Origin of the sequence: Streptomyces marispadix, from assembly GCF_022524345.1 — a bacterium.
Taxonomy (GTDB): Bacteria; Actinomycetota; Actinomycetes; order Streptomycetales; family Streptomycetaceae; genus Streptomyces; species Streptomyces marispadix.
Window position 1 is genome coordinate 4,972,289 of record NZ_JAKWJU010000002.1, and the last position, 115,343, is coordinate 5,087,631.

Below are 115,343 nucleotides of genomic sequence, written 5' to 3' on the forward strand. Positions count from 1 at the left end.
CGGCTGGCTCGCCGAGCACGAGGGCGCCGACGTGGAGTGGCTGCCCGTGGACGGCTACGGGCGGGTGCATGCGGAGGCGCTGCGCGAAGCGATCGCACGAGACCCCGGCAGTGTCGCTCTGGCCACCGTCATGTGGGCGAACAACGAGATCGGCACCATGATGCCGGTGCCCGAACTGGCCGCTGCCGCCGCCGAGTTCGACGTCCCGCTGCATTCCGACGCGGTGCAGGCCGTGGGGCAGGCCGAGGTGGACTTCGCCGCGTCCGGGCTCGCCGCGCTGACACTGACCGGGCACAAGATCGGCGGCCCCTACGGGGTGGGCGCCCTGCTGCTGCGGCGCGAGCAGACGCCCGTACCGCTGCTGCACGGCGGAGGGCAGGAGCGCGACGTGCGTTCCGGGACGCTGGACGTGCCGGCCGTCGCCGCCTTCGCCACGGCCGCCGAGCTGGCGGCCGAGCGGCGCCCGGACTTCGAGCGTGAAGTGGGCGCGCTGCGGGACAAGTTGATCGAGCGGGTACGTACGGAGGTGCCGGACGCCGTGCTCAACGGCGACCCCGGCCCGCACGGACGGCTCCCCGGCAACGCGCACTTCTCATTCCCCGGCTGCGAGGGCGACTCGCTGCTCCTGCTGCTGGACGCGCAGGGCATCGAGTGCTCGACCGGCTCCGCCTGTACGGCCGGGATCGCCCAGCCCAGCCATGTGCTGCTCGCCGCCGGTGCCGATCCGGACCTCGCACGCGGCACGCTGCGCTTCTCACTCGGGCACACCTCCACCGAGGCGGACGTGGAGGCGCTGGCCACCGCGATCGGCCCGGCGGTGGAGCGGGCTCGTGGCGCGGGCCTGAGCTGAGGCGCTGGGCCGGGGTGCCAAGTCCCGGCTGTGCGCGGGGAGTTAGGGCGGACCGGCGGGGCCGAGCCGTTACGGGCCGTCGGCGTTTCCCGCTGCCGTTCCGCTGTTCCGCTGTTCCGCTGTTCCGCCGCGCCTGCGCGCCGTCGTGGCCCGCCCCGGCTTCCCGCGTCATCGATCCTCGATCACCGTCTGGACGCCCGCCCGGTTGTGCCGTTGACTGACGTCGCTCGTACTGCCCGTCCCGTGAACGGCGAGGGCCGAGGCCGCCGAACAGGCTGAAGGAGAGGCGCAGTGGGCGGTGAACCCCGAGACCATGCGCCCCCCGCCGAGCGGGGCGCCCGGCCGCCGCTGCCCGCCTCCGTACGAATCGGATACGGGCTGGGATCGCTCTGCACGGGCACCTTCGCGACCGTGCCCGGCCTGCTGCTGCTCTACTACCTCACCGATGTGATGGCCGTCCCCGCGGCCGCGGCCGGTGTGGCGCTGTTCCTGCCCAAGGCATGGGACGTGCTGATCAATCCGCTGGTCGGCGCCGCGTCCGATCGCAGCCGCCTGGGTGCCGGGCCCCGCCGCCCTTTCCTGCTGGCGGGCGCGTGCACGCTGCCGCCGCTGTTCGCCCTGATCTTCGCGGGGCCCCCGCTGCGGGGCACTGCTGCCGCCCTGTACGCCGCCGTGTTCTTCCTGCTGGCGGCGACCGCGTACGCCGTCTTCCAGGTCCCTTACGTGACGATGCCCGCGGAGATGACCGCCGACCCAGAGGAACGCGGCAGGGTGCTCGCCTGGCGCGTCGGCTTCCTCGGGGCGGCGATCCTGCTCTCCGGTGCCGTCGCCCCGGCCATCGCGCACTCGGGCGGCGACACCACCGGCAGCTACCGGCTGATGGGCATCGCCGTGGCGGTCCTGCTCGCGTGCGGGATGTTCGCGGCCTGGTGGGGTACGAGGCGGGCGCCCTCGGTGGTCCGTACGACGGCCGAGCCCTCGCTACGGGCCCAGCTCACGGCGGCACGCGGCAACAGGCCCTTTCTGCATCTGGCCGGTATGTGGACGGCGCAGGCGCTGGCCGTGGGCGTGATGCTCGCCGGCGTGCAGTACTTCGCGACGTATGCGCTGGGCTCGCCGGGCGCAGTGACGCCGCTCTTCGCCTGCATGATCGGCCCGTTGGCGCTGGTGATGCCGCTGTGGAACCGGCTCGCGCGTGCGAGGGGCGTCAAGTACGCCCAGTACTGCGCGACTTGGCTGTTCCTCTCGGCGGCGGTGGTGCTCGTGCTGACGCCGCGCGGCGGCGAGTCGCCCGCCTACGTGGCGGTCGCGGCAGTCGGAGTCGCCTACGGGGGCTTGCAGTTGCTGCCGCTGCGGATGCTCGCCGACAACCTCGCGGCCGACGCCGTACGCACGGGGCGTCAGCGTGCGGCGACCTTCACCGGGCTGTGGACCGCCGCCGAGACGCTTGCGTTCGCACTGGGCGCGGGGGCCTTCGCTGCCGTGCTCGCCGTGAGCGGCTTCCGGTCCTCCGACGCCGAACACACCGTCGTACAGCCGGAGTCGGCGCTGACCGGGATCACCCTGGGCATGAGCCTGCTGCCCGCCGCGCTGGCCGCCGTGAGCCTCTGGCTGCTGCGCGGGTACGACGAGGAGACGCCCGCTGGGGAGCGCTCCGGCGAACAGGGCGCCGGCGAAGGGGAATTCGGGGTGCCGCGCCCCGGAATGTCATCCGAGGAGGACGAGACCAGCCGTGACCACTGACCCTGCCGCCGGACCCGCCGGACCCGCCGGACCCGCCGGACCCGCCGGACCCGCCGGACCCGCCGGGGACTTCGGATATCCCGTGACCGCCGCCGCGCTGCCGCCCGGCCGCCCCGCCGACGACGTACTGGCCGAACTGCGCGCCCTGCGCCTCTCGGACGCGCCGACGCGCGGCGGCCGTACCTTCGCCTACGTCTACGACTCAGGCCTCGACGGGCTCGATGAGCTGGCGTCCGCGGCCTATTCGGCCTACGCCACCGTCAACGGCCTCGACATGACGGTCTTTCCGAGCGTCGCGCGCCTGGAGAACGACATCGTGCGCAGCGCAGCCGCTCTGCTGGGCGCGCCCGGAGTTCAGGGCACCTTCACCAGCGGAGGCACCGAGAGCATCCTGCTCGCGGTGAAGACGGCCCGCGACCACGCCCGTGCGGTGCGCGGGGTGCGTGAGCCGCGCATGGTGCTGCCGTCGACCGCGCACGCCGCGTTCCACAAGGCGGCCGCCTATCTGGGCGTCGAGCCGGTGGTCGTGCCCGTCGACCGGGAGACCTACCGGGCACCCGCCGCCGCCATGGCGGACGCCCTCGACGAGCACACGGCACTGGTGGTCGTCTCGGCGCCCTCCTATGCGCACGGCGTGATCGACCCCGTCGAGGAGGTCGCCGCCGCGGCGGCCGAGCGGGACGTGCTGTGCCATGTGGACGCCTGCATCGGCGGCTGGCTGCTGCCCTATCTGCGGCGGGCTGGGCGTGAGGTCCCGCCGTTCGAGATGACGTTGCCGGGCGTGACGTCGCTCTCCGTGGATCTGCACAAGTACGGATACGCGGACAAGGGCGCCTCCGTGGTGCTCTACCGGGACGGGGAGCTGCGCCGCCACCAGTACTTCGCTCATGCGCGCTGGCCCGGCTATCCCGTCGTCAACCCGACCGTTCAGGGCACCAAGTCGGCCGGGCTGCTGGCGCAGGCGTGGGCCGTGCTGCGGCACGTCGGCGACGACGGCTACACGGCGCTGGCCAGGCAGGTGTCCGTGGCATCGGACCGGCTGCTGGCGGGGCTTCGCGCGGTCGAGGGGCTGCGGATACTCGGGCGGCCGACGGGAGGGCTGGTGGCCTTCACCCTGGACGGCGAACGCGGCGCCGGGGACGGCGACTTGAGCCTTGTGCTGCATCTCGCCGACGAGATGCGGCTGCGCGGCTGGTATCTCCAGCCTCAGCTCGGCTTCGACGGCATGCCGCCCAATCTCCATCTGACGCTGACCCCCGCGACCGTCGGCCAGGTCGACGCGCTCCTCGCCGACCTCGGTGCGGCGCTGACCGCCGCACGCGCGCTCGCCCCCGTGGGCGTCGATCCCGAACTGGCGGCGCTCGCCGCGACTTTGGACCCCGACACGCTCGGACCGGACGAGGCCGCCTACGTACTGGCGTACGCGGGCCTCGACGGGAACGGAAACGGGAACGGGAACGGCGGCAGCGGCGAGGACGGCGACGGAAGCGGGGGAGGGGGCGGGGGCGCGGCGGTGAAGGAGAGGATGGCCCCCGTGCTCGCGATGCTGGACGCGCTTCCCGCGCCGCTGAAGGAACGGCTGCTGGCGGAGTTCGTCGGCTCGGTCTTCCGGATCTGACGAGCACGTCTCGTACTTGGCTGCGTCCGTTTCCTCACGACGTCGTGTGATTCACAACATCGCGTGTTTCACGACGTCGAGTCCCTCAGACGCCGACTCCCCGACCGCGGTTCGCAAGCGGGGTCGCCCATACGTGCGCCGCACCGCCGTAGACCCGGTAAGGCCCGTAAGGCCCGTAAGGCCCGAGGCCCGTCAGTCCGGCAGGGCCCGAGTTCACGCGTGACCCCGAGGCCCGAACTCACGTGCCACCCCGATCCCTTGGTCCCCGTCTGCAACCGGCGCGGCGTACGCAGTCGTCCGCTCAGTTGACCGAACGGGGGCGCGTACACGAGGAGTCGGCCGCCCCGCGCACGCCATGAACGCGGACGGGCTGCGGCCGAAGCGCTTGAACACGGGGCCGTGTACGCGAGGACCGGAACACAGAGGGGAAGCATGAAGCCGTTGCATCTCAAGGGTGCCGCCGCGCTGGCCGTGGCCGCCCTCGCGGGAGTCGGTTACCAGACCGCGATGGGCGGTGAGGCCACGCCGGAGCAGAAGCAGTCGGCGTCGGCGGCGCCGTCGATGGAGGTCTCGTACTACAGCAAGTCCCTGAGCGCCGAACTCACGGATGTGACCGCCGTGTCGGCCGACGAGGGCTGGGCCATCGGCACGTCCCAGAAGGACGACGGCACGGGGGACCAGAAGCAGGTGCTCGTGCACCGTTCGGGCAAGACGTGGAAGCAGAGTCCGCTCCCCGAGGGAGCGGAGAAGGCCGTACTCGGGCAGATCGAGGGGTCCGCCCCGGACAACGTCTGGCTCTTCGCCTCGGCTTCCGGCGGCGACGGCAAGGCTCTCGCCTTCCGCTGGGACGGCGAGCAGTGGAAGACGGCGCCCGCACCGCCGTCCGTCAACGCCTGGACCAAGCGCACCGTGACCGTCCTCGGCGAGGACGACGCTTGGGCGCTCGACGACGAGCGCCAGTCGGTCCACCACTGGAACGGCAGCGAGTGGACCGAGTCGAAGCTCCCCGCCGGCGCCAACGCCGACGCGATCGACGCGAGCGGTCCCGACGACGTATGGGCGGTGGGCTTCCGCGACACCGGCGACGACGGCGGCGGCCCGATGAGCCAGCCCTCGGCCGTGCACTGGGACGGCAAGGAGTGGAAGACCACGAAGACGCCGGAGTACCACTTCCCGGACCCCGCGCCGCCCGAGGAGAGCGCGAGCCTCGAATCCGTCGTAGCCGTCTCCGGGGACGAGGTGTGGGCGGTGGGCAGCCACACCTTCAACCACGGCGAGGGCGGCCCGGAGCCCGAGGAGGAGAACATCCTGCTGCGCTGGAAGGGAGGCAAGTGGCAGAAGGGCCCGGCGAAGGCCGCCGAGAAGGCGTCGATCGAGACGGCGTCGGACGGTGCGGGCGGCCTGGTGCTGGGCCGCTACTGGCACATGACCGCCGACGGCAAGCTCCATGAGATCGCCCGCCACAAGCCGGTTCCCGGCCGGTCGGGCAAGGTCGAGGAGATCGACAAGAAGCAGCGCTTCTGGCCAGACGAGATGGTCGACGTGCCTGGTACGAAGCAGGTTTGGAGCGTGGGTGTGATCGAGCTGGGCGCTCAGGGCGACGCCAACTTCCGCCGTGGCGCGGTGCTGAGCTACGACGCCGGATAGCTTCCGGAGCCCGGGAGAACGACCCAGGTGGAGGGCCGGATTGTCATTGGCATGAACACAACGGTCCGGCCCTCTACCCAGGGGTAGTAACGAGGGTTAACGTTCGTCGCACGCTGCCGCATCTCACCCCCCACAGGAGATTCCGGTGATCAACTCCCGTGCTTCGTACGGAACATGGCGCACCTCGAAGAAGCTGCGCCGCTCGGTGGTCGCCGTCGTGGCGGCCGCCCTCCTCGCCCCGCTCGTGGGCACCTCACCGGCCCAGGCCGCCCCCGCCGACCCCTGCCAGGGCCAGTGCCGCGACATCCTCCCCGCAGGCGAGAACGGCCACGCGACTCTCGCGGCCATCCTGCTGCACAAGGCCATCGGCACCCGCCCGAAGCACTCCGCCGACCAACTCGACCCGTACGCCAAGCTGTTGCACGAATACTCCGGCCTCAGCGACGACAAGCTGGGCGAGTACTTCAACGACGCCTCCTTCGGAGTGCCCGAGGACGAGGTCGAGTCCGTCAAGTCGCCGCGTTCCGACGTCACCATCACCCGCGACAAGGCCACCGGCACGCCGCACATCAAGGGCACGACCCGTGCGGGCACCGAGTTCGGCGCCGGATACGCCGCCGACCAGGACCGGTTGTGGCTGATCGACGTGCTGCGGCACGTCGGGCGCGGCGAGTTGTCGTCCTTCGCGGGCGGCGCCGAGGGCAACCGCGAGCTGGAACAGAGCCTTTGGGCCGTGGCCCCGTACACGGAGAAGGACCTGGAGCGTCAGGTCGAGCGGATACGGAAGTCGGGTGCGCGGGGTGCCCAGGCGTACGAGGACATCCAGAACTACGTCGGCGGTCTCAACGCCTATATCGACGACACCGTGGGCGCCCTGAACTACCCCGGCGAGTACGTACTGACCGGCCACGGCTCGAAGATCGACGACTTCAAGGTCACGGACGTCGTCGCGATCGCCTCCGTCATCGGCGCCATCTTCGGCAACGGAGGCGGCGGCGAGGTCGGCAACGCCCTTGCCAGGCTGGCGTTCCAGAAGCAGTACGGCAAGGCGGAGGGCGCGAAGGCGTACACGGCGTGGCGCGGCCAGAACGACGCGGGGGCCACAACCACCGTGCACGGCAAGGAGTTTCCGTACGCGCAGTCCCCGAAGGACCCGCGCGGAGTCGCCACTCCCGAGGGCGGATCGGTCGAAGCCTACGACCACTCGCAGAACGAAGAGGGCGGCGAGGGCGTCAAGGGAGCGGCCAAGGGCTCAGCCGAGGGGAAGACGAAGGGCGGCAGCAAGGGCGGGACCAACGGGGCGGGCGTGCTGCCCGGCGACCTCATCAGCGGCAAGAAGGGCATGTCCAACGCCCTGGTGGTCTCCGGCAAGCACACCGCGTCCGGCAACCCCGTGGCCGTCTTCGGACCGCAGACCGGCTACTACTCGCCCCAGATCATGATGGTGCAGGAGCTGGACGGCCCCGGACTGCGCTCACGCGGCGCCTCCTTCCCCGGACTCAGCTTCTACGTCGAACTCGGCCGCGGACTCGACTACTCCTGGAGCGCCACCTCGGCGGGCCAGGACATCACCGACACCTTCGCCGTCGAACTCTGCGAGCCGTCCGGCGCGAAGCCCACGACCGCGTCGCGGAGCTATCTGCTGCACGGCGAGTGCACCCCGTTCGACAGGCTCACCAGGCACAACGAGTGGAAGCCCACCCTCGCGGACGGCACCAAGGCCGGCTCGTACGACGTGGTGACGCTGCGCTCGGCCTACGGTCTGGTCAGCCACACCGGGAAGGTGGACGGCAAGCCGGTCGCCTTCACGGCGCTGCGCTCCACGTACCACCACGACGCCGACTCGGTGATCGGCTTCCAGAAGTTCAACGACCCGTCGGCCATCACGTCCGCGCGCAGCTTCCAGCGGGCGGCGAGGGACATCGGCTACACCTTCAACTGGTTCTACGCGGACGCCGAGGACACCGCGTACTTCAACTCCGGCACCAATCCGGTGCGTTCGAAGAACACCGACCCCGACCAGCCGATCAGGGCAGGCAAGTCCTACGAGTGGAAGGACTGGGACCCGCAGGCCAACACCTCGGCGGTCACGCCTCCTTCGCAGCATCCGCAGTCCGTCGGCCAGGGCTACTTCGTCAACTGGAACAACAAGCAGGCGAAGGGCTACACCTCGGCGGGCTGGGGCGAAGGGCCCGTGCACCGGGGCGACCTGCTCGACTCCAGAGTCGCCTCCCTGGTGGGGAAGGGCTCCGTGACCCGTACGAAGCTCGTGCAGGCCATGGAGGAGGCGGCGGGCGCCGACCTGCGCGCCGAGAAGGTGCTGCCCGAAGTCCTCGACGTCATCGGCTCGTCGGAGGTCACCGACCCCGAACTGGCCCGTACGGTCAAGGAGTTGCGCGCCTGGGTGGAGTCGGGCTCGCAGCGCCGCGAGGCCGCACAGGACGCCGGTACGTATGAACACGCCGAAGCCATAAGGGTGCTGGACGCCTGGTGGCCGCTGCTGGTGAAGGGCGAGTTCGAACCGGGACTCGGCGAGGGGCTGTACAAGTCGCTCACCTCGATCGCGCCGGTCAACGAGTCGCCGTCCGGCGGCCAGAACGGCGACGGCGACGGCGGCGGAGGAGTGGGCGCTACCAGCCGCACAAGGGCTCGGCGCTTCAGCACGGCTGGTGGTCGTTCGTGCAGAAGGATCTGCGAAGCGTGCAGGGCGAGGACGTCGCGTCGCCCCTCGACAGGCCCTACTGCGGCGGCGGTTCACTCGCCAAGTGCCGGAAGATGCTGCTGGCGACGCTCGCCGAGGCCGCCGCGACCCCGGCGGAGGAGATCTATCCCGGCGACAAGGAGTGCGACGCGGGCGACCAGGTGTGCGCCGACTCGATCGTGCACCGTGCGATGGGCGGCATCACGGTGCCCCGGATCGCCTGGCAGAACCGGCCCACCTATCAGCAGGTGGTGGAGTTCCCCTCCCGCCGCTGAGGAGGGCCGGCGAGCAGACGATCGGCGGGCGGACGCGCGGCGCCGGATCACGAGGTCCGGCGCCGCGTGCACCCGCGGCTGCGCCTTACGCCTTGCCGGAGCCCGCCCGCGCCTGACGCACGTATGCCATATAGCGCTTCCAGTCCCAGTGCGGCCCCGGGTCCGTGTGGTCCGCGCCGGGCACCTCGTTGTGCCCGACTATGTGCCCCCGGTCGACGGGGATGCCGTAGCGCTCGCATATCCGGGCCGTGAGGCGTGCGGACGAGCGGTACATCTCCTCCGTGAAGTTCCCGGGACGGTCCACGAACCCCTCGTGCTCGATGCCGATGCTGCGCTCGTTGTAGCCGCGGTTCCCCGCGTGGTAGGCGACGTCCAGCTCCCGCACCATCTGCACCGTCCGCCCGTCCTCGGCCCGTACCAGGTAGTGCGCCGCGGCCTCGTGCAGCGGGTCGCGGAAGACCTTCACGGCCGTACGGAAGTCGCTCTCGGTCACATGGATCACGACGCGGTCGATGACGTAGTCGGCGGGCCGGTCCGCGAAGCGGAGGTTCGCCTCCGAGGCGGCGATCCAGCGCACTCCCGGCTGGTCGACCTCCCCCTCCTTGCGCTGCTTGTCGACCCCCGGCACCCGCCACCACAGGCGCGACGCCGTGTCCCAGTTGAGGGCGGCGGCCGTGGCCAGCGCCACGCCGCTGCCGCCGCCGATGAGCAGAGCGCGCCGAGAGACCGGTTCCATGACTGTGCAAACGCGTGCGGGCGCCGTCCCGGTTCCGCTCGCTTACGGGGATGAGGCCCGCTGCGTCTACTCTGGACGGGTTATGACTGACGCTTCCAGCAGCCCACGCTCCGGCGCCGCCCCCAGGCTTCGCGTGCTCGCCGCCATGTCCGGCGGCGTGGACTCCGCGGTCGCCGCCGCCCGCGCCGCCGAGGCGGGCCACGACGTGACGGGGGTGCATCTGGCCCTCTCCGAGAACCCGAAGTCGTTCCGTACGGGCGCACGGGGCTGCTGCACGATCGAGGACTCCCGCGACGCGCGCCGCGCCGCCGACGTCATCGGCATCCCCTTCTACGTCTGGGACCTGGCCGAGCGCTTCCGCGAGGACGTCGTCGAGGACTTCGTCGCCGAGTACGAGGCGGGCCGCACGCCCAACCCGTGCCTGCGCTGCAACGAGAAGATCAAGTTCGCCGCGCTGCTGGACAAGGCGCTCGCCCTGGGCTTCGACGCGGTGTGCACGGGCCACTACGCGACGATCGTCACCCGCGACGACGGCACCCGCGAACTCCACCGCGCCAGCGACGTGGCCAAGGACCAGAGCTATGTGCTCGGAGTGCTGGACGAACGCCAGCTCGCGCACGCCATGTTCCCCCTCGGCGACACGCTCACCAGCAAGGACGAGATCCGCGAGGAGGCCGAGCGGCGCGGACTGGCGGTCGCGAAGAAGCCCGACAGCCACGACATCTGCTTCATCGCCGACGGCGACACCCAGGGCTTCCTCGCGGGCCGCCTCGGCACCTCCGAGGGCGACATCCTCGACGAGGACGGCCGGAAGCTCGGCACCCACGAGGGTGCCTACGGCTTCACCATCGGCCAGCGCAAGGGCTTGCGGATCGGCCACCCCGCGCCGGACGGCAAGCCGCGCTACGTACTGGACATCTCGCCGGCCGACAACACCGTCACCGTAGGCCCGGCCGCCTCCCTCGACGTGGAGGGCCTGACGGCCGTCAGGCCGCGCTGGTGCGGTGCTCCGCCGGACGGCCCCGGCAGATACACCGCCCAACTCCGCGCACACGGCGGCGAGACGGAGGTCACCGCCGAACCGTCCGCGGACGGCGACGAGTTGAGGGTCCGCTTCACCGAACCGGTGCGGGGCGTCGCCCCCGGCCAGGCGATCGTGCTCTACGACGGAGACCGCGTGATCGGCTCGGCGACGATCGCCACGACGGAACGGGCACGGGTGGGGGCGCACTCCGGGCCGGACGCTCTGGGGAAGGGCGGCGAACCGGCCTGAGCGGACGCGAGTTCACCACTGTGCGCAGAGCGGACGCGAGTTCACCACCGTGTGTCCCTACGGTCCCGCACGGCACCATCGGCCCGCACCGCACCGCACCGCAGTTGTGCGGGACCCCGTCGCGCCCCGCCAAGCCCCGCGCCGTCGCGCCCCGCCAAGCCCCGCACTGCCAAGCTCCCTTCGGCGGCAGTCGCCCCGCTCCCGTCCGCTGCGACGCATGAGCCGTAAGCGGTGACCGTAGAGCCGTACGAATGGGCGGGCATCCCGGGCAGAACGCGCTTGCCCCGCAAGTGAGTTGAGCGGCTCACGGTGACGGCGCCGGACGCGCCCACGGGCTACGCCCCGTGCACCGTACCGCTGAAGACCTTCTCCAGCTTGTCGAACTCCTCCAGGCAGCGCCCCGTGCCCACCGCCACGCAACTCAGCGGCTCCTCCGCGACGTACACCGGCATGCCCGACTCCTTCGCCAGCCGCTCGTCCAGGCCGTGCAGCAGTGCGCCGCCGCCGGTGAGGACGATGCCGCGCTCCATGATGTCGCCGTAGAGCTCGGGCGGGCAGGCGTCGAACGCGGTGCGCACCGCGTCGACGATCGCCGCGACCGGCTTCTCCGTCGCCTCGCGGATCGCCTCCTCGCTCAGCTCCACCGTCTTGGGCATGCCGGTCTCCTTGTCCCGGCCGCGTACCGGCGTCGGGACGCCGCTGCCGAGCGACATCTTGACGTCCTCGGCGGTGCGTTCACCGACCCCTATGGCGAAGTTCTGCTCGATGTACGAGGCGATCGCCGCGTCCAGGGCGTCGCCGGCGACGCGGGCGGAGTGCGTGACGACCGTGCCTCCCAGGGAGATGATCGCCACCTCCGTGCTGCCGCCGCCGATGTCGACGACCATCGAGCCGCGCGCCTCGTGCACCGGAAGTCCGGCGCCGATCGCGGCGGCCATCGGCTCCTCGATGAGGTGCACGGAACGCGCCCCGGCGCGCGCAGCGGTCTGAAGGACCGCCCGCCGCTCGACTCCCGTGACACCGCTCGGCACGCATACGACGACCCGCGGCCCTCTGCCGCGCCCCACTTTCGCCGCTCTGATGAAATGCCGCAGCATTCCCTCGGTCGCTTCGAAATCGGTGATGACCCCGCCCTTGAGGGGGCGTGTGGCGGTGATGGAGCCCGGAGTACGGCCCACTGCCTCTTTCGCTTCGGTGCCCACGGCGAGCACCTTTCCGGTCCGCGACTCGACCGCTACGACGGACGGTTCGTTGAGGATGATGCCGCGTCCGCGTGCGTACACCAGCGTGTTGGCGGTGCCAAGGTCTATGCCGATGTCACGCGTGCTGAACGAGGTGCTCTTTGCCATGTGTGCTCGCGGTGTTCGTTCTTGGGGGTTCGGTGCAGGGTGTGCCGAATTGTCGTGCTGGGCTTGCAGCATACCCAACTGTCCTGGTTTAGGGGCAAGTCGGCCTCCGGAAACCTGAGATCGCAAAGACGCTGGTGGGAGTGCGGTTCACGCTCGAACAAGGAGCCGACCGTTCGGTTCGGTGGCATAGACCCGGGCGAGGGTGGATAGCTATGCGCTGGAGTCCGAGCGCGCGGTGCCCGTGACTGAAGCCTTGGCGTCCCGGGTCGGCCGCGCCGTAGGCCACCCTCTCAGCAATCGGAGGTACCCCATTACCGCGCGACCGACGCAGGAATTCGGAGAGAACCCTGTCGACGTCCGGGACACCGGGCACTACACGGAGGAATACGTCCCGAGCTTCGTCGACAAATGGGACTCTCTCATTGACTGGGAAAAGCGCTCACAGAGTGAGGGCAATTTCTTCATAGACCTGCTGCGCAAGCGGGGCGTGAAGAGCGTGCTCGACGTCGCCACGGGAACCGGGTTCCACTCGGTGCGACTGCTCGAGGCAGGATTCGACGCCGTCAGTGCGGACGGCAGTGCCGACATGCTGTCGAAGGCATTCAAGAACGGAATGGAGAACGGAAGTCACATACTCCGCGTCGTCCAGGCGGACTGGCGATGGCTCAACAGGGACGTGCACGGCGAGTACGACGCCATCGTCTGTCTCGGCAACTCCTTCACGCACCTGTTCTCGGAGCGCGACCGCCGCAAGGCGCTGGCCGAGTTCTACGCGATGCTGAAGCACGACGGCGTGCTCATCCTGGACCAGCGCAACTACGACGCGATGCTGGACCGCGGATTCTCCAGCAAGCACACGTACTACTACTGCGGCGAGGACGTCGCGGTCGAACCGGAGTATCTGGACGAGGGGTTGTGCCGCATGCGGTACAACTTCCCCGACAACTCCGTGTACCACCTCAACATGTTCCCGCTGCGCAAGGATTACACGCGGCTCATGTCCGAGGTGGGATTCCAGCACATCGAGACCTACGGCGACTTCCAGCACACCTACCGTGAGGAACAGCCGGACTTCTTTGTGCATGTCGCGGAGAAGGAGTACCGCATGGACGAGGAGGGCGAGGGCGCCTACTCGGCCGCCGTGAGCACCGCCCGCACGTACTACAACTCGTCCGACGCGGACGAGTTCTACGCCTCCGTGTGGGGCGGCGAGGACATCCACATCGGCCTCTACGAGAGCGACGAGGAGCCCATCGCCGACGCCAGCCGCCGCACGGTGCAGCGCATGGCCGAAAAGCTCGACCTGAACGATTCTTCAGTCGTGCTGGACCTCGGCGCGGGCTTCGGCGGTTCCGCGCGCTACGTGGCCGAGACGTACGGGTGCCGCGTGATCGCGCTCAACCTCAGCGAGGTCGAGAACGAGCGCAACCGCGAACTCAACGCGCAGCGCGGGCTGACGGACAAGATCGAGGTGGTGGACGGCTCGTTCGAGACCATTCCCTACCCCGACGACAGTGTGGACGTCGTCTGGTCGCAGGACGCGTTCCTGCACAGCGGCAACCGCACACGGGTGCTTGAGGAGGTCGCACGGGTGCTGCGCCCGGGCGGTCAGCTCGTGTTCACCGACCCGATGGCCGCCGACGGCACTTCGACTGCCGTACTGAAGCCGATTCTGGAGCGCATCCATCTCGACACGATGGGCTCGCCCGGCTTCTACCGGCGTGAACTCGCCCGGCTCGGGTTCAGTGCGGCAAGCAGCGGAGGTTTCGAGGAGCACCGCGAACAGCTCGTCAATCACTACGGGCGTGTGCTTCAGGAGACCGAGCGGCAGGAAGCCGAAGGGGTCAACGGACTTGCGGGGAAGGTGAGTTCGGAATACCTCACGAACATGAAGAAGGGCCTCGGACACTGGGTCAACGGCGGCAAGGAACGTCAACTCACCTGGGGAATCTTCCACTTCAGGCTCTGATTCCAGGTCGAGAAACGATTTTGCTGCTTGTTCCCGCCCCTTGTACGGGGGCGGGACACGGTCCCCCTGGCACGTTCGGGGGGACCCCCCAAGGGGCCGGGCCAGTGCATAGGTACGCATCAGGTGCATAGGCGCGGGCTCGGTGACCCGGCGCGTACTCCGGGACCGGGCGCGTACCCGGGACCCGGCACGTGACTGAGGGCCCGGCGCATCAGGGCCTTGCGCGTCGACCGGCTGCGGCAGGCCGCCGTCGGCGTCAGGGGAAGCGCGGTTCGGGCAGGCGCAGCTCCCCGGTGCCCGGGATGCGCGGCCTGTCGCTCTCGGGACCGGCCGCGAGCAGCCTGCTGAGTCCGCGCCTGGTGGCGGCGACGACGACGCGGTCGCCTGCCTGGAGCACGTACCCGGGGTGCAGACGCCACTCCAACTCGCCCTCGCCCGTGGACGTCACGGACGACAGGTCATGCTGCCGTTCGCCCTCGGAGGCGGTGTCCAGGGCGACCACCCGCCATGCCTCGGTCTGGAAGGCACGCTCGACCGTACGGCCCTCCAGCAGAGGGTTGCCCCGTACTTCGACGGCGGCGAAGACCAGCACCCTGCGGCCCACCGAGATCGCGCCCAGCACCTGCCGTCCCATCATCGCCCCGGCGAACGCCGGAGCTGCGAGGGCGGAGACGCTTCGGCTGTGGGTCTGGGCGGCGGGGTAGGTGTCGCGGAGCGTGCGGTAGACCGTGGTGGCGAAGGCGTCGTCGAACAGCCGCATCACGACGCGCAGTTCGGGCTTGATCTGCCGCGCGTTGAGCGAGGCCTCCAGATTGATGCCGTCGTTGCTGGTGAGGGCGAGCAGCGCGCGGCTGCGCTTGATCTTGGCGTCCTCCAGCACACCGTCGTCCGTCACATCGGCGATCAAGGTGGGGACCCGCCGTCTGCGGGCGAGGGCGATGCCGCGTGCCTCGTCGTTCTGCTCGATGCACACGACGGGGATGTTCAGCTCCAGCAGCCGCTCCAGCACATGCTTGCCGACCTTGCCGAGGCCGACGAGCACCACATGGCCGCCGAGGCCGCGCGGGGAGTGGGCAGTGCCGCGGCCCTGCGGAACGAGCCGTAGCTCTCCAGGACGACCGCGAGCAGCAGCGGCAGGAGCATCATCCCCGCGAGCCCCGCGAGGAGTTGGAGGATCTGCTCGCCCGCGGGCTCGTGCAGATTGGGCTCGTTGATGGCGAAGATGTCCAGGAGCGTCACATAGGCCGCGTGGAGCGGGGAGTCCCGGCTGATCAGCCAGTTCACGGTGGCGAGGGCGAGCACCAGGCCCGTCATGGCCAGCAGCGAGTAGCGCAGCCTGCGCGAGAACAACCGCTTGACCGCGGTCATCCTCGGGAACCTCGGGGCACGGGCACCTGCGGCGCGGCTGGCTCTGCGGGTGATGGCCTCCAGCACGACCGCCTCGCGCTCGGGCGGCAGCCCCCTCAAGTCCTCCTCGTCCGGGAGCAGTACGGGGCCTCGGCTCGCGGGGACGCGGCGACGGGCGGTGCGGGCGTGAGCGGTGCGGGCATGGGCGGTGCCGGGGTGGGCGGAGGCGCGTGCGTCAGGGGCTGTCTCCGTGCGGCTTCCACCGGAACCGGCGCTCCCGTCGGCTTCGGCGCTCCCGTCGCCGCCGTGCCCTCCGTCGCCGCGCTCCGAGCGCTCCCCGCCGACTGCGCCCTCCCCGGCGTCTGTGCCCTCCCCGGCGTCTGCCGCGTCCCCTTCGCCGGTCCCCTCGTCGTCCTCGTTGTCGTCGGAGGCGCCCTCGCCGTGCTCGGTGTCCCCTGTCGCGGGCATCAAGGCGAGCGTGCACAGCGGGTTCCGGCGGTCGACGGTGCGCAGGGTGCGTTCCTTCGCACGCAGCAGCAGCCCGTCCGCGTAGAGCACCTTGGCGCTGCCGACCACGGCAGCCGCCACGATCGAGGGCGCGGCCGTGTCGGAGTCGGAGAGCACCGTCGTCGTGGCGTCCGTCGCGGCGTCGCCCGTGCCGCCGCCACCGGAACGCGGATTGTTCAAGCGGGCGGCCCTGTCCAGCAGGTCGGCGAGATACTGCCCCAGATTTCCGTTGAACATCCGGATGACCAGGCGCACTCGGGGATTGATCCTGCGGGCGCGCAGAGCGATGGAGATGTTGAGCTGGTCGTCGCCCGAGGTGAGCGCGAGCGCGCTGGCGCGCTCGATCCCGGCCCGTACGAGCGCGTCGTCGTCGGGCACCCGCGCCTCGACCGTCTCCACCGACAGCCCGCGCCTGTCCAGCAGTCCGGCGATCTGCGGGCCGTGGCTTCCGCCGCGCAGCGACGGCAGTACGACGGTGACGTGCTGCCCGTAGACCGTGGCCAGCTCTCTGGTGACCCGCTGAGCGAGAGCGTTGTCACCGCAGACCACCATGTGCCCGCGCAGGCCGCGGCCTAGGCTGCTGTCCATGGTCTCCAAGGACAGTTCCCCCTTGAACGTCTGCGTCTTCTGCTCGGCGGCCGAACTCGGCCCCGTATACACGGAGTCGGCCCGCGAGTTCGCCGAGCTTATCGGCCGCCGGGGACATTCCCTGGTGTGGGGCGGATCGGACGTCGGCCTCATGAAGGTGGTCGCCGACGGTGTACAGGGCGCCGGCGGACGGCTGGTGGGCGTCTCCGTGGAGTTCTTGCAGAGCAAGGCGCGTGCCGACGCGGACGAGATGCTCGTCACCGCGAATCTCGCCGAACGCAAGGCCCAACTCCTCGCCCGTGCCGATGCGTTCGTGATCATGGTGGGCGGCACCGGGACCCTCGACGAGGCCACCGAGATCCTGGAGCTGAAGAAGCACGGGCTGCACGCCAAGCCCGTCGTGCTGCTGAACACCGCCGGCTACTACGACGGTCTGCGCGAGCAGCTCCACCGCATGGAGGCCGAGGGTTTCCTGCCGTTGCCGCTGTCCGAACTGGTCGCCTTCGCCGACGACGGGGCGAGCGCGCTGCGGCTGCTGGAGAGTTGAGACCGGAGGGGCGAGACGGGAGGGCGGGGCCAGGGCCGGGTCTCGATCGCCCCGCCCGCCGCCTCGTTCATCTGCGGTTGTACAGCCGCATCGTGAGCGTCCCGAACACCGCGGCCAGCACGGCCGCCGCCGTCAGCGTCCAGCCGATCTCGGCACCGATCCAGCGTCCCTCCATCAACCCCCGTACGGCCGCGACGAGATGGGTCACCGGATTGACGTCGACGAACGCCTGCAACCACCCCGGCATCGTGCGGGGCTCGACGAGGATGTTGCTGAGGAAGGTCAGCGGGAAGAGCACCATCATGCTGACGCCCATCACCGACTTCTCCGTGCGCAGCAGCAGCCCGAACATCGTCCACAGCCAGGAGAAGGCGAAGGAGAACACCACCAGCAGCGCGATCCCGGCCAGCACCCCGGGCAGTCCGCCCGCCGGACGGAAGCCGAGCGCCAGGCCCACGCCCAGGATCACCGCGGAGGCCGTGGTGTAGCGGAAGGCGTCGCCGAGGAGATAGCCGACCATCGGCGCGGGACGCCAGATCGGCAGCGTACGGAAACGGTCGAACACCCCTTTGTCGATATCGGTGTTGACCGCGACGCCCGTGTACATGGTGGTCATCACGACGCTCATCACCATGATCCCCGGCAGTAGGTACTGGAGGTACTCGCCCGTCGAGCCCGCCAGCGCACCGCCGAAGAGATACGTGAACATCAGCGTCATCATGATCGGGAACGCCGTGACGTCGAAGAGCTGCTCCGGCACGTGCTTGATCTTCAGCATCGCCCGCCAACCGAACGTCACGCACACCGACAGCGCGCCCGGACGAGGCGGCCGGGTCCCGGCGAGCACCGCCGCGGGCAGTACGGGCGGGGGCGCGGCGGTGCGCCTGGCGCCAGCCGGCCGTGCGGGGAGCCGGAGTCCGGGGCCGGGCGGAGGCCGTGCGCACGCCGTCGCTCGTCGTGCCGTCGTTCATGCCGTCTCCTCCGCCGGGGCCGTGTGAGCGTCGGCGGGCGCCGAACTCGCAGCGTTCTCCGTGCCGTCGGGGCCGTCCGCCGTGCCGGGTACGTCCGCCGTGCCGGGTACGTCCGGCTCGGCGGCTTCGCCCGTGGCACGGTGATCGGTGAGGGCGAGGAAGACCTCGTCCAGGCTGGGCTGGCCCAGCGAGAAGTGGTCGACGGTGATCCCGGCACGCGCGAGTTCGGCCAGCGCCAGCGCGGCCTGACCGGTGGCACGGCCCTCGTCCCCGTCCCCGTCCCCGTTCCCCGGCACGCGGGCCGTCAGCGCCACCGGGTCGCTCTCCGGCTCGACCCGGGCGGCCAGCGCCCGCGAGAGCACCCTGCGCGCGTCGTCTCGCTGCCCGGCGTCCCGCAGCCGCATGTGCAGCGAGCCCGCACCGACGGACGACTTCAACTGCCCCGGTGTGCCTTCCGCGATGACCCTGCCGTGGTCGACGACGGCGATACGGTCTGCCAGCCGGTCGGCCTCGTCCAGGTACTGCGTGGTCAGCAGCACCGTCGTGCCCTGCGCGACGACCGCCCGCACGATGTCCCACACCTGGCTGCGGCTCCTGGGATCGAGGCCCGTCGTCGGCTCGTCGAGGAAGAGCAGATCGGGTGTGCCGAGGATGCTCGCCGCGATGTCGATTCGCCGCCGCATCCCGCCCGAGTAGTGCTTGACCTGCCGCTTCGCGGCCTCCGTGAGCCCGAACGCCTCCAGCAGCCGCGCTGCGCGCCCGCGTGCGTCGGCCTTGGAGTGGCCGAGCAGACGCCCCAGCAGTACGAGGTTCTCCGTACCGGTCAAGTCCTCGTCCACGGAGGCGTATTGACCGGTGAGGCTGACCCTTGCCCGTACGGCTGACGGCTCACGCAGCACGTCGTGCCCGAAGACCCGCGCCTGCCCGGCGTCCGGGCGCAGCAGCGTGGCCAGCATCCGCACGGTGGTCGTCTTGCCCGCGCCGTTGGGGCCGAGCACCCCGTAGACCGAACCGGCCGGGACGCACAGGTCGATGCCGTCCACCGCGCGGTTGCCGCCGAAGACCTTCACCAGACCGTGCGTCTCGACCGCGGGTGCGTCCGTACCGGGGCGGGCGCGTGGCGCACGGACCGCAGAGATGTCCGTCTCCGTGCCCCCGTCGCTCGCGTCGGTACCGGTCCCAGTGTCCGCGCCGTTGCCCGTGTCCGCGCCCGTGTCCGTCCTCGCCGGCATCGCTGCTCCCTCGTACGAACCTGTGCGGACGGCCCCACGCGGGCGCCGCCCGGCTCACAGCGGTCAGACCGGGGGCCGTGGGGAAACTCATCGGTCCGCCACCGGGGTCATGGCGCGTGCCGCGGCTGGGAGACGATGGGGGCATGGCAACGCATCTGATCACCGGCGCCGGTTCCGGCATCGGCGCCGCCGTCACCCGGCGGCTCCTCGAACGCGGCGACGAACTGTGGCTGCTGGCGCGCGACGCCGGCCGAGCGAAGGAGCTGCGGCAGCGCTTCGAGGGCGCCCGTACGGTCGTGGGCGACCTGGGAGTGCCGGAGCGGCTTTCCTGGGCACTGGGCCAGCAGGAGCTGCCCGGCGAGCTGGACTCCCTTCAGCACATCGCCGGCGTGGTCGAGTTGGGCGAAGTAGGGGAACTCAGCGCGAGGGTCTGGAACCAGACCCTCGCCGCGAACCTCGTCTCGCCCGTGGAGCTGACGCGGCTGCTGCTGCCGCAGCTGCGTCTGGCCCGCGGCCACGTCCTCTTCGTCAACTCCGGCGCGGGCCTGCGCGCCAACCCGCAGTGGTCGGCGTACGCGGCGAGCAAGCACGGCCTGAAGGCCCTGGCGGACTCGCTGCGCGCCGAGGAGAGCGGCAACGGCGTCAGGGTCACCTCCGTCTACCCCGGGCGTACCGCCACGCCCATGCAGGAGAAGGTGCATCGCCAGGAGGGCAAGGAGTACGACCCCGGGCGCTGGATGCCCGCCGAGGCCGTCGCCACGACGCTGCTCACCGCGCTGGACATGCCGCGCGGCGCGGAGGTCACCGATCTGACCGTGAAGCCGGGCGCATGAGCGCGGGGGAGGTCGAGGACACGGGGGGCGCCTCGGTGCGGGAAGATCGCCCCGTGTGGGGGACGGGCGCCGCCACCGGCGTCGGATCGATGCCGGGCGAGGACGCGCGGGAGGCGGCACGCACCGTCACCGGCACGCTGGAGGCGTTCCCGTTCCTCCCGGAGCTGCCCGCACGCGGGCCCGGCGCCGACATGACCGGACGCACCATCGGGCTGCTCGTAGAGCTGTACGCCCATCTCGAACCCAGCGGCTGGCGGATCAGCGACCGGCCCGGGCGCGACACCCGCCGTGCGCGGTCGTGGCTGGGCGAAGACCTCGACGCGCTGGAGGAGTTCACGCAGGGCGACACCTGGGGCGAGGACGCCGGACGGCGTGCGCTGAAGCTCTCCGCGGTCGGACCGTGGACGCTCGCCGCCAGCCTGGAGCGGCGCAACGGAGAGGCCGTACTCGGCGACTCGGGCGCCTGCCGTGACGTGACCGCGTCGCTCACCGAGGGCCTGCTGGCGCATATCGCGGACGTGCGGCGCAGGGTGCCCGGCGTGCGCCCGGTGCTCCAGCTCGACGAGCCGATGCTGACCGCGGTCCTGCTGGGCCGGGTGCCGACCGCGAGCGGCTACCGCAGCCATGGCGCCGTCGACCGCGCGGTGGCCGAGGGGGCCCTGCGGGAGGTCGTCGGCGCGTGCGCGGCGCAGCGGGTGCCCGTCGTCGTGCACTCCTGCGCGCCAGGACCGCCTTTCGCGCTGCTGCGCCGCGCGGGCGTCGCCGGTGTCTCCTTCGACGCGGCCCTGCTCACCGAGCGTGAGGACGAAGCGGTCGGCGAGGCCGTCGAGGGCGGGACTGTGCTCTTCGCGGGAGTGGTACCGGGGGACCGGCCGCCGTCGGCGGGATTGTCGGACCCTGCCGGTAGCGTCGGTGGTGTCAGGGCGCTGTGGCGCAGGCTCGGGCTGTCCCCGGCCCTCCTCACGGAGTCGGTCGTGGTCACCCCTGCCTGCGGTATGGCGGGAGCCTCGCCCGCGTATGCGCGAGCGGCACTCGACCACTGCGTCCGGGCGGCGAGATCCCTCGCCGACGACCCTGAGTGACGGGAGACGAGACGGTGGCCGGCAAAGAGCAGACGGCGAAGCCCGCGGCAGCGAACTCGACTGCGGCCTCGAAAGCAGCCTCGAAGGGGAAGTCCACAGCGCCCGCCGACGCACGCGAGCGGCATCGGCGTCTGTCGGAGCAGATCGAGGAGCACCGCTTCCGGTACTACGTGAGGGACGCCCCGGTCGTCAGCGACGCCGAGTTCGACCGGCTGCTGCGGGAGCTGGAGGCGCTGGAGGCCGAGCACCCGGATCTGGTCACCCCCGACTCGCCGACGCAGAAGGTCTCGGGGCGGTACGAGACGGAGTTCACGGAGGTCGCCCACCGCGAGCGCATGCTCTCGCTCGACAACGCCTTCGACGACGAGGAGCTGGCCGAGTGGGCCGAGCGGATCGCCCGCGAACTGGAGGGCGTGGAGCACCACTTCCTGTGCGAGCTGAAGATCGACGGCCTCGCGGTCAATCTGACGTACGAGCACGGCAGGCTGACCCGCGCTGCCACCCGCGGCGACGGGCGTACGGGCGAGGACATCACGCCCAACGTGCGGACCATCGACGACATCCCGGAGCGGCTCGGCGGCGAGCGCGTCCCGGAGCTGGTCGAGGTGCGCGGCGAGGTCTTCTTCCCGATGGAGCGCTTCGAGGAGCTGAACGCCCGTCTGGTGGAGGCAGGGGACAAGCCGTTCGCCAACCCCCGTAACGCGGCGGCCGGTTCGCTGCGCCAGAAGGACCCGAAGGTGACGGCCACGCGTCCGCTGCACATGGTGGTGCACGGCATCGGCGCCAGCGACGGCCTCGACGTCGGCAGGCTCAGCGAGGCGTACGGGCTGCTGCGCGAGTGGGGCCTGCCCACCTCGGACCATACGAAGGTGGTCGAAGGGCTCGCAGGCGTAAGGGAGTTCATCGCCCACTACGGCGAGCACCGCCACTCGGTGGCGCACGAGATCGACGGCGTCGTGGTGAAGCTGGACGAGGTGCGGCTCCAGGGCCGCCTGGGCTCCACGTCGCGTGCGCCGCGCTGGGCGATCGCGTGGAAGTACGCACCGGAGGAGGTCAACACCAAGCTGGTCGACATCCGCGTCGGCGTCGGCCGCACGGGGCGGGTCACTCCGTATGCGGTGGTCGAGCCGGTGACCGTCGCGGGCTCGGAGGTCGAGTTCGCCACGTTGCACAATCAGGAGGTCGTGCGCGCCAAGGGCGTCCTCATCGGGGACACGGTCGTGCTGCGCAAGGCGGGCGATGTGATCCCGGAGATCCTCGGGCCGGTCGCGGATCTGCGGGACGGCAGCGAGCGCGAGTTCGAGATGCCCGAGCACTGCCCCGACTGCGGCACGGCGCTGCGCCCCATGAAGGAGGGCGACATCGATCTGCGCTGCCCCAACGCCCGTTCCTGTCCTGCCCAGTTGAGGGAGCGGCTGTTCTATCTCGCCGGGCGCAAGAGCCTCGACATCGAGCACTTCGGCTATGTGGTGGCCACGGCGCTGACGCAGCCCCTGGAGCCTGCCGAACCCCCGCTGAAGGACGAGGGCGGCCTCTTCGACCTGAGAGTCGAGGATCTGCTCCCCATCAAGTCCTATGTCCTGGACCCGGACACCGGGCTGCCCAAGAGCGACCCGGAGACGGGCGAGGAGAAGGTGGTCACCCTCTTCGCCAACCAGAAGGGCGAGCCCCGCAAGAACACCCTGTCGATGCTGGAGAACATCGAGGCCGCCAAGGAGCGTCCCCTCGCCCGGATCATCACCGGCCTGTCGATCCGTCATGTGGGGCCGGTCGCCGCGGAGGCGCTGGCGCGGGGGTTCCGCTCCCTGGACCGGATCGCCGAGGCGGACGAGGAGGAGCTGGCGGCGACGGAGGGCGTGGGGCCGACGATCGCCGCCTCACTCAAGGCATGGTTCGCGGAGGACTGGCACCGCGAGATCGTCGAACGGTGGCGCGCGGCAGGCGTACGGATGGAGGAGGAGGGCTCGGCCGAGTCGGGTCCGCGCCCCCTGGAGGGGATCACCGTGGTGGTCACCGGGACGCTGGCGACGCTCACCCGGGACGCCGCGAAGGAGGCGCTCCAGGAGCGCGGTGCGAAAGTGACCGGATCCGTTTCGAAGAAGACCGGCTTCGTGGTGGTGGGGGAGAGTCCTGGGTCCAAATACGACAAGGCCGTCCAGTTGGAGGTGCCTATTTTGGACGATGACGGTCTCGCCGTTCTTCTGGAGCAAGGCCCGGACGCCGCACGCGAAGTGGCCGAAAAGCATCCCGAATAGGGCACTGAGGACTCGTCAAGTCATCGCAGTTTTCCCACTGTTGTGTGCCCGTCACAGGTGTCCCAGGCGTTTGCGCCCGGGTATGCACTCAGAAGCCGCACTGTCATCGGCAGTTGTGCGTGAACGGGGCCGGATCAGCCGGGTCGTACACAGCCAACCCGGGCCGATCGCTGCCCTGGAGGCGGTGTGCGGCCTACTGTTGATGTGTGTGCCTGGTTTGGGGAAGCAGGCACGGACGGTACGGCGGAGGGACGGGCATGCAGGAAATTCCTGGGGGCCACGGCCCCCCGCACTCCAGCCTGCCCGACGGCACGAGCGGGAGTACGGGGTCCACGGCCGGAGCGGAGGACGCGCCGTGGGTACAGCGCCTGGCGGCGCTGCGAGTGCCCGGACTTCCACTACTCGTCGTCGTCGGGGCGGGAATCGTTCTCGGCACATGCGTCTTCCGCGTGGTGACGGACGGCAGAGCGCTCTTCCCGGACGCGGTCACGGGCTGGTCGCTGGCGGTGCTGACCGGCGTGATCGTCGGTCATCTCGTCGCGCTCGGCCGTGACCGCTGGTGGAGCGGCACCGGCTCGGGCGCCGCGCTCACCCTGGCGATCCTCCTGCTCTACGGGTGGGCGCCCGCGGTGGTGGTGAGCCTCGCCGTCGTGGTGCTGGTGGGTGCGGTACGCCGTCACCGCTGGCGGCAGGCGGTCGTCCAGGGCGCCGTCGACATCCTCGGCATCGGGGCCGCGGCGCTGTCGCTGGCAGCCGTGGGCGTGCACCCGTCGGTCGCGCATCCCTGGCGGCCCGCCGACTGGGGCTACTTGGCGCTGCCCGAGGTCGTCATGGCGGCCTTCGCCTATCTGCTGGTCACCCGCCTCCTGCTGTGGTTCTCCCACGTTCCGCACAAGACCGGGCTGCCCACCGCGCTGCGCAGGGCCTTGCTGCGCCAGGGCCTCGTCGCCATCGCGTTGCTGGGCATATCACCGCTGATCACGGTGGTGGCCGCGTACCGGCCGATACTGCTCCCGCTGTTCGCGGTGCCGCTCATCGCTCTGGACTCCACGCTGTGGATCGCCCGCGTACGCGCCGAGGAGGCGCTGCGCGACCCGCTCACGGGACTTCCCAACAGGCAGTGGCTGCTGGAGCGCACCTGGACCGCGCTGGACGAGGCGGACCGTACCGAGGCCCGCTCCGCACTCGTCCTCATCGACCTCGACCGCTTCCGCTCCGTCAACGACACGCTCGGCCATCTCGCGGGCGACAGGCTGCTGTTGAAGATCGCGGAGCGGCTGCGCGCGGAGCTGCCGCGCGGAGCGGAGGCCGCCAGGCTCGGTGGCGACGAGTTCGCCGTGCTGCTGCCGCTGGCCGACTCCACCACCAGCGCGATGCGCGCCGCGCGCACCCTTGTGTCCGCGCTCGGTTCGCCGCTCGACCTGGACGGGCTGACCCTGGTGCTGGAGGCGAGCGCGGGCGTCGCGGTCTTCCCTGAGCACGCCCGCGAGGCCGAGGGCCTGCTGCGCCGGGCGGACGTGGCGATGTACGAGGCCAAGCGCGACCGTACGGGCGTGGAGGTCTACGAGGCCACGCGCGACGAGAACACCCCCGACCGGCTCGGCCTGCTGGCCGATCTGCGCCGCGCCCTCGACGCCGGCGAGGTCGAGCTGCACTACCAGCCGAAGGTCGGATTCGACGGCGTCGTGGCGGGACTTGAGGCGCTGGTGCGATGGGTGCACCCGGAGCGGGGACGTGTCCCTCCGGACGAGTTCATCGCGATCGCCGAGACGTCGGGGCTGATGCCACGGCTCACCGAGTACGTGCTGGAGACGGCCCTCGCGCAGGTCTCCCGCTGGCGCTCGGACGGGCTGACGGTGCCCGTCGCCGTGAACGTCTCGCCCCGCGACGTCCACGCGCCCGGCTTCGCGGGCGCCGTGGCGGGACGTCTCGCACGGCACGGAGTCCCCGCAGGCGCCCTCCAGTTGGAGATCACCGAGCACGTACTGCTGGAGGACCCGCACCGTGCGGCCGACACCCTGGCGGCGCTGGCAGGGCACGGCGTGAAGATGTCGCTCGACGACTTCGGCACCGGCTACTCCTCGCTCGTACATCTGCGGCGGCTGCCGGTGAGCGAGCTGAAGATCGACCGCTCCTTCGTGGCGCGGCTCGCGGTGGACGCGGAGGACGCGGAGATCGTGCGCTGCACCGTCGATCTGGCCCATTCCCTGGGCTTGTTGGTGGTGGCCGAGGGCGTGGAGGACGACGAGACCTGGGAGCGGCTGCGGGACCTGGGCTGCGACGCGGTCCAGGGATGGCTCGTGGCGGCCGCGATGCCGCCGGACGAGACGACGGCGTGGCTGCGGGCGCGCGACGGGGTTCCGCACTCCCTGGAGCGCGCCCGTCCGCGACCTCAACTGGAGTGCGGGCCTTCGGCGTCGACCGCCGGCTCGACCCGCTCGCACCCGGGCTCCACGGGCGGCTCCCAGCACTCCACGGGCGGGCCCTCCAAACCGACCCAGTCCCATGACGCGAACCGGCCGACGGGGTGGCAGCCGGTGCAGTAACGGCCTTGCGGCCGTGGTGCGACGTGGGGCGGGTGCGACGTGAAGCGGGCGGCGTCCGCCCCCGGTGCGTATGGCGCCGGGGGCGCTTATGGAGCGGTTCGGGTGCGCTTCGGGTGCGTGCGTGGTGCCGGGTGCGGGCCGCTACGGCGGCGGCACCGGGACGGCACGATTTTCGCCCGCGGCCCCACGGAGCCCGGAAGTGACCGCACGCTGCCGGGACGCAAATCGCGCTGAGTGTCCCGGAACCACCGCCTCCACGTCCCGCCCCCTCCTGCCCGCCGGCTGCTCTCCCCATCCGGCCCCACGGGCCGGTGTATCAGCGCCGCCGATGTCGGCCGGGTGCAACGCCCCCTCGCCGACGTGCAGTTGGTGCTGAGCGGGACGGCGTCGGGCACTGCGGGAAAGACGCGGGACGGCGGGAGGGGCGGGTCGTGTAGGCGTGCGTGTCCGGACACTCAAGCGTGATTTGCGGGCCACTCCCCGTGCGGTTCGAGGCCGGTATCCGTAAGTGTGGGCCGTAAATCATGCCGTCCGGACATGTGCGCCGGAACGGCCCGCCCCGCACCCGCCACGTACGGAACGCGCACACGTCGCCGTACCCCGGCGCCCATCGCGCCCACCGCCGAAAACCACCGGCGGCACGAGCCCGGTCGCGGGAGCCATAGGATTGGGGCGGAAAATCCAACACTCACCCAGAGGACCGCTGCATGCCTGGCATCTCGCGCGAGGAGGTCGCCCACCTCGCCCGGCTGGCGCGCCTGGAGCTGAAGGACGAAGAGCTGGATCACTTCGCCGGTCAGCTCGACGACATCATCGGTGCTGTCGCCACCGTCTCAGACGTCGCCAACGAGGACGTACCGCCGACCTCCCACCCGCTGCCGCTCACCAACGTCATGCGCCCGGACGTCGTCCGTCCCGGCCTGACGCCCGAGCAGGCGCTCTCGGGCGCCCCCGCGCAGGAACAGCAGCGATTCAAGGTGCCGCAGATCCTGGGGGAGGACTGAGCGATGGCCGATCTGACCAGACTGACCGCGGCCGAGACCGCGGAGAGGATCGCGAGCGGCGACGTCACCGCCGTTGAGGTCGCCGAGGCGCATCTCGCCCGTATCGACGCCGTCGACGAGAAGGTGCACGCCTTCCTGCACGTCGACCGCGAGGGCGCGCTCGCCAAGGCCCGCGAGGTCGACGAGAAGCGTGCACGCGGCGAGCGGCTCGGCCCGCTGGCCGGCGTGCCGGTCGCGGTGAAGGACCTGTTCACCACGGAGGGCGTGCCCACGACGGTGGGTTCGAAGATCCTGGAGGGCTGGATCCCGCCGTACGACGCGACGGTGGTGCGGAAGCTGAAGGAGGCGGACGTCGTCATCCTCGGCAAGACCAACATGGACGAGTTCGCCATGGGCTCCTCCACGGAGAACAGCGCGTACGGGCCGACCGGCAACCCCTGGGACCTCACCCGCATCCCGGGCGGCTCCGGAGGCGGCTCCTCCGCGGCGATCACCGCGTACGAGGCGCCGCTGGCGATCGGCACCGACACCGGTGGTTCCATCCGCCAGCCCGCCGCCGTCACCGGCACCGTGGGCGTGAAGCCGACCTACGGCGGTGTCTCCCGCTACGGCATGGTCGCCTTCTCCTCCTCCCTCGACCAGGCCGGGCCCTGTGCCCGCACGGTGCTCGACGCCGCGCTGCTGCACTCCGTCATCGGCGGCCACGACGAGCTGGACTCGACCTCCATCGACCAGCCCGTGCCGGACGTCGTCGCCGCCGCGCGCAACGGCGAGGTGTCGGGCCTGCGGGTCGGCGTCGTCAAGGAGTTCCGCGGCGAGGGCTACCAGGCGGGCGTGCTCCAGCGCGTCGACGAGACGGTGGAGCTGCTGCGGGAGCTGGGCGCCGAGGTCGTCGAGGTCTCCTGCCCGTCGTTCACCAAGGCGCTGGCCGCGTACTACCTGATCGCACCCTCGGAGTGCTCCTCCAACCTCGCCCGCTTCGACGCGATGCGCTACGGGCTGCGCGTGGGCGACGACGGCACGCACTCCGCGGAGGAGGTCACGGCGCTCACCCGTGAGGCCGGGTTCGGCGACGAGGTCAAGCGCCGCGTCATGCTCGGCACTTACGCACTCAGCTCCGGCTACTACGACGCGTACTACGGCTCGGCGCAGAAGGTGCGCACGCTCATCACCCGCGACTTCGAGCGCGCCTTCGCGGAGGTGGACGTCCTCGTCTCGCCCACGACGCCGACCACCGCGTTCCCCATCGGCGAGCGCGCCGACGACCCCATGGCCATGTATCTGGCCGACCTGTGCACCATCCCGTCCAACCTGGCCGGGAACGCCGCCATGTCCGTACCGTGCGGCCTGGCCGAGGAGGACGGCCTCCCGGTGGGGCTCCAGATCGTCGCTCCGGCCATGGCCGATGACCGTCTCTATCGTGTCGGTGCGGCCCTGGAAGCCGCCCACCAGGCACGTTGGGGACACCCGCTGCTCGAGGAGGCACCGTCGCTGTGAGTGGAAAGCTTCAGAAGGCCAAGGGGTTCAAGAAGTCCCGGACCGGGATGTACGTGTCCATCGCCGCCTCCCTCTTCGGGGCCGTAGGCACCATCAAGCGCGGCAGGGAGGCCCGTCGCGAGGGCGACACGCTCCAGTTGCTCGACGTCGCGGTGTCGGCGGCGGGCATCGTCACCGGTGTGGCGCTGCTCGTACGGGAGCTGCGGCGGCTCGACATCGACGATGTCCTCGCGGACGACTGAGAGGCGAAGTATCCGTGACCGTCACTGAACTGGTGCCGTACGAGGACGCGTTGGCCGCCTACGACCCCGTCATGGGGCTGGAGGTCCACGTCGAACTCGGCACCGCCACGAAGATGTTCTGCGGCTGCTCGACGACGCTCGGCGCGGACGCCAACAGCCAGACCTGCCCGACCTGTCTGGGTCTGCCCGGCGCGCTGCCGGTCGTCAACGCGACGGGCGTCGAGTCCGCCGTACGCATCGGTCTCGCGCTGAACTGCGAGATCGCGGAGTGGTGCCGCTTCGCGCGGAAGAACTACTTCTACCCGGACATGCCGAAGAACTTCCAGACCTCCCAGTACGACGAGCCGATCGCGTTCAACGGCTACCTCGACGTGCAGCTTGAGGACGGCGAGGTCTTCCGCGTGGAGATCGAGCGCGCCCACATGGAGGAGGACACCGGCAAGTCGACGCACATCGGCGGCGCCACGGGCCGCATCCACGGCGCCTCGCACTCGCTGCTCGACTACAACCGCGCCGGCATCCCGCTGATCGAGATCGTCACCAAGCCCATCGAGGGCGCGGGAGAGCGCGCACCCGAGGTCGCCAAGGCGTATGTGGCCGAACTGCGGGAGCTGATCAAGGCGTTGGGCGTCTCCGAGGCCCGCATGGAGATGGGCCAGATGCGCTGCGACGTCAACCTGTCGCTGCGCCCCAAGGGCGAGAGCGCCTTCGGCACACGCAGCGAGACGAAGAACGTCAACTCGCTGCGCAGCGTGGAGCGCGCGGCCCGGTTCGAGATCCAGCGGCACGCGGCGGTGCTGGACGCGGGCGAGAAGATCGTCCAGGAGACCCGGCACTTCCACGAGGACCAGGGCACGACGACCTCCGGCCGCGTCAAGGAGGAGGCGGAGGACTACCGCTACTTCCCCGAGCCGGACCTGGTGCCGGTCGCACCGTCCCGCGAGTGGGTCGAGGAGCTGCGGGCGGGGCTGCCCGAGCTGCCGCGGCTGCGCCGCAACCGGCTGCGGGAGGAGTGGGGCATCTCGCAGCACGAGATGCAGTCCGTGCTCAACGCCGGTGCCGTGGGGCTGATCGTCGCCACCGTCGACGCGGGCGCGCCCGCCGACCAGGCCCGTAAGTGGTGGATGGGCGAACTCGCCCGCCGCGCCAACGAGTCGGGCACCGATCTGGCGGATCTGCCCATCGGTCCCGAGGACGTCGCCCGGGTCTGTGAGCTGGTGCAGGAGGGCTCGCTCAACGACAAGCTCGCGCGGCAGACCATCGAGGGCGTGCTGGCGGGCGAGGGCACACCGGACGAGGTCGTGGAGAAGCGCGGACTGAAGGTCGTCTCCGACGAGGGCGCGCTCGGCGCGGCCGTGGACGAGGCGATCGCGGGCAACGCCGACATCGCGGAGAAGATCCGCGGTGGCAAGGTGCAGGCCGCGGGCGCGCTCGTGGGCGCGGTCATGAAGGCCACCCGGGGGCAGGCGGACGCCGCCCGTGTGCGTGAGCTGATCCTGGAGAAGCTCGGCGTCGAGGGCTGAGCGGCGGCTCCGCCCGGGGGCCCGGCGAAGAGTCGTCCAGGGCCCGGGGCGCGGGCGACGGCATCCGAAGGTGAGGGGCGGTCCACTGAGGGCCGCCCCTCACTCATGCTCGGGCGCCCCACCGCTTGTGTCCCGGGCGCTGCGCGGCCACGGTTCGGGCGCGCTGATTCGCGTTCGCACACGGTTCTGTGGATGTGCTGAGCGGGAGCACGTACGTGATGAGCTGCCGTGACGCCAAGCGCGGCGGCGCAATTGTGGTCATAGACACAAAGGTGGCAAAGGATCTTTCTCCGATGTCACGCTGCCAGAGCGGAACATCACAAGCGCATCACGATGTGCACGGTGCTCCGGATCGTCTGCCTCCCGCCCGCGCGTTCGGCACCGCGCGGATTCCGTTGCGGGATACCGCCCGCCCCCTCCCGAAAAGGTCGGACATCTATGACGGCTCTCGCCCGCTGGTGCCTGCGTCGCCGTCTGGCCGTGGTCCTGCTCTGGTGCGCCGTGCTGCTGGGCGTCGGCACCTCCTCGCTGCTGAGCGGAGCGTCCTTCTCCAACCAGTACGACGTGCCGGGCACCGAGTCCGGGCGTGCGAACACGCTGATCAGCGAGAGCTTCCCGGACCGCAAGGGCGACAGCGACACGATCGTGTGGCACACGGGCAAGGGCACCGACGCCTCGACCGACGACGTCCGCTCGCCGCAGGTCGAGAAGGCCATGGAGCGGACCCTCGACGACATCGCCGAACTGCCTGGAGTCGGCAAGGTCCAAAGCCCCTACGGCGCTGCGGCAGGCGACACCGGCGGCTCGGACGCCCGCGCCTCGGACGCCGGTGGCACGGACTCCGGCGGTGCGGACGGACGTAATGCCTCAGGCGACGCCGCATCCGCCGGGGGCGACCGCGGCGGGCAGTCGGAACGAATCAGCCGCGACGGCCGCACCGCCTACGCCACCGTGACCTTCGACGCGTCCGTCGAGAAGCTCGACAAGAAGGACGTACAGCGCGTCGTCGACACCGCACAGCGCGCCGGCGAGGACGTGCCGGGCATGGACGTAGAGGCGGGCGGCCCCGGCATCGCGCTGACCGAGAAGGAGGACAGCCACATCAGCGAGGCCGTCGGCATCGCCGTGGCGGCCGTCGTGCTGCTGGTCGCCTTCGGCTCGCTGGCGGCGATGTCGCTTCCGCTGGTGACGGCGCTGGTCAGCGTCGGCACGGCGACCCTCGGCATCGGGCTGCTCAGCCATGTGATGACCGTGGCCGACTTCGCGCCGATGCTGGGCACGCTCATCGGGCTCGGCGTCGGCATCGACTACGCGCTCTTCATCGTCACCAGACACCGGCGCGGCCTGAAGGAGGGCATGTCCGTCGAGGCGGCGGCCGAGCGTGCTGTCGCATCGGCGGGACGTGCCGTCGTGTTCGCCGGGGTGACGGTGTGCATCGCGCTGCTGGGCATGCTCGTGCTGCGGCTCAGCTTCCTCAACGGGGTGGCCGTGGCCGCGTCGCTCACCGTGGTGCTCGCCGTGCTGTCGTCGGTGACGCTCGTACCCGCACTGCTCGGAGTGATCGGCAAGCGTGCCCTCAGCGGCCGTGAACGGCGCAGGCTCGCGGAGCACGGGCCGGAGTTGCCCGCCGAACTGCACCGGGAGGGCGAGCACTCGGAGGACCCGGACGCAGAAGAGCCGCATGGACGCGGTACGGACGCGACGGGTACCGAGGCCACCGGTGCGCGGAAGCCCGGCGCCCGTGCGCGCGCCTCCGTCGCCGCCCGCTGGTCGTCCTTCGTGGCACGCCATCCGCGCCTGCTCGGCGGCATCGCCGCCCTGGTGATGGTGGTGCTGGCGGTGCCCGTCTCCGGGCTTCAGCTCGGCACGTCCGACCAGGGCAGCAATCCACGTACGACCACGACGCGGCAGGCGTACGACCTGCTCGCCGACGGATTCGGACCCGGCACCAACGGACCGCTCACGCTGGTCGGCGAGATCGACGACGCCAAGGCCAAGCTCGACTTCGAGCAGCTTCCCGAGAAGCTGCGGGACGTCGAGGGCGTCGCCCATGTCTCGGGCAGCGAACTGAACGGAAACGGCGGTACCGGAGTCATCACCGTCGTACCGGACAGCGCACCGCAGTCCGAGCGGACGTCGGAACTGGTCGAGGACCTCCGCAAGGACGTGCTCCCGGAGGCCACAGGCTCCAGCTCGCTCGACGTACAGGTCGGCGGTGTCACGGCCGCGCACGACGACTTCGCCTCCGTGATCCTCGGCAAGCTGCCGCTCTTCGTCGGCGTCGTGGTCTCGCTGGGCTGTGCGCTGCTGCTGGTCGCCTTCCGCAGCATCGGCATCCCGCTGAAGGCCGCGCTGATGAACGTGATGGCGGTGGCGGCCGCCTGTGGAGTGGTCGTCGCCGTCTTCCAATGGGGGTGGGGAAGCGGCCTGATGGGGCTGGGGGGCTCCGGGCCGATCGAACCGTTCCTGCCCGTGATCATGGTGTCCGTCCTCTTCGGGCTGTCGATGGACTACCAGGTCTTCCTCGTCAGCCGCATGTACGAGGAGTGGCGTCTGACCGGCGACAACCGCAGATCCGTGCGGGTCGGGCTGGCCGAGACGGGACGGGTGATCAACTCCGCCGCGGTCATCATGATCGCCGTCTTCGGTGCGTTCGTGCTGAGCGGCGACCGGATCATCGCGATGTTCGGCATCGGCCTCGCCGCGGCCGTCGCGCTGGACGCCTTCGTGCTGCGCACGCTGCTCGTCCCCGCCCTGATGCACATGCTGGGCAGCGCCAACTGGTGGCTGCCCCGGTGGATGGAGCGATGGCTTCCGCGCGTCAGCATCGAGCCGGAGGCCGTCCCCGAACCCGTGCCCGGTACGGAGCCGGAAACGGTGCACGGGACGGCGTCCGGAACGGTGCCGGACCCCGTCGGTGCCGGGCTTGGCGGAACGGTGCCCGCGCCCCGTGACGGGCTCTCATCGGACTCTCAGAAACGGCCCCTACGGTGACGCACCATGGCTACCGAGACGACCAAGACCGACAAGACCGAAGAGGCCGGCACCAAGCCGGAGACCGGCCTCGACAAGGACACGACGACCGCGACGGCCGGGAGGGACTCCGCCGTCGCCGCCGCCGCTGAGGAGCCCCGCGCCGAGGCCCTCACGGACGACGACCACGACGGCTACGCCGACGGCGGCTTCGCCGATGACGAGACCGGCACCGCCGTTCCCGTGCGCGGCGGACTGGGCGCGGGTGCCGCGGCCGTCGTCAGCGCCGGGCTGGGGCTCAGCTCCATCACCGGCACCTCGCTCAGCGAGATGCTGCGCGATCGCAAACAGCTCATCGGCCAGATCGAGAGCAGCGCCCAGGCCCCGCAGGGCGGCGGCGGTGGCGCCGACCAGATCAGCGCGCTCTACGGAGCCCCCTGGCACGCCACCGCGATCCTCAACGGGATCTTCGCGCTGCTCGCAGTCGTCGTCGGCGGTGTGCTGCTGGCGCTCGTCGCCAAGCGTGCCGAGACGCGTACCTGGGTCAAGGCCGTCGCGCTGGGCGGGCTGATCCTCGGTGCGATCGGGCTGCTCGTGGCGGGCGGCATGTATCTGGACCTCTTCGCGGCGCCGCCGAAGGTTCCCGGCCAGCCGTCCTGACGGGCCCCGGCTCTACGGCCCCCGGGACGTCGCATACGCACACGCACGTACGGACGCGCGCCCGTACACGTACAACCGAACACGGTCGAGCCGCCCGCGCCCCGCATCCACGGACCCGCGACGGGCGGCTCGGCCATGCCGGACTGCCCGGTTCCGAACGTGGCGCGCAGCGCCCGGGCGTACGACCCGAGGACGGGACGGAATGCGGGGGGACATGCGTAAGGACATGCGTAAGGACATGCGTGAGTCCTCGCGTAAGTGCCCGCCTAAGGACCCGGCGGGCGGTCCCTCCGGCGTGGGGCCGCCGGGGTAAGACCTCCCCATCGGCGGCTAAGGCCCCCTTGGGTCTGAAGACGGGGCGGTTGCCCGATGTGCACCACCCCCCTGGGAGACGAACGTGGATACGGCACGAAGCAGTCCGATCCATCGACACCAGGGGAGTGCGAGATGTACTACGGCCACGAGGCGGGGTTCCTCCGCATCGCCGAGCTGCGGCAGAAGGCCGCGGCCGAACGCCGGGCACGCGAGGCCGAGGAGAACGCCCACCAGCACGTTGAGGGGCCCCGTCGGCCGGGGCGCCGAGCGGGCCGCTACTGGTTCCGTACCGCATGAGCCGTACTCCCGCACGCGGCGAGGTGGTCGCGCTGCGGGACACCGACGGGCCGGACCGGCCGGAGCGGGCAGAACGACCGCAACGACCGGACCCGGCAGAGCGACCGGAGCAGCCGGAGCGGGCGTGGCGAAAAGCGGCTGACGCGATGTCCGAGGCTGGTGCGATGCTGGACGACGTGTCCAGTCACTCCACCGTCAGCCCCGTATTCGTCGGCCGCGGCGACGAGCTGACGCTGCTCGACGAAGCGCTCGCCCGTGCCGACGCGGGCGAGCCGCAGGCGCTGCTGCTCGGCGGCGAGGCCGGGGTAGGCAAGACCAGGCTGCTGGAGGAGTTCCTGTCCGCCGCGGCCACCGCCGGAGCGGTCACCGCCGTCGGCGGCTGTCTCGAACTGGGCGCGGACGGGCTGCCGTTCGCACCCTTCGCCACCGCCCTCCGCGGTCTGCACCGCGCCCTGGGCGAGGCGGAGCTGTCGTCCGCGGTGGCCGGCAGGGAGGCGGAGCTGGCGCGTCTGCTGCCGGATCTGGCGCCCCCGCCCGGCAGCCCCGCCGCGGCTCTGGCGGAGGCGTACGACGAGGAGGACGGCCGCGCCCGGCTCTTCGAGCTCACCGCACAGCTCCTGGAGCGGCTGGCCTCGGGCCGTACGGTCGTGATCGCCCTGGAGGACCTGCACTGGGCGGACCGCTCCACCCGTGAACTTCTCGGCTATCTCTACCGCTCGGTGCACACCTCCCGGCTGTTGCTCCTCGCGACATACCGTTCCGACGACATCCACCGGCGCCATCCGCTGCGGCCCTTCCTGGCCGAGCTGGACAGGCTGCGCACCGTCCGCCGGGTCGAACTGCCGCGGCTGAGCCGCGTGGAGGTGCAGGCACAGATAGCCGGAATCCAGGGCGTGCCGGAGCCCGACCCCGAGCAGGCCCGCGTCATCTTCGAACGCTCCGAGGGCAATCCGTTCTTCGTCGAGGAGCTGACCGCCAACTCCTCGGCCTGCGGCATCAGCGACTCCCTGCGGGATCTGCTGCTGGTGCGCGTCGAGGCCCTTCCCGAGCCGGTCCAGCAGGTGCTGAGGATCGCCGCCCAGGGCGGCTCCGCCGTGGAACACGCGCTGCTCGCCGCCGTCTGCCGACTGCCCGAGGCCGAACTGCTGGACGCGCTGCGGATCGCCGTCGGTGCGAACGTGCTGCTGCCCACCGACGACGGCGACGGCTACCGCTTCCGCCACGCCCTTCTCCGCGAGGCCGTCAGCGAGGATCTGCTGCCCGGCGAGGCCGCGGGTCTCAACCGCCGCTATGCGCAGGCCCTGGAGGCCGACCCCTCGCTCGTACGTTCCGAGCAGTGCACGACGCGCCTGGCGCACTACTGGTACCACGGCCGGGACGCGGCGAAGGCGCTGCCCGCCGTGCTCGGCGCCGCGGTGGAGGCACGCCGCAGACACGCCTTCGCCGAGCAGCACCAGCTACTGGAGCGGGCGATCGAGCTGTGGCACGAGGTCCCAGCGGAGATACGCGAACGGCTGCGGCCGATCGACGAGGCGGAGGTCTATCCGCGCCCCGGCGGCTGCCCCGGCGAACCGGCCGCGGAATCACTGTCGTTCATGGACCTGCTGGCCGAGGCCGTCGTCGCCGCACGCACGGGAGGCGACGTGGAACGTGCCCTCGCCCTCACGCGGCGCGCCCTCGACCTGCTGGACGAGGAGACCGACTCCCTGCGCGCGGCCTGGTTCTGGGTCAGCCGCTCCAAGAGCGTCGAGGCGCTGGGCCGCGGCGACGGCTGGGACGAGATCGCCCGCGCCCAGGAGCTGGTGCGCGGTCTGCCGCCGTCGGCCGTCCATGCGGACGTGCTGACCAGCGCCGCCGGCTGGGGCGTGATGCACCGGCCGGGGCCGGACGCCATGAGCACCGCCGTGAGAGCCGTCGAACTGGCCCGTGTCGTCGGCGCCACCACCATCGAGCTTCAGGCCCGTATCACCCTGGGCATCCTCATGGCCGAGTCCGGCGACCTGGACGCGGGCATCGCCGAGATGACGCAGGCACGCGAACAGGCGCTGCGAGCGGGTGCGTTCGGAGTCGTCGGCCGGGCAGACATCAACATCGCCACCGAGCTGGAGTCCATGGGCCGCTCCAGCGAAGCGGTGGCGGCGGCCGTACGAGCGGCGGAGGGCGCGGCCACGCACGGACGTCCCGACATGTGCGGCTTCGCGCTCGGCAATCAGGCCGAGTCGCTGTACGCCATGGGCGAGTGGGATCAGGCAGCCCGCATCACCGAGGAGGCCGCGACCGCCGCACGTTCGGCGGAGACCAGGGGCTTCGCCGCCTTGATGCGGGCTCATCTCCAGCTCGGCCGCGGCGACTTGGCGGCGCTGGAGACCACCGCGGCGGCGGCCCGCGAGGCGCTGGGCAGCCATGCCACGTCTGTGAACGCGGCCGTTCAGCTACGGCACTTCGCGCTCGAAGCCGCCGCCGGGCGCGGCGACTTCACGACCGTGAGGACCGAACTGCGGGCCGCGATCGAGGCGGGCTTCGCACCCGGTACGCACCGCTACGCCTGGCCCCTGCTGCACGCCGGTGCCGTGCACGAGGCGGGCCTGCGGGGCCTGCCCGCCGCCGAGGAAGGCCGAGCCGAAGTGCTCGCCGATCTGCGCACGGCCGTACGGCGGCTGCCGCATCCCGCGCCCGTGTGGACGGCGTACTCGGCGCTGGTGACCGCGGAGATCGGCCGGGCGGAAGGGAGTTCGGAGCCCGACGCCTGGGAGGCGGTGACGAGGGCGTTCGAGGAGCTGGAGCGTCCGTACCATCTTGCGCTGGCGCGTCAGCGCTGGGCGGAGGCGCTGCTGGAGGCGGGTGCGCAGAGCCGGGAGGCGCGCGAGTGCGCGCACGGTCTGCTGGCGTCGGCCCATCAGGTCGCGGCGCGGCTCGGCGCGCAGCCGCTGCGTACGGAGATCGAGCAGCTCTCGGTGCGGGCGCGGCTTCCGGTCGCCCAGGCGGTGCCGGCCGCGACGGGGGAGTCCCATGCGGCGCCCGCGAGGTCGGGGGAGCCCGCGGACGCCTTCGGGCTGACCCGGCGCGAGCGCGATGTGCTGCACCTGGTGGCGGCCGGGCGCAGCAACAGACAGATAGCGGAGCAGCTCTTCATCTCGCCCAAGACGGCGAGCGTGCACGTCTCCAACATCCTGGCGAAGCTGGGCGTGGACGGGCGGGGCGAGGCGGCGGCGATGGCCTACCGGCTGCGGCTGCTGACCGATGCGGACAGGCGGCCCGCGGCGGGCTGAGTACGAGCGGGGCCAGGGCGTTACAGGCTGCGCCGGAACGCCGGAACGCCGGAACGCCGGAACACCCGGACGCTGGATCGCTGGATCGCCGGGCGCCTCGCAGCCCAACGGCCAGGTGCACAGGGGCAGTTCACCGGTGCGCGCAGGGGCAGTCCGGTGCGGGGACCGGCTCAGAGCAGGTCGGGCGGGTCTCCGCCGTCGCCCGCGTCCTCCGCGTCGGGGTCCTCCTCTATCTTCGGCCGAGCCGGAAGGATCGCGTGCTGCTCCTGGAGCGCGATGACGATCTTGCCGGAGCCGAGGTCGACCGGCCCGCAGCCCCGGTGGTTGCTGCCGTCGGCAGCGCCCTCGACGACGTATGTGTGGTCGAGCCGCTGCTTCTCGTGCTGAGCGTGCTGTAGTCCCGGATGGAAGATGTCGCCCGTAATGTCCATCACCGGCTCCTGTCGCCGTCCTGATCGGTCCCGCCGGTCCCGCCGTTGTCGCCGCTCGCGCGCCCGGCCGTGCTTCCGGTCGTACGTCCGTCCTCGTACGGAACGGGGCCACGCTGCTCCGGCGGGCGGATCAGCACTTGCCCGGAGGTGAGGTCGACCGGGCCGTGCCCCGGATCGTTGCTGCCCTCTTCGACCCGGGTGTGCTCCAGCCGCCGCCGTTCGTCCTCGGTGTGCCGCCGGCCCGGGGAGAAGAGCTCCTCGATCAGATTGAACATCGGCCCTCCGCTCGGCGGTAGGCCGTGCACGCCACGTGCCCGGCCTAGCTCACCTTCAGCTTCAGGATACGGTCGTCGCCGCTTTCCGGACCTCCCCGTCCGTCCGTCTCGCTCGTCACCAGCCACAGGCCGCCGCTGCCGTCGGCCGCGACCGTGCGCAGGCGCCCGTACTCGCCCTCCAGGAACGCCTGCGGATCGGCGGCCTTGGTGGTGCCCTTCAGCGGGATGCGCCAGAGCCGTTCACCGCGCAGGCCCGCCATCCACACCGAGCCCTTGACGATCGCGATGCCGCTGGGGGAGGCGTCGGCCGTACGCCACTGCTCGACGGGGTCGGTGAAGCCGGACTCCCCGCCGCGCCCCTCGGCCTCGGGCCAGCCGTAGTTCTTGCCGGGGCGGATCAGGTTCAGCTCGTCCCAGGTGTTCTGCCCGAACTCGCTCGCCCACAGCCGCTTCTCGGAGTCCCAGGCGATGCCCTGCACATTGCGGTGGCCGTAGGTGTACCAGACGGAGCCGGACTCGGGGCTGCCCTGGCCGGGCGGTTCCCCCTCGGGCGTCATGCGGAGGATCTTGCCGCCCAGCGACTTCTTGTCCTGGGCGAGGCCGCCCTCCCCGGACTCTCCCGTACCGGCGTAGAGCATCTTGTCCGGGCCGAAGGCGATGCGCCCGCCGTTGTGGATCTCGCCCTTCGGGATGCCCTTGAGGATGGTGTCGGGGGCGCCGAGCTGTTCGCCGGAGGGCTTCTTGCGGTCGTAGATCATGCGGACGATGCGGTTGTCGGACGCCGTCGTCAGATACGCGTAGACCATCTTCGCGTTGTCGGGCGGTACGGCGATGCCGAGAAGACCGCCCTCGCCGCTGGCCTGCACTCCCGGCACGGTGCCGGCCACGGTCTTCTTGCCGCTTCGCTCGTCGACGTGGACGATCCTGCCGTCGTCGCGCTGGGAGACGAGCAGGCCGCCGCCGGGCAGCGGCGCCAGCCCCCACGGCGACTTCAGGCGTGTGGCCACGGTGCGTTCCACCTTCACGGAGCCCTTCGCGGGCGCTGCCGAGGCCGTCCCCTCCGGAGCGGACTCACCGCTCGGCGAGGCCGGTTCGGACTTCTTCCCGCCCGAGGGGCCCCCGGAGTCGTCGGAGCAGCCCGCGGTCAGCAGCGCCAGGGCGACGAGCCCCGCCGCGGCGGCTCGTACGGACGGCAGATAGCGGCTTCGCACGGTGGGCGCCTCCCGGTGTCGGTGTGCTGTGGCACAGCGTGAACGGTGGACTCAGCACACCACATCCGTAACGGCGCCGCCGGGCACAGCGGAACTTCCCGTACGTACGCGCGTACTGAGACGCACGGCAGCGGTGTGACGGACGAACACACGAGGTGTGACGGACGAACACATAAGGGGCCCAGGACGCGGCAGCCCTTGCGCCGGCTACTCCCAGGAACCCTGTGCCACGGGCAGGGCGTCCAGCTCCCCGAGGTCCGCGGGCGTCAGCCGCAGATCCGCGGCGGCGGCGTTCTCCACGGCCCAGCGCTCCTTCTTCGCACCCGGCAGCGGAACCACCTGCTGCCCCTGCGCCAGCAGCCAGGCGAGCGCCACCTGCGCCGGAGTCGCCTCACCGTGCCGCTCCGCGACGCGGCGGAGACCGGCCACCACGGGCTGGTTGGCGGCCATCATCTCGGCGGTGAAACGCGGGTGCCGGGCACGTACGTCCTCCTCCTCGAAGCCGCCGCCGGGTGTGAGGGTGCCGCTCAAGTACCCGTTGCCCAGCGGCATCGCGGCCATGAAGCCCACGCCGTGCGAGACGCACCACGGCAGCAGCGAATCCAGCGCCTCCCTGGACCAGACGGCCAGTTCGGCCTGTACGCCGCTCACCGGGAAGACGCTCTGCACCCTTTCGAGCTGCCGGATCGTAGCGGCGTGGATACCGGACCCGGCGGAGCGCCCGCGCTGGTCCGCACGGCCGCGCTGGTCGGCACGCGCCCCGACCGCGCAGAAGCCGAGCGCGCGTACCTTCCCCTCGGTGACCAGCTCCGACATGGCGCCCCAGGTCTCCTCGACGGGCACTTCCGGGTCGGCGCGGTGGAGTTGGTAGAGGTCGATGAAGTCCGTCTGAAGCCGCCGCAGCGACGCGTCGCAGGCTCTTTTCACATAGCCGGGGCGGCCGTTGGCGACGATGTGCTGCTCGCCCACGAGCAGGCCGCACTTGGTGGAGAGGAAGGCGTCGTGGCGGCGCTCCTTGAGTACTCGGCCGATCAGCAGCTCATTGGTGAACGGCCCGTACATGTCCGCGGTGTCCAGCAGCGTCATGCCCCGGTCCAGCGCGGCGTGGACCGTACGGAGCGACTCCTCGCCGCTCTGCTCCGACATGGAGTACGCCCAGCTCATCGGCATGCAGCCGAGGCCGATCGCACCAACTCCCAGCGCTGCCGCGCCGATTGCCCTGCGCTCCACTGGACCCGACTCCCCTCTGACGGCCCCCAAACTAACCCGAGGCCCCGACGGCGGCGGACGAGGCACCCCGCCCGCAGCGCTCACCACGACCGCACCGCGCCCGCGTCACGGCACGCTCCAGGGCCGGCCTCCGGCCGCCCGCCGCCTTGGAGCGTCCCTGCGCCACGGTCACCGTCTAGCCTCTGACCATGGCACCCTCAACGGCACCACAGGACTCCGGAGCACCGGACGCCTCAGACGTCTGGCTGCCCATTCCGCCCGCTCAGATCGACGGGCTCCCCGAAGGCCCCGCCTACCACTTCTGGGACGGCGACGAGGAGTTCCCGGCCGACCCGGCCCGCTGCGCGTTCTACGTCGTCCCGTATATGAAGGGCCAGGCCGTCGCCGTACGGCCGCTGGCGGAGATGCGCGGGCTGCGCGTAGTGCAGACGCTGACCGCCGGGATAGACCATGTCGCCGGTGCCCTGCCGGATCTGCCGCCGGGGACCGTGCTGTGCAACGCCCGCGGTGTGCACGACGCCTCGACCGCGGAACTGGCGCTCGCGCTCACCCTGGCCGCGCTGCGCCGCCTCCCCACGTTCGTACGGGCACAGGACGCCGAGGAGTGGAGCCCCGGGGTCTATGACGCGCTCGCCGACAAGTCCGTGCTCATCGTCGGGTACGGGGCGATCGGTTCGGCGGTGGAGGAGCGGCTGGTGCCCTTCGAGGTGGCGGAGGTGGCCCGTGTGGCACGCACGGCACGCGAAGCGGCCCGCGGCCCCGTGCACGCACTCGACAGCCTGCCGCGGCTGCTGCCCCGCGCCGACGTGGTGATCCTCTGCACGCCCCTGTCCGAGGAGACCCGGGGACTGGCGGGCGCCGGTTTCCTGTCGCGGATGAAGGACGGGGCGCTGCTGGTCAACGTGGCGCGCGGGGGAGTGGTGGACACCGACTCCCTGCTGGCGGAGGTGAATTCGGGACGGCTGCGCGCGGCGCTCGACGTCACCGATCCCGAGCCGCTGCCGGCCGGGCACCCCCTGTGGCACGCGCCGGGAGTGCTCATCACCCCGCACGTGGGCGGTCCTACGACGGCCTTCCTGCCGCGCGCCAAGCGGCTGTTGCGCGATCAGCTCGGCCGCTGGGCGCGCGGTGAACCGCTTGAGCACACGGTGGCCGTGGCCCAATGATCCCCGGGCACGGGGGAGTTGCTCCCCGAGAGGCCCGGAGCCGCCCATAAGGCTTCCCCAAAGCACCGAAAAATACTCTCCGGAGGCGTACGAGCGCTCGCCGTATCCGCAACGTGCCTGGTCGTCACGTTCTGTATCGGAACTATGTCCCTCTGTGACGGTTCTGGTGTATCGTCCAAGAGGGGGGCGAAGGCGAATACGAGGGGGGCGACGGGCGAATGCGCGGCCAATGGACGAACTGCCGGTGGATGAAGCGCCGTACACAACGGACATGTTGCCGTCGGCCGGTCCCGGGCCGGGACCGGAGCGCGGGGATGTCCGTGTGCCTGTTCCGCGCCCGCGCGGACCGGAGGTACGAGAAGCCTCCGTCCCAGAGGAGGACCCGGTGATGCCGGGGGGCGCGGCCACGCGCCAGGGCCTTGTGCGTACCCCTGCCGGTGCGCCGGCCTTCGCTCCGCCGTCGACGCGGGCCGGTTCTCCGACCTGTGCCGAAGTGCCGCCGGGCGGCGGCCAGTTGAGGACTTCCGCAGCGGGCGGCGTGCCCGCTCCGGCGACAGCGTCCTCGGCGTCGCCGGTGCCGGCCGCCCGCGCCGCGTCCGTACGGGAGCGAGTGCACGACGGCGAGTTCGGCGCCGCCGGGCGCAGGGGCCCGAAGGACGGCTCATCCGCGGTCGCACAGGCTGGAGTCGGGGACGCAGCGGTCACGGCAGGCCCGGGGATGGGGCAGCCGAGCGCGCGGCCGGAAGTGCGGCCGGTAGCGCAGCCGGTGAGCGTGCTGCCGCAACTCCTGCTCGTCGTCCTCTGCGGCGGCTATGCGATCGGTGCCGCCTTCGGCTGGGGCTCACGGCAACTGTCGCTGTTCATGGGCGACTTCGGGCTCAGCGCCGCCGGGGTGCTCGCCGCGGCCTCCTGCGTGCGCTACGCCCGCATGCACCGCGGTACCCAACTGGGCCCCGCCTGGCTGCTGTTCGGGCTCTCGTCGCTGATGGCCGCCGCAGGCAACGCCGTCTGGGGCTGGTACGAGGTGGTGCTGCACCAGCCCGTGCCCCGCCCCAGCGCCGCGGACTTCTGCTTCCTGCTCTTCGCGCCGCCCGCCATCATCGGCCTGCTCGTACTGGCCAAGAGGCCGGTGACGAGAGCCGGTTGGGTCTGCCTGGGCCTGGACTCCTGGCTGATCGGCGGTTCGCTGCTGACGCTCTCCTGGTCGCTTGCGCTCGTCCACACCGCGTACTGGGAAGGCGACTCGGTGGCGCGTGCGGCGCTGGCGCTGGCCTACCCTCTGCTGGACATCGTGCTGGTGAGCATGGTGCTCGCACTGCACTTCCGGCGCGCGGCCGCACACCGCTCCGCGGTCAACACCGCGATCGGCGCCCTGGCGCTGACCGTGCTGTGCGACGCGCTGTTCACCTCGCCGCTGCTCCGCGAGCACTACACCTCGGGGCAGTTGCTCGACGCCGGATGGTTCGCGGGTGCGCTCCTGCTCGCGTACGCGCCCTGGGTCAAGGGCGAGCGTGAGGCGCACCGGCACACCCAGGGCGCCACAGGCCGGGGGTGCGGCGCGGTCGGCGTGGACGGCCGCGTGGGCGGCGCCATGGCACCCGAGCGGGACGTCCTCCACGGCGACGACTCCCCGAGCCGTCCGATCGCGGGTTCGCTGGCCGCGCTCACGCCGTATCTGGCCGCCGCCGTCTGCACGTTGGGCATGCTCTACAACGCCGTCTCCGGTCGCGAGATCGACCGCGTGGTGCTCTTCACCACCTGCACGGTCGTGCTCGCCCTCGTCGTGCGGCAGGGCATCATGCTGCTGGACAACATCAGCCTGACCCAGGAACTGGCCCAGAAGGAGAACCACTTCCGCTCCCTGGTCCAGGGCTCCAGCGACGTCATCATGATCGCCTCTCCGACGGGCATGCTGCGCTACGTCTCACCCGCGGCCGCCGGGGTCTACGGCAGGGACGGCGACGCCCTCATCGGCTCCGAACTCGCCGCGCTCATCCACCCCGAGGACCTCGCCCGCGTGCTGCACGAGCTGCGCCGCTTCCTCGCGACGCCGCCGCAGCAGATGCCTTCGACGCGGATCGAGTGCCGCTTCCGGCACGGCCGCGGCCACTGGCTGAACGTCGAGTCGACGGTCAACCGCTACCGCAGCGGCCTCATCTTCAACAGCCGTGACGTCACCGAACGGGTCCGTCTCCAGGCGCAGTTGCAGCACAACGCCTCGCACGACCCGCTCACCGACCTGCCCAACAGGGCGCTGTTCACCGAGCGCGTGCGCAAGGCCCTGGTCGGACGGCGCGGCGGGGACAGTGAGCACGCGGTGCTCTTCATCGACCTCGACGGCTTCAAGGCCGTCAACGACACCATCGGCCACCAGGGCGGGGACGAACTGCTCGTGGCCGCCGCCCGGCGACTCCAGGAGTCGGTCAGGGCCGGGGACACCGCGGCGCGCCTCGGCGGCGACGAGTTCGCGGTGCTCATCCTCGGCGACGGCAACCCCAGCACCCATGCCGCCGCCGAACGGGAGCTGCGCATCCACGAGATCGCCGACCGCCTGCGGGTGACGCTCTCCGAGCCCTACCGGGTGGAGGGCAGAGAGGTGCGGGTCGCGGCGTCCATCGGCATCGCCTTCGCCGAGCCCGGCATCTCGCCCACCTCGCTGATGCGCAACGCGGACCTGGCGATGTACCGCGCCAAGCAGGCGGGCAAGGCGCGGGTCGAGCTGTACGCGCCGCACATGCAGGAGGGCACTCCGGCCGGGACGGCCGGGACGGTCGGCGCACCCGGGGCAGCCGATGCGAAGAGCACCTCCGGGAACGCCCCGAGAACCCCGGACGAGAACCGGCAGGGCACCTCGCAGAGCGCTTCGCCGGAGATCTCGCGCAGCACGTCGCGGAGCACCTCGCAAGGCACCGAGCGCAGCGCGGCGACCCTCCCTCGTGAAGCCGCACCAACGGCTCCCGTCGCGGCCCCGGGCGACCGGCCTGCCGGACGGGACGACCATGAACGCGGCGACGCCGTCGCGGCCGGACCGAGAAGCCGCGCCGTCGGCACCGGCGACGCCCGGGAGACCGCGAGAGCGTCCGGTACCGCACCGGTGGCATCCCACACGGGTACGGCGCACACCACGGGCCCGGCGGCCGCGTTCCAGCCCGGCAGTGAGTTCACGCTGCTCCATCAGCCGGTCGTGGAGCTGGCAGGGGGCAGGATCACGGCGGTGACGGCCCATCCGAGAAGGCGCTCGGCGCAGGGCGTTCTGTTCACTCCGGCCGAGTTCACACGCGCTGCCGGGGCCGGAGGCAGCGGGCCTGGCGAAAGCCGTGACCCTGGCAGCGGCCCCGCCGGCAGCCCGGGCAGAGGCGACGTCGACGGCAGAGGCCCACGCGGGGACACCCGTCGCCGTGGTTCGGGGGCTCACATCGGGGCGCCGCCCCTCCCGGCCCCACCGGCCGGGCCCGGCCACCGGCTGCTCGCGGAGGCCCTACGGCTGGCCGTGGCGCGGCAGAGCGCGGGCTTCCATGTGCCCGTCTCCGTACGGCTGCCTGCCGCGTCACTCCTGGAGCCCGCACGTGGCGGCGGCACCGTGGAGGCCGTGGCGGTACGGCACCAACTGCCCCCCGGCTCCCTGATCTTGGAGATCACGGGCGCGGACACCCGCGTCGCCCTGGAGGAGCTGGAGGCGCGACTGAGCGCGCTGCGCAGCCATGGCGTCCGTATCGCGCTCGACGGCTTCGGCAGCGGACCGCTGGCGGTGTCGGCGCTGCGGAGGCTTCCGGTGGACATCGTGAGGCTCGAACGCGTACTCGTCGAAGGCGTGGTGGACTCCGGAAGACTGCGCAAGATCACCAAGGGTCTGCTGCGCATCGGCGCCGACCTCGGTCTCACGTCGGTCGCCGAGGGCATCGATCTGCCCGAACAGGCCGCATTGCTACGCGAGTTGGGATGCACCCAGGGTCAGGGTGCGCTCTTCTCCGACCCCCTGGACGAACACCGCTTACGGCACGTGCTCTCCCGCGGGGTTCTCCCCGTGCCCGACGAACGCGCGCCCGCGTGTGGTCAGCCCGCGCGCGGGCGTCCGCAGGTCCCGGGCCCTTCGGGAGGACCGCCGGGCGGCTCGGCGGGCGGCAGAGCCGGGCACTCCCAGGGGAGCCGGGGCGGAGGCCGCTCGGTCGTGGTGGCGGGGGCCCTGCCCGTACGGTTGCAGGAGCGGCGCGAGAGCATGCAGCCCTGGCTCGTGTCCGGGGACTCACGGGAGCCTGTGGACCCCGTCACACGGCCGTCGCCCCCCTGCTCGCATGCTGAGACGGGCGTCCCACCCACTTGACACGGAAAGTGCCCACGGGGGAGGGTCTGTGCCATGCGCACCCGAATTCTCGTACTTGGTAAGCGCGTCGACTGACCGGGTCCCCGTCAGGACCCGCGACCACAGCGACGCGCTCCCCTCGCCTGCCTCACGGCACGGGGGGTTTTTTGTTGCACAAGCGCCGTGGCGAAGCCCCGCGGCGGCAGGTGCAGCAGCCACTCAGCACACCGACCGCATCGACACGAGCGTCAATCCTCACTCTCCGAGAAGAGATCACCGATGACCGAGCAGTCCTCCGCGGCTCCCAAACCCCAGCCGCGGGCCCGTACCGTCGGACAGCCGAAGCCCGCACCGGCCGAGATGACGGGCGCCCAGTCCCTCATCCGTTCTCTCGAAGAGGTCGGCGCCGACACCGTATTCGGCATTCCGGGCGGGGCGATCCTTCCGGCGTACGACCCGATGATGGACTCCGCACGCGTGCGTCACGTGCTGGTGCGGCACGAGCAGGGCGCGGGCCACGCGGCCACCGGGTACGCGCAGGCCACGGGCAAGGTCGGTGTCTGCATGGCCACCTCGGGCCCCGGCGCGACCAACCTGGTCACCCCGATCGCCGACGCGCACATGGACTCCGTGCCGCTGGTGGCGATCACCGGCCAGGTCGCCTCCGGGGCGATCGGGACGGACGCGTTCCAGGAGGCCGACATCTGCGGCATCTCGATGCCGGTGACCAAGCACAACTTCCTGGTCACGAACCCGGACGAGATCCCGCGCACCATCGCCGAGGCGTTCCACATCGCCTCGACCGGCCGTCCCGGGCCCGTCGTGGTCGACATCGCCAAGGACGCCCTCCAGGGCCGTACGACCTTCGAGTGGCCGCCCGTCTGCGACCTGCCCGGCTACCGGCCGGTGACCAAGCCGCACGCCAAGCAGATCCGCGAGGCGGCCAAGCTGATCGCCGAGGCCAGGCGGCCCGTGCTCTACGTCGGCGGCGGGGTCCTCAAGGCCAAGGCCACCGCGGAGCTGAAGATCCTCGCCGAGCTGACCAACGCCCCGGTGACGACGACGCTGATGGCCATCGGCTCCTTCCCCGACAGCCACCGGCAGCACCTGGGCATGCCGGGCATGCACGGCAGTGTCGCGGCCGTCACGTCGCTTCAGAAGGCCGATCTGATCGTCGCGCTCGGCGCACGCTTCGACGACCGCGTGACCGGCAAGCTCGACTCGTTCGCCCCGATGGCGAAGATCGTGCACGCCGACATCGACCCCGCCGAGATCGGCAAGAACCGCGCCGCGGACGTGCCGATCGTGGGCGACGCCCGCGAGGTCATCGCCGATCTCGTGGTGGCCGTGCAGGCCGAGCTGGGCGAGGCGCCCGAGGGTTCACCGGCCGCGACCGGATACGTGGACTGGTGGAAGCAGCTCGACCGCTGGCGCGAGACGTACCCGCTGGGCTACGACATGCCCGACGACGGCAGCCTCTCCCCGCAGCAGGTCATCCAGCGCATCGGCGAACTGGCCCCGGAGGACACCGTCTACGCCGCTGGCGTCGGCCAGCACCAGATGTGGGCCGCGCATTACATCGACTACGAGCGCCCCGCGACCTGGCTCAACTCCGGCGGCCTGGGCACCATGGGCTACGCCGTTCCCGCCGCGCTCGGCGCCAAGGTCGGCCGGCCGCAGAGCACCGTGTGGGCCATCGACGGCGACGGCTGCTTCCAGATGACCAACCAGGAGCTGGCCACCGCCGCGCTCAACGGCGTGCCCATCAAGGTCGCGATCATCAACAACGGCGCGCTGGGCATGGTCCGCCAGTGGCAGACGCTCTTCTACAACCAGCGCTACTCCAACACCAAGCTGCATACGGGCCCCGGCGACGAGGATGTCCAGCAGCCCAACAAGGGCACCCGCTGCCCCGACTTCGTGAAGCTGGCCGAGGCGATGGGCTGCGTCGGCATCCGCTGCGAGGACCCGGAAGAGCTGGACTCGGTGATCGAGAAGGCCAACGCCGTCAACGACCGCCCCGTCGTCGTCGACTTCATCGTCCACGAGGACGCGATGGTCTGGCCGATGGTGGCCGCCGGCACCTCCAACGACGAGGTCATGGCGGCGCGCGGCGTCCGTCCCGACTTCGGCGACGACGAAGAGTGACCGAGGGTTCAGGGAACTTCCAGAGAAGGAACGACAGATGTCCAAGCACACGCTCTCCGTCCTGGTGGAGAACACCCCCGGAATCCTCGCCCGGATCGCCGCCCTGTTCTCCCGCCGCGGCTTCAACATCGACTCGCTCGCCGTCGGCGTGACCGAGCATCCCGAGATCTCCCGCATCACGATCGTCGTGAACGTGGAGGATCTGCCGCTGGAGCAGGTCACCAAGCAGCTCAACAAACTCGTCAACGTTCTCAAGATCGTTGAGCTGGACCCGGCCTCGGCCGTCCAGCGTGAACTCGTTCTGGTGAAGGTCCGAGCCGACAACGAGGCCCGCTCCCAGATCGTCGAGATCGTCTCGCTCTTCCGCGCCAAGACCGTGGATGTCTCGCCGGAGGCCGTCACCATCGAAGCCACCGGCAGCAGTGACAAGCTCGACGCCATGCTCAAGATGCTGGAGCCGTACGGCATCAAGGAGCTGGTGCAGTCAGGGACCATCGCCGTCGGGCGCGGCGCCCGCTCCATCACCGACCGGAGCCTTCGCGCCCTGGACCGCTCCGCGTAGCGCGGCGCGCGCCCCGGCACCGCCGGCGCCCCCTGGACGCATGTGCCGTACGGGCGTCGTAGGTTGGGCGGCGCGCGTTCTTTGCTGCGACCCCCGACATCCCTGACACCCCCGACAACCGCTACAGAACGACCCCGGGGGAGCCCCCGGACCCGAAAGAGGAGATTTCCCAAGTGGCCGAGCTGTTCTACGACGACGACGCCGACCTGTCCATCATCCAGGGCCGCAAGGTGGCGGTTCTCGGCTTCGGCAGCCAGGGCCACGCCCACGCGCTGTCCCTGCGCGACTCCGGCGTCGATGTGCGGGTGGGCCTGCACGAGGGCTCCAAGTCCCGTGCGAAGGCCGAGGAGCAGGGCCTGAGGGTCACCACTCCCGCGGAGGCGTCCGCCGAGGCCGACGTCATCATGATCCTCGTCCCGGACCCGATCCAGGCCAGGGTCTACCAGGAGTCCGTCGCCCCGAACCTCAAGGACGGCGACGCCATCTTCTTCGGCCACGGCCTCAACATTCGCTACGAGTTCATCAAGCCCCCGGGAAACATCGACGTGTGCATGGTGGCGCCGAAGGGCCCGGGGCACCTGGTGCGGCGCCAGTTCGAGGAGGGCCGCGGCGTCCCGTGCATCGTCGCCGTTGAACAGGACGCGACGGGGCGGGCGTTCGAGCTGGCGCTGTCCTACTCCAAGGGCATCGGCGGCACCCGCGCCGGCGTCATCAAGACCACGTTCACCGAGGAGACCGAGACCGACCTCTTCGGTGAGCAGGCCGTGCTCTGCGGCGGTACGTCGGCACTGGTCAAGGCCGGTTTCGAGACGCTGGTCGAGGCCGGCTACCAGCCGGAGATCGCGTACTTCGAGTGCCTGCACGAGCTGAAGCTGATCGTGGACCTGATGTACGAGGGCGGCCTGGAGAAGATGCGCTGGTCGGTCTCCGAGACCGCCGAGTGGGGCGACTACGTCAGCGGCCCGCGCATCATCAACGACGGTGTCAAGGCCGAGATGCGCAAGCTCCTCGACGACATCCAGGACGGCACCTTCGCCAACAACTGGATGAAGGAGTACAACGCGGGCCTGCCCAAGTACAACGAGTACAAGAAGGCCGCGAACGACCACCTTCTGGAGACCACCGGCCGCAAGCTGCGGAAGCTGATGAGCTGGGTCGACGAGGAGGCGTGAGCGCTCCTCGCGCATAGCGCAGCCGGCGTACGCCGCCGCCCCGTCTCCCCGCCGCGAAACCGCCGCGAGGAGACGGGGCGGCCGTCGTTCCGCCCCGCCCGCGCCGTGTGAGCGGCGCCGCGCCGACCTCCACGGGCCGAACCGCGAGTGCGCCGGGGGACGTCACGGAGGACATGGCAGTAACAGCGGTTCGCTACCTCTACCTCACGCGCCACGGCGAGGCCTCGCCGGACGACGGACGGCTGACGGAAACCGGTCGTCGCCAGGCCCTGCTGCTGGGCGAGCGGCTACGCCGCAGCCCGCTCTCCTCGGTCTTCCACGGCCCGCTTCCGCGAGCGGCGGAGACCGCCGGACTGATCCGCGGCCGGATCGGCGACGTTCCCCTCCAGGTCTCGGAGCACGCCGGAGATCACATCCCTTACGTACCGGGCAGAGACGAACTTCCCGCGGAATCGGCCGACTTCATGCTCGGCCGCCTCGCGGAGATCCCGGCCCGGCAGCTTCGGGAGGGACCCGAGCAGGCCCGGCGTGCGCTCGCGGCCTTCACCGGACCGGCCGAGGGTGACGAGCCGCGCCACGAACTCGTCGTCACTCACGCCTTCCTCATCGGCTGGCTGGTGCGCGACGCCCTCGACGCACCCGAGTGGCGCTGGATGGGCCTCAATCACGCCAACGCGGCGCTGACCGTCGTCCGTTACACGCCGGGACGCCCGGCCTCGCTGCTCCTCTTCAACGACACGGGGCATCTGCCCCCTGCGCTCCGCCGTACGGGCCGGCCCCGTGAGATCGACGTATGAGCCGCGGGCGGCGCCGCGACAGCGGCCCGGTGCGTGAACCTCCCCGCCCGCGAACGCGGTTCGGACCGTCGCGGCTGGGGATGATGGCTGCGGTGAGACGGCAGGCGCATGGCGACGCCGATCGGTGGGGCAGCCGTGACCGGTTCGGCCTCTCCGACGATGCCTACGACGTATCGACCGACCCCGGGAGCAGTTCATGAACGTCGCGGGACGCCACGTTCCCATCGGGAGCACCGATCACCGACTGGACGCGCTGCTGGGGCGGTTGACGCTCGAAGAGCGGGTGCGGGTACTCACCGGCGAGACCCTGTGGACGCTGTACCCGCTGCCGTCCGCCGGGCTGCGGACCCTCACGCTCTCCGACGGGCCGATCGGCGTACGCGGCAGAGGCCGGGCACCGACGACTTCCGCGCAGATGCCCGCGCCGTCCGCGCTCGCCGCCACGTGGGACGAGGAACTGGCCCGCGAGTCGGGCCGGTTGATGGCCGCCGAGGCCCACGCGAAGAACGCCGACGTGGTGCTCGCGCCCGTGGTCAACCTCCAGCGGACTCCGCTCGCCGGGCGCCACTTCGAGTGCTTCTCCGAGGATCCGCTGCTCAGCGGCCGTATGGCCGTCCAGTACGTGGCGGCGCTCCAGGGGCAGGGTGTCGGCGCGTGCGTGAAGCACTTCGTCGCCAACGACTCCGAGACCGAACGTACCTCCTACGTCTCGCGGTTGACGCCCCGCGCGCTGCGCGAGGTCTATCTCGCCCCCTTCGAACGGGTCGTGAAGGAGGCCGGGGTGTGGATGGTCATGGCCGCCTACAACGGACTCGTCGTGGCGGCTCCCGGGGAGCGGGGTGAGCCGGGAGAAGCACCCCCGGTCGAAGTACCCCCGGCGGAAGCACCCGGTGCCGCGCCCGCGACCGAGCACCGCTGGCTGCTGCGTGAACTCCTCAAGGATGAATGGGAGTTCGACGGTGTCGTGGTCAGCGACTGGCTCGCCACGAAGAGCACCGCCGCCTCCGCACGGAACGGACTCGACCTCGTGATGCCGGGCCCCGGCGGCCCCTGGTCCGAGGGAGACGCCCTGCTCGAAGCCGTACGCACGGGCGAGGTGCCGCAGGAGGACGTGGACGACAAGGTGCGCCGCATACTGCGCCTTGCCGAACGCGTGGGAGCCCTGAGCGACCCCGACGGCCCCTTCGCGGTCTCAGCGCCCGCGGCGGGCGCCGGCGCGGAGCATCCGCCCGGCGGCGGGCCAGGCGAAGAGCAACCGTCAGGCCACGGTCCCGCCACCCGGGACCTGCTGCGCCGCACGGCCGCACGAGCCACCGTCGTACTGCGCAACGAGGGCGGTCTGCTCCCGCTGCCGCCCGCCACCTCCCGCATCGCGCTGATCGGCGCCAACGCCCTCGACCCCTTCGTACAGGGCGGCGGCAGCGCACATGTGACACCGCCCCATCTGAGCCGCCCGCTGGACGCGTTGCGCGAGGCGTTCCCCTCGGCCGAGGTCACCGCACACCGCGGCGGCCGCACGCTGCGGCACGCTCCCCTCGTAGCGGCGGACGCCCTGGCCGGCGGCTGCGTCGAACTGACCGTCCACGACGAGGCCGGGCGGCAGCTCGCGGCGCTGACCCGCACCGCCCCCTGGGACGGCACGCTGCGTCCCCCTCGTGAGCTGCCCGAGGGCGCCGCATACGTACGGGCCGAGGCGCGCCTGCGGCTGGAAGCGCCCGGCGAGCATCTGCTGGAGGTCGCCCCCGTCGGCGCCCACCGCGTCGAGATCGACGGCGACCTGCTGAGCGAGAGCACCCACCGCGTGGCCGAGGAGGTCCTGCTCGACGCGTCGGCGGGCCACCCGGAGGGCCATGTCCGCCGCGTCGCCGTCGAGGAGCCCGGCCGGGAGGTGACGGTGTCGGCGACGGCGCAGGTCGTCGAGGTCGGCTCGTTCGGCCGCTTCGCACGCCTGGAGCTGCGCCATCTCCCGCCGGAACCCGGCACGGACGCGGAGATCGAGGAGGCCGTGGCGGCGGCCCGCCAGGCGGAGACGGCGGTCGTCGTCGTGGGCACCAACCCCGAGGCGGAGTCCGAGGGCTGGGACCGTACGGACCTGTCGCTTCCCGGCCGCCAGCACGAGCTGGTCCGCAGGGTCGCCGAGGCCAACCCCCGCACGGTCGTCGTGGTCAACGCGGGTGCGCCCGTGCTGCTGCCGTGGCTGGAGGACGTACCCGCGGTGCTGTGGTGGTGGCTGCCGGGCCAGGAGGCCGGGGGCGCCCTCGCCGATGTGCTGACAGGCGCCTGCGAACCGTCCGGCCGGCTGCCGTGGACGCTGCCCGCCGCCGCGGAGGACGTCCCCGTGCCGGACGGCGTGCCGTGCGACGGTGTCGTCGACTACGCCGAGGACCTCGACGTCGGCCACCGCGGCTGGGACCGCCTGGGACGCGAGCCCGCCCGCGAATTCGGCTTCGGCCTCGGCTACGCGGACTGGTCCTACGGCCGGCCTTCCGCCGGGGCCTGGCGCGAGGGCGAGCCGCTGGAGGTCGCGGTGCCCGTGACGAACACCGGCGGCCGTTCCTCCCGCGAGGTCGTCCAGGTCTATCTGGAACCGCCGCGGGGAGCCGGTGGCCCGCGTCGGCCGCTGCGCTCCCTCGCCGGGTTCACCGTCGTCGAGGCGGCGCCCGGCGAGACCGTGCGCGCCGCCGTCGCCGTGGAGCCGCGTGCCTTCCAGGTGTGGGACGAGGGCTCCGGCTCCTGGCACACCCCCGAGGGCGAGTACCGGCTGCTGACGGCACACTCCAGCCGCGACGTCCGGGGAGAGGTGAGCGTGCGTGCCGGCGCGGGCGCCCGCGCCCCCGGGTGACGCTCCGCGCCCGTGCGTACGTGATCGTTTACGGGGAGGGGCAGCCCGCACCGCTCGTACGTAGCTACACTGCACGCACAAGCCGAGCGCGCCACAGGCTCACAGCGTCGTGCGTCTGCCCTGCGCCGCCGCCCCGCGGGGATGACCCCCTCCACCGTCTACGGCCGCCGGGACGCGGCCGTAGCTCCCCGCCGCTGCCCGCAGCGAGGATGATCCTCCCCCTTGGCCTTCGGCCTGGGGGTGCCCCCAAACTGGAGACCACGTGAGCAAACCTGTAGTACTGATCGCCGAAGAGCTCTCGCCCGCCACCGTCGACGCACTGGGCCCGGACTTCGAGATCCGGCACTGCAACGGCGCCGACCGGGCCGAACTCCTCACCGCCATCGCCGACGTGGACGCGATCCTCGTCCGCTCCGCCACCAAGGTCGACGCCGAGGCGGTGGCAGCGGCAGGGAAACTCAAGGTCGTCGCCCGCGCGGGCGTCGGGCTCGACAACGTCGACGTCCCGGCCGCCACCAAGGCGGGCGTGATGGTGGTGAACGCTCCCACCTCCAACATCGTCACCGCCGCCGAACTCGCATGCGGCCTGCTGATCGCCAGTGCCCGCAACATTCCGCAGGCCAACACGGCGCTGAAGAACGGCGAGTGGAAGCGCAGCAAGTACACCGGCGTGGAGCTGAGTGAGAAGACCCTCGGCGTCGTCGGCCTCGGCCGCATCGGCGTGCTCGTGGCACAGCGGATGTCGGCGTTCGGGATGAAGGTCGTCGCCTACGACCCGTTCGTGCAGCCCGCCAGGGCGGCGCAGATGGGCGTGAAGCTGCTCTCGCTGGACGAACTGCTGGAGGTCTCCGACTTCATCACCGTCCATCTGCCCAAGACCCCGGAGACGCTCGGCCTGATCGGCGACGACGCGCTGCACAAGGTCAAGCCGAGCGTCCGCATCGTCAACGCCGCCCGCGGTGGAATCGTCGACGAGGACGCCCTGGCCTCGGCGCTCAAGGAGGGCCGGGTCGCGGGCGCGGGCCTCGACGTCTACTCCAGCGAGCCGTGCACGGACTCGCCGCTCTTCGAGTTCGACCAGGTGGTGTGCACGCCGCACCTGGGTGCCTCCACCGGTGAGGCGCAGGAGAAGGCGGGCATCGCGGTCGCCAAGTCGGTGCGTCTGGCGCTGGCGGGCGAGCTGGTGCCCGACGCCGTCAACGTGCAGGGCGGCGTCATCGCCGAGGACGTGCGTCCCGCGCTGCCGCTGGCCGAGGGCCTGGGCCGTATCTTCACCGCGCTCTCCGGCGAGGTCGCCGTCCGCCTCGATGTCGAGGTGTACGGCGAGATCACCCAGCACGATGTGAAGGTTCTCGAACTCTCCGCTCTCAAGGGCGTGTTCGAGGACGTCGTCGACGAGACCGTCAGCTACGTCAACGCGCCGCTCTTCGCGCAGGAGCGCGGCGTGGAGGTGCGGCTGACCACCTCCAGCGAGTCCAGCGAGCACCGCAACATGGTGACCGTGCGCGGCACCCTCAGCAGCGGCGAGGAGGTCTCCGTCTCCGGGACGCTCGCGGGGCCGAAGCACCAGCAGAAGATCGTCGCCGTCGGGGAGCACGACGTCGACCTGGCGCTCGCCGAGCACATGGCGTTCTTCCGCTACGCCGACCGTCCCGGCATCGTCGGCACGGTGGGCCGCATCCTGGGCGAGGCGGGCATCAACATCGCCGGCATGCAGGTCGCCCGTTCCACGGCGGGCGGCGAGGCGCTGGTGGCGCTGACCGTCGACGACAACATCCCGGCCCCGGTGCTCGCCGAGATCAAGGGCGAGATCGGGGCGACGTCCGCCCGCAGCGTCGACCTCTCCGACTGAGGCGGCGGTGCGGCGCAGTGCGGCGCGCTGTACTTTGCGGCGTGGGCGCGTAGCGGCGTAAAGACGTTGCGGCGCAAGGGCGTTGGAGCGTAGAGAAGGGTGCGCCCGGGTCGTGGGGACACGGCCCGGGCGCACTCGCGTCGGGACGGCCGGCGAATCACCGGCCGCCGGCGACCGCCGGATCACCGAGCGCCGCCGACCATGCCGCCGACCATCGACGACCACCGAAGGGACCGGGACCACCGTGACCGAGGAACGGACCTCTCCGCCGCTGACCGGCGGGGAGCGCGAGACGCTGCGGGCCTTCCTCGACTTCCACCGGGAGACACTCGCCATGAAGTGCGAGGGCCTGAGCGACGAGCAGTTGCGCCTCGCCGCGTCGCCGCCGTCGACGCTCTGTCTGCTCGGCCTCGTACGGCACATGGCGGAGGTCGAACGGGCCTGGTTCCGGCGCACGATCGACGGCGAGGACGTACCGCTCGTCTGGTCCGGCGAGGGCGACTTCCAGGCGGCCTACGACGCGAGCCGGTCCACTCGCGCCGAGGCGTTCGCCGCCTGGGAGGCGGAGGTCGCCCATGCGCGGCGCATCGAGGCGGAGGCCGGGTCGCTCGACGTCACCGGCCTCAACGCCCGCTCCGGCGAGGAGGTTTCGCTGCGCCTGGTGATGCTGCACCTCATCCACGAGTACGCCCGGCACAACGGCCACGCCGACCTGCTGCGCGAGGCGATCGACGGCACCACCGGAGCCTGAGTGGGGCGTCTCGGGCGGGACTTGGGCCTGAGAGGCCGGGGCCGTCATGGAGACGCCGGGCGTCCCGGCGGCGTCCACACGTACTGGGTCACGGTCGTGACCGTGCGGAAGCCAAGCCGCCGCAGAACGGGAAGGCTCTCGTCCGAGGCGTCGACCTGAAGATGCGGCACGCCTCGCTCGGCGGCGATACGGGCACGCTCGGCGACCAGCGCCCGGTAAAGGCCACGGCCGCGCCACGCGGGCAGCGTCGTACCGCCGCGCAGCCCGGCGTAGTTCAGCTCCGGCCACATGAACATCCAGGCGGCGCAGACGACTTGGGGCTCACGGCCGCCCTGGTGATGCTCGGCGACGAGGACGACGGCGTCGTCCGGCGCCGCCTCGACCCGTGCGATCAGGAAGTCAGCGAGCCAGCCCAGGTCCATGTCCCAGACGGCGGCCTCCATGGCCGCGATGCGGCGCATGTCCCCGGCGCCGCTGACGCGGCGCACCACGACTCCCTCGGGCGGCGCACTGACCGAAGGCACCGGCCGCGCCGCCAACTCCTCGCTCCCGCCCACGAGTACGGCCATGCTGCGAGCGGCGGCGAAGCCCGCCGCCCGCAGCCGCCCGGCCAGTTCCGGCGGCCGGTCGTGGGCGTGGGTCCGCCACTCCACGGTCTCTCCCCGCGCCGCGAACCGGTCCCGCTGCCTTGCGATCAGCCGGTCGAGTTCACCGCCGCGCAGCCCGGGGTCGCGCGGCCCGAACACAAACCCACGGAAGCCGCCGACCGCACGGATGAGCGGGCCGTCTTGCTCATATGTCACCCCCGGCGAAGGGGCGGGGGGCGCTCCGCGCATCGACTCGTCGTAGAGGGCGAGCAGTTCGCGGTCTGCGCCGAGGCTGCCGCCGCCGTGGCCGTCCGTCATCCTCACGACGCTACGCAGTCCGCGCGGCGCGGGCAGCCCGTCTCGCGGACCCCCTACGAACCCCCTACGACGAACCCCCTACGACGAACCTCGTACGCGGGGTCTTTTGCGCCGGATCTCCTGCGCCGGACCCGTACGCCCGGCCGGAGAGAGCCCCGGCCGGGCGCACCTCTCTCAACCGCCCTCAGGTCAGGTGCAGTTGTGAGCCGTGCTGCTGCTGGAGCCGATCACGACGTCGATGCCGCCCGGCGCCGTCAGATGCGCCGCGTTGACGGTCAGCCCGCCGTCGTCGGTCGTGATCCGCTCGTTGACGACGAGCTTGGCGCCCACGACCCCGAGATCGACCTCGAGGTTGGGTGTGTCACCGGTATCGACGCTCTCACCGAGCACGGTCAGCTCCAGATCGACGCTGCCGGACGAGGCCTCGCAGGTGCTGGTGGAGGTCGACCGAACGCCGGAGAGCCCCACGACCGGCAGGCCCGGCAGCTCGATCCCGGCCTTCGCCAGGGTCGCGGTCGCCGTGACCTTGCCGGGCCCCGTCTTCGTCGTCACCTCGGCGCACAGGGCGTCGGCGGACAGCACCAGGGCCCGTATGTTCTGCGCGCAAGGCGGCGACTTCGACTCCTCTCCGGCCGTACGGACCTCTCCCGTGTCCGGGGTCGGTTCGACCGAGACCGGCAGCCCCAGCGGGGCGTTTGCCGACAGCCCGAAGGCGCGGCCGGAGACGTACTCCAGCTTCAGCTTCGCCGACTTCTTCGACGCCTCGTACTCGTCGTCACCCGCGAACCTCGCGGTCACCGGGACGGTGCCGTCCTCCGTCAACTTCTGCCGTACAGGGTCGATTTCGCAGCTCGCCCTGCCGTCCGAGCCGGTCTTGCCGTCGCACTTCTGCTTGCTGTCGCCGGTGCCCAGGGTGAAGCCGACGGTCCGTCCGTCGACGGGATCGCCGTCCTCGTCGGTGAGTTCGGCCGCGAGCTTCGCAGGGGAGCCGTTCGAGGCCGACTTCGCCCCGGTGTAGGCGAGTTCGGTCTTCTTCGGTTCCTGCGGCTCGTCGGGGTCGTCGCCGTCGCAGCCGTTGGTGCTGGTCAGGAACTCCTTCCCCTCCTCGTACGGATACGGGTAGAGCTTCTTGCCCTCCAGCTCGATCTTCTGGAGCCTGCCGTCGAGCTTCACCTGGTAGTGGAGGTGCGGGGACAGATCGCTCCCGTTGCCGGTGGTGTCGCCGACCTTCCCTATCTGCTGGCCCTGCTTCACCTTCTCGCCGTCCTTCACCGTCTGCTTCTGAAGGTGGAAGACGCCGCTCACCCAGCCGCCGCCGTGATCGATCTCGACGTACTTGCCCCCGCCGTCGGAGTCCGTGGCGACGTGGGCCGTGCCGCCGGCCGAGGCGAGCGCGGGGAGCCCGAGGTCGCCGTCCGGTCCGCTGCCCGTGTTGAAGTCCAGCGCCAGATCGCCCTCCCCGTGGCCTTCATACGTGGCGTAGGTCCACTTCGTTCCGCATTCGAAGGGCGCCTTGAAGTCGGGTGCGTCCAGCGTGACTTGAGCACCTGACGACCCGTACGGCCCTGACGCACTTGACGATCCGTACGCACCTGACGACCCGGCCGGGCCGTACGTTCCGGCCGTCGCGGCGTCGGCCGTCGCGGCGGGGCCCGCGGCGAGCGCCGCCACCGTGATCAGGGCCGTCAGCGTGCCGCGCACGCCCCAGCCGGTGCTGCGCATTGCGGTCAACCTGGAAATGAGTCCTCCTCGGTCAGGCGCCGGCAGCCCCGAGGGCACCGGCACTGGTCGTGCGTCGGCGTGTGCCGACACGAACTGCCGTGCTGGAGAACGGGGGGCGTCACGGCGGTCCGACCGTAGGGAAGGGCCTCGTCGGACGGACAGGAGTTTCGACGGAGCCCGAAAGTCGGTCACCCGCAAGACGGGCAGCCGCCGAGCGAGCACCCGCGAGGCGAGCACTCGCTGGGCGAGCGCCGGAAAGGCGGGAAGCGCAGGGCCAGTTGAGGCCGGCGCCTCGCTCACCTCACAGCCGTGCCGCCTTCAGTGCCATGTGCAGCAGCAGCCGCGCGGAGCCCTCGTCGAGATCGAGTCCGGTGAGGGCCTCGATCCTGGAGAGCCGGTAGTAGAGCGTCTGCCGATGGATGCCCAACGCGGCTGCGGTACGCCCCGCTTGACCCGCGTGATCGAGGAACTCCTCGGCGGTACGGGCGAGTTCGGCGTGCACGGGCCGCAGCAGCGCCGCCGCGGCGGGGTCGGCGCACGCGCCCGGGGGCAGCGCGGTGAGCAGCCGGTACGGGCCTATCGCGGCCCAGTCGGCGACCGGGCCCAGCCGTTCAGGTTCCGCCGTCGCGGCCCGTGCCGCGGCCAGCGCCTCCCGCCAGGCCGCCACGGCGTCCGAGAGGCCCCGGCGTGGTGCGCTCACGCCCGCGGCGGCGGGGGAGCGGTGCATGCGGACGAGCTGTGCCGCAGCCGTACGGGAGGACTCGGCCGCCTCCGCCGAGCGCAGTCGCACCAGAGCGGCGACCGCCGGTGCCCCGTCCGGGCCCGGCGCCCGCCCGGCCCCCGGCACCGTGAGCACGCAGCGTGCCAGAACATTCGGCGGCACGGGCGCGGGCGCACCCCCGGCCCCGGGCCCGGCCGACTGCCCCAGGTCCCGCTCACCAGGGCCCCCGTTCTCGCCTCCCGGCCGTCGGGGGACCACCGCCACCACCGCCAGCGGACCGGCCGCCGCCGACCCCAGGCGTTCGCGCAGTTCGGCCGCAGCCTCCTCGCCCGCGCCCCGGTCGTCCGCGGCGAGCAGCGTCCGCAGCAGCTCGCCCGTACGGGCCTCGGCGTGCGCCTCCGCCGCCAGCAGCGCGCCGATGCGTGAGGCCACCGCCATCGCCGACGCCAGCCGTGGATCGCCCAGATCGAGCGCGCCGTCGTCCATCAGCCAGATGTATCCGTGTACGAAGCCCCCGTGCCGTACGGGAAGGCAGATGCGGCCGTGCTCGACGCCGGCCGACGGTTCCGGGTCGATACGTACGGGCCCGGTGGCCCGGGTGATGCCGAAGCTCTCGAACCACGTCCGTACCTCGGCGCTGGAGCGGCGTCCCAGGATCGAGCGCCTGCGGACCGGGTCCAGCGCGGGCTCGGCGCCTTCCCCGTCGCCTTCGTGCGCGCCGAAGGCGATCAGCGCGAAGTCGCGGCTCTCCAGCGTGGCCGGGGTGCCCAGCAGCGCGCAGACCTCGTCGACGAGTGCCTGGTAGTCGTCCTCGCGCATCGCTCTTCCCGCCGCTGCATCCGTTGCCGGTTCGCCGCCGTGTTCGCCGTGACCGCCGCTGTGACCGCTGCCGTGTCCACTGCGGGGGGCCGCCGTATCCCGTCGTAGCTGGTGCCGTTCCGGCCCTTACGCCGCTTCCGTCCCCCGCGGCCTCACCATTCTCGTACAGATGTCTGAGATCTGGGACACGGATGCGTGACAGCTGTCGATGGTCCCGTGACGGCGCGATCCTTAGATTCAGGGTGGCTTCCGACGCCGCGGCGCCTGCTCCTCACGCCCGTTCGTCTCCCGTCGAACGGGCCGGACGGCCAGCCGCACGACGCCAGGAGCGCGAAGCAGAACGCCAGTGGAGGTGCCCGTGTTCGGACCAGTGCTCCTCGCCGCCGCACGCAGTGACGGCATCCGCCGTCTCGTCTCGACCGCCCGCGTGACCCGGCCCGTCGTCGACCGTTTCGTGGCGGGCGAGGGGCTGGAGACGTGCCTGGAGACCGTACGGTCGCTGACCGCCCGCGGCCTCGACGTCACCCTCGATCACCTCGGCGAGGACACCACCGACCGCCTGGAGGCGAAGCGCAACCGCGACGCCTATCTCGCGCTCGCGCACGCGCTCGCCGCCGAGGGCCTGGGCGCACGGGCCGAGATGTCGGTGAAGCTGACGGCCTTCGGACAGGCGCTGCCCGGCGGCGGCCACGACATCGCGATCGCCAACGTACGGCCGGTTGTCGAGGCGGCGGCCGAGGCGGGAACGACCGTCACGCTGGACATGGAGGACCACACCACCGTGGACTCCACCCTCGCCGTGCTCGACGAGCTTCGCGCGGGCTTCCCGCAGACCGGCGCGGTGCTCCAGTCCTATCTCTTCCGCACGGAGGACGACTGCAAGGCCCTCGCCGGGCAGGGCTCGCGCGTACGGTTGGTGAAGGGGGCATACAACGAACCGGCCTCGGTCGCCTACCAGCGCAAGGCCGATGTGGACCGTGCGTATGTGCGCTGTCTGAAGATCCTGCTCTCCGGCAGCGGCTATCCCATGGTCGGCACGCACGACCCGCGCATGGTCGCCGTCGCACAGGAGCTGGCACGCCGACTGGGCCGCAAACACGACGAGTTCGAGTTCCAGATGCTCTACGGCATCCGCGAGAGCGAGCAGCTACGGCTCGCGTCCGAGGGCCACAGGATGCGCGTATACGTTCCCTACGGCACCGACTGGTACGGATACTTCATGCGGCGCCTCGCGGAACGTCCGGCCAACCTCGGATTCTTCCTCCGCTCGCTCGCCACCCGCGGCTGAACGCTTTGACAGTGCCCTCATACGAAGGAGAGACGCCAGCCATGGACGCTGTGACCCAGGTCCCCGCCCCGTACAACGAGCCGGTGCACACCTATGCGCCCGGCAGCCCCGAGCGCGCCCGGCTGGAGCGCAAGCTGAAGGAACTCGCCGAGAACCCCGTCGACCTGCCCATGACGATCAACGGCGAGAAGCGGATGGGCGGCGGCGCACGCGTCGACGTCGTACAGCCGCACAACCACGCCAAGGTCATCGGCACCTATGCGAACGCCACCAGGCAGGACGGCCAGGACGCCATCGACGCGGCACTCGCGGCGGCGCCCGCCTGGCGTGCGATGTCCTTCGACGACCGCGCCGCGATCATCCTCAAGGCCGCCGAGCTGCTCTCGGGCCCCTGGCGGGAGACGATCGCCGCGTCCACGATGCTGGGCCAGTCGAAGACAATCCAGCAGGCGGAGATCGACGCCCCCTGCGAACTGATCGACTTCTGGCGCTTCAACGTCCACTTCGCACGCGAACTCCTCGCCGAGCAGCCGCCGATCCAGCCCAAGGGAGTGTGGAACCGGCTCGACCACCGCCCGCTCGAGGGCTTCGTCTACGCGATCACACCCTTCAACTTCACGGCCATCGCGGGGAATCTGCCGACCGCGCCCGCCCTGATGGGCAACGTGGTGGTCTGGAAGCCCTCCCCGACGCAGACGCACTCCGCAGTGCTGCTGATGGAGATGCTGGAGGAGGCCGGTCTGCCGAAGGGCGTCATCAACCTCGTCACGGGAGACGGCAAGGAGGTCTCCGAGGTCGCGCTGCCCCATCCGGACTTGGCGGGCGTGCACTTCACCGGGTCGACGAGGACCTTCAAGTACCTGTGGCGGACGATCGGCGAGAACATCGACCGCTACAAGTCGTATCCGCGCATCGTCGGCGAGACCGGCGGCAAGGACTTCATCGTCGCCCACCCGACCGCCGACTCGGCCGTGCTGAAGACGGCGATGGTGCGCGGCGCCTTCGAGTACCAGGGCCAGAAGTGCTCGGCCGCCTCACGTGCTTACATTCCCCGTTCGCTGTGGGACGGCGGGCTGAAGGACGAACTCCTCGCGGAGACCGAGGGGTTGGCGATGGGCGACGTCAGCGACCTGTCCAACTTCATCGGGGCCGTCATCGACGACCGCGCCTTCGCGAAGAACAAGGCCGCCATCGACCGCGCCAAGCAGGACCCCACGTGCGAGATCCTCGTAGGCGGCGAATACGACGACTCCGTGGGCTGGTTCGTGCAGCCGACGGTCATCGCCTGCACCGACCCGGAGAACGAGGTCTTCTCCGAGGAGTACTTCGGCCCGATCCTCGCCGTGCACGTCTACGAGGACGGCGACTGGGCGTCGATGCTGGAGCAGATGGAGTCCGTCGCGGCATACGCGCTGACGGGCGCGGTGCTCGCCAAGGACCGGGCGGCGCTCGCCGAGGCGAGCGACAAACTCCGGTTCGCCGCGGGCAACTTCTACCTCAACGACCGGCCCACCGGCTCCATCGTCGGACAGCAGCCCTTCGGCGGCGCCCGCGCCTCGGGCACCAACGACAAGGCGGGCTCGAAGTTCAACCTGCTGCGCTGGATGTCGCCCCGCGCCATCAAGGAGACCCAGGTCGCGCCGACCGACTACCGGTATCCGCACATGGGCTGACGCCGCATGTGAGCGCGTGCGCACGCGAGTACGGGAGTACGCGCCTGCGTGAGAAACGCACCGCGTGAGTACGCACCGCGTGAGTACGCACGTACTCACGCAGGCCCGCGGCCCGGCACCGACCCTCACGGTGCCGGGCCGCGGCATGCTCCCGGACCCAGTCCAGAGGAAGGACGCCCGACGGTCCTGCTAGCGTCGCCCGCATGGCGATCCGTGCCGTCCTCTGGGACGTCGACGACACCCTCTTCGACTACACCGGCTCCGACCGGGCGGCCGCCCTGAGGCACATCGAGGCCGAGCGACTGCTGGACCGCCACCCCTCGCCCGAGGCCGCACTCGCCCGCTGGCAGGAGGTCATGGAGGAGCAGTTCGACCGTTTCGTCTCCGGCGAGCTGAGCTTCCTCGACCACCGCAGGGAGAGGGCGCGCGGCTTTCTCGGCGCCGACCTGACCGATGAGGAGGCCGACGCCTGGTTCGGCCGCTACGTCGCCCTGTACGAGCAGGCATGGACGCTCTTCCCCGACGCCGTGCCCGCACTCGACGCGCTCACGCCCGGCTACCGGCACGGCGCGCTCTCCAACTCCTCGACTGCCAACCAGGAACGCAAACTGAGCCTCCTGGGCATCCGCGACCGCTTCGAAGTCGTGCTCTGCGCGGACGGAATCGGCCATGCCAAGCCCGCTCCGGAGGCGTTCCGCGCGGGCTGTGACGCGCTGGGCCTGCGGCCCGACGAGGTCGTCTACGTGGGAGACCGCCACGACATCGACGCACGCGCCGCCGACGAGGCAGGACTGCACGGCGTCTGGATCGACCGCGCGGGCACCGCGGCTCCCGCCGTCACCGCTGCCGTACGCAGGATCAGCGGCCTCACCGAGCTGCCCGCACTGCTCGCCGCCCTACTGTGACGCGGCTGGCGGGGGCGGCCGGCTCCGGTCCGTAGCCGCCCTCAGCCGTTCCGTAGACGGTCCGGCCGAGCTGCCGCCTTCTGTCCATGGCCTGAATCGAGTGGTGTTCGTCTCAGATAGTAGGAAGGCCAACTATTTGGCGAGACATCACGGCTCCCGGGTTCTACCTTTGTGGAAGCCGAACGTCTCGCTCATCCAGCGAAGGCGGAAGAGGCCCGGCGCCCGAGCGCAGGCGACCCCTGCGACCCTGACGCGCCGTCCGCCCCCGCCCATTCCGGCATCACTGGCAGCCCCCACCTTCCCTTCTCGAATGCCCTTGTGTGCAGAAGGAGTTGCTGATCATGGATGAGACCGCCCGCCGTCGCGTCCGGCACGCCGCCCGTACCAACCGCGACGCCGACCGCCGCAACGCCGCGGCCGCTCTTCAGCGCGCCCTCGACCGCCGTGACAACGGCGGCGCCACGGGCCACTGATCCACGACGGCCCGATCGCCCACGTCCGGTCCGCTCACGTCCTGGCCGTACTCGCGCATCCCGTACATGCCGGCTCCGCGCCACAGCGGGTCCGGCATGTGGACGGCCCATGTCGGGTCCTGGGACGGCAGGTAAGGTCGCCGCATGTCTCGCAGCATCAGCCTCGCAGTGATCCCCGGTGACGGAATCGGCCAGGAGGTCGTGGCCCAGGGTCTGAAGGTCCTGACCGCGGTCCTTCCCCAGGACGTGAAGCTGGAGACGAAGCAGTACGACCTGGGCGCGGCGCGCTGGCACGCCACCGGCGAGACCCTCACGGACGCGGAGCTGGAGCAGTTGCAGCAGCACGACGCGATCCTGCTCGGCGCCATCGGCGACCCGAGCGTGCCCTCCGGAGTGCTGGAGCGCGGCCTGCTGCTCAAACTCCGGTTCGCCTTCGACCACTTCGTCAATCTGCGGCCCTCGAAGCTCTTCCCGAACACCGGGACGCCGCTGGCGGGCCGCCCCGACATCGACTTCGTGGTCGTACGCGAGGGCACCGAGGGCCCCTACGTCGGCAACGGCGGCAGCATCCGCACCGGCACGCCCGCGGAGGTCGCCAACGAGGTCAGCGTGAACACCGCGTACGGCGTGGAGCGCGTGGTCCGCGACGCCTACGAGCGTGCACAGGCCCGCCCGCGCAAGAAGCTGACCCTCGTCCACAAGAACAACGTGCTGGTGCACGCGGGCCACCTCTGGAAGAACCTCTTCGACAAGATCGGCGAGGAGTATCCGGAGGTCGCCACCGACTATCTGCACGTGGACGCCGCGACGATCTTCCTCGTCACCGATCCCGCGCGCTTCGACGTGATCGTCACCGACAACCTCTTCGGGGACATCCTCACCGACCTGGCAGCCGCCGTCACCGGCGGCATCGGCCTCGCCGCGTCCGGGAACATCAACCCGACCGGTGAATTCCCGTCCATGTTCGAGCCGGTCCACGGCTCCGCCCCCGACATCGCGGGCACCGGCAAGGCCGACCCCACGGCCACGGTGCTCTCCGTCGCGCTGCTGCTGCGCCACCTCGGCTACGAGGCCGAGGCCGCCCGCGTCGAGGACGCCGTCACGGCCGACCTGGCCGAACGCCCCTCCGCCCGCACGACGGACGAGACCGGCGACGCACTCGCCGCGGCCGTATCCGGCTGACCCGGTCCAGGTTCCGGCCGGGCATCGGTGCCCGGCCGCTGGGCCAGTGAGGGGTCGGGGTGCCACCATCCATCCAGGGGCCGCCCACCCGGACTCCCCCGTCGGGCCCTCCCGCGTGATAATCGAACGCGGGGCTGACGCTTGAGGGAAAGCTCGGACGTCCTAGTAACGAGACGGGGGCGTACGGGAGCGCGGTCCGCCACGACACACAGTGAAGGACGCGCTCACATGACGACGCCTCGAATCGACTTCGACCTCAAGCCCTCCTCGCAGCCCCTGCCCGCCGCGGAGCGCGAGGCGGTGCTGGCGAACCCCGGCTTCGGCCGTCATTTCACGGACCACATGGTCACGATCAAGTGGACCGAGGGCCGCGGATGGCACGACGCCCGGCTCCAGCCGTACGCGCCGCTCCAGCTCGATCCAGCCAACATGACGCTGCACTACGCACAGTCGATCTTCGAAGGGCTGAAGGCATACCGGCAGGCGGACGGCTCCGTCGCCGCCTTCCGGCCCGACGCCAACGCACGGCGCTTCCAGCGCAGCGCCCGCCGGCTCGCCATGCCGGAACTGCCCGTGGAGACGTTCATAGAGGCGTGCGAACTGCTCGTGCGCCAGGACAAGGAGTGGGTCCCGGGGACGGGCGAGGAGTCGCTGTACCTGCGGCCCTTCATGTTCGCGACCGAGGTCGGCCTGGGCGTGCGGCCCGCCAACGAATACCTCTTCATGCTGATCGCCTCGCCCGCCGGCTCGTACTTCCCCGGCGGGGTCCGGCCCGTCTCCGTCTGGCTGTCCCAGGAGTACGTGCGTGCGGCGCCCGGCGGCACGGGCGAGGCCAAGTGCGCGGGCAACTACGCCGCTTCGCTCGTCGCACAGGCGGAGGCCGCCGAGCAGGGCTGCGACCAGGTCGTGTGGCTGGACGCGATCGAGCGCCGCTTCATCGAGGAGATGGGCGGCATGAACCTCTACTTCGTCCACGGCTCGGGGAAGGACGCGAGGATCGTCACACCCTCGCTCACCGGCACGCTGCTGCCGGGCATCACCCGGGACTCGCTGCTCACCCTCGCCGGCGACCTCGGCTACGCCACGGAGGAGACCAGGCTCACCGTCGACGACTGGCGGGACGGCAACGCCGACGGCACCATCACCGAGGTCTTCGCCTGCGGGACGGCCGCCGTGATCACGCCCGTCGGCGAGGCCAAGTGCGCCACCGGCGCATGGAAGGTCGGCGACGGGCAGCCCGGCGAGATCAGCATGCGGCTGCGTGAGGCGCTGCTGGCGGTGCAGACGGGCCGCGCGGAGGACCGGCACGGCTGGATGCGGCCCCTGGCCTGACGTGCCCCTTCGGCATGAACGCCCGCGGGCGGTCCACGACGGGAAGCCCCCGCCGCGGACCGCCCGCCGCGTCCGCTTTCCGGATGGTGAGACACGTTGCGGACGCGGGGGCGGTATGTGCAAGACTCCCCCCGTGTCCTCGTTCGCCATGATTATCGGCAGCAGGCGCGCCGGTCCTCAGTGACCGGCTGCCGCGGAAAGACCCGTGCGGCAGCCGTCACCGTGTCCCAGACCCGCGCGCCAGACCTCTCGCACCCGCGAGAGGTTTTTTTGGTTTCCGGCCCACCCGCAGCCGGGAGCAGCGGGGCGAAGAGGAAGCAGAACGAGCGAGGCGGAGCCCGGCAATACGGATCTCCCTTCATCGCCCAGGAGCACAGCATCCACCAGGAGCCACAGCAGCCATGAGCACGGACGCCCCGGCCGCCCCGGACGACAACTTCCACATCTTCGACACCACACTGCGCGACGGTGCCCAGCGCGAGGGCATCAACCTCACCGTCGCCGACAAGCTGACGATCGCCCGCCATCTCGACGAGTTCGGCGTCGGCTTCATCGAGGGCGGCTGGCCGGGCGCCAACCCGCGCGACACCGAGTTCTTCGAGCGGGCCGGAAGGGAGATCGACTTCCGGCACGCACAGCTCGTCGCCTTCGGCTCCACCCGTAAGGCAGGCGTGGCCGCCGCCGACGATCCGCAGGTCAAGGCGCTGGTGGACTCCGGTGCCCCGGTCGTGACGGTCGTGGCGAAGTCGCACGACCGGCACGTCGAGCTGGCCCTGCGCACCTCCCTGGAAGAGAACCTGGAGATGGTGCGCGACACCGTCACACACCTGCGTGAGCAGGGCCGCCGGGTCTTCGTCGACTGCGAGCACTTCTTCGACGGCTATCTCGCCGACGCCGCCTACGCGAAGCAGGTCGTACGCGCCGCTCACGAGGCCGGCGCCGACGTCGTCGTGCTCTGCGACACCAACGGCGGGATGCTGCCCGCGCAGATCCAGGCCGTGGTGCGCACCGTCCTCGCCGACACCGGGGCCCGCCTCGGCATCCACGCTCAGGACGACACGGGCTGCGCCGTCGCCAACACCCTCGCCGCCGTCGACGCGGGCGCCACCCACGTGCAGTGCACCGCCAACGGCTACGGCGAGCGCGTGGGCAACGCCAACCTCTTCCCGGTCACGGCCGCGCTCCAGATCAAGTACGGCAAGCAGGTGCTGCCCGAGGGCTCGCTGGAGGAGATGACGCGCATCTCCCACGCGATCGCCGAGGTCGTCAACCTCGTGCCCTCCACTCATGAGCCCTACGTCGGCACCTCGGCGTTCGCGCACAAGGCCGGACTCCACGCGTCCGCGATCAAGGTCGACCCGGATCTGTACCAGCACATCGAGCCCGAACTCGTCGGCAACACCATGCGGATGCTCGTCTCCGACATGGCCGGACGTGCCTCCGTCGAGCTGAAGGGCAGGGAGCTCGGCTACGACCTGGAGGGCGACCGCGACCTCGTCGGGCGGATCGTGGAGCGCGTGAAGGCCCAGGAGCTGAAGGGCTTCACCTACGAGGCGGCGGACGCCTCCTTCGAACTGCTGCTCCGCGACGAGGTCGACGGACGTCCCCGGCGCTTCTTCCGGCTGGAGTCCTGGCGCACGATCGTCGAGCAGCGCCCCGACGGCGACCAGGCAAACGAGGCCACGGTCAAGCTGTGGGCCAAGGGCGAGCGGATCATCGCCACCGGCGAGGGCAACGGACCGGTCAACGCCCTGGACAGGGCACTGCGCAGCGGGCTGGAACGGCTGCATCCGGAGCTGGCCAAGCTGTCCCTCGTCGACTACAAAGTCCGCATCCTGGAGGGCGGCCACGGCACGGACTCCACGACCAGGGTGCTGGTCTCCATGAGCGACGGGCGCGCGGAGTGGGCGACGGTCGGCGTGGCCGACAACATCATCTCCGCCTCGTGGCAGGCGCTGGACGACGCGTACACATACGGGCTGCTGCGGGCGGGCGTCGAACCGCACGAGTAAGGGCCCGGCTTGTACGGGAGGAGCGGGGCCGGGCGCACGAGCGGGCCTGCGTGCGGGTGCGCCGGGCCGCTCCGACCCGGGTTCGTCCGAATCGGCTGAGCCCGATCCCGCTGAGTCCGATCCCGCAGAGCCCAAGTTGGCTGAGTCCGGGGCCCTGCGCCTTGCGGCCCCGCTGCCGCCAACTCCCGTGCCGGGCCCGGGTAATGCGTTTGTGGGCCTCACGGGACCGCACTACGTTGCCGGGGTGGATCTCTTCTCACGCTCCTGGGCTGCGCTGCGCACGGCGGTCGCGGCACTCCCCGACGAGGACTTCGAGCAGCCGTCCGGCTGCACCGGCTGGCTCGTAAGGGACCTCGTCTGCCACCTGGTCATCGACGCACAGGACGTGCTGATCACCCTCGTCACGCCTGCCGAGTCGGAACCGACCGTCGACGCGCTGACCTACTGGGACGTCGGGCACCGGCCGCCGACCGGTGAGGACCCGCTCGATGCGCTGACCGTGCGGCTGGCCGCCGCATACGAGCAGCCGGGGCTGCTGAGGTTCCACCTCGACGACGTGGGTTCCGCCGCCGGGCGGGCCGCCCGGCTGGCCGATCCCGGGCTGCGGGTGAGCACCCGGGACGAGGTGCTGACCGTGGGCGACTACCTCACGGCGTACGTCATGGAGTGGACGCTCCACCACCTCGATCTGGCCGCGCACCTGCCGGAGGTGACGGGGCCGCCGGCGGAGGCGCTGGCCCGTTGCCGCGCGATGCTGGAGGAGATCGCCGGTGCCGCGTTCCCCGCGTCGTTCACCGACGAGGACGCGCTGCTGATCGGCACAGGGCGACGTGAGCCGACCGACGCGGAGAGGGCCGAACTGGGCGCTATGGCAACGAAGTTGCCGCTCGTCCTCGGCTGACCGGCTCGAATGCCCGGGGTGCGATCGGCTGCCGAACGCCCCGGAGGGGATGATCGGCAGCCGACCCGCTGCGACCGCTACGTCTGGGCCGACCGGTTCGTCTGGGCCGAACGGTACGTCTAGGCCCGTCCGAGGCGGACGGGCAGGCTCTGCCTTCCGTTGCTGATGAAACTCGGCACCGGCGCCAACTCCTCGTCCGCCACGGCCAGTTCGAGACCGGGATGGCGCCCGAACAGTTCGCGCAGCGCGATCGTCGCCTCCAGCCGGGCCAGCGGCGCACCGATGCAGAAGTGCGGTCCGTGGCCGAAGGAGAGATGGCGTTCCCGCCGCCGGGGATCGCGCTGCCGTGTGACGTCGAAGCGGCCCGCGTCCGGCCCGTGCGTGCGCGGGTCCCGTCCCGCCGCCGAATAGCCCGCGAGTACGGGGATGCCCGCTTCGATGTACGTACCGCCGACGCTCAGGCCCTCGGTCGGATAGCGGAACGGGAAGAAGCCCACGGGGCCGTCGTAGCGCAGCGTCTCGTCGACGACGTCCAGCCACGAGGCCGATCCGGCCCGCACCAGGGCGAGTTGGTCCGGGTGGGCGCACAGGGCGCGCACGGCGTTGACGATCAGATTCAGGGTCGTGCCGTGGCCGGCGACGAGCAACTGGAGGAGGGTGCCGGTCAGTTCGCTCTCGCTCAGCCTGTCGCCGTCCTCCTCGCGGACGGCGATGAGCGCACTGGTCAGGTCGTCCCCGGGCGCCTTCCGCCGGGACTCCACGACGTGGGCCAGGATGGCGGCCGTCTCGCGGTTCGCGGCGAGCACCTGCTGCGGGCGGGGCGTGGTGCTGACCAGCACACGGGAGAGCGCGTGCAGCCGGTCGCGCAACTCGCTGTCGACGCCCAGGAGTTCACAGATGACGCTCATCGGCAGCGGGTAGGCGAAGTGCTGCCGGAGATCGACCGTGCCGTCCTTCGCGGCGACTTGGGGGAGGCGGACGAGCAGCCCGGAGACGAGTTCCTCGATGCGCGGACGCAGCCGTTCCACCCGGAGCGGTGTGAACGCCCTGCTGAGCAGGCCGCGCAGGCGCCGGTGTGCCTCACCGTCGGCGGTCGTCATCCCGTCGACGGTCGCGATCGCGGTCAGCGGCCAGCCCTCCGGCACCCGGCCCTCGCGCAGGGCGGCGAAGTGGCAGGCGTCCTTGGCGACCCGGGGGTCGGCGAGGAAGTCCCTCAGCTCCTCGTGCCCCGTGACCGCCACCGCTTCCACTTCACCGGGCAGCGTCACCGGTACGGCGGGGCCCCTTGCGCGCAACTGCTCGTTGACGGCGTGGAGTTCGGCCCCCGTGGGGTCCATACGGTGCGGCGGCTGGGGCGAGGGCGGGGGCGTTGCCTCGACGTCCGTTGCCTCTGTTGCCTCGCTCATCGTCGAAAGTGCTCCTGGTGCCATGGTCGATCGGCGGGCGAAAGTCGCGTACGCGCGAAGAATCCGCCTGACTGCCCCTCACTGCAAGGGGGTTGCAGGCCAAGGCACGGGAAGCGCGGCCGGGGACCCGGGGGAGAGGTCCGTAACAGCGGTCAGTGGGAAGGATGTACGGAGAATTCCATTGCCGGGTGATCGAGGGGCTGCTAGACCATCGGACGACCCGAGAGGTCTATGCCACTTCGAGAGGGGTACTTCCTGTGCCGTCCACGCCGAAATGGCCCAGACGCGTCGTCCTGGCCGCCTCCGCCGCAGCAGCAGCCACCGCCCTCAGCGTCGCGACCCCCGACTCGGCCAGGGCGCTGGGCCGTTGGGCCGCTCGGGCAGCCGCGGCCGACGACTTCGCCGCACTGCGCCGTCGCTGGCTGGACCTGACGCTCGGGACCGGTTTCGACCCGTACTCCGAGCCGTACGCCTCCAGACTCGCGGAGACCGGCCGCCAGGCGGCCACGCTGCTGGAGGAGATGCACCCCACCGACGACTCGCTCTTCCCCGGCTACCCCTTCGACCCGCCCTCCGGGATCACGCAGTCCTACCAGCGGCTCGCCACCATGAGCATCGCGTACGTCCAGCCCGGCACGGGCCACACCGGCGACGCCGAACTGCTCGACGCCGTACGCACCGGCCTCGCACACGTACACGAGCGCGTCTACCACGCGGGCACCGAGCCGTACGGCAACTGGTGGGAGTGGCAGATCGGCAGCCCCCGCCTGCTGCTGGACGTGACCGCGATGCTGTACGACGAGATCACGGACGAGCAGCGCGCCCGATACCTCGCCGCCGTCGACCACTTCCTTCCCGAGTCGGTCTTCGACGACTACTCCGGCCGCTCCACCGGCGCCAACCGCGTCGACTTCTGCCGCGTGTACGCGGTGCGCGGCATCCTCGGCGAGGCGCCCGCCAAGATCGCGGTGGCCACCGACGGGCTCTCGCCGGTCTTCCCGTACGTCACCGAGGGGGACGGCCTCTACGCGGACGGCTCGTTCATCCAGCACACCTGGGTCGCCTACTCCGGTACGTACGGCTATGTGCTGCTCGACGGCCTGGGGAGGCTCTTCAGCCTGCTGGACGGCACGAGTTGGGAGGTCACCGACCCGGGACGGCGGATCATCCTCGACAGCGTCGAGAACGCCTACGCGCCGCTCCTCCACGACGGGCTGATGATGGACAGCGTCAGCGGCAGGGCCGTCTCCCGTGGCGTGCTGAAGCAGGACACCAAGCGGATACGGCAGAGCGACCACACGCGCGGCCACCAACTCATCGCCGCGGTCGCGCTGTTGGGGACGAGTGCCGGCGAGGCCGAGCGGCGCCGCTGGAACGCGATGGTGCGCGGCTGGATCGAGCGTGACACCGAGCTGCCGGTGCTGAACGACCCGCAGTTCGACGTGGCGGATCTGGCGCGGCTGCACGCGGTGGCCGACGAGGCGGGGGAGACGGCCGCCGAACCGGTGGGGCACCGCGTCTTCCCGGCGATGGCGAGGGCCGTGCACCGCCGCTCCGGCTGGTGCGCCAACGTCGCCATGGCCTCCGACCGCATCGCGTACTACGAGGCGGGCAACGGGGAGAATCCGCGCGGCTGGCACACCGGTTCAGGGATGCTCTACTGGTGGAGCGGTCCGCGGACGCTCGGCCAGTACGCCGACGACTTCTGGCCCACCGTCGACTGGTACCGGCTGCCCGGCACCACAGTCTCCACCAAGCGCCTCCCCGACAACGCGGGCGGCGAATGGGGCGAGCCGAAGCCCGCCACCGCATGGGCGGGAGGCGCCACGGACGGCGAGTTCGCGGCGGTCGGCCAGCATGTGAAGGGCCTGGAGAGCACCCTCACCGCGCGCAAGTCCTGGTTCTTCGTCGACGACGCCGTCATTTGCCTCGGTGCGGGCATCGGCTGCGAGGACGGTACGGAAGTCGAGACCGTCTTCGACAACCGCAGCCTCGGCGCCCCCGGGGCGGCAGGGGCGCCCGCGTTCACGGTGGACGGCCGCCGGGAGAGCACCGTTCCCTCGGGGCGGTCCGAGGCCGCGCGACCCCGAGTCGTGGAGGGTGCCCGCTGGGCTCATCTCGAAGGCCACGGCGGCTGGGTCTGGCCCGAGGGCACGCGGCTGCGGGCGCTGTGCGAGGACCGCACCGGCGCCTGGTCCGACATCAACGCCGGCAGCGTCACCGACCCTGTCACCCGGCGCTATCTGACCCTCTGGACCAGCCACGGCACCGACCCCCGTGACGACGGCTACGTATCTCTGCTGATGCCGGGGGCGGACGCGGGCCGTGTCGCCGCGCGGGCCGCCGACAGGCGCTGGCTGACCGTCGAGGCCAACGACGCGGACGTACAGGCGGTGACGGTGCCTTCCCTCGGGTTGAGCGCCGCGAACTTCTGGTCGGCGGGGACGACTTGGCGTGGTGCGGAAGACTCCGCGGGGGCCGGTACGGCCGTGCATGCGGGCGGACTCACCTCGACCGCCCCCTCCAGCGTCCTGGTACGCAGTGGGGCGGGCCGCCGTGGCGCTCGTGATGCCCCTGACGCCCGTGGCGTACGGGGCGGACGCACGGCTACCCTCCACATCGCCGAACCGCCCCGTACCGGCGAGCAGTTCGAGGTGACCTGGCACCGTCCCGTACGCGAGGTGATCTCCGCCGACGACGCCGTGGAGGTGCTCGGCACGGGCCGTTCTCTGCGGCTGCGTGTGACACCCGGGACGGGCGGGATGAGTGTGAGCTGTGTGGTGCGGCTGCCCTGAGCTGCGTCTTGTGCGGAGGCTACAGCCGCCCGGGGCCACTGGCGGGACCTTGCCACCGGGCTGTGGGAACCCCACAGCCCAGTGCGTCCCACATGTGAGACTTCCCTGCCCACAGCCTGCGCTTCGGCGCCGTTCTGTCCAGCGCGACCATGAATCGTGCCCGGACACTGTCTGAATCTGACGAGGATGAAAGACCCCGCCGTTTCGTAGGGTCTATACATGACCGATCAGACCCAGCCGTCGCAGCAGGCGCAGCAGGCCACGGAGTCCGTGGCGGCGCCCGGGGCAGCGGAGCCGGAGGCCCGCGACGCACGGGGGCGTGTGGCGGAGCTGCGTGCCCTGCGTGAGAAGGCTCTTGAGGGTCCCAGCGAGCGGGCGACGCAGGCTCAGCACGCCAAGGGGAAGCTGACCGTACGGGAGCGGATCGAACTCCTGCTGGACGAGGGCACGTTCCGTGAGGTGGAGCCGCTGCGCCGGCACCGGGCCACGGGCTTCGGACTGGAGGAGAAGAAGCCGTACACCGACGGCGTCGTCACCGGCTGGGGGCTGGTGCACGGGCGGACGGTGTTCGTCTACGCCCATGACTTCCGCATCTTCGGCGGCGCGCTGGGGGAAGCGCACGCCACGAAGATCCACAAGATCATGGACATGGCCATCGCGGCCGGTGCTCCGCTGATCTCGCTCAACGACGGTGCCGGTGCCCGTATCCAGGAGGGCGTCTCGGCGCTGGCCGGTTACGGCGGCATCTTCCAGCGCAACACCAAGGCGTCCGGGGTGATTCCGCAGATCTCGGTGATGCTCGGCCCGTGCGCGGGCGGTGCCGCCTACTCCCCGGCGCTGACGGACTTCGTGTTCATGGTCCGCGACACCTCGCAGATGTTCATCACCGGCCCCGACGTGGTGCAGGCGGTGACCGGCGCGCAGGTCTCGCAGAACGGCCTGGGCGGCGCGGATGTGCACGCCGCGACATCGGGCGTGGCTCACTTCGCCTACGACGACGAGCAGACGTGCCTGGAGGAGGTGCGCTACCTGCTGTCGATGCTGCCGTCCAACAACCGGGAGAACCCACCGGCGGAGGAGAGCACCGACCCGGCCGACCGGCGCGGCGACGTACTGCTCGACCTGGTTCCCGCAGACGGCAACCGCCCGTACGACATGCACAAGGTGATCGAGGAACTCGTCGACGACGGGGACCTGTTGGAGATCCATGAGCGGTGGGCCACGAACCTGATCGTCTGCCTGGCCAGGATGGACGGCCAGGTCGTCGGGATCATCGCCAACCAGCCGCAGTCGCTGGCGGGCGTGCTGGACATCGAGGCGTCGGAGAAGGGCGCCCGCTTCGTCCAGATGTGCGACGCGTTCAACATTCCGCTCGTGACGCTGCTGGACGTGCCGGGCTTCCTGCCGGGTGTGGACCAGGAGCACGGCGGGATCATCCGGCACGGCGCCAAGCTCCTCTACGCCTACTGCAACGCGACGGTGCCGCGGATCTCGGTGGTGCTGCGCAAGGCGTACGGCGGTGCGTACATCGTGATGGACTCGCAGTCCATCGGCGCGGATCTGACCTTCGCGTGGCCGACGAACGAGATCGCGGTCATGGGCGCCGAGGGCGCGGCGAATGTGATCTTCCGCCGGGAGATCGCCGCCGCCGACGATCCGGAAGCGATGCGCGCGCGGATGGTCAAGGAGTACAAGGCCGAGCTGATGCATCCGTACTACGCGGCCGAGCGCGGCCTCGTCGACGACGTCATCGACCCGGCCGAGACGCGTGAAGTCCTCGTCCGCTCCCTCCAGATGCTCCGCAGCAAGCACGCCGACCTGCCCTCACGCAAGCACGGCAACCCCCCTCAGTAGCAGCCACCCCTCGGTAAGAGACCCAGTAAGGGATGAAGACTTCGATGAATGCAACCGACACGTCAGGCAGTTGCCTCGTCCGCGTGGAGAAGGGCGAGGCCAGCGAGGAGGAACTCGCCGCCGTCACCGCCCTGTTGCTCGCCCGTGCCGCCGCGTCCGCCCGGCACGCGCAGATTCCGGCCGCGCACAGCGCGGGCAGCGGCAAGGCCCGCTGGCGCCGGCTGGAGCGTGCCCGCGGCTTCCGCGCACCGCACAGCTGGCAGGGCTGACAGAACCGGCAGGGCTCGACAGGCCTTGCAGGTACGGCAGGGCACAGAGCCACGGAGAAACGGAAACGGCCTCCCGGTGTACTCACGGGAGGCCGTTGTGCTGCGTCTCGGGCCGCGGCGGCCCGTCAGCCGGCGTACATGTCCACGAGCCCGTCCTCGCCTGCGAGTTCGTCATCGAGGACCGTGCGCCCGGGATTCGCGGTCTGTGCGGGAAGGCCGTCGAGGCTCTCGGCCTCTTCTTCGGCGACGGCCCTCGTGGTCAACTCGTCCGCGTCCTGGAGGTGAGCCAGGGTGGTGCGGCTCGGGTTGGCCGTATTGCGCATGATAAGGGTGGTCTTCACGCTCGACCGCACCTCGCACTTTCCAATTGGCTTGCTGTTCCGCTGAGTTGCCGCTCGACTTGTCGTTCCGCGGCGTTCTGTAAACCAGGCTAGGGCGCGTTTTCCTTCCCGTACGTGACACGGACAACGCAGAGCGTGTGAGTTTCCTCACCGGAGCAGGGGCGAAAGGGACTTACGTGATGAGCCGCTCCGAGGGCCGAAGCGGACATCGGGGCCAGATGTGAAGTTACGTCCTCGCGCCTGATAAGGCTGGGGCGTGAAGGGCCGGCGGCTCGTGGAGGAAAAGTCCGGAATCACGGTAAGTGCTCTGCACGGAAAGTGACGGACCGACGCCGGAGCGTCACTTGGTCTCCCGTGTTCTCCACAGCCCTTGTTGGAGATCCTGCACTGTGCTGGAATTCCACGGACCGCTGCGGGAAACAACCGGCGCGCAGGGGCGCAGAGCAGCGCCGCGCGGCGGGTAAGGGGACGCGCGCCGGTCACTTCACGACCGCCCGGGGGGCCTTGGGACCCCCACGACTCGATACCGTCCCGCCGTCCCAAGCGGAGGGGCGCCTGGTCCAGAGGTTGCGACGCTAGTGCAGGGACGTTTCAAGAGGGATGGCAGCGCTGCGCGGGGGATCCGGAGCCGCGCGGAATGACGGACCGCGGATCCACACCCCAGCGCGCCCAGCAGAGCGGCCCCACGGCCGCCGTGCATGAAGAGGACGGCGCGGCGACGAATCGTCCGGCCGTGAAGAGCGACGCCAAGGGCGCCGAGCAGCGGCTCAGGACGCCTCCCGGGCCGGGCTCGCGTGCCGCCCTGCGCAACTGGCGCATCAGTACGCGGCTGGTGTCGCTGCTCGCTCTCCCCGTGGTCGCGGCAACGACCCTGGGCGCCCTGCGTATTCAGGACTCCCTCGGGAACGTCGACCAGCTCGACAACATGAAGCTGCTCACGGAGATGACCGAGCAGGCGACCGAACTCGCCTCGGCGCTCCAGGAGGAGCGCGACCGCTCGGCGGGTCCGCTGACCGCCACCGGGGACTCCAAGGACGACACCGTCGTCGGCCCGCGCGAGAAGACCGACCAGTCGTTCCAGGCGTTCAAGGAAGCCACCGCCGACATCGACGGCAGCGACCGGTCGATGGCGGGCGTGCAGTCCACCGTCCTGGACATCACCCGGCAGCTCACCGCGATCAAGAACATCCGTGAACGGGCGTACGACAACCCCTCGTCGGTCTCCCAGACGGTCAACAGCTACAACCAGCTCATCGATTCGCTGCTGTCCCTGTCCCAGGACATGGCGCAGGCGACGAACAACTCGGAGATGATCCAGAGCACCCGTGCCCTGGCCTCGTTCTCCACCGCCAAGGAGTACGCCTCCATCCAGCGCGCGATCATCTCCGCCGGTCTCGCGCGCAAGGGCGGCCCCGAACTCTCCGAGAGCGACAGGCTGTACGCCAAGACGGCCGCGGAGAGCGAGAGCGCCTCGCTCGGCAGCTTCAACCAGATCTACGGCGAGGAGCGTGCCTCCGCGCTGACGAAGCCCCTCGACGGCGGCGTCGTCAACATCACGCTGGCGGACAAGTACCGCGACCGCGTGCTGAACAACCCCGACGGCATCAAGAGCGAGAACCGCTCGTACCCCGACTGGTACGACCAGGACCGCTCCAAGATCGACGAGATGGGGAAGATCGAGTCCACGCTGCTGTCGCAGATGGAGCAGCAGGCGCGCGAACTGCGTTCCGACGCACAGCGCGAGGCGTTCATCAACGGCGCCGTGATCCTCCTCGTCCTCGGCATCTCCCTCGTCGGCGCCTTCGTCGTCGCCCGCTCCATGGTCCGCTCGCTGCGGCGCCTCCAGGACACCGCTCAGGACGTCGCCCGCAAGCGGCTGCCGGAGCTGGTGCGCCAGATGTCGGAGTCCGAGCCGCAGGACGTGGACACCTCCGTCGAGTCCGTCGGCGTACACAGCCGGGACGAGATCGGAAAGGTGGCCTCCGCGTTCGACGACGTCCACCGCGAGGCCGTCCGGCTCGCCGGCGAGCAGGCCCTGCTGCGGGGCAACGTCAACGCGATGTTCACCAACCTCTCGCGGCGCAGCCAGGGCCTCATCCAGCGTCAGCTCTCGCTCATCTCCGAGCTGGAGTCCCGCGAGGCCGACCCGGACCAGCTCTCCTCCCTGTTCAAGCTGGACCACCTCGCGACCCGCATGCGCCGCAACGGCGAGAACCTGCTGGTCCTCGCCGGCGAGGAGCCGGGCCGCCGCTGGACCAGGCCCGTCCCCCTCGTCGACGTGCTGCGTGCCGCGGCCTCCGAGGTGGAGCAGTACGAGCGGATCGAGCTGAACTCCGTACCGGCGACCGAGGTCGCGGGCCGCGTCGTCAACGACCTCGTGCACCTGCTGGCAGAGCTGCTGGAGAATGCCACGTCGTTCTCCTCGCCCCAGACGAAGGTCAAGGTCACCGGTCACGCACTGCCCGACGGCCGCGTGCTGGTCGAGATCCACGACACCGGCATCGGCCTCTCCCCGGAGGACCTCTCGGCGATCAACGAGCGGCTGGCCAGCCCGCCGACCGTCGACGTCTCGGTCTCCCGCCGCATGGGCCTGTTCGTGGTCGGCCGCCTCTCGCTGCGCCACGGCATCCGCATCCAGCTCCGCCCGTCCGACTCGGGCGGCACGACGGCACTGGTGATGCTTCCCGTGGACGTCGCCCAGGGCGGCGCCCAGAGCCCGCAGGGCGCCAAGGGCAAGCCGGGAGCGTCCGGCGGTCCCGGCGGCGGCCCCAGCGTCCCCAAGGGCGCCGGTCTCGCGGCGGCGCTCCAGCGCGGTCCTGGCGGCGGCCCCGGCGGCGGAGCGCCCAAGCTCCCCACCCGCCAGGTCGGCGGCGGCGAATCGCGGCCCGCGCTTCCCGGTTCGGACGTCCCGGTGGGCGCCGGTTCCGGCCAGGGCGACGGCGGCGCACCGGCCACTGACTTCTTCTCAGACAGCGGCCAGGGCAAGGGCGGACAGGACCGCCAGGGCCCGGGTGCCGGGCGGCCGAACCGCCAGATCCCGCCGCTTCCGCAGCGCACCGGCCCGGCGGGTGCACTGCCGGGCGGCGGCGCGGCAGGCGGCCAAGGCGGCTCCGACACGGGCGAGTTCGAGCGTCCCGACTGGGGCGGCTCCTCCGGCCCGTGGGAGCGGGAGAGCCAGTCGACGGGCGAGTACGCGGCGCCGCAGTCCGGTTCGGACACCGGCGAGTTCGCCCGCCCGCAGTCCTCCTCCGACACGGGCCAGTTCGCGCGGCCCCGCTCGGGTTCGGACACCGGCGAGTTCCCGCGTCCGCAATCGCCTTCCGACACGGGCGAGTTCAAGCGCCCCGAGCCCGGAGGGCCCAGCGACACCTCGCAGTTCATGCGGCCGCAGGAGTGGAGCCAGCCGCGTCCGAGCTGGGCGAGCGCCTCCGGTCCCGCCGAGGACGGTCCGCGCGGTCACGACGAGTCGGACTCCAGCGAGACCGGCGAGTTCGCCCGCCCCGGATACACCGGCGCGTCCAGCGGCGGCCAGGGCGCCGCGCCGGGCCGTGAGCAGCAGGACGAGCAGGCCCAGGACGGCCAGGAGACCTCGTACGACCCGGACTTCGGCATACCGACAGGTCCGCCGCGGCGGCGGCCGACGCACCGACGCCGATCTTCGAGTCGATCGAGTCCAACTGGTTCCGTGCTTCGGCGTCGGCACCCCCGCCGCCCGCGCAGCGGGAGTCGCCCGAGGCGGAGCGCCCCTCCTCCCCGCACGCACCGCGGCCCGGGCAGCCGGCCTCCGCCGTGCCGCCGATGCCGCAGCGCCACGCGTCGAACTCGTCGCACGCTGCGCACTCGTCGCACGGCGGCGAGACCGGCGCGCACTGGGGCGCCTCGCCCAACGACGAGCGATGGCGCCGCGCGGAGCAGGTCCGCCAGCCCGCCGCGGGAGGAGTGACGACTTCGGGCTTGCCGCGGCGCGTGCCCAGGGCCAATCTGGTTGCGGGCACCGCCCAGCAGCAGTCCTCCGCACAAGCAGGACCCCAGGTTTCGCGTGCACCCGATGACGTCCGCGGCAGGCTGACGAACCTCCGTCGCGGCATCCAACAGGGCCGACAAGCCGGTACGACGAACGGCCGCGGCATAGGCCCCCATTACCAGCAGGAGCGTTAGTTGAGTCCGATGAGCCAGGCGGCGCAGAATCTGAACTGGTTGATCACCAACTTCGTGGACAACACCCCAGGTGTGTCGCACACGGTGGTGGTCTCCGCGGACGGCCTCCTTCTGGCCATGTCCGAGGGATTCCCGCGCGACCGTGCCGACCAGTTGGCGGCGGTCGCTTCCGGGCTGACCTCTCTGACCGCGGGTGCCTCCCGGATATTCGAGGGAGGCCCCGTCAACCAGACGGTGGTGGAGATGGAGCGCGGCTTCCTCTTCATCATGTCCATCTCCGACGGCTCGTCGCTGGCCGTCCTCGCCCATCCGGAGGCTGACATCGGTCTCATCGGATACGAGATGGCACTACTGGTAGACCGCGCGGGAACCGTCCTCACCCCTGACGTACGCGCTGAACTTCAGGGGAGCATCCTCAACTGATCTGAAAGCTCCCCCTACATGAGCCACCTCAGTCCGTTATCAGACCCCGACCTCATGCCTCGTCCGGAGGAGCCATGACCCCGCCAGCCTCGCCCGGCCCGTACGGTGCCCCATACCAGCACGCACCGTACGGAGGTGAGGGCGACCAGCCGCTGGTGCGCCCTTATGCGATGACGGGTGGCCGAACCAGGCCGCGGTACCAGCTCGCCATCGAAGCACTGGTGAGCACGAGCGCCGACCCGGTCCAACTTCAGGGTCTGCTCCCGGAGCACCAGCGCATCTGCCACCTGTGCCGTGAGGTCAAGTCGGTCGCGGAGGTCTCCGCCCTGCTCGCGATACCGCTGGGCGTGGCCCGGATCCTGGTCGCCGATCTCGCCGAGGCCGGAATGGTGGCCATCCACCAGCCCGGCGGCGGCTCCGAGCCCGGCGGCGCGCCAGATGTGACGTTGCTCGAAAGGGTGCTCAGTGGACTTCGCAAGCTCTAGCCCGCAGGCGGGCCAGATGGTGGGTTACGGAGCAGGAGCCCCGGCCCCGAGCCGTTCGACGACCTCCGCGAAGATCGTGGTGGCCGGCGGCTTCGGCGTGGGCAAGACGACCTTCGTCGGTGCGGTCTCCGAGATCAATCCGCTCCGTACGGAAGCGGTGATGACGTCGGCGTCCGCGGGCATCGACGATCTGACTCACACCGGCGGCAAGACCACCACGACGGTGGCCATGGACTTCGGCCGCATCACGCTGGACGACGACCTGATCCTGTACCTGTTCGGTACGCCCGGGCAGGATCGTTTCTGGTTCATGTGGGACGACTTGGTCCGTGGCGCCATCGGCGCGGTGGTCCTCGTCGACACCCGGCGTCTGGCGGACTGCTTCCCTGCGGTCGACTACTTCGAGAACTCGGGCCTGCCGTTCATCATCGCGCTGAACGGCTTCGACGGGCATCAGCCCTACACGCCCGAAGAGGTACGTGAGGCACTTCAGATCGGGCCCGACGCCCCGATCATCACGACGGACGCCCGGCATCGCGCCGAGGCGAAGAGCGCACTGATCACGCTCGTCGAGCACGCTCTGCTCGCCAGGCTGAAGTGAGCGCGGCGCCCGGCCGGTCGAGCCGCCGGCCGGTGCGCTGAGCGATGCGCGGGCCGAGCAATGCGCGGGCCGGGTACGCGGGTTCGAGGTTCGGTGCGCGGACCTGGCGTGCGGGCCGGTGTTCAGGCCCGATCGCCCAGGCTTGCACGCCGGTTCGAGCCGGGGCCCGAGCCGGGTCCGACGAGCCGGAGCCGGGCGGCAGCGGACCGCCCGGCTGTCCCCGTGCGTTCTTGAGCTCTGTTTGAGGTTCATAACGTTTCGACAGTGAATTACGCCGGCGTGAACACGGCTGGCGAGCAAAAGGCTTCACTCTGCTCACAAATCCTGGACCATTCGCACCTCTTGACCCCCTATGCCCTTTTTCGGAGGGCTGTCGGGCGCTCGTACCGGCCTCGCTGAAGTGTTTGGCTGACGCCGCCCTGACGTGCTGAAATGCGCTGAACTCAGCAGTAGCGAGTTGGCACGTCGCCGGCCCGTGGACGTCGTTTACGGACACCGGGGGTCAAGAGGTGAGGAGTCGCGTGAGGCGAAGCAAGACGGGCGCTGCGACAGGTCCCCGGGTGGAGTCGCGAGGCAACTTCACGCCGCCGTCGCGGGTTTCGGTGACATCCGACCTGTCCGACGGGCCGGGGGGCGGCCGCAGAAGCCGCTTCGCGGTACGCAACTGGCGGGTGCGTACGAGGCTTTACGCGATCCTCCTCATCCCCGTGGCAGTGGGCCTCGTCTTCGGCGGCTTCCGCGTCAACGACTCGATAGGCACCTGGAACGAGGCCGAGGACGCACAGCGCACCGCCGAACTCGTCCGCGCCGCCGCCACTTACGGCAACGCCATCATCGACGAGCGCGACCGCACCGCGGCACCGCTGCTGGCGGGGCGCCGTAACGATCCGGCAGTGGACCGGGCCCGCAAGGTCACCGACCGGGCCAAGAAGGACTTCGACCGCGCCGCGGAGGCCATGCCGGACAAGCCGGGCCTCAAACGGCGTCTCGCGGTCTTCCGCAAGGTCGAGCCCAAACTGGGCCCCCTGCGCGCGACCGCCTACAGCCAGCGCCTCGGGGGCGTGCAGACCGAGGAGGGCTACGTCGAGGTCCAGCACCCGCTGATGGAGTTCTCCAACGAACTCGGCTTCGGCACCGGCAACATCACCTCCTACGGCCGCACCGTCTACTCGGTGTCCCTGGGCAAGGCCGCCCAGTCGCTGGAGCGTTCCATCGGCATGCACCTGCTGCTGCGTCCCGGCCCGGACAAGGCCGACACCAAGCGGCAGCACACCGCGCTGACCTCCTACGCGTATCTCGAACGCATCGCCATGGAGGAGTACGTCGGCGGCGGCCGTCCCGCGGACGTGAAGCTGCTCAAGCAGGAGACCGCCAAGGCAGCCGCCGAGGGCAAGACCCGCGCGGCCAAGGCGAAGGCCGAAGCGACCGCGGCGGGCAAGGAGTTCGTGCCGCCGCCGCCGACGGAGCAGGCGATCCCCCTGATCGTCTCCGGTGCGAAGGAGAAGGCGCTCGCCGCCAAGGGAGTCACGCCCGAGAGCTGGTTCGCGACGAGCACCGGCAAGTTCGACGCCTACCGTGCCGTCGAGAAGGAACTGGCCGACAAGGCCGTGGACGAGACGGCGCAGATCTCCGACGACGCCGCACGCGACGCCCTGATCAACGGCCTCATCGTCCTGGTCGCCCTGCTGATCGCCTTCTTCCTCGCCGGCATGATGGCCCGCTCGATGAGCCGCAGCATGGGCAGTCTGCGTACCGCCGCCTTCGACATCGCCGAACAGCGACTGCCGATGCTCGTCGACCAGCTCTCCCGTACCGACCCCGGACGTGTCGACACCCGCGTCGCGCCCATCCCGATCGACAGCACCGACGAGATCGGCGAAGTCGCCCGCGCCTTCGACCAGGTGCACCGCGAGGCCGTGCGTCTCGCCGCCGAACAGGCGCTGCTGCGCGGCAACGTCAGCGCGATCTTCACCAACCTCTCCAGCCGCAATCAGGGCCTCATCGAGCGTCAACTGGGCCTGATCTCCGACCTGGAGAACAACGAGGCCGACCCGGACCAGCTCGAAAGCCTCTTCCGGCTGGATCACCTGGCGACCCGTATGCGCCGCAACGGCGAGAACCTTCTCGTGCTCGCCGGCGAGGAGCCGGGCCGTAGCTGGAACGAGCCCGTGCCGCTGGTCGACATCCTGCGCGCGGCCTCCTCCGAGGTGGAGCACTACGAGCGCATCGAGCTCTCCGGCATCCCCGAGACCGAGATCCACGGCCAGGTCGTCAACGACCTGGTGCATCTCCTCGCCGAACTCCTCGAGAACGCGACATCGTTCTCGTCCCCGCAGACCAAGGTCGACGTCACCGCGACCCGGCTGCCCGACGAACGAGTCGTCATCGAGATCCACGACAAGGGCGTCGGACTGACCGCGGAGGACTTCGCGGACATCAACCACAAGCTCGCCAACCCGCCGACGGTCGACGCCAGTCTGGCCCGCCGCATGGGCCTCTACGTCGTCGGGCGTCTCGCCGACCGCCACGGCATCCGCGTCCAGCTACGGCCCTCCGGCGAGCAGATCGGCACGACGTGCCTGGTCATGCTGCCCGAGGGGATCACGCAGGGCGGCGGCGGAGAGGAAGAGGGCTACGAGGACTTCACCGTCTCCCGCATCATGCCGGAGGCGCCCCTGCCGCCCGCTCCGCCCGAGCAGTCGGCGTACGGACGCGGGCAGTTGCCGTCGCCGCGCTCCGCAGGCGAACTCGGCTACGGGGGCAGCGGATACGACGTCCCCGACGACCTCTCCTCGCTCGGTCCCGTGAATCCGGCCGGGCGCGCGCAGTTCCGCGACGAACGCCGTGAGGCGCTGGAGTACGGGGGCCGCGACGAGCCGGGCCACCCGGGCGAGGTGCCCGACGGCACGGGAGAACCGCGGCCGTGGCAGGACGCCTTCGGTGCCCGCGACGCCGGGGAGGCCCAACAGGACGGCGGCGCACGGCAGTTCCCGCAGAGCGGCGACTCCCGGGAGCCCGGGGGCCGGCAGGGGCTCCCGTCCCGGCCGCACTTCCCCGACAGCCTGTCGTTCCCCGGTTTCACCGGGGAGCAGCGTGAGCAGGAGCCCGACCAGCGGCGACAGGAGCCGGAACAGCCGCGTACGCAGCCGGGCCTCCCCTCGCGTCCCCTCTCTCCCTACGGGGAGCCACAGCAGCCGACGGATCGCCAACTGCCTCCGCAGGCCGAGCAGTTGTCCTCCGGCGGTACGTCCTACGCCTCCCCGGACGCAGAAGCGGAATCCGGTACGGGCGTTCACGAGAATGGGCGTGACCGCGTAGGCTTCGATCGTCCGGGCCCCGCCCCGAGCAGTTATCGCACCACGACCGGCGCCGGTCTGCCGCGCCGGGAGGCGAAGCGATCACGGCAAGTGGGCGGACCGGCTGAGCAACACCAGCAGCACCAGCCTCAACCGGAACCTTCCGAGGATTGGCGCAACGCCAACGACGAGCGCTGGAGCCGGGCCGGCCGGCTGCGTGATCCGCAGTCCAGTGGGATCACTTCATCCGGCCTTCCCCGGCGGGTGCCCAGGGCCAACCTGGTCGCGGGCACCGCCGAAGCGAACCCCCCGGGAGGCCCCATGGTCTCCCGCGCACCCGAGGACGTCCGCGGCAGGCTGAGCAACCTCCATCGCGGAGTTCGCCGAGGGCGCGGTGCGGGTGACGCCTCCCAGAATGACCGACAGGGCTTCGGCCCCGGCAGCACCTACGATCAGGAGCGTTAGTGTGAGCCCGATGAGCCAGGCGGCGCAGAACCTGAACTGGTTGATCACCAACTTCGTGGACAACACCCCAGGTGTGTCCCACACGGTGGTGGTCTCCGCGGACGGACTTCTGCTCGCGATGTCCGAGGGCTTCCCGCGCGACCGCGCCGACCAGTTGGCGGCCGTCGCGTCCGGGCTGACCTCACTCACAGCCGGAGCCTCCCGGATCTTCGAGGGCGGCGGCGTGAACCAGACGGTTGTGGAGATGGAGCGAGGATTTCTCTTCATCATGTCCATCTCGGACGGTTCCTCACTCGCGGTTCTTGCACACCCAGAGGCCGACATCGGCCTCGTGGGGTACGAAATGGCACTTCTCGTCGATCGCGCCGGTACGGTCCTGACCCCGGATCTCCGTGCCGAACTGCAAGGAAGCCTGCTGAACTAGTTCTCAACCGGCAGACAGGCAGTGCGCGTTGCGCCCGAGCGCCATAAAGTGCGGAGGTGCGGAGCCCGCTGACGGTGGCGCCGGATCAGGACGGAACAATGTGTGGCCCGCACGTCCGTGAGTCGGAGGAGGAGACATGACAATGCCCCCAGGCGGCCCGTCGTCGTACGGCAACGGTCATGGGAACGGGCGGCCGAAGCGTTTCAACTTCCCCTCCACGCCCAGCCGGCATGCCGCTCCGCAGCAGCCCGGAGACCAGCCGCAGGGGCAGGCTCAGCCACCGCAGCAGCAGCCGCCACCGCCGCCGCGGCGCCGGCAGCCGTCCCGTTACGACGAGGGGCTCTACGACTCCTCGCGCTACGGGGAGTACGAGCGCCGCCAGTTCGAGCAGTCGCCGCCGCCGCGCATCCAGCCCGTGCAGCCTCAGCCGCGCAAGGAGCCCGCCCCGAGCGGGCGCAGCGAGCAGCAGCCGCTGGTGCGCCCGTACGCCATGACGGGTGGACGGACCCGTCCCCGGTACCAGCTCGCCATCGAGGCGCTGGTGCACACCTCGGCCGAACCCGCCAGGCTCCAGGGCCAGTTGCCCGAGCACCAGCGGATCTGCCGCCTGTGCTACGAGATCAAATCGGTAGCTGAGATCTCGGCACTTCTCACCATTCCCCTCGGCGTCGCCCGTATCCTCGTCGCCGACCTGGCCGAAGCGGGTCTCGTCGCCATCCACCAGCCTGGCGGCGACGACGCCAACTCCGACGGCCAGCCAGACGTGACACTGCTCGAAAGGGTGCTCAGTGGACTTCGGAAGCTCTAGCGGCGGCGCTGCTGCCCGTTCCACCACCTCCGCGAAGATCGTGGTGGCTGGCGGATTCGGTGTGGGCAAGACGACCTTCGTCGGTGCCGTGTCGGAGATCAATCCGCTGCGCACGGAAGCCGTGATGACGTCGGCGTCGGCGGGTATCGACGATCTGTCGCACACCGCCGACAAGACCACCACCACGGTGGCCATGGACTTCGGCCGCATCACCCTCGACCAGGACCTGATCCTCTACCTGTTCGGTACGCCCGGTCAGGACCGCTTCTGGTTCATGTGGGACGACCTGGTGCGAGGCGCGATCGGTGCCGTCGTCCTCGTCGACACCCGGCGTCTCGCCGACTGCTTCCCGGCCGTCGACTACTTCGAGAACTCCGGCCTTCCCTTTGTGATCGCGCTCAACGGCTTCGACGGGCACCAGCCCTACACCCCCGAGGAAGTGCGCGAGGCCCTCCAGATCGGCCCGGACGCCCCGATCATCACCACGGACGCGCGCCACCGTGCGGACGCGAAGAGCGCGCTGATCACGCTGGTCGAGCATGCGCTGATGGCACGGCTGCGCTGATACGCCTCCCGGCGGGCAGCCGTGGGTCCGGCCCACGTCGTCTCCGGGCGCGCACCGCACGACCAAGAGCCGGACCTCGGGTCCGGCTCTCGTCGTGTTCTCACCCCATGGGGGCCCGCACCCCAACTACCACGTGGCACACGTCAGTTCGGGCATACGGCCCGACATTGACGGCATGCCCGCACGGGCCCCTGGGCGGAGCCCGGTCCGCCTGCCCGCGCCCCGGGGCACCTCTCTCCCGCCGCGACGGCGCTCGTCCACGACGAGCGGGCCCGGCAGTTGGGCACGGCGCTGTCCGATGGCGGGGCCGCGGCGGCCGGTCATGTTGCGCGATGCCGGGTACCCGCTTGCCCGCCGCAGGCGCCCCGGGCTAGGCGCAGCCCCCACCGTGGCCTGCCCGTGCCGAAGGCGCGCCCCGCAGGTCCGCCCCGCACGTCCCGGCCGGGAGCTGGCCGGGGGCGAGGCCCGGGCCCGGGGCGGGAGCCCCGGCGGGGAAGACGGGGGCGGAGCCCCCGCCGCCCCGCATCGCATACGCTGGGGCGTCGTCACCCCGTCCGGCCATATCCGAAGGGCAGCCCGACCCGTGCGCATCGCAAGATTCTCCCTCGACGGAAACGTCGCATTCGGCGTCGTGGAAGGGGACGCGGACACCGAAGGCGGCCCCGTCCTCGACATCATCAAGGGCCACCCCTTCGCGGAGTTCGAGCGCTCGGGCCAGAGGCTTCCGCTGGACAAGGTCCGGCTGCTGCCGCCCGTACTGCCCAACAAGGTCGTGGCGATCGGCCGCAACTACGCCGAGCACGCAAGGGAGATGGGCAACGAGGTCCCCGACGCCCCGGTCGTCTTCTTCAAGCCGTCCACGTCCGTGTGCGGCCCGCACGACCCCGTCGCATACCCTTCCTTCTCCTCCGAGGTGCACTACGAGGCCGAACTGGCCGTCGTCATCGGCCGGTTGTGCAAGGACGTCCCCCGCGAACGCGTCAAGGACGTGATCCTCGGCTACACCTGCGGCAACGACATCACCGCCCGCGACATCCAGCGCGCCGAGTCGCAGTGGGCCCGCGCGAAGGGCTTCGACACCTCCTGCCCCCTCGGCCCCTGGGTCGAGACCGAGCTGGACCCGTCCGACCTCGGCGTGATGTGCACCGTCAACGGCGAGCAGCGCCAACTCGGCCGTACGAGCGAGATGGTCCGCTCCGTCGAGGACCTGATCGTCCACATCACCGAGGCCATGACGTTGCTGCCGGGCGACGTCGTCCTCACCGGCACTCCGGCGGGCGTCGGCCCGCTCTCCGTCGGCGACGAGGTCGCCGTCACCATCGAAGGCATCGGCACTCTCACCAACAAGGTGGTCAAGCGTGACTGACGCGACCGCGACCGCGCCCCCCTCCACGGCCGTCACGAAGGACGTACGCGTACGGTTCTGCCCGTCGCCCACGGGCAACCCGCACGTCGGCCTCGTCCGTACCGCCCTGTTCAACTGGGCGTTCGCCCGCCACCACGGCGGCACCCTCGTCTTCCGCATCGAGGACACCGACGCGGCCCGCGACTCCGAGGAGTCCTACGAGCAGCTCCTGGACGCCATGCGCTGGCTGGGCCTCGACTGGGACGAGGGACCCACCGCCTTCGACGCCGCCTCGGGCGGCAGCGGCGGCCCGCACGGCCCGTACCGGCAGTCGCAGCGCATGGAGATCTACGCCGACGTCGCGGCCAGGCTCCAGGAGGCGGGCTTCGCCTACCCCTGCTACTGCACCGCCGAGGAGCTGGAGGTCCGCCGGGAGGCCGCCCGTAAGGCCGGCAGGCCCTCCGGTTACGACGGCAAGTGCCGGGAGCTGACCGCCGAGCAGATCGCCGGGTACGAGGCCGAAGGGCGTTCGCACATCGTCCGGTTCCGCATGCCGGACGAGCCGATCACCTTCACCGACCTGGTGCGCGGAGAGCTGACGTTCGCCCCTGAGAACGTCACCGACTACGGCATCGTCCGTGCCAACGGGGCGCCCCTCTACACGCTCGTCAACCCCGTCGACGACGCGCTGATGGAGATCACGCACGTGCTGCGCGGCGAGGACCTGCTCTCCTCCACCCCGCGCCAGATCGCCCTCTACCGCGCCCTCGCGCAACTGGGCGTCGGCAACGGCACGACACCGGCGTTCGGTCATCTCCCGTATGTCATGGGCGAGGGCAACAAGAAGCTCTCCAAGCGCGACCCCCAGTCCTCGCTCAACCTCTACCGCGAGCGCGGCTTTCTGCCGCAGGGCCTGCTCAACTACCTCGCCCTGCTCGGCTGGTCGATCGCCGAGGACCGCGACATCTTCACCCTCGACGAGATGATCGCCGCCTTCGACATCGCCGACGTCAACGCCAACCCCGCCCGCTTCGACCTGAAGAAGTGCGAGGCGATCAACGCCACACATCTGCGCGAACTGTCGCCGGCCGACTTCGTCTCCGCGTGCGAGCCGTGGCTGCGTGCCCCGTACGCCCCGTGGCGCCCGGAGGACTTCGACCAGTCGGCCTTCGAGGCACTGGCCCCGCTCGCGCAGACCAGGCTGACGGTGCTCTCCGACATCACCTCGAACGTCGACTTCCTCTTCCTCGACGAGCCTGTCGAGGACGAGGCGTCCTGGGCGAAGGCGATGAAGCCGGGAGCGGAGGACGTGCTGCGCACGGCCCGTACGAAGCTCGCAGACGCCGACTGGAAGGCGGAGGCGCTCAAGGAGGCCGTGCTGGCGGCGGGCGAGCAGCACGGCCTGAAGCTCGGCAAGGCCCAGGCTCCGGTGCGCGTCGCGGTCACCGGGCGCACGGTCGGCCTGCCGCTCTTCGAGTCGCTCGAACTCCTGGGCCGGGAGCGGACGTTGGCACGCGTGGACGCGGCGCTGGCGAAGCTGGGCGCACAGGCGTCCTGAGGGTCCCGAGGAGCGCCTGAGCCGGGCGGGGAAGCCCCGAGGGGCCCCGGCCCGGTCCCGCGTCGGCCGTCCCGGCACGGGGCCGTTCAGGGCCAGAGGCGGCGGCTCCGGTCGGCGGGGAACCCGTTTTGGAGCGCCGTCGACGATCGGGTACTGTTCTTCCTGTCGCCGAGCGGGACGGGGCCGGAAGGCCCGACCGACGGCGGCCACCCGGACAAAAGCCCCGCAGGGAAAGTTCGACCTGGGGGTTGCGTTTCGGTGGGCTATGGTGTAATTGGCAGCACGACTGATTCTGGTTCAGTTAGTCTAGGTTCGAGTCCTGGTAGCCCAGCGCGATCTTGATTCCGGCGCCGTTCAGAGGCGCAAGTCACAAGATCGAGGCCCCCGTTGTGTAGCGGCCTAGCACGCCGCCCTCTCAAGGCGGTAGCGCCGGTTCGAATCCGGTCGGGGGTACGGGCCGATCACCGTCGGCCAGGCTGGGGCCCCCGTTGTGTAGCGGCCTAGCACGCCGCCCTCTCAAGGCGGTAGCGCCGGTTCGAATCCGGTCGGGGGTACTCGATCAGGAAAGTCCCCCGCGAGCCGCGGGGGCTTTTTCATGCGTGGTCTGCTGTCCGTACGTTCTCGCTTTACGGGCAGTGCAGTTGGTGAACGTGCACATCCGCGGGTGCGGGCCCACATTCGCATGTAAGGCAGCGCACCCCGACGGTCTGTGGAACGCCCCGGTCCCGACTCCCCGTATCCGCCCGCCGGTTGGGCCCGTAGGGAGACGTGCGCCCGCCGTCCGCCGCGTAGTTGCCCTCAGCCCGCCGTGCGGCGCAGCGCCTCGCTCAGCCGTGCTGCCGCGTCCACGATCGCCTGTGCGTGCATACGGCCGGGATGCCGCGTAAGGCGCTCGATGGGCCCCGAGACGGACACCGCGGCGACGACGCGGTTCGAAGGGCCGCGCACCGGCGCCGAGACCGAGGCCACTCCCGGTTCGCGTTCGCCCACGGACTGTGCCCAGCCCCTGCGGCGTACGCCGGAGAGCGCCGTGGCCGTGAAGCGGGCGCCCTGGAGGCCGCGGTGCAGGCGTTCCGGCTCTTCCCACGCCATCAGGATCTGCGCGGCCGAACCCGCCTTCATCGGCAGCGTCGAGCCGACCGGCACCGTGTCCCGCAATCCGGACAGCCGCTCGGCTGCGGCGACGCAGATCCTCATGTCGCCCTGGCGCCGGTAGAGCTGAGCGCTCTCGCCCGTGACGTCACGTAGGTGCGTCAGTACGGGACCGGCGGAGGCGAGCAGACGGTCTTCGCCTGCCGCGGCGGCCAGTTCGCCCAGGCGCGGGCCCAGGATGAAGCGCCCCTGAATGTCCCGCGCGACGAGGCGGTGGTGTTCCAGTGCCACCGCGAGCCTGTGTGCCGTCGGACGTGCCAGGCCGGTGGCCCCGACCAGCCCGGCGAGGGTGGCCGGACCGGACTCCAGAGCGCTGAGAACCAGAGCCGCCTTGTCGAGCACGCCGACGCCGCTAGAGTTGTCCATGCGTCGATACTCGCGTCTCAGAGTGTGAAACGCAAGTTCCTTTTCCGGCGCCACCCGCCACCCTGGAGTGGCAGAGCACAACCGGGCGCCTCCCCCTGGCTTCACCGGGGGACCCCCGCGGCGAAGCCAGGGGGACGCGCGGCTTCTCAAGGGGCCGCCGCAGCCCGGAGTGTGCCATTGGATCTCGACATGTGGGCCGGCAGTGCGGCCGGCCGGAGGGAAAGCGATGGGACGGACACTCGCGGAGAAGGTCTGGGACGACCATGTCGTCACGCGTGCTGAGGGCGAGCCGGACCTCCTCTACATCGACCTGCACCTGCTGCACGAGGTGACCAGCCCGCAGGCGTTCGACGGTCTCCGCAAGAACGGCCGGCGAGTGCGCCGTACCGATCTCACCATCGCGACAGAGGACCACAACACCCCGACCCTCGACATCGACAAGCCCGTCGCCGACCCCGTCTCGCGTACCCAGTTGGAGACGCTGCGCAAGAACTGCGCGGACTTCGGCGTACGGCTGCACCCGCTGGGCGACGTCGAGCAGGGCGTCGTACACGTCGTGGGTCCGCAGCTCGGCCTCACGCAGCCCGGCATGACGGTGGTCTGCGGCGACTCGCACACCTCCACGCACGGCGCGTTCGGCGCGCTCGCGTTCGGCATCGGCACCAGCCAGGTCGAGCACGTACTGGCCACGCAGACGCTGCCGATGGCCCCGTTCAAGACCATGGCGGTCACCGTCAACGGCGAACTCCCCGACGACGTCACCGCGAAGGACCTGATCCTCGCGATCATCGCGAAGATCGGCACGGGCGGCGGCCAGGGCTACGTCATCGAATACCGGGGCGAGGCCGTCGAGAAGCTGTCGATGGAAGCGCGGATGACCATCTGCAACATGTCCATCGAGGCCGGTGCGCGCGCCGGGATGATCGCCCCCGACGAGACGACCTTCGAGTACGTCAAGGGCCGCGAGCACGCCCCGCAGGGCGCCGACTGGGACGCCGCCGTCGAGTACTGGAGGACGCTGCGCACCGACGACGACGCGGTCTTCGATCACGAGGTCGTCATCGAGGGCGGGGAGTTGGCACCGTTCGTCACCTGGGGCACCAACCCCGGCCAGGGCGCCCCGCTGTCGCAGTCCGTCCCGGACCCGGCCTCCTTCGAGGACGAGGCCGCCAGGTACGCCGCCGAGAAGGCGCTGGAGTACATGGGGCTGAGCGCCGGACAGCCGCTGCGCGAGGTCGGCGTGGACACCGTGTTCGTCGGCTCGTGCACCAACGGCCGTATCGAGGACCTGCGTTCGGCGGCGGCCGTGCTGCGCGGGCGGAGGGTCGCCGACGGTACGCGGATGCTGGTCGTGCCCGGTTCCGTACGCGTCTCGCTACAGGCCGTGGAGGAGGGCCTGGACAAGGTCTTCACCGACGCCGGAGCCGAGTGGCGGCACGCGGGCTGCTCGATGTGCCTCGGCATGAACCCCGACCAGCTCAAGCCCGGCGAGCGCGCCGCCTCCACCTCCAACCGCAACTTCGAGGGCAGGCAGGGCAAGGGCGGTCGTACGCACCTGGTCTCGCCGCAGGTCGCCGCCGCCACCGCGGTGCTGGGCCGCCTCGCATCGCCCGCCGACCTGACCGACGTACGCGTGCCCGCCGGCGTCTGAGGAGAACGCATCACCATGGAAGCCTTCACGACACACACCGGGCGGGTCGTACCGCTGCGCCGCAGCAACGTCGACACCGACCAGATCATCCCCGCGCACTGGCTGAAGAAGGTCACCCGCGACGGCTTCGAGGACGGGCTCTTCGAGGCGTGGCGCAAGCAGGACGACTTCGTGCTCAACCAGGCGGCGTACAAGGGCGGCACGGTGCTCGTCGCCGGCGAGGACTTCGGCACCGGCTCCTCCCGCGAACACGCCGTCTGGGCGCTTCAGAACTACGGTTTCAAGGCCGTCATCTCACCGCGCTTCGCGGACATCTTCCGCGGCAACTCCCTGAAGAACGGCCTGCTCACGGTCGTACTGCCGCAGCAGACCGTGGAGAAGCTGTGGGAGCTGGCCGAGTCCGAGCCGAGCACGGAGGTCACCGTCGACCTCGTACAGCGCAAGGTCCTCGCGCCGGGCGTCGACGCCGCCTTCGAACTCGACGAGAACGCCCGCTGGCGACTGCTCGAAGGGCTCGACGACATCAGCCTCACGCTGAAGAACGACGACGCCATCGCCGCCTACGAGTCGAAGCGCCCCGCCTTCAAACCCCTTACGCAGCAAGCCTGACGCACGACCGAGCGCACCGGCCGCGCACGACGGAGACAGCACCACGGCTCGCGCCCCACGCATTCCGACGCGTGGGGCGCGAGTGCGTGTTGGGAAGCGGGTGGGCGACAACTCACCGCAGATGGCACAATCGGTGCATGGAACGCGACGGTCAACTCGATCTCTACGACCGGCTCGCCGCCCGCTTGAAAGAGGCGCACACACGAGTGCGCACACTGCAAGTCCCCGAGGGCGTACGGGTGGCGTTGCAGCGCAAGCTGCTCGTCATCACCGCGGCCTCGAAGCACGATCTCGCCGACGCGGAGCGGCGCGTGGACCGTCTGATGACGGATATCGACGAGGGACGCTTCCCCGAGGAACAGGCAGGCAAGCGCGCTGACGGAACTCGATGAAGGGCGAGTTCGTTGCGGCACAAGGGTGATTCGCCCGTTTCATGTTTGATTCGCGGTATATATCTGCCTAGCGTGCGAAAAAGCTTGAACACATTCGTTCCTGCAATAGTTCCGAAGGGGAAGACGTGAACAAGGCGCAGCTCGTCGAGGCAATCCAGGACCAGCTCGGTGGACGTCAGCAGGCCGCGGACGCGGTCGATGTCGTACTGGACGCGATCGTCCGCTCCGTTGTGGCAGGGGAGCGGGTCTCGGTCACCGGGTTCGGCTCCTTCGAGAAGGTGGACCGTCCCGCCAGATACGCCCGCAACCCGCAGACCGGTGAGCGCGTGCGCGTGCGGAAGACCTCGGTGCCCCGCTTCCGCGCGGGCGCCGGCTTCAAGGAACTGGTCAGCGGAGCGAAGAAGCTTCCGAAGAACGATGTCGCGGTGAAGAAGGCCCCGAAGGGCAGCCTGATGGGCGGCACTTCCGCGAAGAAGACCACCGCCAAGCGAGCGGGGGCGAAGAAGACCACCGGACGCGGCGCCGCGAAGAAGACCACGGCGAAGAAGGCCACGGTCAAGCGCACACCGGCGAAGAAGACGACCGCGAAGAAGGCAACCGCCGGACGTGCCGGGGCGAAGAAGACCACGGCGAAGAAGTCGGCCGCCAAGAAGTCGACGGCGAAGAAGGCAACCGCGAAGAAGGGCACGGCCAAGAAGGCTCCCGCGCGAAAGGCGCCCGGCCGCCGCACCGCCGCCCGCAAGACCACCGCCAAGAGGGCCACCGCGCGCAAGCGCTGAGCCCCGCACCGCAACGGCGTATTCGCGACGACGTACCGAGGTGCCTGAGCACCGGGTTGTTTCGAGTACGGAACTTGCAAATCGCGATTCAAGTGCATCAAGTCCCGCAGCGCCGGGCCGGACTCCCCACGGGAGCCCGGCCCGGCGGGCGTTTGCGGGCAAGTCGGAGAGGACGCCCGGGCCCGGACTCCCCGCTCCGGGCCGCGGGTTCGGCCGCCTCCGGATTCGGCGCGGTCCCGATTCCCGTGCCGTCAAAGGGTCTGGAGCGTCACCAAGGTGACCCTGCGCTCCTCGCCGCTGCCGTCGACCTCGATGCGTACGCGCTGTCCCGGCCGCAGCAGCCGAAGGCCGCCCGCGTCGAAGGCCGCCGCGTCGAACGGCAGCGGCGTGCCGTCGTCGAGGAGCACGCTGCCGGAGCGCGTATCGGCGTCGTAGGTGTACGAAGTGGCCTGCATGCAGCGAAGCCTAGAGGGTCACAGGCCGCTGCCCGCAGGAGCGGCCCCCGGCCCCCTCGCAGGGGACGTCCTCGCGGCACGCACGGGCCGTGAACGGGCCGACTCCCAGGGCGCGGGCGGCGAGTAGGTCCTCGGCGGTGTCGACGTCGGTGCGCACGCTGTCGACATCCGCGAGAAGGATCTCCATCGCGCCCGAGGCGCGGTGCCGGGCGGACGACGCGGGCCCGAAGAGCGGGCGGAGCGCGTGGCCGGGCAGCCCGGAGAGCAGCGTGGTTCCCGTACCGGCGGCGTCGGCGAGGTATGCGCGGGGGAAGCGCGCGGCGAAGTCCAGTACGCGGGCGAGTTCTTGGGGGCGCAGGGCCGGCAGATCGGCGTTGAGGGCCGCCAGAGCGGCTGCCGGGCGTCCGGTGCGCACTTCTGCCGCCCCGTGGGCCAGCGCCGCGTTGAGACCGGCCCCGGGGGCGTCCGGGACGATGTGTGCGCCGAGCGCGGTCAGCTCGTGCGCGGCGTGCTGATCGTCCGTGACAACTGCCACATCGCGTACGGACGTACAGGCCAGCGCGGCGGCCACCGTGTCCTGTGCGAAGGCGGCAGCGAGCCGTCTGCGGGCCTGGTCGCCGGCGGTGGCGGCGAGCCTGCTCTTGGCCCGTGCCAGGGGCTTCAGCGGCACCACGAGGGTCCAGGCGACGGGCGTCACTTGTCGTTGCACACCCTCATTCTCACCCGCCCCCCTGGGGCCCGTGAGGCGCCCGGCTACGGTTACGGGGCAGACGCAGACGAACCGTGTGCTCGACACGGTGGGGGGTACGGGGTGAGACTTGCCCCTCGCGCGCCGGGGTGAACGCACGCCGGATGCGCCGGTCAGGCCCACGCCCGCCGTGCCGAGGGTCCCGCGCCCACCCCCGCGGCAGGCCCGTGCCAAGCCGCCCGCCGGGACCCACGTGGCTGTTCGAACAGGCAAGAGGAGATGGTGTCCGGGTGTCCCGCCGCAGAATCGGCTTCTGGTACCGCCTTGCCGCGGTTTTGCTGAAACCGCCGCTCTTGGTGTTCTTCAAGCGGGACTGGCGCGGAATGGAACACATTCCGGAAAATGGCGGCTTTATCACCGTCGTCAATCACAACTCCGCCGTGGACCCGCTTTCCTATGCGCACTTCCAGTACAACACCGGCAGGGTTCCCAGGTTTCTCGCGAAGGTGAGCCTCTTCAAGAGCGGGTTCGTGGGAACGGCCATGCGCGGCACCGGCCAGATCCCCGTGTTCCGTGAGTCGAAGGACGCCATAGGGGCCTTCCGCGCCGCGGTCGCGGCCATCGAGAAGGGCGAGTGCGTCGCGTTCTACCCGGAGGGCACGCTCACGCGTGACCCGGGCATGTGGCCGATGAAGGGCAAGACCGGTGCGGCACGCGTCGCGCTCGAGACGCGGGCGCCCGTCATTCCCGTCGCACAGTGGGGCGCGAATCTCGCGGTGCCCCCGTATCCGAAGCGCGGCGACATCAAGTTGTTCCCGCGCAAGACACTGATCGTGAAGGCCGGACCGCCCATCGATCTCTCGGAGTTCTACGGCCGGGAACCCACGGCGGCTGTGCTTCGTGAGGTAACCGAGCGCATCATGGACGAGATCACGGCACTGCTCTCGGACATCCGTGGAGAGCCCGCGCCGGCCGAACGGTTCGACCACCGCGCCGCCGCACAGCAGGACCGTGAGCACGTCCCGCCGCAACAGCAGGCCGACGACGTGCAGCAGCAGCCGGAACACGCAGCCGGCGCAGGTCACACGGCGGACGCCCGGCACACGGCGAAGGCCGGGCCCGCACAGCGCACCGAACCCGCACAGCACGACACGGCGCCCCCGGGCGGCGCCGGGGAAGAGAACGCGTGACGAAAGCCGCCGTATTCGGCACCGGTTCCTGGGGCACGGCCTTCGCGATGGTGCTCGCCGACGCGGGCTGCGAGGTGACGCTCTGGGGAAGGAGAGCGGAGCTGGCGGAGGCGGTCAACGACCGCCGCGTCAATCCCGACTACCTTCCGGGCGTCGAACTCCCGGCAGCCGTACGGGCCACGACGGATCCGGCGGAGGCGGCCGACGGCGCGGAGTTCACCGTGCTCGCCGTGCCGTCTCAGACGCTGCGCGGCAATCTCGCCGGCTGGGCGCCGCTGCTGCACCCCGGCACGGTGCTCGTGTCGTTGATGAAGGGCGTCGAACTCGGCACGGCGAAGCGGATGAGCGAGGTCGTCGAGGAGGTCGCCGGGGTCGGGCGTTCGCGTGTGGCGGTGCTGACGGGGCCCAACCTCGCCAAGGAGATCGCCGCCCGGCGGCCCGCCGCCTCCGTCGTGGCCTGCACGGACGTCTCCGTGGCGCAGCGTCTCCAGGCGGCCTGCCACACCCCGTACTTCCGCCCGTACACGAACACCGACGTCGTCGGCTGCGAACTCGGCGGAGCGGTCAAGAACGTGATCGCGCTGGCGGTCGGCATCGCCGACGGCATGGAACTCGGCGACAACGCCAAGGCGTCCTTGATCACCCGCGGTCTCGCCGAAACCACGCGCCTGGGGCTGGCGATGGGCGCCGACGCCCATACGTTCGCGGGGCTGGCCGGCATGGGCGACCTGGTGGCCACTTGCTCCTCGCCGCTCTCCCGCAACCACACCTTCGGCACCAATCTGGGCCGCGGGATGACGCTGGAGGAGACGATCGCGGTCACACGGCAGACCGCGGAGGGTGTCAAATCGTGCGAGTCCGTACGTGAACTGGCCCGTATCCACGGCGTGGAGATGCCGTTGACGGAGACCGTCGTCGGCATCGTCCACGACGGCAAGCCGCCGCTCGTGGCGCTGAAGGAGCTGATGTCGCGCAGCGCCAAGGCGGAACGGGTCTGAGCGTTCGCGTGCCTCGCGCCTGGGCGCGGCCGCCTGGACCACCGTGCGCTCGGCCGCCCGCGTCCCGTGTTCGTGTTCAGCGTTCGTGCCCCGGCGTTCGTGCCCCGGCGTACGTGTTCCGACGTTCGTGTTCTTTCGTTCTTCTTCCGGGCGTTCGTTTTCCGGGTGTTGGTGTCCCCGTCCTCGTACTCCCCGCGCGCAGAAGGGAGTTGAGGCCGGAGGGCTTCGGTCCGCCGGGCCGTGGGGGCCCGGGACGGCGGTGGCGACGCGGCGTCCGCGGACCCTGACGCGTATGCGGCCAGGCGGTACAGTCGACGCGATATGAGCAGCCAGAGCCCCTCCCGCAAGCCCCGTGTCGCCGTCGTGTTCGGCGGCCGCAGCTCCGAGCACGCGATCTCCGTGGTCACGGCGGGTGCCGTGCTCGGCGCGATCGACCGCGACAAGTACGAGGTACTGCCCATCGGCATCACCGCCGACGGCCGCTGGGCACTGACGGCGGACGAACCCGAGCGTATGGCGATCGAGAACCGCAGGCTCCCGAGCGTCTCCGAACTCGCCGACTCGCAGCCCGGCGGCGTACTGCTGCCGCTCGAACCGGGCAACCGCGAGGTCACGTACCACGAGCAGGGTTCCGTGCCCAAGGCGCTCGGCGAGGTCGACGTCGTCTTCCCCGTGCTGCACGGACCTTACGGCGAGGACGGCACCCTCCAGGGGCTGCTGGAGCTGTCCGGAGTGCCCTATGTCGGCGCGGGAGTGCTGGCGTCGGCGGTCGGCATGGACAAGGAGTACATGAAGCGCGTCTTCGCCTCCTTCGGCCTGCCGGTCGGCCCGTATGTGGCGATCCGGCCCCGTGAGTGGCGTACGGACCCGGGTGCGGCCCGCAAGCGGATCGTGGACCTTGCGGGGGAGCACGGCTGGCCGCTGTTCGTAAAGCCCGCACGCGGCGGTTCGTCGATGGGCATCACGAAGGTCGACGACATCGGCGGCCTGGACGACGCGGTGGCCGAGGCGCAGCGCCACGACCCGAAGGTGATCGTCGAATCGCTGCTGAACGGGCGCGAGATCGAGTGCGGGGTGCTGGAGTTCGAGGACGGGCCGCGTGCGAGCGTGCCCGCCGAGATCCCGCCCGTGAGCGCGCACGACTTCTACGACTTCGAGGCCAAGTACATCGATTCGGCGTCCGGGATCGTGCCCGCGCCGCTGACCCCCGAGCAGACGGAACGCGTGCAGGAACTGGCCGTGCTGGCCTTCGAGGCGGCGTCCTGCGAGGGCCTGGTGCGGGCCGACTTCTTCCTCACCGGGAGCGGCGAGTTCGTCATCAACGAGATCAACACGATGCCGGGCTTCACGCCGATCTCGATGTATCCGCGGATGTGGCAGAAGAGCGGAGTGAGCTACGCGGAGCTGGTGGACCGGCTCATCCAGGCGGCGCTGAACCGCGAGACGGGCCTTCGGTAGCGGGGTCTTCGCCTGGCGGGGGCTCGGGCGGGGGCTTCGGTCGCGGCGCATCGCTGCGGAGCCGCAGCGCAGGCACGCCGCGTGCGTACGCGGGCGGAGGCGGCGGGTGCCGGGGCGCCGTTCAGGAACGCCTCGGCACCGAGGAACGTATCGATTCGGCCAGATCCGGCAGGGCGTTGACCTCCGGCGCGTACTCGCCGGGCACGGTCAGTTCGACGTTCGCGACGCGGTCGGTGGTGGTGAAGCGGTAGCCGTCGTCACGGCGTTCCAGCAGCCAGGAGACACCGTTGACTTCCGCCGCCTCCGCCGTGGGGTTGTAATGTTCACTACCGGGCGAGAGCTTCTCGGGGCGCGGCACACCACAGCGCATCTCGATGGCCGGATCGCCCCACGCCGCGGTGTACTTCGAGGCGGGATCGAGCGTGATCCGCTGCTGCCCGTCCACGCGCTCCGGCAGCCGGTCGTGCAGCGACCGGCACGTCTCGGCGGCCTCGCCGGAGGGGCTGGGCGCCGCCGGGCCGCTGTCGTCCGCCGTACAGCCCGCCGCCGCCAGCACGGCGGCCGCGGTGAAGGCGGTGACGGTGGTGGCGGCGGTGACTGCGGAGGAGGCCCGGGGGAGGGAGAAGCTCACCGGGCGAGCATACGGGGGAGCTAGAGATGAACGATCGGACAGGTCAGAGTCCGGGTGATGCCGTCCACTTGCTGGATCTTGGCGACGACCATGCGCCCGAGTTCGTCGACGGTGTCGGACTGCGCACGCACGATCACGTCGTACGGTCCGGTCACGTCCTCCGCCTGAAGAATCCCCGGAAGCTTCGCGATGACGTCGGCGACGGTCGATGCCTTGCCGACCTCGGTCTGGATCAGGATGTACGCCTGTACCACGGAACCTCCAGGGCGGCTACGAGGATCATGGGAGGAAAGGGATCGTCACGGTACCGCGTAGCCGCTACCGGGCGGGAGACCCACAGCACAGCCCGTGACGGCGGATCGACGCCGTCGGCGGCGAACAGGACCGGTGCGGGGGCCGGGCAGAGGGAGACAGGCGAAAGGGCGCAGCGATGCATCTGAGCGGGGAGTACCGCGGCGGCCGGCCGCGGACGCCCGGCACCGTCGGCGAACTCGGAGAGTTCGGCCTGATCCGGGAGTTGACGTCCCGGCTGCCCACGACGCCCGCCGTACGCGTCGGGCCGGGCGACGACGCGGCCGTGGTCTCCGCGCCCGACCGCAGAGTCGTCGCCACGACCGACATCCTGCTGGAGGGGCAGCACTTCCGGCGCGACTGGTCCACGGCGTACGACGTGGGCCGCAAGGCCGCCGCGGAGAACCTCGCCGACATCGCGGCGATGGGGGCCGTGCCCACGGCGCTGCTGCTGGGGCTGGTCGTCCCCGCCGAACTCCCCGCGAACTGGCCCACGGAACTCATGGACGGCATCCGCGACGAGGCGCAGGTGGCCGCCGCGGCCGTCGTCGGCGGAGACGTCGTGCGGGGCGCGACGATCACCGTCTCCGTCACCGCACTCGGCGATCTGCGCAACAGGGAGCCGGTCACGCGCTCAGGGGCCAGGCCCGGCGACGTGGTGGCGGTCACCGGCTGGCTGGGCTGGTCCGCGGCGGGGCACGCGGTGCTCTCGCGCGGATTCCGCTCGCCTCGCGCGTTCGTCGAGGCGCACCGGCGGCCCGAACCGCCGTACCACGCGGGCCCGGCGGCGGCGGAGCTCGGCGCGACCGCGATGACGGACGTGAGCGACGGCCTGGTGGCCGACCTCGGTCATGTCGCGGTCGCCAGCAAGGTCCGTATCGATCTTCGTTCACGCGATCTCGACGTGCCCGCGCAGATGTCGGACATCGGCAGGGCGGTGGGCGTCGATCCGCTGCACTGGGTGCTCACCGGCGGCGAGGATCACGCACTCGTGGCCACGTTCCCGAGCGATACGAAACTCCCCGCGCGCTGGCGGAAGATCGGCGAGGTGCAGGCACCTGCCGCGCAGCCGCAGGTGACCGTGGACGGTGCGCCGTGGGAGCGGGCCGGTGGCTGGGACCACTTCGGCAGCGACGGGAGCGGCGACGGCACCTGAGCGCGTCCGTCTGGCGTCCGCCGGGCGTCCGTCTGACGTGGGTCCGGGTCCGGGGTCCGGGCTCCGCGAGCCCGCGCGGCGCGTGTGTGCTCGTAAGACCCCTGGTGTGACTGGGAGTTGGGGCGGTTCCGTGGCAGTGCGGTCCCGGTCCGCTCCGGGGTGGGGGAGACGGGATTCGCGGTGCGCGGTGGGGGTTCGTGGTTCGCGGCTCGCGGTTCGTGAACCCTCAGGTACGCCGGGTGCCCAAGTCCCCTTGTCCGCGGGAGCGTCGGTCCCGGGCCTCGTGTGTTTCCTGGACGTACGACTACGTTTGTGCGCATGGAGACGAATGCCGCACGCGAGACGAGTGCCGCCCGCGAACGGAGTGCCGCGCACCCCGCGCCGCCCAGGGTGCTGACCGTCGCCGGTTCGGACTCGGGCGGCGGGGCGGGCATCCAGGCCGATCTGAAGACGATGCTGGCGCTGGGCACTCACGGGATGAGCGTCGTGGCCGCGGTGACCGCGCAGAACTCCCTGGGCGTGCAGGGCTATTGGGAGCTTCCGGCGGAGGCCGTGCGTGCGCAGTTCCGCAGCGTCGCCGACGACATCGGCATTGAGGCCGCCAAGACCGGAATGCTGGCGTCCGCCGAACTGGTCGAGACCGTGGCCGAACTCCTCGCGGAACTGCGGGCTCCCGTGGTCGTGGACCCGGTGGGCGTCTCCAAGCACGGCGACTCGCTGCTCGCCCAGGACGCGCTGGACTCCGTACGCACCAAGCTCCTGCCGACGGCCACGGTCGCCACCCCCAACCTCGACGAGGTCGCCCAGCTCACCGGCGTACGGGTCAGGGACGAAGCGGGCCTGAGGGAGGCCGCGGCGGCGGTGCTGTCGTACGGGCCGCGATGGGCACTGATCAAGGGCGGTCATCTGGGGGCGGACGACGGGTCCGACGACGGGGGCGGCGGTGCGGACGGCCGAGGTGCAGGCGGCCGAGGTGCGGGCGGCCATCGCCGGGACTCGCACGACACGGGCGGCGAGGCCGTCGATCTGCTCACGAACGGCGACGAGGAGCACTGGCTGCGGGCACCGCGCTACGACAACCGCCATACGCACGGCACCGGTTGCACCCTCGCGAGCGCACTCGCGGCGGGCCTGGCGCGCGGCCTGTCCGTACCGGAGGCGGCGCAGGCGGCCAAGGAGTATGTGACGGGTGCGATCGCGGCCGGATTCCCGCTGGGGGCGGGCCTGGGGCCGGTGGACCACGGTTGGCGGCTGCGGGGGAGCTGAGTCCGGTGCCGGTGCCGGTGCCGTAGCCGGGGTCAGGATCGTGACCGGGGCCGGTCGGGACCGGGCTTCGGAATCGCCGCCCCTGCATGGCAGTTGGGGCCGCGGGCAGGCGGAGTCCATGTGGGCAGGTACGCGAGAAGCCGGTCCGTCGTCGTGACGGACCGGCTCCGTAAGCAACCAGCGAGGTGGCCGCGCAGTCGGCGCCTCGTCAGCGCCGGTTGAGGGCGCCTTCCGGGCCCCAGGGCCCAGGACGAGGGCGCCGCCCGGGCCGCGGAGGCCCAGGCGGAGTCAGCGCGAGACCTTGCCGGCCTTGATGCACGAGGTGCAGGCGTTGAGGCGCTTCGGCGTCCCGTTGACCACTGCACGGACGCGCTGGATGTTCGGGTTCCAGCGGCGCGGGGTGCGGCGGTGCGAGTGGGAGATGCTGTTGCCGAAGCCCGGCCCCTTGCCGCAGACGTCGCAGTTGGCAGCCACGGGTCACTCCAAAGACTTCAGATGCATGTACGGAAAATCCCGGCGACGCAGGCACAGTGAGCGACCGGCACTGCCAGGGAATGATTGACGCCCGATACTCATCAGGCAACCGGGGCAGCATACAACGCCTGCTCATCAACAGCGAAACCAGCCCATGAGCGCTCCCGGGCGCTCTGGCCCCGGCTGCCCGGCACCGTCCCACCATCGGCACCTCCTGCGGGTTCCGCTCCGCATGCCTGCGGTGCTCTCATCTAGCCTTCGGTAGCCGTAGCCGTAGCCGTAGCCGTAGCCGTAGCCGTAGCCGTAGCCGTAGCCGTAGCCGCAGCCGCAGCCGCAGCCGCAGCCGTCCGTCGTGCTCGTCGCGGACGGGGCCCGTGCAGGCCGTAGACGGGACACAGACCGGAGGAGGTCCTCACGTGCCGCAGCCGTTCGACTCCGCGGTGGTGCGGGAATGGATCGCGTCCGCCCTGGACGCGGTCGGCGAAGGGCGTGCGGAGATCGACGCGATCAACGTCTTCCCGGTGGCCGACGGCGACACCGGCACCAACCTCCACCGGACCCTGGACGCCGCCGCGCAGGCCCTCCACGGCGAACCGGACGGCGGCGCCGACGGCGCTTCCCGGCGGTCCGAGGAGCCGCCCGGCTCCGCGGCGCCCGCGCTGCGTGCCCTCGCCCGGGGTGCGCTGCTCGGCGCGTGCGGCAACTCCGGCACGATCCTGGCCCAGCTACTGCGCGGCATGGCCGAGGTCTACGGCGCGGACCAGGACGTGGACCCGGACGCGGACCGGGGCGCGGACCTCGACGTGGACCCCGACCTGGACCCGGACGCGAGGGATGCGGGCGGGGGTGCCGAAGTCCCGGGCGGGGGGCGGCTGTTGGCGGAGGCCCTCCGGCGGGCAGCCGAGTCCGCGTACGAGGCCGTCGCCCGGCCCGTCGAGGGCACGATGCTCAGCGTCGCCACCGCGGCGGCCGAGGCCGCGGTGCGTACCGTCCGCGACGACCCGGGGGCGGACGCCGCCGCGGTCGCGCTCGCCGCTCACGACCGTTCGCGGGAGGCGCTGTCCGAGACCACGGACCAGCTCGATGTGCTGCGCCGTGCCGGTGTCGTGGACGCGGGCGGCAGCGGCCTGGTCGCCGTGCTCGGCGCGCTGGCCGACGCCCTCGCAGGCGGGGTCGCCGACGGCGGCGCCTCGCGGCGCGCACGCCGTACGGACGCACGCTCAGCGGGAACCGGCGGAGGCTCCGATTCCGAGGGCGGCCGGTCACCCGAGGGCGGCCGGTCACACGGCGTCGGCCGTTCGCCGGGCTCGGAGGCGGGCGACGCCGGGGACGGCGGCGGGGCGTACGAGGTGATGTATCTGCTCGACGCCGACGACGGCGACGTCGCGGCCCTGCGGGAACGCCTCGACGAGTTGGGCGACTCGCTCGTCGTCGGCGGCGGTGACGGCCTGTGGAGCGTCCATGTGCACGTCGACGACGCCGGAGCCGCGGTCGAGGCGGGCGTGGGCGCGGGCAGGCCGCACCGCATCCGCATCACCCACCTCACGAGGGCCGCCACGGGCGAGCACTGCGCCCCTGAGCCCGCCGGGCACCCCGGGAGCGGGGCGGACGCCGAAGACCGCGAGGAGCCCCCACACGGCCGCGCCGTGGTGGCCGTGGTCAACGGCGACGGCCTTGCCGGGCTCTGCGAGGAGGCGGGCGCATCGGTCGTACGGGCCAAGGAATTGACCGGCGGCGAGCAGGGCGATGAGCGCGGGGAGGGCGGCGAGGGCCGCGACGGCGGACCTCTGACCGCCGTCGTGCGTGCGACCGGTGCGGCGGAGGTCGTGCTGCTGCCCAACGACGGTGATCTGCACGCGGCGGCAGCACGTGCGGCCGAGGAGTCGCGTGCCGCCGTACCTGAGCTACGGGTGGCGGTCGTGCCGACCCGTGCGGCCGTGCAGGGCATAGCCGCGCTCGCCGTACACGATCCGGAACGCCGCTTCGACGACGACGTGGTCGCCATGACGAACGCGGCCGGTGCGACCCGTTACGGCGAAGTGGCCGTCGCCGAACGGCGGTTCTGGACCATGGCGGGCGTCTGCGAGGCCGGGGACGCGCTCGGTCTCGTGGAGGACGACGTGGTGGTGATCGGCGACGACGTCGCCGCGACGGCCGCGGAGGTGCTGGAGCGGATGCTCTCGGCGGGCGGCGAGCTGGTCACGCTCGTCGTCGGCGAACACGCGCCGCGCGGGCTCGCGGAGCGGCTGGAGGAGCAGGTGCGCAGCCGCCATCTCGCGGTCGACACGGTGGTCTACGAAGGCCGTGGGCACTCCTCGCTGCTGCTCATCGGCGTCGAGTGAGCCGGGCGTCCGCAGCGTGAGCAAGCCGGAACGGTATCCCGCCCGGGAGCGGGCACGTACGGGCACGTACACGATCGCCGTTCGTAGACGCGCAACCGCAAGGACGCGGAACGGAAGCACGCCGGAACCGCAAGGACGCCGGAACCGCAAGGACACCGGAATCGGAAGGACGCCGAGCCGGAGAGCCCCCGGCGCACCGCACACGCGTAGATCCCACCCGGCCCCTCCGCCACACCCGTTCTGTCAGCGCGATGGTGTGCAATGGGCTTGTGTCCGTGACGCTCGACGAATCCCTGAAGAAGCATCTGGGCGGCAGCACCGCGAAGGTGCTCGCCGAGCACCTCGACCTGCACACGGTCGGCGACCTCCTCCACCACTACCCCCGGCGGTACGAGGAGCGCGGCCAGCTCACGCGCCTCTCCGACCTCCCGCTGGACGAGCATGTGACGGTCGTCGCGCAGGTCGCCAAGTCCAGGGTGCATACGTACAACCGCGGCAAGGGGCAGCGCCTGGAGGTCGTTCTCACCGACGGCAGCGGCCAGTTGCAGCTCGTCTTCTTCGGACGGGGCGTCTACGCCCCGCAGAAGGACCTCCAGCCGGGCACGCGGGCGATGTTCGCGGGCAAGGTCGGGATCTTCAACGGCCGCCTCCAGCTTGCCCATCCGCAGTACGAGAAGCTCGGCGCCGAAAGCGGAAGCGAGGACGTCGACGCCTTCGCCAACAGGCTGATGCCGATCTATCCGGCAGTCGCGCAGATGGCGTCCTGGAAGATCGCCAAGGCGGTCGGCATGGTGCTCGCGTCGATGGAGGCCACCGGCTGGGACGGACTCGTCGACCCGCTGCCCCCGGCGGTACGGGAGGAGCGGCGGCTGATCACGCTGCCGGAGGCGTTCGAGAAGGTGCACAGGCCCCGCTCGAAGGCGGACGTCGCGGAGGCACGCGACAGGCTGAAGTGGGACGAGGCGTTCGTCCTCCAAGTCGCCCTCGCCAGGCGCAGGGTGGCCGAGGCACGGCTGCCCGCCGTCGCCCGCGTCCCCGTCGAAGGCGGCCTGCTGGACGCCTTCGACGCGAAGCTGCCGTTCACCCTCACCGAGGGGCAGCGCCACGTGAGCCGTGAGATCTTCGACGACCTCGCCGCCGAACACCCCATGCACCGCCTCCTCCAGGGCGAGGTGGGCTCCGGCAAGGCACAGCCGCTGGACGCCCTCGTGCTCACCCCGGGCGGCTTCCGCGAGATGGGCCGTATCGAGGTCGGAGACGAGGTGATCACGCCCTCCGGGGAGCGGGCGCCGGTCGACGGAGTGTTTCCCCAAGGGGAGCGCGACGTCTGGCGGTTGACTCTCTCCGACGGCAGCAGCGTGGAGTGCGACGACGAGCATCTGTGGCTGGCGGGCACCGCCGGCGCCTGGCGCAGGGGAGAGGCGCCACGGGTGCTGACCACGCGGGAGATCCGTAACGACCTCGCCTCGGCGGGGGGTTCGCCGAAGTGGTGTCTCCCGCAGGCCGTTCCCGTGGATCTCGGCGCTCCCGCGCAGGCCGAAGGTGATCCGTACGCGACGGGCCGCAGGTGCGGCGGGCCCGGCAGGCACAGCCCTGTCCCGCGGGAGTGCAAGGAGGACTCCCTCAAGAACCGACTCGCCCTGCTCCAGGGCCTGTTGGACGCCGGTGCGGACGAGGAGCGTGCGCCCCGCGGGGTGGACGCGGGCGCAGAGGAGGAGCGCCCCGTGGTCTTCCGCTCGGCCTCACGGACCCTTGTGGAGGACGTGGCGTGGCTGGCCCGTTCGCTGGGAGGCCACGCGCGGATCACGCCGGAGCGGCGCTCGGAGCCGCCCGTGCGCCCCGGCGGACACCCCGGTGAGCAGGACGCCGCACCGCCCGCCGGGCCTCCCGCCGAGTCACGAGTCGAGGTGCTGCTGCCCGCCGAGTACGCCCCGTTCCGTTCGCCGAGCCGCACGTCCGGCCGCGCAGGGCAGGCCACGGACCCCGAGTCGCTGCGCCGCCATGTGCGGGCGGCCGAACCCGTGGGCCGCAAGCCCGTGCAGTGCATCAGCGTGCGCCACCCCGAACACGCCTATGTCACCGACCACTTCACGGTCACCCACAACACCATGGTGGCCACCCGCGCGATGCTCAACGTCGTCGACGGCGGCGGCCAGGCGGCGCTCCTCGCGCCCACCGAGGTACTCGCCCAGCAGCACCACCGCTCCGTCACGGGCATGATGGGCGAGCTGGCCGAAGGCGGGATGCTCGGCGGCGCGGAGCAGGCCACGAAGGTCGTGCTGCTCACCGGCTCGATGGGTGCGGCGGCACGCCGCCAGGCCCTGCTGGACCTGGCCACGGGCGAGGCCGGCATCGTCATCGGCACCCACGCGCTCATCGAGGACAAGGTCCGCTTCCACGACCTTGGTCTCGTGGTCGTCGACGAGCAGCACCGCTTCGGCGTCGAGCAGCGTGACGCCTTGCGGGGCAAGGGAGTTCAGCCGCCGCATCTGCTGGTGATGACGGCCACGCCCATTCCCCGCACCGTCGCCATGACCGTCTTCGGCGACCTGGAGACCTCCGTACTGGACGAGCTTCCGGCGGGCCGTTCGCCCATCGCCAGCCACGTCGTGCCCGCGAGGGACAAGCCGCACTTCCTCGCCCGCACCTGGGAGCGCGTAAGGGAGGAGACAGAGGCCGGTCACCAGACGTATGTCGTCTGCCCCCGCATCGGCGACGAGGAGGAGCCCGCGGCGGGCAAGTCCTCCGGCGCCGAGGACGGGGACGACGCGGGGCGACCGCCGCTCTCCGTGCTCGACACGGTCGCCCGGCTGCGCGAGGGACCGCTGGCGGGGCTGCGCGTCGAGGCGCTGCACGGGCGGATGCAGCCCGACGCCAAGGACGAGGTCATGGGCCGCTTCGCCCGTGGCGAGGTCGACGTCCTCGTCGCCACGACCGTCGTCGAGGTCGGCGTCGACGTGCCCAACGCCACGGTCATGGTCGTCATGGACGCCGACCGCTTCGGCGTCTCCCAGCTCCACCAGCTACGCGGACGAGTCGGCCGAGGCTCCGCGGCGGGCCTGTGCCTGCTGGTCACGGAGGCACCGGAGGCGGGCCCGGCACGGGCACGGCTGGAGGCCGTGGCGGGCACTCTCGACGGCTTCGAGCTGTCCCGCATCGACCTGGAGCAGCGCCGCGAGGGCGACGTGCTGGGGCAGGCGCAGTCGGGGGTCCGTACGTCGCTGAGGATGCTCGCGGTGATCGACGACGAGGAGATCATCGAGGCCGCACGCCAGGCCGCGAACTCCGTGGTCGCCGACGATCCGGAGCTGGAGCGGCTGCCCGCACTGCGTACGGCGCTGTCGGCGCTCCTCGACGAGGAGCGCGAGGACTACCTGGACAAGGGCTGACGGGACCGGCGGGCCGCTGCCCGCCGTGGGATCCTCGGTTCCGTCGGCGGACCGCGCCCCCCACTACCCCCCCCCGCACACCCCACCAGAGACGAAGGGCACTCCCATGACGCGCGTGATCGCAGGAGCCGTCGGCGGACGGCGGCTGACCGTGCCGCCCGGCCAGGGCACGCGCCCCACCTCCGACCGTGCGCGCGAGGGGATGTTCTCAAGCTGGGAGGCCCAGTTGGGCGCCTCCGGCGCGGACGCCTGGCGCGGCAGACGCGTACTCGACCTCTACGGCGGTTCCGGAGCCGTCGGCCTGGAGGCGCTCTCGCGCGGCGCCGCGCACGTACTGCTCGTCGAGTCGGACGCCCGAGCCGCCCGCACCATCCGGCAGAACGTACGCGCCCTCGGGCTTCCCGGCGCCGAGGTGCGGCACGCGAAGGCCGAGCAGACCGTCGCGGGGCCCCCTCCCTCGGACCCGTACGACGTGGTCTTCCTCGACCCGCCGTACGCCATGACGGACGAACACGTGCGCGAGATTCTGCTCACACTCCGCTCCGGGCACTGGCTGGCCGGCGAAGCGCTCGTCACCGTTGAGCGCAGTACTCGCGGCGGGTCGTTCCGCTGGCCGGAGGGGTTCGAGGGGCTCAGGTCCCGGCGCTACGGCGAGGGAACGCTCTGGTACGGTCGCGCCGCCGCAAGCGGAGGCGCCCCCACACCATGCTGAACTCCGCGGACACCCCACAGACCCCCCAACGTCCGGAGAGCGAGGAACCACCAGTGCGTCGCGCAGTCTGTCCGGGATCCTTCGACCCCATCACCAACGGACACCTCGACATCATCGCCCGCGCCTCCAAGCTCTACGACTCGGTCTACGTGGCCGTGATGATCAACAAGTCGAAGCGGGGGCTGTTCTCCGTGGAGGAGCGCATCGACCTCATCCACGAGGTCACCGCCGCCTTCGGCAACGTACGCGTGGAGGCGTTCCACGGACTCCTCGTCGACTTCTGCAAGGACCGCGACATCCCCGCCATCGTCAAGGGGCTGCGCGCCGTCTCGGACTTCGACTACGAGTTGCAGATGGCCCAGATGAACAACGGCCTCTCCGGCGTCGAGACGCTCTTCGTACCTACCAACCCCACCTACAGCTTCCTCTCCTCCAGCCTCGTGAAGGAGGTCGCCACCTGGGGCGGCGACGTCTCCCACCTGGTGCCGGAGCCGGTGCAGCGGGCGCTGACGGCGCGGCTGGCGAAGCCCTGAGCGCCGTGTCGAGCGCTCCACCGGCCGGGCCCGCGATCGCCGAGTAGGGCCATCCGCTGTCGAGTCGAGCGCCACTGGCCGTACAGTCACTTCCGTGGACGTTCAGCAGAAACTCGACGAGATCGTGACGGCGGTGGACAGCGCTCGCGCGATGCCCATGTCGGCGTCGTGCGTGGTGAACCGGGCCGAACTGCTCGCCATGCTCGAAGAAGTGCGCGAAGCACTGCCCGGTTCGCTCGCACAGGCGGAGCAACTGCTCGGCGGGCGCGACCAGATGGTCGCCGAGGCTCAGGCCGAGGCGCAGCGGATCATCGAATCCGGGCACGCGGAGCGCGGTTCGCTGGTCTCCGGCACGGAGGTGGTCCGCCAGGCGCAGGCCGAGGCCGAACAACTCCTGGCCCAGGCACGCCAGGAGGCGGCGGAGATCCGCGCCGAGGCCGACGACTACGTCGACAGCAAGCTCGCCAACTTCGAAGTCGTGCTGAGCAAGACGATCGACTCGGTCGAGCGCGGCCGCGAGAAGCTGCTCGGCAGCGGACCGGGCTCCGAGGAGTGGAACGAGGAGTACGCCGAGGACGCTCCCGAACGCTCCACCGATCCGCAGGAGTTGAGGGACCGGGCCGACAACTACGTGGACGCCAGGCTCGGTTCGGTCTCCGCGGTGCTCTCCAAGACGCTGGAGGCCGTGGGCAGGGGCCGCTCCAAGCTGCTCGGCCACCGTCCGTCCGACGAACTGGGAGCACACATGGCGGCACAGGACGCCGCCGAGCAGAGCGTGCACACCAGCGACGCGGACTTCATGGCCGACCTGGCCGCCCTCGGCCAGGGCCAGAGCCCGCCCGCGGCACCGGCACCCCCGGCGCCCGTCCCGCAGGCTCCCGCACAGCCCGGCTACGAGCCCGTCGCGAGCGGCGCCGATCCGTACGCCGCACAGGCGCAGCAGGCGCAGCAGGACGCGTACTACGGCGGTCAGGACGCCTACGCCTACCAGCAGCAGCAATACGCCTACTACGGCCAGCAGCAGCCCGATCCGTACTACGCGCAGCAGGCCCAGCTCCAGCAGGGCCAGACCTACGGCGGCCACCCGCAGGCGCACCCCCAGAACCACCCACAGGCCCACGGCGGGCAGCAGCTCGACGAGACCAGCTTCTTCGACACGAGCATGATCGACCTGGACCAGGTGCGCGAGTACGAGGCCCGCCACGGCGCCTCACCGGGAGGCCCGGGGAACGGGCACGGCCAGGGCTACGGCCAGGGCGGCTGAGACGGCCGGATCTCGATTGGGCCGCTGCGCGACGGTCCAGTATCCTGGCTCTTCGGTCACGCGCACATGGCGATGACTGCTGTCCGGAGATCCACCGCCGGGCGGCGCCGCACCGTAGAAAGCAGGAAGTTCTGAACGCCCGCCTCGACCCCCGAGCCCCCCTCGTGTTCGACACACGGGAGCTGGGGCGGCGGCCTGGCGCGATGAAGGAGCTCTCCCGCTCGGTGAAGTCTCCCGGCGACCTCGGAGTCGAGGTCATCGGGGTTCCCGACGGCGCGACGATCGAGCTCGACCTCCGTCTGGAGTCGGTCATGGAGGGGGTGCTCGTCACGGGCACCGCCCGTGCGCCGCTCAAGGGGGAGTGCGTAAGGTGTCTGGAGCCGCTGGAGCAGGAATGCGTGGCGGACTTCCAGGAGTTGTTCTCCTATCCCGACGCCGACGACCGGAGCCGCCCCACGGCGGAAGCCGGCGACGACGCCGAGGAGGAGGACACATTCTCCATCGAGGGCGACTGCTTCGACCTCGAACCCGTGCTGCGGGACTCGGTGGTGCTGGCACTGCCGTTGCAGCCGGTGTGCCGGGAAGACTGCCCCGGGCTGTGCGCCACATGCGGCGCACGTCTGGCGGACGACCCGGGACACGATCACGATGACGCCGTCGACATCCGTTGGGCGGCACTGGAGGGACTCGCCGAATCCATGAAGGACGGCGAGAAGGACGCGCCCCGCGAAGCCGGGGATGACTCACAGGAGAAGTAGCCGTGGCTGTTCCGAAGCGGAAGATGTCGCGCAGCAACACGCGCCACCGCCGGTCGCAGTGGAAGGCTGCGGTCCCCACCCTGGTGAAGTGCGAGCGCTGCCAGGAGCCCAAGCAGCAGCACATCGCGTGCCCGAACTGCGGCACCTACAACAAGCGACAGGTCCTCGAGGTCTGATCGGCTGGTGACAGGCTCCATGTCAGACGCTCCCCATGGAAGCGCTGACCGTCGCGGCAAGAGCCACAGGGCGGCAGCAGCGGCGGATGTAGTGGACCAGGCCTCGACCCACGCGACTCTGGAAGGGCGGCTCGGGTACGAACTCGAGCCCGCCCTTCTGGTGCGTGCGCTGACGCACCGTTCGTACGCGTACGAGAACGGCGGTCTGCCTACCAACGAACGCCTCGAATTCCTCGGCGACTCCGTCCTCGGTCTCGTCGTCACCGACACGCTCTACCGCCTGCACCCCGACCTCCCGGAAGGGCAGCTCGCGAAGCTGCGCGCCGCCGTGGTCAACTCCCGCGCCCTCGCCAAGGTCGCCCGGGGCCTGGACCTGGGGGCCTTCATCCGGCTCGGCCGGGGCGAGGAGGGCACGGGCGGCAGGGACAAGGCCTCGATCCTGGCCGACACCCTGGAGGCCGTGATCGGCGCCGTCTATCTCGACAAGGGACTCGAGGCGGCGGGCGAACTCATCCACCGGCTCTTCGACCCGCTCATCGAGCAGTCCTCCAATCTGGGCGCCGGCCTGGACTGGAAGACCAGCCTTCAGGAACTCACCGCCGCCGAGGGCCTGGGCGTCCCGGAGTATCTGGTGACGGAGACGGGCCCCGACCACGAGAAGATCTTCACGGCTGCCGCCCGCGTCGGTGGTGTCGCGTACGGCACCGGCACCGGCCGCAGCAAGAAGGAAGCGGAACAGCAGGCGGCGGAGACGGCCTGGCGGGCGATCCGCGAGGCCGCGGACGCCGCCGCGTCGCCCGGGAACGACGCCTCGGGCGCCTCGACGGACGCCACGGCCTCCTCGTCGTAGGAACGGCGGCGTCGCAGGACCGCCCGCAGGACCCCCGACTCTCAGGACCCCCGACTCTCAGGACCGACTGCCCGCGGGACCGCCGGCGTCGCATGGGACCGAAGACGTCGCCGCCCGGTCCCGTCCCCCTGAGGCGCGACCCTTCGGAACACCCGGCGCGCCCGCCGCCGGGGCCCGCCCACGTGAGGAGAAGCCGTGCCCGAGCTGCCAGAGGTCGAAGTGGTCCGCCGCGGGCTGGAGCGCTGGGCGAGCGGCCGTACGATCGCGGACGTCCAGGTCCTCCACCCCAGGTCCGTACGGCGGCACACCCCCGGCGCGGAGGACTTCGCCGCGAGGCTGCGCGGCCATCGCTTCGGACCCGCACGGCGGCGCGGAAAGTACCTGTGGCTGCCGCTCGACCCCGGCTTCTGCGTGCTGGCCCACCTCGGCATGAGCGGCCAGCTCCTCATCC

88 protein-coding genes, 3 tRNA genes and 1 pseudogene (2 of these 92 running past the window's edge) are annotated in these 115,343 nt (G+C 71.1%); 71 read left to right on the top strand and 21 right to left on the bottom strand.

Annotated features, from left to right (window positions below; all coding sequences use genetic code 11):
- From MMA15_RS20890 to MMA15_RS20910, 5 genes and pseudogenes are all read left to right on the top strand, one after another.
- Positions 1-850, top strand: the 3' portion of a protein-coding gene (locus MMA15_RS20890; RefSeq protein WP_241061664.1) for a cysteine desulfurase family protein. Its footprint begins 329 nt before the window's first position; the window shows 850 of its 1,179 coding nt (coding positions 330-1,179); its start codon lies off the left edge, out of view; it ends in the stop codon at positions 848-850.
- A gap of 291 nt (positions 851-1,141) precedes the next feature.
- Positions 1,142-2,593, top strand: coding sequence for an MFS transporter (locus MMA15_RS20895; protein WP_241061665.1), 1,452 nt, complete (start codon positions 1,142-1,144; stop codon positions 2,591-2,593).
- A gap of 82 nt (positions 2,594-2,675) precedes the next feature.
- On the top strand, positions 2,676-4,211 hold the full coding sequence (locus tag MMA15_RS20900) for a pyridoxal phosphate-dependent decarboxylase family protein (RefSeq protein ID WP_241063335.1): 1,536 nt from the start codon (positions 2,676-2,678) through the stop codon (positions 4,209-4,211).
- A gap of 432 nt (positions 4,212-4,643) precedes the next feature.
- Positions 4,644-5,858, top strand: coding sequence for a hypothetical protein (locus MMA15_RS20905; RefSeq protein WP_241061666.1), 1,215 nt, complete (start codon positions 4,644-4,646; stop codon positions 5,856-5,858).
- 193 nt (positions 5,859-6,051) lie between these two features.
- Positions 6,052-8,834, top strand: a pseudogene (locus MMA15_RS20910) (penicillin acylase family protein).
- A gap of 85 nt (positions 8,835-8,919) precedes the next feature.
- Here the strand turns inward: MMA15_RS20910 and MMA15_RS20915 are convergent.
- Positions 8,920-9,570 carry an N-acetylmuramoyl-L-alanine amidase gene (locus MMA15_RS20915; RefSeq protein WP_241061667.1) on the bottom strand — a complete coding sequence of 217 codons (651 nt, stop codon included), beginning with the start codon at positions 9,568-9,570 and terminating at the stop codon, positions 8,920-8,922.
- Positions 9,571-9,652: 82 nt separating this feature from the next.
- On the opposite strand from MMA15_RS20915, the gene mnmA reads away from it, so the two are divergent.
- The gene (mnmA, locus tag MMA15_RS20920; RefSeq protein WP_241061668.1) at positions 9,653-10,843 is read left to right on the top strand and encodes a tRNA 2-thiouridine(34) synthase MnmA; all 1,191 of its coding nucleotides are present in this window, start codon (positions 9,653-9,655) and stop codon (positions 10,841-10,843) included.
- Between the two features lie 335 nt (positions 10,844-11,178).
- Here the strand turns inward: mnmA and MMA15_RS20925 are convergent, their stop codons facing one another.
- Positions 11,179-12,192, bottom strand: coding sequence for a rod shape-determining protein (locus tag MMA15_RS20925; RefSeq protein WP_241061669.1), 1,014 nt, complete (start codon positions 12,190-12,192; stop codon positions 11,179-11,181).
- Positions 12,193-12,433: 241 nt separating this feature from the next.
- Here MMA15_RS20925 and MMA15_RS20930 point away from each other — a divergent pair, with 241 nt between their 5' ends.
- Positions 12,434-14,161, top strand: coding sequence for a glycine/sarcosine N-methyltransferase (locus tag MMA15_RS20930; protein ID WP_443732557.1), 1,728 nt, complete (start codon positions 12,434-12,436; stop codon positions 14,159-14,161).
- 256 nt (positions 14,162-14,417) lie between these two features.
- On the opposite strand, the gene MMA15_RS20935 is transcribed toward MMA15_RS20930, so the two are convergent.
- Together MMA15_RS20935 and MMA15_RS28545 are read right to left on the bottom strand one after the other, a co-directional pair.
- Complete coding sequence (locus MMA15_RS20935) at positions 14,418-15,206, bottom strand: potassium channel family protein (protein ID WP_372498280.1); 789 nt, start codon at positions 15,204-15,206, stop codon at positions 14,418-14,420.
- Positions 15,146-16,603 carry an NAD-binding protein gene (locus tag MMA15_RS28545; protein ID WP_372498281.1) on the bottom strand — a complete coding sequence of 486 codons (1,458 nt, stop codon included), beginning with the start codon at positions 16,601-16,603 and terminating at the stop codon, positions 15,146-15,148. Before MMA15_RS28545 ends, MMA15_RS20935 begins: the two co-directional genes overlap by 61 nt.
- Before the next feature lie 22 nt (positions 16,604-16,625).
- Between MMA15_RS28545 and MMA15_RS20950 the strand changes: the two genes are divergently transcribed.
- Positions 16,626-17,150, top strand: coding sequence for an LOG family protein (locus MMA15_RS20950; RefSeq protein ID WP_505016620.1), 525 nt, complete (start codon positions 16,626-16,628; stop codon positions 17,148-17,150).
- Positions 17,151-17,217: 67 nt separating this feature from the next.
- Here the strand turns inward: MMA15_RS20950 and MMA15_RS20955 are convergent, their stop codons facing one another.
- Together MMA15_RS20955 and MMA15_RS20960 are read right to left on the bottom strand one after the other, a co-directional pair.
- On the bottom strand, positions 17,218-18,009 hold the full coding sequence (locus MMA15_RS20955; protein WP_241063336.1) for an ABC transporter permease: 792 nt from the start codon (positions 18,007-18,009) through the stop codon (positions 17,218-17,220).
- A gap of 108 nt (positions 18,010-18,117) precedes the next feature.
- Positions 18,118-19,353 (bottom strand): ATP-binding cassette domain-containing protein, encoded by a 1,236-nt coding sequence (locus tag MMA15_RS20960; RefSeq protein WP_241061672.1) that lies wholly within the window; start codon positions 19,351-19,353, stop codon positions 18,118-18,120.
- A gap of 143 nt (positions 19,354-19,496) precedes the next feature.
- Here MMA15_RS20960 and MMA15_RS20965 point away from each other — a divergent pair, with 143 nt between their 5' ends.
- The 12 genes from MMA15_RS20965 to MMA15_RS21020 all read left to right on the top strand — a co-directional run bounded on the left by MMA15_RS20965 (position 19,497) and on the right by MMA15_RS21020 (position 37,849).
- Entirely contained in the window at positions 19,497-20,186 is a 690-nt protein-coding gene (locus tag MMA15_RS20965; protein ID WP_241061673.1) for an SDR family oxidoreductase, read from the top strand.
- Positions 20,183-21,268 (top strand): methionine synthase, encoded by a 1,086-nt coding sequence (locus tag MMA15_RS20970; RefSeq protein WP_277400440.1) that lies wholly within the window; start codon positions 20,183-20,185, stop codon positions 21,266-21,268. Before MMA15_RS20965 ends, MMA15_RS20970 begins: the two co-directional genes overlap by 4 nt.
- A 14-nt stretch (positions 21,269-21,282) precedes the next feature.
- Positions 21,283-23,523, top strand: coding sequence for an NAD-dependent DNA ligase LigA (ligA, locus tag MMA15_RS20975; RefSeq protein WP_308290571.1), 2,241 nt, complete (start codon positions 21,283-21,285; stop codon positions 23,521-23,523).
- Positions 23,524-23,780: 257 nt separating this feature from the next.
- Positions 23,781-26,069 carry a putative bifunctional diguanylate cyclase/phosphodiesterase gene (locus tag MMA15_RS20980; RefSeq protein ID WP_241061674.1) on the top strand — a complete coding sequence of 763 codons (2,289 nt, stop codon included), beginning with the start codon at positions 23,781-23,783 and terminating at the stop codon, positions 26,067-26,069.
- Between the two features lie 707 nt (positions 26,070-26,776).
- On the top strand, positions 26,777-27,073 hold the full coding sequence (gatC, locus tag MMA15_RS20985; RefSeq protein WP_241061675.1) for an Asp-tRNA(Asn)/Glu-tRNA(Gln) amidotransferase subunit GatC: 297 nt from the start codon (positions 26,777-26,779) through the stop codon (positions 27,071-27,073).
- Positions 27,074-27,076: 3 nt separating this feature from the next.
- On the top strand, positions 27,077-28,570 hold the full coding sequence (gene gatA / locus MMA15_RS20990) for an Asp-tRNA(Asn)/Glu-tRNA(Gln) amidotransferase subunit GatA (RefSeq protein WP_241061676.1): 1,494 nt from the start codon (positions 27,077-27,079) through the stop codon (positions 28,568-28,570).
- On the top strand, positions 28,567-28,812 hold the full coding sequence (locus MMA15_RS20995) for a hypothetical protein (protein ID WP_241061677.1): 246 nt from the start codon (positions 28,567-28,569) through the stop codon (positions 28,810-28,812). Before gatA ends, MMA15_RS20995 begins: the two co-directional genes overlap by 4 nt.
- Positions 28,813-28,826: 14 nt before the next feature.
- Positions 28,827-30,335, top strand: coding sequence for an Asp-tRNA(Asn)/Glu-tRNA(Gln) amidotransferase subunit GatB (gene gatB, locus MMA15_RS21000; protein WP_241061678.1), 1,509 nt, complete (start codon positions 28,827-28,829; stop codon positions 30,333-30,335).
- A 438-nt stretch (positions 30,336-30,773) separates the two neighbouring features.
- Positions 30,774-33,329 carry an MMPL family transporter gene (locus MMA15_RS21005; protein ID WP_241061679.1) on the top strand — a complete coding sequence of 852 codons (2,556 nt, stop codon included), beginning with the start codon at positions 30,774-30,776 and terminating at the stop codon, positions 33,327-33,329.
- Positions 33,330-33,335: 6 nt separating this feature from the next.
- Positions 33,336-33,968, top strand: coding sequence for a GHMP family kinase ATP-binding protein (locus MMA15_RS21010; protein ID WP_241061680.1), 633 nt, complete (start codon positions 33,336-33,338; stop codon positions 33,966-33,968).
- A 369-nt stretch (positions 33,969-34,337) separates the two neighbouring features.
- Positions 34,338-34,580, top strand: coding sequence for a hypothetical protein (locus tag MMA15_RS21015; RefSeq protein WP_241061681.1), 243 nt, complete (start codon positions 34,338-34,340; stop codon positions 34,578-34,580).
- A gap of 164 nt (positions 34,581-34,744) precedes the next feature.
- Positions 34,745-37,849: a helix-turn-helix transcriptional regulator gene (locus MMA15_RS21020; protein WP_241061682.1), complete on the top strand. Its 3,105-nt coding sequence runs from the start codon at positions 34,745-34,747 to the stop codon at positions 37,847-37,849.
- Between the two features lie 170 nt (positions 37,850-38,019).
- Here the strand turns inward: MMA15_RS21020 and MMA15_RS21025 are convergent, their stop codons facing one another.
- From MMA15_RS21025 to MMA15_RS21040, 4 genes are all read right to left on the bottom strand, one after another.
- Positions 38,020-38,280, bottom strand: coding sequence for a DUF6191 domain-containing protein (locus tag MMA15_RS21025; protein WP_241061683.1), 261 nt, complete (start codon positions 38,278-38,280; stop codon positions 38,020-38,022).
- Positions 38,280-38,555 (bottom strand): DUF6191 domain-containing protein, encoded by a 276-nt coding sequence (locus tag MMA15_RS21030; RefSeq protein WP_241061684.1) that lies wholly within the window; start codon positions 38,553-38,555, stop codon positions 38,280-38,282. The genes MMA15_RS21025 and MMA15_RS21030 overlap by 1 nt, the downstream gene beginning before the upstream one ends.
- Positions 38,556-38,599: 44 nt before the next feature.
- Positions 38,600-39,766, bottom strand: a complete 1,167-nt coding sequence (locus MMA15_RS21035; RefSeq protein WP_241061685.1) for a PQQ-dependent sugar dehydrogenase — start codon at positions 39,764-39,766, stop codon at positions 38,600-38,602.
- A 207-nt stretch (positions 39,767-39,973) separates the two neighbouring features.
- Positions 39,974-40,996 carry an aldo/keto reductase gene (locus tag MMA15_RS21040; RefSeq protein WP_241061686.1) on the bottom strand — a complete coding sequence of 341 codons (1,023 nt, stop codon included), beginning with the start codon at positions 40,994-40,996 and terminating at the stop codon, positions 39,974-39,976.
- A gap of 188 nt (positions 40,997-41,184) precedes the next feature.
- On the opposite strand from MMA15_RS21040, the gene MMA15_RS21045 reads away from it, so the two are divergent.
- The 9 genes from MMA15_RS21045 (at position 41,185) to MMA15_RS21085 (ending at position 56,586) form a co-directional block, all read left to right on the top strand.
- Positions 41,185-42,162, top strand: a complete 978-nt coding sequence (locus MMA15_RS21045) for a 2-hydroxyacid dehydrogenase (RefSeq protein ID WP_241061687.1) — start codon at positions 41,185-41,187, stop codon at positions 42,160-42,162.
- Positions 42,163-42,880: 718 nt separating this feature from the next.
- A complete protein-coding gene (locus tag MMA15_RS21050) occupies positions 42,881-46,483 on the top strand; it encodes a putative bifunctional diguanylate cyclase/phosphodiesterase (RefSeq protein WP_241063339.1) in 3,603 nt (1,200 codons plus the stop codon).
- 258 nt (positions 46,484-46,741) lie between these two features.
- Positions 46,742-48,610, top strand: a complete 1,869-nt coding sequence (locus tag MMA15_RS21055) for an acetolactate synthase large subunit (RefSeq protein ID WP_241061688.1) — start codon at positions 46,742-46,744, stop codon at positions 48,608-48,610.
- Between the two features lie 37 nt (positions 48,611-48,647).
- The gene (gene ilvN / locus MMA15_RS21060; RefSeq protein ID WP_169137310.1) at positions 48,648-49,172 is read left to right on the top strand and encodes an acetolactate synthase small subunit; all 525 of its coding nucleotides are present in this window, start codon (positions 48,648-48,650) and stop codon (positions 49,170-49,172) included.
- A gap of 173 nt (positions 49,173-49,345) precedes the next feature.
- Positions 49,346-50,344: a ketol-acid reductoisomerase gene (ilvC, locus tag MMA15_RS21065; protein ID WP_241061689.1), complete on the top strand. Its 999-nt coding sequence runs from the start codon at positions 49,346-49,348 to the stop codon at positions 50,342-50,344.
- Positions 50,345-50,517: 173 nt separating this feature from the next.
- On the top strand, positions 50,518-51,141 hold the full coding sequence (locus MMA15_RS21070) for a histidine phosphatase family protein (RefSeq protein WP_241061690.1): 624 nt from the start codon (positions 50,518-50,520) through the stop codon (positions 51,139-51,141).
- Between the two features lie 196 nt (positions 51,142-51,337).
- Complete coding sequence (locus MMA15_RS21075; RefSeq protein WP_241061691.1) at positions 51,338-53,983, top strand: beta-glucosidase family protein; 2,646 nt, start codon at positions 51,338-51,340, stop codon at positions 53,981-53,983.
- A gap of 262 nt (positions 53,984-54,245) precedes the next feature.
- A complete protein-coding gene (gene serA / locus MMA15_RS21080; RefSeq protein ID WP_241061692.1) occupies positions 54,246-55,835 on the top strand; it encodes a phosphoglycerate dehydrogenase in 1,590 nt (529 codons plus the stop codon).
- 244 nt (positions 55,836-56,079) lie between these two features.
- Positions 56,080-56,586: a DinB family protein gene (locus MMA15_RS21085; RefSeq protein WP_241061693.1), complete on the top strand. Its 507-nt coding sequence runs from the start codon at positions 56,080-56,082 to the stop codon at positions 56,584-56,586.
- Between the two features lie 44 nt (positions 56,587-56,630).
- On the opposite strand, the gene MMA15_RS21090 is transcribed toward MMA15_RS21085, so the two are convergent.
- The 3 genes from MMA15_RS21090 to MMA15_RS21100 form a co-directional block, all read right to left on the bottom strand.
- Entirely contained in the window at positions 56,631-57,491 is an 861-nt protein-coding gene (locus tag MMA15_RS21090) for a GNAT family N-acetyltransferase (protein WP_241061694.1), read from the bottom strand.
- Between the two features lie 189 nt (positions 57,492-57,680).
- The gene (locus MMA15_RS21095; protein ID WP_241061695.1) at positions 57,681-59,213 is read right to left on the bottom strand and encodes a choice-of-anchor P family protein; all 1,533 of its coding nucleotides are present in this window, start codon (positions 59,211-59,213) and stop codon (positions 57,681-57,683) included.
- A gap of 301 nt (positions 59,214-59,514) precedes the next feature.
- The gene (locus tag MMA15_RS21100) at positions 59,515-60,753 is read right to left on the bottom strand and encodes a PucR family transcriptional regulator (RefSeq protein WP_241061696.1); all 1,239 of its coding nucleotides are present in this window, start codon (positions 60,751-60,753) and stop codon (positions 59,515-59,517) included.
- A gap of 358 nt (positions 60,754-61,111) precedes the next feature.
- On the opposite strand from MMA15_RS21100, the gene MMA15_RS21105 reads away from it, so the two are divergent.
- The 8 genes from MMA15_RS21105 (at position 61,112) to MMA15_RS21135 (ending at position 70,519) form a co-directional block, all read left to right on the top strand.
- On the top strand, positions 61,112-62,041 hold the full coding sequence (locus MMA15_RS21105) for a proline dehydrogenase family protein (RefSeq protein ID WP_241061697.1): 930 nt from the start codon (positions 61,112-61,114) through the stop codon (positions 62,039-62,041).
- 41 nt (positions 62,042-62,082) lie between these two features.
- Entirely contained in the window at positions 62,083-63,714 is a 1,632-nt protein-coding gene (gene pruA / locus MMA15_RS21110) for an L-glutamate gamma-semialdehyde dehydrogenase (protein ID WP_241061698.1), read from the top strand.
- A 203-nt stretch (positions 63,715-63,917) separates the two neighbouring features.
- Positions 63,918-64,619, top strand: coding sequence for an HAD family hydrolase (locus MMA15_RS21115; protein WP_241061699.1), 702 nt, complete (start codon positions 63,918-63,920; stop codon positions 64,617-64,619).
- A gap of 341 nt (positions 64,620-64,960) precedes the next feature.
- The gene (locus MMA15_RS28015) at positions 64,961-65,092 is read left to right on the top strand and encodes a hypothetical protein (protein ID WP_277400442.1); all 132 of its coding nucleotides are present in this window, start codon (positions 64,961-64,963) and stop codon (positions 65,090-65,092) included.
- 144 nt (positions 65,093-65,236) lie between these two features.
- Positions 65,237-66,274 (top strand): 3-isopropylmalate dehydrogenase, encoded by a 1,038-nt coding sequence (locus MMA15_RS21120; protein ID WP_241061700.1) that lies wholly within the window; start codon positions 65,237-65,239, stop codon positions 66,272-66,274.
- A 228-nt stretch (positions 66,275-66,502) separates the two neighbouring features.
- Complete coding sequence (locus MMA15_RS21125) at positions 66,503-67,606, top strand: branched-chain amino acid aminotransferase (protein WP_241061701.1); 1,104 nt, start codon at positions 66,503-66,505, stop codon at positions 67,604-67,606.
- A 401-nt stretch (positions 67,607-68,007) separates the two neighbouring features.
- A complete protein-coding gene (cimA, locus tag MMA15_RS21130; protein ID WP_241061702.1) occupies positions 68,008-69,618 on the top strand; it encodes a citramalate synthase in 1,611 nt (536 codons plus the stop codon).
- 244 nt (positions 69,619-69,862) lie between these two features.
- Entirely contained in the window at positions 69,863-70,519 is a 657-nt protein-coding gene (locus tag MMA15_RS21135; RefSeq protein ID WP_241061703.1) for a maleylpyruvate isomerase N-terminal domain-containing protein, read from the top strand.
- A gap of 119 nt (positions 70,520-70,638) precedes the next feature.
- Here the strand turns inward: MMA15_RS21135 and MMA15_RS21140 are convergent, their stop codons facing one another.
- Positions 70,639-71,925 carry a cytochrome P450 family protein gene (locus MMA15_RS21140; protein WP_241061704.1) on the bottom strand — a complete coding sequence of 429 codons (1,287 nt, stop codon included), beginning with the start codon at positions 71,923-71,925 and terminating at the stop codon, positions 70,639-70,641.
- Between the two features lie 257 nt (positions 71,926-72,182).
- Here MMA15_RS21140 and MMA15_RS21145 point away from each other — a divergent pair, with 257 nt between their 5' ends.
- The 3 genes from MMA15_RS21145 to MMA15_RS21155 all read left to right on the top strand — a co-directional run bounded on the left by MMA15_RS21145 (position 72,183) and on the right by MMA15_RS21155 (position 76,843).
- Positions 72,183-74,720, top strand: coding sequence for a polysaccharide lyase 8 family protein (locus tag MMA15_RS21145; protein WP_241061705.1), 2,538 nt, complete (start codon positions 72,183-72,185; stop codon positions 74,718-74,720).
- A gap of 219 nt (positions 74,721-74,939) precedes the next feature.
- Positions 74,940-76,574 carry an acyl-CoA carboxylase subunit beta gene (locus MMA15_RS21150; protein ID WP_241061706.1) on the top strand — a complete coding sequence of 545 codons (1,635 nt, stop codon included), beginning with the start codon at positions 74,940-74,942 and terminating at the stop codon, positions 76,572-76,574.
- Positions 76,575-76,618: 44 nt separating this feature from the next.
- Positions 76,619-76,843, top strand: coding sequence for an acyl-CoA carboxylase epsilon subunit (locus MMA15_RS21155; RefSeq protein ID WP_241061707.1), 225 nt, complete (start codon positions 76,619-76,621; stop codon positions 76,841-76,843).
- Positions 76,844-76,968: 125 nt separating this feature from the next.
- On the opposite strand, the gene MMA15_RS21160 is transcribed toward MMA15_RS21155, so the two are convergent.
- A complete protein-coding gene (locus tag MMA15_RS21160) occupies positions 76,969-77,184 on the bottom strand; it encodes a hypothetical protein (RefSeq protein ID WP_241061708.1) in 216 nt (71 codons plus the stop codon).
- Between the two features lie 637 nt (positions 77,185-77,821).
- On the opposite strand from MMA15_RS21160, the gene MMA15_RS21165 reads away from it, so the two are divergent.
- From MMA15_RS21165 to MMA15_RS21225, 13 genes are all read left to right on the top strand, one after another.
- Positions 77,822-81,127: a nitrate- and nitrite sensing domain-containing protein gene (locus tag MMA15_RS21165; RefSeq protein ID WP_308290572.1), complete on the top strand. Its 3,306-nt coding sequence runs from the start codon at positions 77,822-77,824 to the stop codon at positions 81,125-81,127.
- Between the two features lie 224 nt (positions 81,128-81,351).
- Positions 81,352-81,765: a roadblock/LC7 domain-containing protein gene (locus MMA15_RS21170; RefSeq protein ID WP_028435354.1), complete on the top strand. Its 414-nt coding sequence runs from the start codon at positions 81,352-81,354 to the stop codon at positions 81,763-81,765.
- Between the two features lie 74 nt (positions 81,766-81,839).
- Positions 81,840-82,250, top strand: coding sequence for a DUF742 domain-containing protein (locus tag MMA15_RS21175; RefSeq protein WP_028435355.1), 411 nt, complete (start codon positions 81,840-81,842; stop codon positions 82,248-82,250).
- 16 nt (positions 82,251-82,266) lie between these two features.
- Positions 82,267-82,851 carry a GTP-binding protein gene (locus MMA15_RS21180; RefSeq protein WP_241063340.1) on the top strand — a complete coding sequence of 195 codons (585 nt, stop codon included), beginning with the start codon at positions 82,267-82,269 and terminating at the stop codon, positions 82,849-82,851.
- A gap of 521 nt (positions 82,852-83,372) precedes the next feature.
- Positions 83,373-86,612 carry a sensor histidine kinase gene (locus MMA15_RS21185; RefSeq protein ID WP_241061709.1) on the top strand — a complete coding sequence of 1,080 codons (3,240 nt, stop codon included), beginning with the start codon at positions 83,373-83,375 and terminating at the stop codon, positions 86,610-86,612.
- Positions 86,613-86,622: 10 nt separating this feature from the next.
- Positions 86,623-87,036, top strand: coding sequence for a roadblock/LC7 domain-containing protein (locus MMA15_RS21190; RefSeq protein ID WP_241063341.1), 414 nt, complete (start codon positions 86,623-86,625; stop codon positions 87,034-87,036).
- 136 nt (positions 87,037-87,172) lie between these two features.
- Positions 87,173-87,844 (top strand): DUF742 domain-containing protein, encoded by a 672-nt coding sequence (locus MMA15_RS21195; RefSeq protein WP_241061710.1) that lies wholly within the window; start codon positions 87,173-87,175, stop codon positions 87,842-87,844.
- Positions 87,825-88,409, top strand: coding sequence for a GTP-binding protein (locus tag MMA15_RS21200; protein WP_028435360.1), 585 nt, complete (start codon positions 87,825-87,827; stop codon positions 88,407-88,409). The genes MMA15_RS21195 and MMA15_RS21200 overlap by 20 nt, the downstream gene beginning before the upstream one ends.
- Positions 88,410-88,992: 583 nt before the next feature.
- Complete coding sequence (locus MMA15_RS21205; protein ID WP_241061711.1) at positions 88,993-89,775, top strand: fumarylacetoacetate hydrolase family protein; 783 nt, start codon at positions 88,993-88,995, stop codon at positions 89,773-89,775.
- A complete protein-coding gene (gltX, locus tag MMA15_RS21210; protein ID WP_241061712.1) occupies positions 89,768-91,312 on the top strand; it encodes a glutamate--tRNA ligase in 1,545 nt (514 codons plus the stop codon). Before MMA15_RS21205 ends, gltX begins: the two co-directional genes overlap by 8 nt.
- 259 nt (positions 91,313-91,571) lie before the next feature.
- Positions 91,572-91,643: transfer RNA gene (locus MMA15_RS21215), tRNA-Gln, on the top strand.
- Positions 91,644-91,692: 49 nt separating this feature from the next.
- Positions 91,693-91,765, top strand: a tRNA-Glu gene (locus MMA15_RS21220).
- 28 nt (positions 91,766-91,793) lie between these two features.
- Positions 91,794-91,866 (top strand) — tRNA-Glu (locus MMA15_RS21225).
- Between the two features lie 244 nt (positions 91,867-92,110).
- Here the strand turns inward: MMA15_RS21225 and ndgR are convergent.
- Positions 92,111-92,830, bottom strand: coding sequence for an IclR family transcriptional regulator NdgR (ndgR, locus tag MMA15_RS21230; RefSeq protein ID WP_241061713.1), 720 nt, complete (start codon positions 92,828-92,830; stop codon positions 92,111-92,113).
- Between the two features lie 226 nt (positions 92,831-93,056).
- On the opposite strand from ndgR, the gene leuC reads away from it, so the two are divergent.
- The 4 genes from leuC to MMA15_RS21250 all read left to right on the top strand — a co-directional run bounded on the left by leuC (position 93,057) and on the right by MMA15_RS21250 (position 96,261).
- Positions 93,057-94,481, top strand: a complete 1,425-nt coding sequence (leuC, locus tag MMA15_RS21235) for a 3-isopropylmalate dehydratase large subunit (protein ID WP_241061714.1) — start codon at positions 93,057-93,059, stop codon at positions 94,479-94,481.
- A gap of 15 nt (positions 94,482-94,496) precedes the next feature.
- A complete protein-coding gene (gene leuD / locus MMA15_RS21240; RefSeq protein ID WP_241061715.1) occupies positions 94,497-95,090 on the top strand; it encodes a 3-isopropylmalate dehydratase small subunit in 594 nt (197 codons plus the stop codon).
- A gap of 137 nt (positions 95,091-95,227) precedes the next feature.
- Positions 95,228-95,482, top strand: a complete 255-nt coding sequence (locus MMA15_RS21245; RefSeq protein WP_028435369.1) for an SCO5555 family protein — start codon at positions 95,228-95,230, stop codon at positions 95,480-95,482.
- Positions 95,483-95,607: 125 nt separating this feature from the next.
- Complete coding sequence (locus tag MMA15_RS21250) at positions 95,608-96,261, top strand: HU family DNA-binding protein (RefSeq protein ID WP_241061716.1); 654 nt, start codon at positions 95,608-95,610, stop codon at positions 96,259-96,261.
- 251 nt (positions 96,262-96,512) lie between these two features.
- Here the strand turns inward: MMA15_RS21250 and MMA15_RS21255 are convergent, their stop codons facing one another.
- Positions 96,513-96,716 (bottom strand): hypothetical protein, encoded by a 204-nt coding sequence (locus MMA15_RS21255; protein ID WP_241061717.1) that lies wholly within the window; start codon positions 96,714-96,716, stop codon positions 96,513-96,515.
- A gap of 10 nt (positions 96,717-96,726) precedes the next feature.
- Entirely contained in the window at positions 96,727-97,425 is a 699-nt protein-coding gene (gene cofC, locus MMA15_RS21260) for a 2-phospho-L-lactate guanylyltransferase (protein ID WP_241061718.1), read from the bottom strand.
- 269 nt (positions 97,426-97,694) lie between these two features.
- Between cofC and MMA15_RS21265 the strand changes: the two genes are divergently transcribed.
- The 3 genes from MMA15_RS21265 to MMA15_RS21275 all read left to right on the top strand — a co-directional run bounded on the left by MMA15_RS21265 (position 97,695) and on the right by MMA15_RS21275 (position 101,050).
- Entirely contained in the window at positions 97,695-98,594 is a 900-nt protein-coding gene (locus MMA15_RS21265; RefSeq protein WP_241061719.1) for a lysophospholipid acyltransferase family protein, read from the top strand.
- The gene (locus tag MMA15_RS21270) at positions 98,591-99,592 is read left to right on the top strand and encodes an NAD(P)H-dependent glycerol-3-phosphate dehydrogenase (protein WP_241061720.1); all 1,002 of its coding nucleotides are present in this window, start codon (positions 98,591-98,593) and stop codon (positions 99,590-99,592) included. Before MMA15_RS21265 ends, MMA15_RS21270 begins: the two co-directional genes overlap by 4 nt.
- Positions 99,593-99,913: 321 nt before the next feature.
- Complete coding sequence (locus MMA15_RS21275; protein ID WP_241061721.1) at positions 99,914-101,050, top strand: D-alanine--D-alanine ligase family protein; 1,137 nt, start codon at positions 99,914-99,916, stop codon at positions 101,048-101,050.
- 121 nt (positions 101,051-101,171) lie between these two features.
- Here MMA15_RS21275 and MMA15_RS21280 read toward each other — a convergent pair whose 3' ends face one another.
- Together MMA15_RS21280 and MMA15_RS21285 are read right to left on the bottom strand one after the other, a co-directional pair.
- The gene (locus MMA15_RS21280; RefSeq protein WP_308290573.1) at positions 101,172-101,681 is read right to left on the bottom strand and encodes a DUF3515 domain-containing protein; all 510 of its coding nucleotides are present in this window, start codon (positions 101,679-101,681) and stop codon (positions 101,172-101,174) included.
- A gap of 20 nt (positions 101,682-101,701) precedes the next feature.
- Entirely contained in the window at positions 101,702-101,935 is a 234-nt protein-coding gene (locus MMA15_RS21285) for an Lrp/AsnC family transcriptional regulator (protein ID WP_070015274.1), read from the bottom strand.
- Between the two features lie 176 nt (positions 101,936-102,111).
- Between MMA15_RS21285 and MMA15_RS21290 the strand changes: the two genes are divergently transcribed.
- Complete coding sequence (locus MMA15_RS21290; protein ID WP_241061722.1) at positions 102,112-103,128, top strand: thiamine-phosphate kinase; 1,017 nt, start codon at positions 102,112-102,114, stop codon at positions 103,126-103,128.
- Between the two features lie 318 nt (positions 103,129-103,446).
- Positions 103,447-104,394, top strand: coding sequence for a bifunctional hydroxymethylpyrimidine kinase/phosphomethylpyrimidine kinase (thiD, locus tag MMA15_RS21295; RefSeq protein WP_241061723.1), 948 nt, complete (start codon positions 103,447-103,449; stop codon positions 104,392-104,394).
- A 288-nt stretch (positions 104,395-104,682) separates the two neighbouring features.
- On the opposite strand, the gene rpmB is transcribed toward thiD, so the two are convergent.
- The gene (gene rpmB, locus MMA15_RS21300) at positions 104,683-104,868 is read right to left on the bottom strand and encodes a 50S ribosomal protein L28 (protein ID WP_028435377.1); all 186 of its coding nucleotides are present in this window, start codon (positions 104,866-104,868) and stop codon (positions 104,683-104,685) included.
- A gap of 416 nt (positions 104,869-105,284) precedes the next feature.
- On the opposite strand from rpmB, the gene MMA15_RS21305 reads away from it, so the two are divergent.
- The 9 genes from MMA15_RS21305 to mutM all read left to right on the top strand — a co-directional run.
- Positions 105,285-107,210, top strand: a complete 1,926-nt coding sequence (locus tag MMA15_RS21305) for a DAK2 domain-containing protein (RefSeq protein ID WP_241061724.1) — start codon at positions 105,285-105,287, stop codon at positions 107,208-107,210.
- Between the two features lie 275 nt (positions 107,211-107,485).
- On the top strand, positions 107,486-110,599 hold the full coding sequence (locus tag MMA15_RS21310) for a helicase-related protein (protein ID WP_241061725.1): 3,114 nt from the start codon (positions 107,486-107,488) through the stop codon (positions 110,597-110,599).
- Positions 110,600-110,705: 106 nt separating this feature from the next.
- Entirely contained in the window at positions 110,706-111,311 is a 606-nt protein-coding gene (rsmD, locus tag MMA15_RS21315) for a 16S rRNA (guanine(966)-N(2))-methyltransferase RsmD (RefSeq protein ID WP_241061726.1), read from the top strand.
- A 53-nt stretch (positions 111,312-111,364) separates the two neighbouring features.
- Entirely contained in the window at positions 111,365-111,844 is a 480-nt protein-coding gene (gene coaD, locus MMA15_RS21320) for a pantetheine-phosphate adenylyltransferase (RefSeq protein WP_241061727.1), read from the top strand.
- A 94-nt stretch (positions 111,845-111,938) separates the two neighbouring features.
- A complete protein-coding gene (locus tag MMA15_RS21325) occupies positions 111,939-113,108 on the top strand; it encodes a cell division initiation protein (RefSeq protein ID WP_241061728.1) in 1,170 nt (389 codons plus the stop codon).
- 203 nt (positions 113,109-113,311) lie between these two features.
- The gene (locus MMA15_RS21330; RefSeq protein WP_241061729.1) at positions 113,312-113,866 is read left to right on the top strand and encodes a YceD family protein; all 555 of its coding nucleotides are present in this window, start codon (positions 113,312-113,314) and stop codon (positions 113,864-113,866) included.
- Positions 113,867-113,868: 2 nt separating this feature from the next.
- On the top strand, positions 113,869-114,042 hold the full coding sequence (rpmF, locus tag MMA15_RS21335; RefSeq protein WP_028433405.1) for a 50S ribosomal protein L32: 174 nt from the start codon (positions 113,869-113,871) through the stop codon (positions 114,040-114,042).
- Positions 114,043-114,061: 19 nt separating this feature from the next.
- Positions 114,062-114,892 (top strand): ribonuclease III, encoded by an 831-nt coding sequence (gene rnc, locus MMA15_RS21340; RefSeq protein ID WP_241061730.1) that lies wholly within the window; start codon positions 114,062-114,064, stop codon positions 114,890-114,892.
- A gap of 195 nt (positions 114,893-115,087) precedes the next feature.
- Positions 115,088-115,343: the start of a bifunctional DNA-formamidopyrimidine glycosylase/DNA-(apurinic or apyrimidinic site) lyase gene (mutM, locus tag MMA15_RS21345; RefSeq protein ID WP_241061731.1), read on the top strand. It continues 662 nt past the right edge of the window; 256 of the gene's 918 nt are visible here — the first part of the coding sequence; its start codon is at positions 115,088-115,090; its stop codon lies off the right edge, out of view.

Excerpts from the sequence above, each read along its gene's own strand:
- leuD (WP_241061715.1), top strand. The coding sequence starts at position 94,497 with ATGGAAGCCTTCACGACACACACCGGGCGGGTCGTACCGCTGCGCCGC.
- MMA15_RS20980 (WP_241061674.1), top strand. The coding sequence starts at position 23,781 with ATGCAGGAAATTCCTGGGGGCCACGGCCCCCCGCACTCCAGCCTGCCC.
- thiD (WP_241061723.1), top strand. The coding sequence starts at position 103,447 with ATGGAGACGAATGCCGCACGCGAGACGAGTGCCGCCCGCGAACGGAGT.
- MMA15_RS21015 (WP_241061681.1), top strand. The coding sequence starts at position 34,338 with ATGTGCACCACCCCCCTGGGAGACGAACGTGGATACGGCACGAAGCAG.
- MMA15_RS21330 (WP_241061729.1), top strand. The coding sequence starts at position 113,312 with ATGAAGGAGCTCTCCCGCTCGGTGAAGTCTCCCGGCGACCTCGGAGTC.
- MMA15_RS21070 (WP_241061690.1), top strand. The coding sequence starts at position 50,518 with ATGGCAGTAACAGCGGTTCGCTACCTCTACCTCACGCGCCACGGCGAG.
- MMA15_RS21165 (WP_308290572.1), top strand. The coding sequence starts at position 77,822 with ATGACGGACCGCGGATCCACACCCCAGCGCGCCCAGCAGAGCGGCCCC.
- MMA15_RS20915 (WP_241061667.1), bottom strand. The coding sequence starts at position 9,570 with ATGGAACCGGTCTCTCGGCGCGCTCTGCTCATCGGCGGCGGCAGCGGC.
- MMA15_RS20970 (WP_277400440.1), top strand. The coding sequence starts at position 20,183 with ATGAGCGCGGGGGAGGTCGAGGACACGGGGGGCGCCTCGGTGCGGGAA.
- MMA15_RS21020 (WP_241061682.1), top strand. The coding sequence starts at position 34,745 with ATGCTGGACGACGTGTCCAGTCACTCCACCGTCAGCCCCGTATTCGTC.
- MMA15_RS21010 (WP_241061680.1), top strand. The coding sequence starts at position 33,336 with ATGGCTACCGAGACGACCAAGACCGACAAGACCGAAGAGGCCGGCACC.
- MMA15_RS21100 (WP_241061696.1), bottom strand. The coding sequence starts at position 60,753 with ATGCGCGAGGACGACTACCAGGCACTCGTCGACGAGGTCTGCGCGCTG.
- MMA15_RS21095 (WP_241061695.1), bottom strand. The coding sequence starts at position 59,213 with ATGCGCAGCACCGGCTGGGGCGTGCGCGGCACGCTGACGGCCCTGATC.
- MMA15_RS20965 (WP_241061673.1), top strand. The coding sequence starts at position 19,497 with ATGGCAACGCATCTGATCACCGGCGCCGGTTCCGGCATCGGCGCCGCC.
- MMA15_RS21115 (WP_241061699.1), top strand. The coding sequence starts at position 63,918 with ATGGCGATCCGTGCCGTCCTCTGGGACGTCGACGACACCCTCTTCGAC.
- MMA15_RS21005 (WP_241061679.1), top strand. The coding sequence starts at position 30,774 with ATGACGGCTCTCGCCCGCTGGTGCCTGCGTCGCCGTCTGGCCGTGGTC.
- MMA15_RS20960 (WP_241061672.1), bottom strand. The coding sequence starts at position 19,353 with ATGCCGGCGAGGACGGACACGGGCGCGGACACGGGCAACGGCGCGGAC.
- ndgR (WP_241061713.1), bottom strand. The coding sequence starts at position 92,830 with ATGGACAACTCTAGCGGCGTCGGCGTGCTCGACAAGGCGGCTCTGGTT.
- MMA15_RS21195 (WP_241061710.1), top strand. The coding sequence starts at position 87,173 with ATGACAATGCCCCCAGGCGGCCCGTCGTCGTACGGCAACGGTCATGGG.
- MMA15_RS21290 (WP_241061722.1), top strand. The coding sequence starts at position 102,112 with ATGCATCTGAGCGGGGAGTACCGCGGCGGCCGGCCGCGGACGCCCGGC.
- MMA15_RS28015 (WP_277400442.1), top strand. The coding sequence starts at position 64,961 with ATGGATGAGACCGCCCGCCGTCGCGTCCGGCACGCCGCCCGTACCAAC.
- MMA15_RS21190 (WP_241063341.1), top strand. The coding sequence starts at position 86,623 with ATGAGCCAGGCGGCGCAGAACCTGAACTGGTTGATCACCAACTTCGTG.
- MMA15_RS20925 (WP_241061669.1), bottom strand. The coding sequence starts at position 12,192 with ATGGCAAAGAGCACCTCGTTCAGCACGCGTGACATCGGCATAGACCTT.
- MMA15_RS20905 (WP_241061666.1), top strand. The coding sequence starts at position 4,644 with ATGAAGCCGTTGCATCTCAAGGGTGCCGCCGCGCTGGCCGTGGCCGCC.
- gatC (WP_241061675.1), top strand. The coding sequence starts at position 26,777 with ATGCCTGGCATCTCGCGCGAGGAGGTCGCCCACCTCGCCCGGCTGGCG.
- rnc (WP_241061730.1), top strand. The coding sequence starts at position 114,062 with ATGTCAGACGCTCCCCATGGAAGCGCTGACCGTCGCGGCAAGAGCCAC.
- MMA15_RS21140 (WP_241061704.1), bottom strand. The coding sequence starts at position 71,925 with ATGAGCGAGGCAACAGAGGCAACGGACGTCGAGGCAACGCCCCCGCCC.
- MMA15_RS21255 (WP_241061717.1), bottom strand. The coding sequence starts at position 96,716 with ATGCAGGCCACTTCGTACACCTACGACGCCGATACGCGCTCCGGCAGC.
- MMA15_RS21055 (WP_241061688.1), top strand. The coding sequence starts at position 46,742 with ATGACCGAGCAGTCCTCCGCGGCTCCCAAACCCCAGCCGCGGGCCCGT.
- MMA15_RS21050 (WP_241063339.1), top strand. The coding sequence starts at position 42,881 with ATGGGGCAGCCGAGCGCGCGGCCGGAAGTGCGGCCGGTAGCGCAGCCG.
- cimA (WP_241061702.1), top strand. The coding sequence starts at position 68,008 with ATGAGCACGGACGCCCCGGCCGCCCCGGACGACAACTTCCACATCTTC.
- gatA (WP_241061676.1), top strand. The coding sequence starts at position 27,077 with ATGGCCGATCTGACCAGACTGACCGCGGCCGAGACCGCGGAGAGGATC.
- leuC (WP_241061714.1), top strand. The coding sequence starts at position 93,057 with ATGGGACGGACACTCGCGGAGAAGGTCTGGGACGACCATGTCGTCACG.
- rsmD (WP_241061726.1), top strand. The coding sequence starts at position 110,706 with ATGACGCGCGTGATCGCAGGAGCCGTCGGCGGACGGCGGCTGACCGTG.
- MMA15_RS21025 (WP_241061683.1), bottom strand. The coding sequence starts at position 38,280 with ATGGACATTACGGGCGACATCTTCCATCCGGGACTACAGCACGCTCAG.
- MMA15_RS21030 (WP_241061684.1), bottom strand. The coding sequence starts at position 38,555 with ATGTTCAATCTGATCGAGGAGCTCTTCTCCCCGGGCCGGCGGCACACC.
- MMA15_RS21120 (WP_241061700.1), top strand. The coding sequence starts at position 65,237 with ATGTCTCGCAGCATCAGCCTCGCAGTGATCCCCGGTGACGGAATCGGC.
- mnmA (WP_241061668.1), top strand. The coding sequence starts at position 9,653 with ATGACTGACGCTTCCAGCAGCCCACGCTCCGGCGCCGCCCCCAGGCTT.
- MMA15_RS21180 (WP_241063340.1), top strand. The coding sequence starts at position 82,267 with ATGGTGGGTTACGGAGCAGGAGCCCCGGCCCCGAGCCGTTCGACGACC.
- MMA15_RS21245 (WP_028435369.1), top strand. The coding sequence starts at position 95,228 with ATGGAACGCGACGGTCAACTCGATCTCTACGACCGGCTCGCCGCCCGC.
- pruA (WP_241061698.1), top strand. The coding sequence starts at position 62,083 with ATGGACGCTGTGACCCAGGTCCCCGCCCCGTACAACGAGCCGGTGCAC.
- MMA15_RS21090 (WP_241061694.1), bottom strand. The coding sequence starts at position 57,491 with ATGACGGACGGCCACGGCGGCGGCAGCCTCGGCGCAGACCGCGAACTG.
- MMA15_RS21170 (WP_028435354.1), top strand. The coding sequence starts at position 81,352 with ATGAGCCAGGCGGCGCAGAATCTGAACTGGTTGATCACCAACTTCGTG.
- ilvN (WP_169137310.1), top strand. The coding sequence starts at position 48,648 with ATGTCCAAGCACACGCTCTCCGTCCTGGTGGAGAACACCCCCGGAATC.
- MMA15_RS21175 (WP_028435355.1), top strand. The coding sequence starts at position 81,840 with ATGACCCCGCCAGCCTCGCCCGGCCCGTACGGTGCCCCATACCAGCAC.
- MMA15_RS21075 (WP_241061691.1), top strand. The coding sequence starts at position 51,338 with ATGAACGTCGCGGGACGCCACGTTCCCATCGGGAGCACCGATCACCGA.
- MMA15_RS28545 (WP_372498281.1), bottom strand. The coding sequence starts at position 16,603 with ATGGACAGCAGCCTAGGCCGCGGCCTGCGCGGGCACATGGTGGTCTGC.
- MMA15_RS21155 (WP_241061707.1), top strand. The coding sequence starts at position 76,619 with ATGAATGCAACCGACACGTCAGGCAGTTGCCTCGTCCGCGTGGAGAAG.
- MMA15_RS21125 (WP_241061701.1), top strand. The coding sequence starts at position 66,503 with ATGACGACGCCTCGAATCGACTTCGACCTCAAGCCCTCCTCGCAGCCC.
- MMA15_RS21045 (WP_241061687.1), top strand. The coding sequence starts at position 41,185 with ATGGCACCCTCAACGGCACCACAGGACTCCGGAGCACCGGACGCCTCA.
- MMA15_RS21150 (WP_241061706.1), top strand. The coding sequence starts at position 74,940 with ATGACCGATCAGACCCAGCCGTCGCAGCAGGCGCAGCAGGCCACGGAG.
- MMA15_RS21275 (WP_241061721.1), top strand. The coding sequence starts at position 99,914 with ATGAGCAGCCAGAGCCCCTCCCGCAAGCCCCGTGTCGCCGTCGTGTTC.